This is a genomic window from Qipengyuania pacifica, from assembly GCF_019711555.1.
Classification (GTDB): Bacteria; Pseudomonadota; Alphaproteobacteria; order Sphingomonadales; family Sphingomonadaceae; genus Qipengyuania; species Qipengyuania pacifica.
Genome location: NZ_JAIGNQ010000001.1, coordinates 340,323 through 452,935, shown reverse-complemented (window position 1 = coordinate 452,935; position 112,613 = coordinate 340,323). Strand labels below are relative to the sequence as shown.

Annotated in this window: 112 protein-coding genes and 2 tRNA genes (2 of these 114 cut by a window edge); 60 read left to right on the top strand and 54 right to left on the bottom strand. The window is 61.9% G+C overall.

Going from position 1 to position 112,613, the window contains the following annotated elements:
• Window positions 1–1,294, bottom strand: the 5' portion of a protein-coding gene (locus tag K3177_RS02230) for a TolC family outer membrane protein (RefSeq protein WP_196847259.1). Its footprint begins 224 nt before the window's first position; the window shows 1,294 of its 1,518 coding nt (coding positions 1–1,294); it begins with the start codon at window positions 1,292–1,294; its stop codon lies beyond the left edge, outside the window.
• Entirely contained in the window at window positions 1,294–1,896 is a 603-nt protein-coding gene (locus tag K3177_RS02225; protein ID WP_345725340.1) for a protein-L-isoaspartate O-methyltransferase family protein, read from the bottom strand. The genes K3177_RS02230 and K3177_RS02225 overlap by 1 nt, the downstream gene beginning before the upstream one ends.
• 155 nt (window positions 1,897–2,051) lie before the next feature.
• On the opposite strand from K3177_RS02225, the gene K3177_RS02220 reads away from it, so the two are divergent.
• The 6 genes from K3177_RS02220 (at window position 2,052) to K3177_RS02195 (ending at window position 7,675) form a co-directional block, all read left to right on the top strand.
• Window positions 2,052–3,569 carry a fumarate hydratase gene (locus tag K3177_RS02220; RefSeq protein WP_420493667.1) on the top strand — a complete coding sequence of 506 codons (1,518 nt, stop codon included), beginning with the start codon at window positions 2,052–2,054 and terminating at the stop codon, window positions 3,567–3,569.
• Between the two features lie 78 nt (window positions 3,570–3,647).
• Window positions 3,648–4,865 carry a sensor histidine kinase gene (locus K3177_RS02215; protein ID WP_345725339.1) on the top strand — a complete coding sequence of 406 codons (1,218 nt, stop codon included), beginning with the start codon at window positions 3,648–3,650 and terminating at the stop codon, window positions 4,863–4,865.
• Window positions 4,858–5,607 (top strand): LytR/AlgR family response regulator transcription factor, encoded by a 750-nt coding sequence (locus tag K3177_RS02210; RefSeq protein WP_103024754.1) that lies wholly within the window; start codon window positions 4,858–4,860, stop codon window positions 5,605–5,607. Before K3177_RS02215 ends, K3177_RS02210 begins: the two co-directional genes overlap by 8 nt.
• A 57-nt stretch (window positions 5,608–5,664) precedes the next feature.
• Window positions 5,665–5,931: a hypothetical protein gene (locus K3177_RS02205; protein ID WP_221596770.1), complete on the top strand. Its 267-nt coding sequence runs from the start codon at window positions 5,665–5,667 to the stop codon at window positions 5,929–5,931.
• A gap of 39 nt (window positions 5,932–5,970) precedes the next feature.
• On the top strand, window positions 5,971–6,825 hold the full coding sequence (locus K3177_RS02200; RefSeq protein ID WP_221596768.1) for a diacylglycerol/lipid kinase family protein: 855 nt from the start codon (window positions 5,971–5,973) through the stop codon (window positions 6,823–6,825).
• Window positions 6,815–7,675: a metallophosphoesterase family protein gene (locus K3177_RS02195; protein WP_221596766.1), complete on the top strand. Its 861-nt coding sequence runs from the start codon at window positions 6,815–6,817 to the stop codon at window positions 7,673–7,675. The genes K3177_RS02200 and K3177_RS02195 overlap by 11 nt, the downstream gene beginning before the upstream one ends.
• A gap of 75 nt (window positions 7,676–7,750) precedes the next feature.
• Here the strand turns inward: K3177_RS02195 and rpsI are convergent, their stop codons facing one another.
• From rpsI to K3177_RS02180, 3 genes are all read right to left on the bottom strand, one after another.
• Complete coding sequence (gene rpsI / locus K3177_RS02190) at window positions 7,751–8,275, bottom strand: 30S ribosomal protein S9 (RefSeq protein WP_247714192.1); 525 nt, start codon at window positions 8,273–8,275, stop codon at window positions 7,751–7,753.
• Window positions 8,275–8,754, bottom strand: coding sequence for a 50S ribosomal protein L13 (rplM, locus tag K3177_RS02185; RefSeq protein ID WP_221596764.1), 480 nt, complete (start codon window positions 8,752–8,754; stop codon window positions 8,275–8,277). Before rplM ends, rpsI begins: the two co-directional genes overlap by 1 nt.
• Before the next feature lie 286 nt (window positions 8,755–9,040).
• Window positions 9,041–10,066: a COX15/CtaA family protein gene (locus K3177_RS02180; protein WP_221596762.1), complete on the bottom strand. Its 1,026-nt coding sequence runs from the start codon at window positions 10,064–10,066 to the stop codon at window positions 9,041–9,043.
• 144 nt (window positions 10,067–10,210) lie between these two features.
• Here K3177_RS02180 and K3177_RS02175 point away from each other — a divergent pair, with 144 nt between their 5' ends.
• The 3 genes from K3177_RS02175 (at window position 10,211) to K3177_RS02165 (ending at window position 12,309) form a co-directional block, all read left to right on the top strand.
• On the top strand, window positions 10,211–10,615 hold the full coding sequence (locus K3177_RS02175; RefSeq protein WP_103024761.1) for a MerC domain-containing protein: 405 nt from the start codon (window positions 10,211–10,213) through the stop codon (window positions 10,613–10,615).
• A gap of 10 nt (window positions 10,616–10,625) precedes the next feature.
• Complete coding sequence (gene thiS, locus K3177_RS02170; protein WP_221596761.1) at window positions 10,626–11,609, top strand: sulfur carrier protein ThiS; 984 nt, start codon at window positions 10,626–10,628, stop codon at window positions 11,607–11,609.
• A gap of 175 nt (window positions 11,610–11,784) precedes the next feature.
• A complete protein-coding gene (locus tag K3177_RS02165; protein ID WP_103024763.1) occupies window positions 11,785–12,309 on the top strand; it encodes a hypothetical protein in 525 nt (174 codons plus the stop codon).
• A gap of 80 nt (window positions 12,310–12,389) precedes the next feature.
• Here the strand turns inward: K3177_RS02165 and K3177_RS02160 are convergent, their stop codons facing one another.
• The 3 genes from K3177_RS02160 to K3177_RS02150 all read right to left on the bottom strand — a co-directional run bounded on the left by K3177_RS02160 (window position 12,390) and on the right by K3177_RS02150 (window position 17,034).
• Window positions 12,390–14,192: an AMP-dependent synthetase/ligase gene (locus K3177_RS02160; protein ID WP_221596759.1), complete on the bottom strand. Its 1,803-nt coding sequence runs from the start codon at window positions 14,190–14,192 to the stop codon at window positions 12,390–12,392.
• An 87-nt stretch (window positions 14,193–14,279) separates the two neighbouring features.
• Window positions 14,280–15,995, bottom strand: a complete 1,716-nt coding sequence (ggt, locus tag K3177_RS02155; RefSeq protein ID WP_221596736.1) for a gamma-glutamyltransferase — start codon at window positions 15,993–15,995, stop codon at window positions 14,280–14,282.
• Between the two features lie 10 nt (window positions 15,996–16,005).
• Window positions 16,006–17,034 (bottom strand): quinone-dependent dihydroorotate dehydrogenase, encoded by a 1,029-nt coding sequence (locus tag K3177_RS02150; RefSeq protein WP_221596734.1) that lies wholly within the window; start codon window positions 17,032–17,034, stop codon window positions 16,006–16,008.
• A 341-nt stretch (window positions 17,035–17,375) separates the two neighbouring features.
• Here K3177_RS02150 and K3177_RS02145 point away from each other — a divergent pair, with 341 nt between their 5' ends.
• The 10 genes from K3177_RS02145 (at window position 17,376) to K3177_RS02100 (ending at window position 24,778) form a co-directional block, all read left to right on the top strand.
• A complete protein-coding gene (locus tag K3177_RS02145) occupies window positions 17,376–18,299 on the top strand; it encodes a helix-turn-helix domain-containing protein (RefSeq protein ID WP_221596733.1) in 924 nt (307 codons plus the stop codon).
• Between the two features lie 86 nt (window positions 18,300–18,385).
• Window positions 18,386–18,796: an SUF system Fe-S cluster assembly regulator gene (locus tag K3177_RS02140; RefSeq protein WP_196847973.1), complete on the top strand. Its 411-nt coding sequence runs from the start codon at window positions 18,386–18,388 to the stop codon at window positions 18,794–18,796.
• Entirely contained in the window at window positions 18,793–20,274 is a 1,482-nt protein-coding gene (sufB, locus tag K3177_RS02135) for a Fe-S cluster assembly protein SufB (RefSeq protein ID WP_103024768.1), read from the top strand. The genes K3177_RS02140 and sufB overlap by 4 nt, the downstream gene beginning before the upstream one ends.
• Complete coding sequence (locus K3177_RS02130; RefSeq protein WP_221596732.1) at window positions 20,271–20,801, top strand: DUF559 domain-containing protein; 531 nt, start codon at window positions 20,271–20,273, stop codon at window positions 20,799–20,801. Before sufB ends, K3177_RS02130 begins: the two co-directional genes overlap by 4 nt.
• Before the next feature lies 1 nt (window position 20,802).
• A complete protein-coding gene (gene sufC, locus K3177_RS02125) occupies window positions 20,803–21,546 on the top strand; it encodes a Fe-S cluster assembly ATPase SufC (RefSeq protein ID WP_221596731.1) in 744 nt (247 codons plus the stop codon).
• A complete protein-coding gene (locus tag K3177_RS02120) occupies window positions 21,543–21,935 on the top strand; it encodes a hypothetical protein (RefSeq protein WP_221596730.1) in 393 nt (130 codons plus the stop codon). The genes sufC and K3177_RS02120 overlap by 4 nt, the downstream gene beginning before the upstream one ends.
• Window positions 21,932–22,684 (top strand): SufD family Fe-S cluster assembly protein, encoded by a 753-nt coding sequence (locus K3177_RS02115; RefSeq protein WP_345725338.1) that lies wholly within the window; start codon window positions 21,932–21,934, stop codon window positions 22,682–22,684. The genes K3177_RS02120 and K3177_RS02115 overlap by 4 nt, the downstream gene beginning before the upstream one ends.
• Window positions 22,681–23,898 (top strand): cysteine desulfurase, encoded by a 1,218-nt coding sequence (locus tag K3177_RS02110; RefSeq protein WP_221596728.1) that lies wholly within the window; start codon window positions 22,681–22,683, stop codon window positions 23,896–23,898. Before K3177_RS02115 ends, K3177_RS02110 begins: the two co-directional genes overlap by 4 nt.
• Window positions 23,895–24,416 carry an SUF system Fe-S cluster assembly protein gene (locus tag K3177_RS02105; RefSeq protein WP_196847243.1) on the top strand — a complete coding sequence of 174 codons (522 nt, stop codon included), beginning with the start codon at window positions 23,895–23,897 and terminating at the stop codon, window positions 24,414–24,416. Before K3177_RS02110 ends, K3177_RS02105 begins: the two co-directional genes overlap by 4 nt.
• Window positions 24,413–24,778 carry a HesB/IscA family protein gene (locus K3177_RS02100; RefSeq protein WP_103024774.1) on the top strand — a complete coding sequence of 122 codons (366 nt, stop codon included), beginning with the start codon at window positions 24,413–24,415 and terminating at the stop codon, window positions 24,776–24,778. The genes K3177_RS02105 and K3177_RS02100 overlap by 4 nt, the downstream gene beginning before the upstream one ends.
• 68 nt (window positions 24,779–24,846) lie before the next feature.
• On the opposite strand, the gene K3177_RS02095 is transcribed toward K3177_RS02100, so the two are convergent.
• On the bottom strand, window positions 24,847–25,260 hold the full coding sequence (locus tag K3177_RS02095) for a hypothetical protein (protein WP_221596726.1): 414 nt from the start codon (window positions 25,258–25,260) through the stop codon (window positions 24,847–24,849).
• Window positions 25,253–25,945 carry an EI24 domain-containing protein gene (locus tag K3177_RS02090; RefSeq protein ID WP_221596724.1) on the bottom strand — a complete coding sequence of 231 codons (693 nt, stop codon included), beginning with the start codon at window positions 25,943–25,945 and terminating at the stop codon, window positions 25,253–25,255. The genes K3177_RS02095 and K3177_RS02090 overlap by 8 nt, the downstream gene beginning before the upstream one ends.
• A gap of 109 nt (window positions 25,946–26,054) precedes the next feature.
• Here K3177_RS02090 and K3177_RS02085 point away from each other — a divergent pair, with 109 nt between their 5' ends.
• The gene (locus tag K3177_RS02085) at window positions 26,055–27,050 is read left to right on the top strand and encodes an adenosine kinase (RefSeq protein ID WP_221596722.1); all 996 of its coding nucleotides are present in this window, start codon (window positions 26,055–26,057) and stop codon (window positions 27,048–27,050) included.
• 131 nt (window positions 27,051–27,181) lie between these two features.
• Here the strand turns inward: K3177_RS02085 and K3177_RS02080 are convergent, their stop codons facing one another.
• Together K3177_RS02080 and purD are read right to left on the bottom strand one after the other, a co-directional pair.
• Complete coding sequence (locus K3177_RS02080; protein ID WP_221596720.1) at window positions 27,182–28,375, bottom strand: tetratricopeptide repeat protein; 1,194 nt, start codon at window positions 28,373–28,375, stop codon at window positions 27,182–27,184.
• Window positions 28,376–28,389: 14 nt separating this feature from the next.
• Window positions 28,390–29,664 carry a phosphoribosylamine--glycine ligase gene (gene purD / locus K3177_RS02075; protein ID WP_221596718.1) on the bottom strand — a complete coding sequence of 425 codons (1,275 nt, stop codon included), beginning with the start codon at window positions 29,662–29,664 and terminating at the stop codon, window positions 28,390–28,392.
• Between purD and xseA the strand changes: the two genes are divergently transcribed.
• Genes xseA through K3177_RS02055 form a run of 4 tightly spaced genes read left to right on the top strand, consistent with a single transcriptional unit; the run spans window position 29,663 to window position 33,281 of the window.
• Entirely contained in the window at window positions 29,663–31,120 is a 1,458-nt protein-coding gene (gene xseA / locus K3177_RS02070; RefSeq protein WP_221596716.1) for an exodeoxyribonuclease VII large subunit, read from the top strand. The two genes, purD and xseA, sit on opposite strands and share 2 nt — an antisense overlap.
• A gap of 24 nt (window positions 31,121–31,144) precedes the next feature.
• Window positions 31,145–31,354 (top strand): DUF2093 domain-containing protein, encoded by a 210-nt coding sequence (locus K3177_RS02065; RefSeq protein ID WP_221596714.1) that lies wholly within the window; start codon window positions 31,145–31,147, stop codon window positions 31,352–31,354.
• Window positions 31,351–32,256: a M23 family metallopeptidase gene (locus K3177_RS02060; RefSeq protein ID WP_345725337.1), complete on the top strand. Its 906-nt coding sequence runs from the start codon at window positions 31,351–31,353 to the stop codon at window positions 32,254–32,256. The genes K3177_RS02065 and K3177_RS02060 overlap by 4 nt, the downstream gene beginning before the upstream one ends.
• 44 nt (window positions 32,257–32,300) lie before the next feature.
• Window positions 32,301–33,281: an esterase-like activity of phytase family protein gene (locus K3177_RS02055; protein WP_221596712.1), complete on the top strand. Its 981-nt coding sequence runs from the start codon at window positions 32,301–32,303 to the stop codon at window positions 33,279–33,281.
• A 54-nt stretch (window positions 33,282–33,335) separates the two neighbouring features.
• On the opposite strand, the gene rpmB is transcribed toward K3177_RS02055, so the two are convergent.
• On the bottom strand, window positions 33,336–33,623 hold the full coding sequence (rpmB, locus tag K3177_RS02050) for a 50S ribosomal protein L28 (protein ID WP_103025201.1): 288 nt from the start codon (window positions 33,621–33,623) through the stop codon (window positions 33,336–33,338).
• Window positions 33,624–33,780: 157 nt separating this feature from the next.
• Here rpmB and K3177_RS02045 point away from each other — a divergent pair, with 157 nt between their 5' ends.
• Window positions 33,781–34,236 (top strand): nucleoside deaminase, encoded by a 456-nt coding sequence (locus K3177_RS02045; RefSeq protein WP_221596711.1) that lies wholly within the window; start codon window positions 33,781–33,783, stop codon window positions 34,234–34,236.
• Between the two features lie 59 nt (window positions 34,237–34,295).
• Here K3177_RS02045 and K3177_RS02040 read toward each other — a convergent pair whose 3' ends face one another.
• The 5 genes from K3177_RS02040 to K3177_RS02020 all read right to left on the bottom strand — a co-directional run bounded on the left by K3177_RS02040 (window position 34,296) and on the right by K3177_RS02020 (window position 38,415).
• Entirely contained in the window at window positions 34,296–34,976 is a 681-nt protein-coding gene (locus K3177_RS02040; RefSeq protein WP_247714190.1) for a ribonuclease T2 family protein, read from the bottom strand.
• An 81-nt stretch (window positions 34,977–35,057) separates the two neighbouring features.
• On the bottom strand, window positions 35,058–35,483 hold the full coding sequence (locus K3177_RS02035) for a hypothetical protein (RefSeq protein WP_103025198.1): 426 nt from the start codon (window positions 35,481–35,483) through the stop codon (window positions 35,058–35,060).
• 42 nt (window positions 35,484–35,525) lie between these two features.
• A complete protein-coding gene (gene nadC / locus K3177_RS02030) occupies window positions 35,526–36,386 on the bottom strand; it encodes a carboxylating nicotinate-nucleotide diphosphorylase (RefSeq protein WP_221596708.1) in 861 nt (286 codons plus the stop codon).
• Window positions 36,386–37,183: a LytR/AlgR family response regulator transcription factor gene (locus K3177_RS02025; protein ID WP_103025196.1), complete on the bottom strand. Its 798-nt coding sequence runs from the start codon at window positions 37,181–37,183 to the stop codon at window positions 36,386–36,388. Before K3177_RS02025 ends, nadC begins: the two co-directional genes overlap by 1 nt.
• Window positions 37,180–38,415: a sensor histidine kinase gene (locus K3177_RS02020; RefSeq protein ID WP_221596706.1), complete on the bottom strand. Its 1,236-nt coding sequence runs from the start codon at window positions 38,413–38,415 to the stop codon at window positions 37,180–37,182. Before K3177_RS02020 ends, K3177_RS02025 begins: the two co-directional genes overlap by 4 nt.
• An 82-nt stretch (window positions 38,416–38,497) precedes the next feature.
• Here K3177_RS02020 and K3177_RS02015 point away from each other — a divergent pair, with 82 nt between their 5' ends.
• Complete coding sequence (locus K3177_RS02015; RefSeq protein WP_221596704.1) at window positions 38,498–39,112, top strand: HD domain-containing protein; 615 nt, start codon at window positions 38,498–38,500, stop codon at window positions 39,110–39,112.
• 4 nt (window positions 39,113–39,116) lie between these two features.
• On the opposite strand, the gene K3177_RS02010 is transcribed toward K3177_RS02015, so the two are convergent.
• The 8 genes from K3177_RS02010 to K3177_RS01975 all read right to left on the bottom strand — a co-directional run bounded on the left by K3177_RS02010 (window position 39,117) and on the right by K3177_RS01975 (window position 46,945).
• Window positions 39,117–39,806 carry a DsbA family protein gene (locus tag K3177_RS02010; protein WP_221596702.1) on the bottom strand — a complete coding sequence of 230 codons (690 nt, stop codon included), beginning with the start codon at window positions 39,804–39,806 and terminating at the stop codon, window positions 39,117–39,119.
• 17 nt (window positions 39,807–39,823) lie between these two features.
• A complete protein-coding gene (locus K3177_RS02005; RefSeq protein ID WP_221596700.1) occupies window positions 39,824–41,203 on the bottom strand; it encodes a M48 family metalloprotease in 1,380 nt (459 codons plus the stop codon).
• An 11-nt stretch (window positions 41,204–41,214) separates the two neighbouring features.
• Window positions 41,215–42,135 carry an alpha/beta hydrolase gene (locus tag K3177_RS02000; protein WP_221596697.1) on the bottom strand — a complete coding sequence of 307 codons (921 nt, stop codon included), beginning with the start codon at window positions 42,133–42,135 and terminating at the stop codon, window positions 41,215–41,217.
• Window positions 42,132–43,235, bottom strand: a complete 1,104-nt coding sequence (locus K3177_RS01995) for an App1 family protein phosphatidate phosphatase (RefSeq protein WP_221596695.1) — start codon at window positions 43,233–43,235, stop codon at window positions 42,132–42,134. Before K3177_RS01995 ends, K3177_RS02000 begins: the two co-directional genes overlap by 4 nt.
• Window positions 43,236–43,293: 58 nt before the next feature.
• Window positions 43,294–45,144, bottom strand: coding sequence for a PAS domain-containing protein (locus K3177_RS15575; protein ID WP_221597472.1), 1,851 nt, complete (start codon window positions 45,142–45,144; stop codon window positions 43,294–43,296).
• Window positions 45,145–45,251: 107 nt separating this feature from the next.
• Complete coding sequence (locus K3177_RS01985) at window positions 45,252–45,704, bottom strand: DUF2141 domain-containing protein (RefSeq protein ID WP_345725336.1); 453 nt, start codon at window positions 45,702–45,704, stop codon at window positions 45,252–45,254.
• On the bottom strand, window positions 45,701–46,417 hold the full coding sequence (locus tag K3177_RS01980) for a sterol desaturase family protein (RefSeq protein WP_221596691.1): 717 nt from the start codon (window positions 46,415–46,417) through the stop codon (window positions 45,701–45,703). The genes K3177_RS01985 and K3177_RS01980 overlap by 4 nt, the downstream gene beginning before the upstream one ends.
• Window positions 46,418–46,465: 48 nt before the next feature.
• The gene (locus tag K3177_RS01975) at window positions 46,466–46,945 is read right to left on the bottom strand and encodes an MmcB family DNA repair protein (RefSeq protein ID WP_103025187.1); all 480 of its coding nucleotides are present in this window, start codon (window positions 46,943–46,945) and stop codon (window positions 46,466–46,468) included.
• Window positions 46,946–47,115: 170 nt separating this feature from the next.
• Here K3177_RS01975 and K3177_RS01970 point away from each other — a divergent pair, with 170 nt between their 5' ends.
• On the top strand, window positions 47,116–47,598 hold the full coding sequence (locus K3177_RS01970; protein ID WP_221596689.1) for a Csu type fimbrial protein: 483 nt from the start codon (window positions 47,116–47,118) through the stop codon (window positions 47,596–47,598).
• Between the two features lie 3 nt (window positions 47,599–47,601).
• Here the strand turns inward: K3177_RS01970 and K3177_RS01965 are convergent, their stop codons facing one another.
• Window positions 47,602–48,000, bottom strand: a complete 399-nt coding sequence (locus tag K3177_RS01965; RefSeq protein WP_221596687.1) for a hypothetical protein — start codon at window positions 47,998–48,000, stop codon at window positions 47,602–47,604.
• Between the two features lie 129 nt (window positions 48,001–48,129).
• Between K3177_RS01965 and K3177_RS01960 the strand changes: the two genes are divergently transcribed.
• From K3177_RS01960 to K3177_RS01915, 10 genes are all read left to right on the top strand, one after another.
• Window positions 48,130–48,206 (top strand) — tRNA-Arg (locus tag K3177_RS01960).
• A gap of 176 nt (window positions 48,207–48,382) precedes the next feature.
• On the top strand, window positions 48,383–50,008 hold the full coding sequence (locus tag K3177_RS01955; protein ID WP_221596685.1) for an FMN-binding glutamate synthase family protein: 1,626 nt from the start codon (window positions 48,383–48,385) through the stop codon (window positions 50,006–50,008).
• The gene (locus K3177_RS01950; protein ID WP_221596683.1) at window positions 50,005–50,979 is read left to right on the top strand and encodes a mechanosensitive ion channel family protein; all 975 of its coding nucleotides are present in this window, start codon (window positions 50,005–50,007) and stop codon (window positions 50,977–50,979) included. The genes K3177_RS01955 and K3177_RS01950 overlap by 4 nt, the downstream gene beginning before the upstream one ends.
• A 63-nt stretch (window positions 50,980–51,042) precedes the next feature.
• A complete protein-coding gene (locus K3177_RS01945) occupies window positions 51,043–51,849 on the top strand; it encodes a class II glutamine amidotransferase (protein WP_221596681.1) in 807 nt (268 codons plus the stop codon).
• 50 nt (window positions 51,850–51,899) lie between these two features.
• Complete coding sequence (locus tag K3177_RS01940; protein ID WP_221596678.1) at window positions 51,900–53,615, top strand: thiamine pyrophosphate-dependent enzyme; 1,716 nt, start codon at window positions 51,900–51,902, stop codon at window positions 53,613–53,615.
• A gap of 67 nt (window positions 53,616–53,682) precedes the next feature.
• The gene (locus K3177_RS01935) at window positions 53,683–54,084 is read left to right on the top strand and encodes a hypothetical protein (protein ID WP_103023898.1); all 402 of its coding nucleotides are present in this window, start codon (window positions 53,683–53,685) and stop codon (window positions 54,082–54,084) included.
• Between the two features lie 175 nt (window positions 54,085–54,259).
• A complete protein-coding gene (locus K3177_RS01930; protein WP_221596676.1) occupies window positions 54,260–55,150 on the top strand; it encodes a cytochrome ubiquinol oxidase subunit II family protein in 891 nt (296 codons plus the stop codon).
• Window positions 55,147–57,252 carry a cbb3-type cytochrome c oxidase subunit I gene (locus K3177_RS01925; RefSeq protein ID WP_221596674.1) on the top strand — a complete coding sequence of 702 codons (2,106 nt, stop codon included), beginning with the start codon at window positions 55,147–55,149 and terminating at the stop codon, window positions 57,250–57,252. Before K3177_RS01930 ends, K3177_RS01925 begins: the two co-directional genes overlap by 4 nt.
• Window positions 57,249–57,875, top strand: coding sequence for a cytochrome c oxidase subunit 3 (locus K3177_RS01920; RefSeq protein ID WP_221596672.1), 627 nt, complete (start codon window positions 57,249–57,251; stop codon window positions 57,873–57,875). Before K3177_RS01925 ends, K3177_RS01920 begins: the two co-directional genes overlap by 4 nt.
• Window positions 57,872–58,243, top strand: coding sequence for a cytochrome o ubiquinol oxidase subunit IV (locus K3177_RS01915; RefSeq protein ID WP_221596670.1), 372 nt, complete (start codon window positions 57,872–57,874; stop codon window positions 58,241–58,243). Before K3177_RS01920 ends, K3177_RS01915 begins: the two co-directional genes overlap by 4 nt.
• Window positions 58,244–58,298: 55 nt before the next feature.
• Here K3177_RS01915 and K3177_RS01910 read toward each other — a convergent pair whose 3' ends face one another.
• A complete protein-coding gene (locus K3177_RS01910; protein ID WP_247714188.1) occupies window positions 58,299–58,982 on the bottom strand; it encodes a DUF4396 domain-containing protein in 684 nt (227 codons plus the stop codon).
• A 41-nt stretch (window positions 58,983–59,023) separates the two neighbouring features.
• Complete coding sequence (locus K3177_RS01905) at window positions 59,024–61,327, bottom strand: FdhF/YdeP family oxidoreductase (RefSeq protein ID WP_221596669.1); 2,304 nt, start codon at window positions 61,325–61,327, stop codon at window positions 59,024–59,026.
• Window positions 61,328–61,530: 203 nt separating this feature from the next.
• Here K3177_RS01905 and fdhD point away from each other — a divergent pair, with 203 nt between their 5' ends.
• Entirely contained in the window at window positions 61,531–62,886 is a 1,356-nt protein-coding gene (gene fdhD / locus K3177_RS01900) for a formate dehydrogenase accessory sulfurtransferase FdhD (RefSeq protein ID WP_221596667.1), read from the top strand.
• A gap of 32 nt (window positions 62,887–62,918) precedes the next feature.
• Here fdhD and K3177_RS01895 read toward each other — a convergent pair whose 3' ends face one another.
• The gene (locus tag K3177_RS01895) at window positions 62,919–64,103 is read right to left on the bottom strand and encodes a molybdopterin molybdotransferase MoeA (protein WP_221596665.1); all 1,185 of its coding nucleotides are present in this window, start codon (window positions 64,101–64,103) and stop codon (window positions 62,919–62,921) included.
• Window positions 64,104–64,332: 229 nt separating this feature from the next.
• Between K3177_RS01895 and K3177_RS01890 the strand changes: the two genes are divergently transcribed.
• Entirely contained in the window at window positions 64,333–65,370 is a 1,038-nt protein-coding gene (locus K3177_RS01890; protein ID WP_221596663.1) for a diacylglycerol/lipid kinase family protein, read from the top strand.
• Window positions 65,367–66,257: a hypothetical protein gene (locus tag K3177_RS01885; RefSeq protein ID WP_221596661.1), complete on the top strand. Its 891-nt coding sequence runs from the start codon at window positions 65,367–65,369 to the stop codon at window positions 66,255–66,257. The genes K3177_RS01890 and K3177_RS01885 overlap by 4 nt, the downstream gene beginning before the upstream one ends.
• Here K3177_RS01885 and K3177_RS01880 read toward each other — a convergent pair.
• Window positions 66,254–66,751, bottom strand: a complete 498-nt coding sequence (locus tag K3177_RS01880; protein ID WP_221596659.1) for a DUF2141 domain-containing protein — start codon at window positions 66,749–66,751, stop codon at window positions 66,254–66,256. The genes K3177_RS01885 and K3177_RS01880 overlap by 4 nt on opposite strands.
• Window positions 66,752–67,030: 279 nt before the next feature.
• Between K3177_RS01880 and rpe the strand changes: the two genes are divergently transcribed.
• The 9 genes from rpe to K3177_RS01840 all read left to right on the top strand — a co-directional run bounded on the left by rpe (window position 67,031) and on the right by K3177_RS01840 (window position 75,939).
• Entirely contained in the window at window positions 67,031–67,693 is a 663-nt protein-coding gene (gene rpe, locus K3177_RS01875) for a ribulose-phosphate 3-epimerase (RefSeq protein ID WP_103023906.1), read from the top strand.
• Window positions 67,690–69,552 (top strand): heparinase II/III family protein, encoded by a 1,863-nt coding sequence (locus K3177_RS01870; RefSeq protein ID WP_103023907.1) that lies wholly within the window; start codon window positions 67,690–67,692, stop codon window positions 69,550–69,552. The genes rpe and K3177_RS01870 overlap by 4 nt, the downstream gene beginning before the upstream one ends.
• Window positions 69,553–69,558: 6 nt before the next feature.
• Window positions 69,559–71,145, top strand: a complete 1,587-nt coding sequence (gene purH / locus K3177_RS01865; RefSeq protein WP_221596657.1) for a bifunctional phosphoribosylaminoimidazolecarboxamide formyltransferase/IMP cyclohydrolase — start codon at window positions 69,559–69,561, stop codon at window positions 71,143–71,145.
• 108 nt (window positions 71,146–71,253) lie between these two features.
• Complete coding sequence (locus K3177_RS15420) at window positions 71,254–71,385, top strand: hypothetical protein (protein ID WP_255407940.1); 132 nt, start codon at window positions 71,254–71,256, stop codon at window positions 71,383–71,385.
• Entirely contained in the window at window positions 71,385–72,062 is a 678-nt protein-coding gene (msrA, locus tag K3177_RS01860; RefSeq protein WP_375246846.1) for a peptide-methionine (S)-S-oxide reductase MsrA, read from the top strand. Before K3177_RS15420 ends, msrA begins: the two co-directional genes overlap by 1 nt.
• Window positions 72,063–72,099: 37 nt before the next feature.
• A complete protein-coding gene (locus tag K3177_RS01855) occupies window positions 72,100–72,567 on the top strand; it encodes a Fur family transcriptional regulator (protein WP_103023910.1) in 468 nt (155 codons plus the stop codon).
• 79 nt (window positions 72,568–72,646) lie between these two features.
• The gene (dxs, locus tag K3177_RS01850; protein WP_221596653.1) at window positions 72,647–74,569 is read left to right on the top strand and encodes a 1-deoxy-D-xylulose-5-phosphate synthase; all 1,923 of its coding nucleotides are present in this window, start codon (window positions 72,647–72,649) and stop codon (window positions 74,567–74,569) included.
• 11 nt (window positions 74,570–74,580) lie between these two features.
• A complete protein-coding gene (locus K3177_RS01845; protein ID WP_221596651.1) occupies window positions 74,581–75,003 on the top strand; it encodes a hypothetical protein in 423 nt (140 codons plus the stop codon).
• A gap of 138 nt (window positions 75,004–75,141) precedes the next feature.
• Window positions 75,142–75,939: a crotonase/enoyl-CoA hydratase family protein gene (locus K3177_RS01840; protein ID WP_221596649.1), complete on the top strand. Its 798-nt coding sequence runs from the start codon at window positions 75,142–75,144 to the stop codon at window positions 75,937–75,939.
• Here the strand turns inward: K3177_RS01840 and K3177_RS01835 are convergent, their stop codons facing one another.
• The 5 genes from K3177_RS01835 to K3177_RS01815 all read right to left on the bottom strand — a co-directional run bounded on the left by K3177_RS01835 (window position 75,940) and on the right by K3177_RS01815 (window position 81,705).
• Window positions 75,940–76,629: an NnrU family protein gene (locus K3177_RS01835; protein WP_345725335.1), complete on the bottom strand. Its 690-nt coding sequence runs from the start codon at window positions 76,627–76,629 to the stop codon at window positions 75,940–75,942. It abuts the gene before it with no gap.
• 75 nt (window positions 76,630–76,704) lie between these two features.
• Window positions 76,705–77,211, bottom strand: a complete 507-nt coding sequence (locus K3177_RS01830) for an FKBP-type peptidyl-prolyl cis-trans isomerase (protein ID WP_221596647.1) — start codon at window positions 77,209–77,211, stop codon at window positions 76,705–76,707.
• A 4-nt stretch (window positions 77,212–77,215) separates the two neighbouring features.
• On the bottom strand, window positions 77,216–78,625 hold the full coding sequence (locus K3177_RS01825) for an amidohydrolase family protein (RefSeq protein WP_221596645.1): 1,410 nt from the start codon (window positions 78,623–78,625) through the stop codon (window positions 77,216–77,218).
• Entirely contained in the window at window positions 78,622–80,001 is a 1,380-nt protein-coding gene (locus K3177_RS01820) for an amidohydrolase (RefSeq protein ID WP_221596643.1), read from the bottom strand. The genes K3177_RS01825 and K3177_RS01820 overlap by 4 nt, the downstream gene beginning before the upstream one ends.
• A gap of 105 nt (window positions 80,002–80,106) precedes the next feature.
• Entirely contained in the window at window positions 80,107–81,705 is a 1,599-nt protein-coding gene (locus K3177_RS01815; protein ID WP_103023918.1) for a peptide MFS transporter, read from the bottom strand.
• A 208-nt stretch (window positions 81,706–81,913) separates the two neighbouring features.
• Between K3177_RS01815 and K3177_RS01810 the strand changes: the two genes are divergently transcribed.
• The 4 genes from K3177_RS01810 (at window position 81,914) to K3177_RS01795 (ending at window position 83,616) form a co-directional block, all read left to right on the top strand.
• A complete protein-coding gene (locus tag K3177_RS01810; protein WP_196847175.1) occupies window positions 81,914–82,255 on the top strand; it encodes a GntR family transcriptional regulator in 342 nt (113 codons plus the stop codon).
• Between the two features lie 147 nt (window positions 82,256–82,402).
• On the top strand, window positions 82,403–82,684 hold the full coding sequence (locus K3177_RS01805) for an integration host factor subunit beta (RefSeq protein WP_103023920.1): 282 nt from the start codon (window positions 82,403–82,405) through the stop codon (window positions 82,682–82,684).
• A gap of 67 nt (window positions 82,685–82,751) precedes the next feature.
• A tRNA-Leu gene (locus K3177_RS01800) sits at window positions 82,752–82,836 on the top strand.
• Window positions 82,837–82,983: 147 nt separating this feature from the next.
• Window positions 82,984–83,616 carry a PilZ domain-containing protein gene (locus K3177_RS01795; RefSeq protein WP_221596641.1) on the top strand — a complete coding sequence of 211 codons (633 nt, stop codon included), beginning with the start codon at window positions 82,984–82,986 and terminating at the stop codon, window positions 83,614–83,616.
• A gap of 21 nt (window positions 83,617–83,637) precedes the next feature.
• Here the strand turns inward: K3177_RS01795 and msrB are convergent, their stop codons facing one another.
• The 4 genes from msrB to K3177_RS01775 all read right to left on the bottom strand — a co-directional run bounded on the left by msrB (window position 83,638) and on the right by K3177_RS01775 (window position 87,896).
• Window positions 83,638–84,135, bottom strand: a complete 498-nt coding sequence (msrB, locus tag K3177_RS01790; protein WP_103024104.1) for a peptide-methionine (R)-S-oxide reductase MsrB — start codon at window positions 84,133–84,135, stop codon at window positions 83,638–83,640.
• Window positions 84,136–84,213: 78 nt separating this feature from the next.
• Window positions 84,214–85,554, bottom strand: a complete 1,341-nt coding sequence (locus tag K3177_RS01785; RefSeq protein WP_221596639.1) for a cytochrome P450 — start codon at window positions 85,552–85,554, stop codon at window positions 84,214–84,216.
• A gap of 153 nt (window positions 85,555–85,707) precedes the next feature.
• The gene (locus K3177_RS01780; RefSeq protein WP_221596637.1) at window positions 85,708–86,919 is read right to left on the bottom strand and encodes an ABC transporter permease; all 1,212 of its coding nucleotides are present in this window, start codon (window positions 86,917–86,919) and stop codon (window positions 85,708–85,710) included.
• Complete coding sequence (locus K3177_RS01775; RefSeq protein WP_221596635.1) at window positions 86,916–87,896, bottom strand: ABC transporter ATP-binding protein; 981 nt, start codon at window positions 87,894–87,896, stop codon at window positions 86,916–86,918. Before K3177_RS01775 ends, K3177_RS01780 begins: the two co-directional genes overlap by 4 nt.
• A gap of 66 nt (window positions 87,897–87,962) precedes the next feature.
• Here K3177_RS01775 and queG point away from each other — a divergent pair, with 66 nt between their 5' ends.
• A complete protein-coding gene (gene queG, locus K3177_RS01770; protein WP_221596633.1) occupies window positions 87,963–89,012 on the top strand; it encodes a tRNA epoxyqueuosine(34) reductase QueG in 1,050 nt (349 codons plus the stop codon).
• Here the strand turns inward: queG and K3177_RS01765 are convergent.
• From K3177_RS01765 to K3177_RS01715, 11 genes are all read right to left on the bottom strand, one after another.
• Window positions 88,996–90,222 carry an NAD(P)/FAD-dependent oxidoreductase gene (locus K3177_RS01765; RefSeq protein WP_221596631.1) on the bottom strand — a complete coding sequence of 409 codons (1,227 nt, stop codon included), beginning with the start codon at window positions 90,220–90,222 and terminating at the stop codon, window positions 88,996–88,998. The genes queG and K3177_RS01765 overlap by 17 nt on opposite strands.
• Window positions 90,223–90,267: 45 nt before the next feature.
• Complete coding sequence (locus tag K3177_RS01760) at window positions 90,268–94,956, bottom strand: NAD-glutamate dehydrogenase (protein WP_221596629.1); 4,689 nt, start codon at window positions 94,954–94,956, stop codon at window positions 90,268–90,270.
• Between the two features lie 179 nt (window positions 94,957–95,135).
• Window positions 95,136–96,113: an LLM class flavin-dependent oxidoreductase gene (locus tag K3177_RS01755; RefSeq protein ID WP_221596628.1), complete on the bottom strand. Its 978-nt coding sequence runs from the start codon at window positions 96,111–96,113 to the stop codon at window positions 95,136–95,138.
• Window positions 96,110–96,949 (bottom strand): tetratricopeptide repeat protein, encoded by an 840-nt coding sequence (locus K3177_RS01750; protein ID WP_221596626.1) that lies wholly within the window; start codon window positions 96,947–96,949, stop codon window positions 96,110–96,112. Before K3177_RS01750 ends, K3177_RS01755 begins: the two co-directional genes overlap by 4 nt.
• Window positions 96,946–97,689: an alpha/beta fold hydrolase gene (locus tag K3177_RS01745; protein WP_221596625.1), complete on the bottom strand. Its 744-nt coding sequence runs from the start codon at window positions 97,687–97,689 to the stop codon at window positions 96,946–96,948. The genes K3177_RS01750 and K3177_RS01745 overlap by 4 nt, the downstream gene beginning before the upstream one ends.
• A 41-nt stretch (window positions 97,690–97,730) precedes the next feature.
• Window positions 97,731–98,855: a M48 family metallopeptidase gene (locus K3177_RS01740; RefSeq protein ID WP_221596624.1), complete on the bottom strand. Its 1,125-nt coding sequence runs from the start codon at window positions 98,853–98,855 to the stop codon at window positions 97,731–97,733.
• On the bottom strand, window positions 98,812–99,903 hold the full coding sequence (locus K3177_RS01735) for a YjgN family protein (RefSeq protein ID WP_221596623.1): 1,092 nt from the start codon (window positions 99,901–99,903) through the stop codon (window positions 98,812–98,814). The genes K3177_RS01740 and K3177_RS01735 overlap by 44 nt, the downstream gene beginning before the upstream one ends.
• A gap of 51 nt (window positions 99,904–99,954) precedes the next feature.
• Window positions 99,955–100,164 carry a helix-turn-helix transcriptional regulator gene (locus K3177_RS01730; protein ID WP_196847165.1) on the bottom strand — a complete coding sequence of 70 codons (210 nt, stop codon included), beginning with the start codon at window positions 100,162–100,164 and terminating at the stop codon, window positions 99,955–99,957.
• Window positions 100,161–100,757, bottom strand: coding sequence for a hypothetical protein (locus K3177_RS01725; protein ID WP_345725334.1), 597 nt, complete (start codon window positions 100,755–100,757; stop codon window positions 100,161–100,163). The genes K3177_RS01730 and K3177_RS01725 overlap by 4 nt, the downstream gene beginning before the upstream one ends.
• A complete protein-coding gene (locus K3177_RS01720) occupies window positions 100,739–100,915 on the bottom strand; it encodes a hypothetical protein (protein ID WP_158246634.1) in 177 nt (58 codons plus the stop codon). The genes K3177_RS01725 and K3177_RS01720 overlap by 19 nt, the downstream gene beginning before the upstream one ends.
• A 56-nt stretch (window positions 100,916–100,971) precedes the next feature.
• On the bottom strand, window positions 100,972–101,154 hold the full coding sequence (locus tag K3177_RS01715; RefSeq protein WP_221596622.1) for a hypothetical protein: 183 nt from the start codon (window positions 101,152–101,154) through the stop codon (window positions 100,972–100,974).
• Window positions 101,155–101,311: 157 nt separating this feature from the next.
• On the opposite strand from K3177_RS01715, the gene K3177_RS01710 reads away from it, so the two are divergent.
• From K3177_RS01710 to K3177_RS01700, 3 genes are all read left to right on the top strand, one after another.
• On the top strand, window positions 101,312–102,973 hold the full coding sequence (locus K3177_RS01710) for an alkaline phosphatase D family protein (RefSeq protein ID WP_221596621.1): 1,662 nt from the start codon (window positions 101,312–101,314) through the stop codon (window positions 102,971–102,973).
• A gap of 246 nt (window positions 102,974–103,219) precedes the next feature.
• On the top strand, window positions 103,220–105,202 hold the full coding sequence (gene thrS, locus K3177_RS01705) for a threonine--tRNA ligase (protein WP_221596620.1): 1,983 nt from the start codon (window positions 103,220–103,222) through the stop codon (window positions 105,200–105,202).
• A gap of 21 nt (window positions 105,203–105,223) precedes the next feature.
• Window positions 105,224–105,970, top strand: a complete 747-nt coding sequence (locus tag K3177_RS01700; RefSeq protein ID WP_221596619.1) for a sulfite exporter TauE/SafE family protein — start codon at window positions 105,224–105,226, stop codon at window positions 105,968–105,970.
• A gap of 4 nt (window positions 105,971–105,974) precedes the next feature.
• Here the strand turns inward: K3177_RS01700 and K3177_RS15415 are convergent, their stop codons facing one another.
• From K3177_RS15415 to K3177_RS01690, 3 genes are read right to left on the bottom strand one after another with little or no spacing between them, the layout of a single operon-like run.
• Entirely contained in the window at window positions 105,975–106,103 is a 129-nt protein-coding gene (locus tag K3177_RS15415; protein WP_282099628.1) for a hypothetical protein, read from the bottom strand.
• A gap of 34 nt (window positions 106,104–106,137) precedes the next feature.
• Window positions 106,138–107,130 carry an agmatine deiminase family protein gene (locus K3177_RS01695; protein ID WP_221596618.1) on the bottom strand — a complete coding sequence of 331 codons (993 nt, stop codon included), beginning with the start codon at window positions 107,128–107,130 and terminating at the stop codon, window positions 106,138–106,140.
• A 14-nt stretch (window positions 107,131–107,144) separates the two neighbouring features.
• The gene (locus tag K3177_RS01690; protein ID WP_221596617.1) at window positions 107,145–108,857 is read right to left on the bottom strand and encodes a M28 family metallopeptidase; all 1,713 of its coding nucleotides are present in this window, start codon (window positions 108,855–108,857) and stop codon (window positions 107,145–107,147) included.
• 106 nt (window positions 108,858–108,963) lie between these two features.
• Between K3177_RS01690 and glnE the strand changes: the two genes are divergently transcribed.
• The 3 genes in view from glnE to K3177_RS01675 are tightly spaced (each overlapping or abutting the next) and all read left to right on the top strand, a layout consistent with a single transcriptional unit that may run on beyond the window.
• Window positions 108,964–111,645 carry a bifunctional [glutamate--ammonia ligase]-adenylyl-L-tyrosine phosphorylase/[glutamate--ammonia-ligase] adenylyltransferase gene (glnE, locus tag K3177_RS01685; protein ID WP_221596616.1) on the top strand — a complete coding sequence of 894 codons (2,682 nt, stop codon included), beginning with the start codon at window positions 108,964–108,966 and terminating at the stop codon, window positions 111,643–111,645.
• Entirely contained in the window at window positions 111,642–112,115 is a 474-nt protein-coding gene (locus K3177_RS01680; protein ID WP_221596615.1) for a peroxiredoxin, read from the top strand. Before glnE ends, K3177_RS01680 begins: the two co-directional genes overlap by 4 nt.
• Window positions 112,112–112,613: the 5' portion of a ferritin-like domain-containing protein gene (locus tag K3177_RS01675; RefSeq protein WP_221596614.1), read on the top strand. 299 nt of this gene lie beyond the right edge of the window; the window shows 502 of its 801 coding nt (coding positions 1–502); its start codon is at window positions 112,112–112,114; its stop codon lies off the right edge, out of view. Before K3177_RS01680 ends, K3177_RS01675 begins: the two co-directional genes overlap by 4 nt.

The window sequence follows — 112,613 nt, the reverse complement described above, 5'->3', positions numbered from 1 at the left end:
CGCGCGCTTCCGCCCGGCCCATGGCGGCAAGCAGTGAAAAGCCCGCAACATAGGCGTTTCGGCGCGCCGTCACGAGCTGCACGCGCGCGTTCAGCAATTCCTGTTCGGCATTCAGCACGTCGAGAATCTGGCGCGTACCGATCGAATTTTCCGCCTGCACGCCTTCCAGGCTGAGCGATGCGGCATCGACGGCCACCTGGCTGCTATCGATCACCGCCAGCGATGCCTGCCAGCTTGCCCACGCGGCGCGGACCTGCGCGATTACGTCGCGTTCGGTAGCGATGACCTGTTCCAGCGCCGCCGACTCGCGTGCCTGCGCCTGCCTTTGGCGCGCCGCGGGCAAACCGCCCTGGAAGATTGGGATGCTCAGACGGACGCCGGCATTGGATGTTGTTTCGGATTGCGACACGCCGGCCAGATTGCCGCCCAGCGTGCCGAGATAATCGGTGTAATTGCCGCCGGCAAAAACCGACACACGCGGGGTTCGTCCCGATCCCGCCACCTCGCTGTCGAAACCCGCGGCTACGGCGCGTTCCTTGTCGCCGATCAGGTCGGGATTGTTGGCCAGCGCCACATCGACCGCTGTTTCCACGTCAGCGGGGATGCCCGGAAGGTCGGGGGGTGCCTGCAAATCCTGCGGCGCCTCGCCAACCAACCTGATGTATGTTTCGCGGGCGCTGATCAGATTCGACCGCGCGCTTTCCAGATCGCTCTGCGCCAGCGCGAGCCGGGATTGCGACTGCGCCACGTCGGTGCGCGTGAGATCGCCTATTTCGAACCGGTCGCTCGTGGCCCGAAGATTGACGCCCAACACTTCGACCTGATTGGCCGACAGCGACACGATCGCTTCGTTGCGCAAGACGTCCATGTAAGCGGCGACGACCTGGCTGAAGACCGAACTTTCGGTTGCACGCAGATCGGCTTGTCCGGCCGAAACGCGCTCCTTCGCTGCCTTCAGGGAGTTCTTGACGGCGCCACCCGAATAGATCGGTACTTCTAACGTGGGGCCAATCTGGACCACTCGATCGGGTGCGGCGAACTGGACGGCGCTCTGCTTGAGAAATTCGGTGTAGGCGCCCGCCACGCTGACGGTGGGCAGGCCTTGGGCGCGCTGGATCGGTACTTCTTCGTCGGTCGCGCGCTGACCTGCTCTTGCTGCCAGCAGGATCGGGTTGTTTTCGTAAGCGCTGGTCAGCGCTTCCTGCAGTGTGTCTGCCTGCGCAGGGTTGGATGCCGCGAGCGCGAAGGCACTCGCCCCGATGCTCAGAACACTGACAAACCCGGCGCGGCGCATCAAAAGCTCCAGCTTTGTGGCCGGTCGAACGCGCCGAGCCGCGGAATTCCCATTTCGGCGAGTGGAAGCAGGGCCAGCGCCTTGCCGGACTTGCGCCCGGTGGCGAGCCGCGTGACGCCCCGTTCGACCATGCCGGTAACGACACGGCCGCCATCTTCGACCATTTTGGCCAGCGCCGCGGGCACATGCTCGATCGCGCCATCGACCAGGATAAGCGTGTACTTTCCACGCTTGTCGCCATTGGCGGCTTCTTCCGGAGTGATCACGTCGACTTTCCCGGCGAGCGGTGTGACCAGCGCCGGCAGATATCCGCTACCGGCGTCCACGATCAGAACCCGGTCGTCCAATGCCGGCCGCGCTTCTGCCAGCATTGCACCATGAAACAGCGGAGCGGGCAGGAAGCCGCCACCTTCAAGGCGGATGGCTCTATCCATATAGGCCGTAGCCTTCGCGCTTTCGGGTACGAAATCTTCGCGCGGAACGGCCTTCATGCGATCGAGCACGAAAGTCTCGTTCACGCCGCTCGTGCGCAGCTGGCTATCGATCATCGCCTTCCGGGCGGCGGCATAATCGGGGCGGGTAGAGGTCAATGTCATGGTCATTCCGCGAACTGTATTACATCAATAATACGCTTGTGCAAGCATCAGATGCCTTTAGGCGCATGGCCGGTTTGGGCCAAGCGCTTTGACCGATGGCCGGTAACGCGCCTATCGGGGAGCGCAAATCTGCAACATGGGAATTTGCGGCGATGAGCGACATGACTGTCATCAGCGAAAACGACCTTATCGAGAGCGTCGCCGACGCCCTCCAGTATATTTCTTACTACCACCCGATGGATTACATCCGCGCCCTGGGCGATGCGTACGAGGCCGAGAAAGGCCCCGCGGCAAAGGATGCAATCGCGCAGATCCTGACGAACAGCCGCATGTGCGCCGAAGGGCACCGGCCGATCTGCCAGGACACCGGTATCGTCAACGTCTTCGTCAAATGGGGCATGAACTGTCGCCTCGACAGCGAACGCTCCTTGCAGGAAGTCGTCGATGAAGGCGTTCGCCGCGCCTACAATCATCCGGACAACAAGCTGCGCGCGTCGATCCTTGCCGATCCGGCGTTCACGCGTCGCAATACACGCGACAATACGCCGTGCGTGCTCTCGGTTGAGATGGTCCCCGGCAATTCGATCGGCGTCGACGTGGCAGCCAAGGGCGGCGGCAGCGAGAACAAGTCGAAGTTCAAGATGATGAACCCGTCGGACAATATCGTCGACTGGGTGCTGGAACAGATCCCTTCCATGGGCGCGGGCTGGTGTCCTCCGGGCATGCTGGGCATCGGCATCGGCGGCACCGCGGAACATTGCATGAAGCTTGCCAAGCAGAGCCTGATGGATCCTATCGACATGGGCCTGCTCAAGCAGCGTGGAGCCCAGAACGATATCGAGCAGTTGCGCATCGACATATTCGACGCGGTCAACGCGATGGGTGTGGGGGCACAGGGGCTTGGGGGCCTGTCGACCGTGCTCGACGTGAAAATTCTGGACGCGCCGTGCCATGCCGCCGGCAAGCCGGTGGCGATGATACCGAACTGTGCCGCCACGCGGCATGCGCACTTCACGCTGGATGGCTCGGGGCCGGCCTATCTCGAGCCGCCCAGGCTGGACGAATATCCGCAGGTGACATGGAAGCCTGACGCCGCAGCCAAGCGCGTCGATCTCGACGCCCTGAGCCCGGAAGAAGTCGCCAGCTGGGAGCATGGCGACCGCCTTCTCCTGTCGGGCAAGATGCTCACCGGGCGCGATGCGGCGCACAAGCGGATCAAGGACATGCTCGATGCCGGCGAGCCGCTGCCGGTCGATTTCAAGGGCCGCGCCATCTATTACGTCGGCCCCGTCGACCCCGTCATGGGCGAAGTCGTCGGCCCCGCCGGCCCCACCACCGCCACGCGCATGGACAAATTTACTGAAACGATGCTTGACCTGGGCCTCCTCGCCATGATCGGCAAGGCGGAGCGCGGCCATAACGCAGTCGAGGTGATCAGCAGGTTCAAGGTGGCTTATCTGATGGCAACCGGCGGCGCGGCCTACCTCGTCAGCCGCGCCATCAAGGGCGCCAGGGTCGTCGCCTTCGAAGATCTTGGCATGGAAGCGATCTACGAATTCGAGGTCGAGGACATGCCTGTCACCGTAGCGGTCGATGCCGCGGGCAATAATGTTCACACGCTTGCCCCGGCAGAATGGCGTCGCCGGATCGCCGAAGGGGAATTCGAGCCTGCCGAATAGCAGGCCAGTCGACCAACCACACAGGGCTGTCGACCGCGGCTCTGGCAATTGCGGGAGCGAATGGGCACACGTTCAATCGTGTCGACCAATGAGCCCCAGATAAGTCCCGATGACGAGCCGGTACCGGTAAAAGTCGTGTTCGCGTCCATGGTCGGCGTGTGGCTGTGCTATTTCCTGCTCATCACCTTGCGCGGCGCGATCGTCGGCCTCGAATTCCAGGATGAACTCTTGTGGCGCCGTGCCCTCGTCTGTCTGATCGGGGTAGGCGTCACCGCTTTGCTCTGGCTATGCCTGCGCGTCGTCGAGCAGCGATCACTCGGCATCAAGATCGCGGTGGCGCTGATCGCCTCGATGCCGGGGGCGATCATGATCGCGCAGGCCAACCGCTGGGTCTTCGATTCGATCGAGGAGAAGGTCGAGCAGCAGATGGGCAAGGATCGGGGGATCGCTCTCAGGCGCGACGATGCCGGTAATCTCCTGATCGACCTTCCGCGCACGCAAATGAACGAGGATGTCGAGGACGTGCTGCCCCAAAGCGTGTTGATTGCGCCGGCGCCGACGGCGCTCGACCAATGGAAGATGACCTTCGATCTCGCGATCGGGCGCTACTTCCTGCTGCTGGCATGGGCCGCGCTGTTTCTCGCCTTGCTCGCAGGGGCGCAGGCACGCGCTGCCGAACGCCGGGGCGAGCGCTTCCGCAGCGCGGCAAAGGCGGCCGAACTGCGCTCGTTACGATATCAGGTGAATCCGCATTTTCTCTTCAACACCTTCAATTCGCTGTCCGCACTGGTGATGACCGGCAAGGCCGAACGGGCGGAACAGATGATCCAGACAATCTCCCGTTTCTATCGCCACAGTCTGGCCGACGATTCGACCGGCGATGTGACCCTCGAGGACGAGATCGATCTGCAGGAACATTACCTCGAAATCGAATCGGTTCGTTTCCCCGAAAGGTTGCGGGTCAGGGTCGATCTTCCCAGCGAACTTGCAGGCTACAAGGTGCCAGGCATGATCCTGCAGCCCCTCGTTGAAAATTCGGTCAAATACGGCGTTTCGGCTTCCAGCAAGCCCGTGACGATATCGATTACGGCACGCGAAGAATACGGGCGCCTCGTACTGATGGTGAGCGACGACGGTCCGGGAAGCGCGGGCGATAAACATGGATTCGGTATCGGCCTGGCGAATGTGCGGGATCGGATAGAGGCGCGCTTCGGCAACGCCGCTACGATCGTTTCCGGTGCAACGCTGACCGGCTATGAAACCGAACTGAGACTACCGATGGTGAAGCATGGCTGAAAATCCGGTCGAAACGCTGAAGACGCTAATCGTCGATGACGAACCTCTGGCTGTGGAGCGGATGCAGGTCATCTGCGCCAAGATTCCCGCCATTCAGGTCGTCGGCACGGCGAGCGACGGGGCGCAGGCGCTCCGGCTGGTCGATGCCCTCAAGCCCGATCTCATCCTGCTCGACATGACGATGCCTGAAGTGGATGGTATCTCGGTCGCGAAATCATTGGCCAAACAGACGGAGCGTCCGGCCGTGGTTTTCGTGACGGCACATGACAATTACGCAGTCGAAGCCTTCGATCTCGATGCGGTCGATTATGTGCTGAAGCCGGTGAAGCCTGAAAGGCTGGAGCGGGCGGTGTCGCGGGCCGCAGGGCGGCGCGGTGAAGGAAGCAGGTCGGAAAGCGCCTGGCTGGATGAGCTATGGATTCCCCATCGCTCCGAACTCATCCGCATAGCGACCTCGGAAGTCGATCGGATCGATGCCGAGCGCGACTACGTCCGCCTGCATGTCGGTAGTGACGACGCTGCCAGGACCTATCTCCTGCTGCAAACCATCGCGGGGCTGGAAAAGCGGCTCGATCCTGCAAAGTTCATTCGTATCCATCGGTCCACCATCCTTCGCAAAGATCGCATAACGGGCCTGCGTCATGATGGTCTTGGCGTGTGGTCGGTCGAACTGGACGATGGCGAAACCCTGCGTATCGGGCGGACCTATCTGCCAAAGGTCAAGGCAATGGCCGGGCGCTAAGGCTGGCGAAGAGAAGGGATTTGGCAGCACGGTCCGGAATGGCCTAGAACGTCCGTCATGCTGCTTGGCATCCTATTTGTTCTCGGCACCGTGAACTTCGCGGTTCACAAGGCGGTTCTGGAATCGAACCACCCGATGCTCGATACTCTGCCGCAATCCTTCACCGCGAACGGTGGAAAGCTGTCCCTAGTGATAGAGTTCTGCGTGCTGATTGTCGCAATGGCCCTGAGCGATAACGGCTGGCCCGCTGCAGCATGGGTCTATGGCTGTTATAGCGCGCTCAACGCGGTAACGGCATGGCTGCTGCTCAACGGTAGAGTCTGAGCGTCGGGAACTGCGACGTCGGTTCCGCGCTTTCTCGGCATGTCGTCCCATAAAACCTGGCTGGTGGTCAATTCACGCAGTGGCAGCAATGACGATGCTGGCCTGAGGGCTCTCGATCAATCTCTCGCCGCTCACGGTCTTGGCGAAGAAAGAAGGATTGAATTTCCAGCCGATGATCTTCCGACCGCCCGTGAACTCGAAGACGGAAACGTATCGCGTCTGATCGTTTTTACCGGCGATGGCAGTCTCAATGCGGTGATCGAGGCCGCTTCCGGCTGGGATGGGGAAATCCTCGTGTTGCCCGGCGGCACGATGAATCTGCTGAGTGTCAGGCTCCACGGCGAAGAAGCCACCTGCGAAGATGTCCTCGATCGCATTGCGCGAGGCGCTTACCGGGCGATCCGCCCGCTGATGGCATGCTGCGACGCTGGGCGGGCGCATGCCGGGCTGCTTGTCGGGCCGGGCACGGCCTGGGCCGGCGTGCGCGAAGCCATGCGGGATTTCGACGTCGCCAGCCTTGCACAAGGTGCCAGTGATGCCTTGGCCGAAACGACGGGCGGCGCGCGCGTCCGTATGGTCGATCCCGCCATCGGCGATCAGGAAGGCTACCCGCTGATCGAGCTGACCCCCAGCCACCGCGGCATGCAGACCGATGGCTATCCGCTCGAGAACGCAGGCGAATTCCTGCAGCAGAGCTGGGCAGTGTTGCGCCGCCGGTTTCGCGAAGGTCCGCACGAACGCCTTGGCCTGCTCGACCGGCTCGTGATCGAAAACTGTGCGGGCGAACCTTTGAACATCCTTATCGACGGGGAGCCGGCACAGCTGGAATCCCGTGCCGAATTCACGGTGGCTGAATGCCCGGTCGATCTGCTAGCGACTGCGCATGGCTACTGAATTTCGCCGCATATTCCACCTTTCCGATATCCATTTCGGACTTGAGAACAACCGCGCACTCGACTGGGTGAAGCAGGAAATCTCCGATAAATGCCCCGATGCGGTGGCCATAACAGGGGACCTGACGATGCGCGCGCGTCATCGGGAATTTGCTGCGGCAACGCAGTGGATCAATTCATTGGATGCGCCCGTTACCGTCGGCGTGGGCAATCACGACCTGCCTTACTTCAATCTGTTCGAGCGGTTTGCCACACCGTACAAGCGGTTTCGCGGCATGCAGGAAAAGGTCGAGCGAGAGCTGGATCTCGGCTCGCTTGCCATCGTGCCGCTGAAGACTGCGGTTCGCATGCAGCCGCGTCTCAATTGGTCGAAGGGCTGGGTCAGCCCGCGCGCGCTGGAACGGTGCCTGGCAAAGATTGATTCCCTGCCGAAGGGTACGCGCGTTCTGGTTGCCGTCCATCATCCGCTTCGCGAAGTCGGCACGGAGGGGACGGCTCTTACAAAGCATGGTGACCACGCTTTGCGGGAACTGGCGAAGCGTGGCGTCGAGGCAGTCCTGTCGGGCCATGTGCATGACGCGTTCGATATTCTGGAAAACACGCAGGAAGGTGCGGTGCGCATGGTCGGGGCAGGTACCCTGTCCAAGCGGACCCGTTCGACACCGCCCAGTTTCAACGAAATCGAATGGGATGGCAGCACGCTGAAAGTCTGCGTGCGCAATCTCGAGCATATCGAAACCCGCGACATGCAAATCGACGACGTCCCCGAAAATGCCATGCCGCCGCGTCACGAGGGCGAGCCGGTGGCACCCGTGCGGCAGGTCCCGCGCGTCGATCCGCCAGTGCACTGACGCGCATTGCGGACAAAGAAGAAGGGCGGCTCCTTGCGGAACCGCCCCCCTGGTGATCCAAAGATCGAATAAAGCTTAGCGCTTCGAGAACTGGAAGCTGCGGCGTGCCTTGGCACGGCCGTACTTCTTACGCTCGACCACACGGCTGTCGCGGGTGAGGAAGCCAGCAGCCTTGACGGTGCTGCGCAGGGCCGGTTCGTACTTGGTCAGAGCCTGGCTGATGCCATGCTTCACGGCGCCTGCCTGTCCCGAAAGTCCGCCGCCCTTGACGGTGGCGACGACATCGTACTGGCCCTGGCGATCAGTGATCGTGAAAGGCTGGTCGATGATCAGGCGCAGCGTCGGACGTGCAAAGTACACTTCCTGGTCCTTGCCATTGACGATGACCTTGCCGCTGCCGGGCTTGAGCCACACGCGGGCAGTCGCATCCTTACGGCGGCCGGTTGCATACGCACGGCCTTCCTTGTCCAGTTCCTGCTCACGCAGCGGAACGTCGGCAGCTGCCGCGATATCGGAAGCGTCGCCTTCAGGCGCGTCACCGGCGATGTCCTTCAGATCGGCGAGATCCGAAACGGTTTCGTTCTTGGTTTCGTCGGCCATTATGCGACAACCTTGTTCTTGCGGTTCATCGAGGCAACGTCGAGCGTTTCGGGCTTCTGGCCGTCATACGGATGCTCGGTGCCGGCGAATACATGCAGCGCACGCATCTGCGCACGGCCAAGCGGGCCGCGCGGAATCATGCGTTCGACAGCCTTTTCAAGCACGCGCTCGGGGAACTTGCCTTCCAGCACCTTGGCCGGAGTAGTTTCCTTGATGCCGCCCGGGTGACCGGTGTGCTTGTAGTAAACCTTGTCGTTCATCTTCTTGCCGGTGAACTTCACCTTGCCGGCATTGATGACGACAACATGGTCACCGCAATCGACGTGCGGGCTGTAGCTCGGCTTGTGCTTGCCGCGCAGGTGGTTGGCGATGATCGCCGCGACACGACCGACGACGAGACCTTCGGCGTCGATGATGTGCCACTTCTTTTCGACCTCGGCCGGCTTGATCGACCGGGTGGCCTTCGTAAGAGCCTTCATGGCTGGTTTCCGTTCCTAGTGTTCGTGCCCCGCCCCAAAAAGGCGGTGGCGCCAATCGGCGAATCCCCAGTTGTGGACCCGCGAAGCGCGCGCCGAATGGCTGGAGATCGCTCGTTAGTCAAGCAATTCCGCGGTTCTCGAGTGAGGTAAAATAAAACCACAAGTGGATTTAAAGGCTCGAGAGTCCGGAATTCTACCTTGGAACTATACCGCCCCGAGCCACATCCGCGTCGTCCTGGCTACAGGAGAGCAATGCCCAGCCACTATTGGCGGGCATAGTTCGCCGTCAGGTGCGTCTGCCCAACGCATGAACGCCCCATGCGAAGCTCGCCACTAGCAAGGCGCCCACTACCTGATGCGCCACCGCAACCCAGAGGGCGACGCCAGTGAGAACCGTGATGATGCCGAGAATGACCTGCGTTCCCACGACCGCCTGTATCGCGACGGAAGCCATTCGCTCCTCCGGCTTCACTCTTCTCGCCAGGACGATCAGTGCGACAAGCGCGATCCAGGCCCACCAGCGGTGAAGAAAGTGGAGCAGGAAGGGGTCATGCGTGACTGCCCAGAGCGCTCCGTGAGAACTGTCGAATTCTGGAACGAGGCGACCTTGCATCAGCGGCCAGGTGTCCGATGCCAGTCCGGCATTGAGGCCGGCGACCCAGGCCCCGAGAAGTAACTGGACGAACAGGATGGCGCCGACGACGCTGGCCATGCCAGTCCACCGGGATGGTTTCCGCTGGCCGTGAGCGAGTCGTTTGAGGTCGAGCGCAGTCCAGACCAGCCCCCCAAGCGTGAAGAATGCAGTCAGCAAATGGATCGAAAGCCAGAAGTGGCTCACATCGGTCATCGTACCCGCAAGGCCGCTGCGCACCATGAACCAGCCGAACACACCCTGAAGACCGCCTAGGGCCAGCAAAGCAACGAGCCGCCACTTATATCCCGAGGGAATCGCCCGCTTGACCCAGAACCAAGCGAGCGGGAGCGCGAACGCGAGACCGATCAGGCGGCCAAGAAGACGATGGAACCATTCCCAGAAGAATATGAACTTGAACGCCTCCAGATCCATTCCCGCTGGTCCGGTCACGTTCTTGTATTCGCCCGTCGCCTTGTAGAGGTCGAATTCCGTCTGCCACGCGGTTTCCGAAAGCGGCGGGATCGCACCGGTGATCGGCTTCCACTGCGTGATCGACAGCCCGCTTTCGGTCAGGCGCGTAATGCCGCCCACCGCAACCATCAAAACCACCATGGCTGCGACGATGAAGAGCCAGGTGGCCAACGCATTCGGGCGCGCATGCTTGCTAATCTTGGACATGGCTAGCGTCTCTGGTTCCGCCATTCGCGCAGTGCAAGCGCAAATAGGGAAAGTGTTCGCTCGGTTCGTGCAAACGACAGGAAAGATGCCGGGCCCGGACGGTTTCCCTTGAAATAGGATACACCATAACATAACTGCAATGTCATGTTGCAACGCGCAATCTCGCCGATTCGTCGGAGGCTTGACCGTGCCGGGATCTTTCTTTCCGCGGCATGTGCGGTGCATTGCGTGCTCTCGATCCTGCTTGTGTCGGCCTTCGGTATCGGGGGCGAGTTATTCTTTGCGCCCGATGTCCATCGGATCGGCCTCGTCGCTGCAACCCTCATTGCCGGTGTTGCCATTGGCTGGGGCGCGGTGCGGCATCGTGTCGCCGCACCCTTTGTGGTCGCGATGACGGGCCTGACCTTCATGGGCGGTGCGCTTGCCGTTCCGCATGGCATCAAGGAAGCCGTTTTGACGATCATCGGCGTGGCGCTCGTGTCGCTTGGTCACATACTCAATCTGCGTCATGTTCATTCCGCCGCTTGCAAGGATCGCTGCGGGGACTAAGTCGGGCGGCATGATTGCCCTGACCGTAAATGGCGAAACCCGCCGAACTGCCGCTACCACCATCGCCGAACTCGTGCGTGAGCTCGATCTCGATCCCGCAAAGGTCGCGGTCGAACATAACGGCACGATTGCGCCGCGCAGCGAGCTGGGCGGACACACTATTGCCTCAGGCGATAATCTGGAAATCGTGCACTTCGTCGGCGGCGGCCAAGGCGTCGAAGCGCAAAGCGACAGCTGGACCGTAGCAGGGCGCACCTTTACCAGCCGGTTGATCGTCGGAACCGGGAAATACCGCGATTTCGAACAGAACGCCGCCGCGCTGGAAGCCTCGGGCGCCGAAATCGTTACCGTCGCCGTTCGTCGGGTCAATGTCAGCGATCCGAAGGCGCCGATGCTCACGGATTATATCGATCCCAAGAAGGTCACTTATCTCCCCAATACGGCCGGTTGTTTCAACGCCGATGACGCAATCCGTACGTTGCGCCTGGCGCGGGAAGCGGGCGGTTGGGATCTGGTGAAGCTGGAAGTGCTTGGCGAAGCGCGCACCCTTTATCCGAATATGCGCGAAACTCTCACTGCGACCGAGACGCTCGCCAAGGACGGTTTTCTGCCTATGGTCTACTGCGTCGACGATCCTATCGCGGCCAAACAGCTGGAAGATGCCGGTGCAGTTGCGGTCATGCCGCTGGGTGCACCAATCGGATCCGGGCTGGGCATTCAGAACCGCGTGACCATTCGCCTGATCAAGGAAGGCGCAAACGTTCCGGTGCTGGTGGATGCTGGTGTAGGCACTGCCTCTGATGCCGCAGTGGCGATGGAACTTGGCTGTGACGGCGTCCTCATGAACACGGCGATTGCCGAAGCCAAGGATCCCATCCGCATGGCCCGCGCCATGAAACTGGCGGTCGAAGCGGGCCGCGATGCCTATCTTGCCGGGCGCATGGGCACCCGCAAATATGCCGACCCGTCGAGCCCGCTCGCGGGCCTTATCTAACACGAGAAGGGCTGCCCTGCGGAACTTGACCTTTTCAAAGATGAACCCCTTCCTCGTCTTCAAATCGCAGGCATGTGGCACAACAGTTGGCTCGCTGCGGTGAAATTTCGACTGCGCAAACCGCTTGTTAACCATCTTGGGTGAAACTCCTTCTTGTAACAGGGGGAACGCCATCATGGCTGTCACGGGAACCGCATCGCTGACCATTGCCGAAATGCGCGAGTTTGCTGGCTTTACCGCCGCCGAACAGCGCTACATCCGCCGCAGCCTCGATATCGGACTGGGTCGCTGCGACGCGTTCCGCATATGGGGTCGCAACGCAGGTGAAAACGCGGCCATTCGCAGCCAGTATGTCGCCTACCAGGAACTCAAAGCCTTACGGCAATCGATTCCGGAACAGTCGGGTTTCGACAGCATCGAAGGGTTTGTCGGCAAACTGACGCGCGTCGCGGCGTTCGATTTAGCGCAGGAGCGCATAGACAGTTTTTCGGCGTTTCGCTTTCTTTACGAACGGCTGATTTCGGCCGATGCGCGGCCGTGGCTGCCAAGTGCGTTTTGTGCCGCTGCCGCGCTGCCGCAAATCCGGCCGGACCGGCGCAAGATGCTGTTGCAAAGTATCAGCGAAGCCGCGGCGACTGCTCCTGGATGGAGCGACCGCGAACCAAGCTTCTACCCGGAGTTTATCGAAGAAGCCGCTTGAGATCCTCAGAAATCAGGGGCGACCGACAGCGTAGATCACTACGCACCGACCGCCTCTTGCTGCCGAACTGGTTTCGCACCTCACGCGCGATACAGGCGATCCATCCGTTCGCCATAACGTTCCTTGATCTTATGGCGACGGATTTTCATCGAGGGTGTCATTTCTTCGTTCTCGATGGTGAAAGGCTCGTCGGCAAAAGCGAATTGGCGCACCTTCTCCACGACCGATAAATCCTTGTTAACACGGTCCACAGCAGCGCGCACAGCATTACGATATTCAGGCAGTTCTTGAAGTTGCTTGCAATCGAACTGCTTGCCCTGGGCCTGGCACCATTCAAGCGTCCACTCCGCGTCGGGCACAATCAGGCCGACAATGTATGGCTTTCTGTCGCCGGCCACCATTGCCTGACCGATTTCGGGCTGCAACGTCAGCATGCCCTCGACCTTTTGCGGCGCGATATTGTCACCCTTGTCGTTGACGATCATGTCTTTCTTGCGGTCGGTAATGACAATCCGGCCTTTGTCGTCGAGGTGTCCGATATCGCCGGTGTGCAGCCAGCCATTCTGGATCGTCCGCGCAGTTTCGCCTTCGTTCTGCCAGTATCCATGCATGACGAGTTCGCCGCGGCAAAGGATTTCTCCATCCTCTGCGATCTTGATCTCTACTCCGCGCAGAGCCGGGCCGACGGAATGCATGGCAATGCCGGCGGCGGGCCGGTTGCAGCTTATGACAGGCCCTGCTTCGGTTTGCCCATAGCCCTGAAGCATGGTCAGCCCCATCGATTCGAAGAATATCCCGACGTCGGGGTTGAGCGGCGCGCCACCGGACACCATCGCTTTCATGCGACCCCCGAAACGCTTGCGGATTTTGGGTTTCAACAAACGGGCGACCGCGAAATCCTTCAATTGGTCGCCGAATTTCGGATTACCCGCAGCGCGGCGTTCGCCGACCTCGAGAGCTGTGTTCATGAGCTTTTCGGCAAGGCCACCCTGCTTCTGAACCTGCTTGAGTATGCGGGTGCGCAGGACCTCGAACAGGCGCGGAACGACGACCATGATGGTCGGGCGCGTTTCCTCGATATTGCTGGCGAGCTTTTCCAGTCCCTCGGAATAGTAAATCTGGGCACCGACTGCGATGGGCAAGAACTGGCCGCCAGAATGTTCATAGGCGTGGCTCAGTGGCAGGAAGGATAAGAAGCGCTCGTCTTGCTCGATTCCGAAATCCTCCATGAGAATTTCGGCGGCGCCGGCTACATTACACAGGATTGCGCCATGGTGCTGCATGACGCCGCGCGGCGCTCCGCCCGTGCCGCTCGTATAGATAATACACGCGGTGTCGCCGCGCCCAATCCGTGCGATCCTCTCATCTACCGCCCGGCGCGCCGCGCTCGCATCGCCCTCGAGCATGCGATCCCATTTGTGATAGGCGAAGCTCCCGGACTGCTGACGGTGCAGATCGTCTATGCCGATGACATGTTCAGCGACGCCCGTCGCCTGCAAGGCACCGTGGAGCGGCCTCAGCAGTTTTTCGGTCGAGACGATCACCGCCTTGGCACCTGAATTGTCGAGAATATGAACGTGATCGCGTTCTGTGTTGGTGATGTATGTCGGGACGGTGATGCACCCCGCCGCCATGATGGCCAAGTCTGCGATGCACCATTCGGGCCGATTCTCGGCGACGAGACAGATGCGGTCGCCATTCTTCAGGCCCAGTTCCCGCAAGCTTTCCGCCAACAGACAAACTTGCTCGGCTGCTGCGCTCCAGCTTGTCGTTTGCCACACCCCGCCCAATTTTGCGCCGAGAAAAGGCAGATCGCCCTTTTCGTCAGCACGTTTCAGGAAAAGTTCGACAAGATTGTTGGCGGAATCGATATCCGACAGCACGGCAGGCTCCTCAACGCACGTTATTATTTAACAATGTGCCGGGCTTAGGCCCCTGCCATGACATCGGCAAGTTGGTCTGCACCAGTGTCAGGGTGCCTCGATCTGTCCGGCAAGACGCGGGTCACGCGCGGACTGCCACCCGGACGCTCCATATAAGACGGCGCCTCCTTTGACTGGCGCTTCTTGAAGAAACACATCCTTGTGGCCCAGTGATCGGAACGCAGCCTGTGCGCCTTCCAGCCAAGTACCCTTTTCGAGCATAACGCGGTCGCCATAGGCCATGATGAACGGCAGGCCGAGCATCTCCTCTGCCGATAAGCCAAAATCGATCGCGCCGATGATGCTACGTGCCGTCTGGACGGGGATGGTACTGCCGCCCGCAGCGCCGATCGCGAGGAATGGCCTGCCTTGCGGATCCCAAACCACTGTCGGCGACATGGAACTGCGCGGGCGTTTGCCGCCTTCCACGCGATTGGCGACCAACTTGCCGTCAATATCGGGCGAACGGCTGAAATCAGTGAGCTCGTTGTTCAGAAAGAATCCGCCCACCATCAGGCCCGATCCGAATGGCCCTTCCACAGTCGATGTATAGCTGACCATGGTATTGTCGGCATCGACCACAGCGAAATGCGTGGTCCCGTGTTCTTCGGGTTCGTCGCCATCCGCCAATGCGGTCGATGCGCCGGCGGGCACGCCCGCGACGGCTTCGGCAAGCGTGCCGCGCTCGTCGATCAGCGCACTGCGCTTGGCGATGTAATCGGGCGCGAGCAGGCCGGACACGGGTACCGACACGTAATCGGTATCGGCAAGATAAAGTTCGCGGTCCGCATAGGCAAGCCGCTGGGATTCCACGAAGAGGTGCCAGGTGACAGGATTGCGCGGCCCGAGCGCGGAAAGATCGAAACGCTCGAGCTGACCAAGCATCTGCAGCACGGCCACCCCGCCCGATGTCGGCGGCCCCATGGTGCAGACGCGGTACTCGCGATAGCTTCCGCACACGGCGTCGCGCGCTTTCGCGTCGTAAGAGGTGACATCGCCATAGGTCATCGCATCAGCATGCGGCGTATCGCTGGCGACGGTCGTTGCGATCGCGCGGGCCGTGTCTCCCGAATAGAAGGCTGCACGGCCACCCCTGGCGATCGTCTCAAGCGTCTGCGCAAGCTGTTCGTTCTTCACAACGGTGCCCACCGGCAGGGGCTGACCTTCGGCATCGAAGAAAATACTGCGCGCCTGTGCCGAGTGTGCGGAGCGGTTCCTGGCCGACTCGAGCATTCCGTTGAGGCGCGGATTCATTTCGAAACCCTGCCTCGCGAGCTTGATCGCTGGCTCGAACAGGCTGGCCCAGGGCAGCTTTCCGTAGGCGGCATGTGCTTTGGCGGCCAAAGCGATATTGCCTGGTACCCCGACGGATAATCCGCTGCGTACCGATTCGATGAAGGGCGGCAACTGACCGTTTTCATCCAGAAACCAATCGGGCGTGGCGCTGGCAGGCGCAGTCTCGCGTCCATCGAACGTGCCGACCGACCCGTCTGCCGTACCGCGGACCATGAACCCGCCGCCGCCGATGCCCGAACTTTGCGGCTCGACGACGCCCAGTGCCAGCATGACCGCGATTGCCGCGTCGGTTGCGCTGCCGCCACGGGCGAGCATCTCTTCACCCGCTGCCTGAGCGCGTGGGTCGGCGGCCGATACAGCGCCAGCCAGATTGCGAGGCGCGTCTGTAGACGTCGAAGAAAGCGGAGTATTCGTCGTGCAGGCGGCAAGCGCCAGCGCGAGTAGCGATGCGGATAGGGTTCTGGTCATGCGCATGGTGCTATTCGCTTCCGACCGCTTCGGCAATTGAAGCGAAGCCGTCGCGCTGCATCAATTGCTCTATACCCTTCAGAATTCTGCGCGGTAGCCCCGGCCCCTCGAAGACCATCGCGCTGTACAGCTGGACGAGACTGGCGCCGGCGCGAATGCGGGCCCAGGCGTCGGCCGCATCGGCAATGCCGCCGACACCGATGAGCGGCACGGCCCCACCGGTTGCCCGGCGGAAATCGCGCAACCGCTGCTGTGCAAGGTCACGCAAGGGTGCACCGGACAACCCGCCGGTTTCACTAGCCTGGCGCGACTTGAGGATGGGGCGTGAAATGGTTGTGTTGGACACGATCAGAGCGCCCAGCCCCTTGTCGATCGCGATCCGCGAAATAGCGTCGATATCGGCTGGCTCCAGATCCGGCGCCACCTTGAGGAAAATGGGCACGGTGTTCGCGCCGCGCGCATCGATCACGGCGTCCAGCAGGCCGGATAAGGCATCTTCGTCCTGCAGTGCCCGCAGGCCCGGCGTATTGGGGCTCGATATGTTGACCGCGAGATAGGAAGCATACGGCGCCATGGTTCGCGCCATGACTTCGTAATCGGCGATCCGGTCCTCGCTGTCCTTGTTGGCGCCGATATTCACGCCGACGATGCCAAGGCGTCCCGATCGCCTTGCGAGCCGGGTTTCGGCAACATCGGCTCCGCGATTGTTGAAGCCCATCCGGTTGATCACTGCCCGATCTTCCACCAGCCGGAACAGCCGCGGCTTGGGGTTGCCCGCTTGCGGACGGGGCGTGATAGAACCGACTTCGGCAAATCCGAAACCCAGACCCAAAAGCTGGTCGGGTACTTCCGCATCCTTGTCGAATCCCGCAGCCATTCCGAGCGGATTGGGAAACTGCAGCCCTGCCACCTCGACTGCGAGGGGGCCTGTTTTTGGCGGACCGGCCCGGGGCGAAACGGCAAGCGCCCTCACAGTAAGGCGGTGGGCAAGCTCGGGATCAATCTTGAAGAGCAGTGGGCGGGCCAGATCGAATATCATGCCCTGCGCCATGGCGCGGCGCAGATACCATGTCGAGACGCTTCATGACGCTTGGCGGGCGCCGAATCCGAGAAAAAGTGGGCCGCTTCGGGAAGGTCTGTCGCTTGCATACAATCAACTCGCGGAGATTCGATCTAACACATCCTTGCGACCCGAAGGGCTCGGAGCATTTCTGCGACGAGTTCTCGACTTCAAAGGGGTAGCCTTAACGGGCTACCCCCTTTTTTTGTCGCCCGCTTCCATATTTGGTGGCGCTTCGCACAGTGGTGTGATTACGAATTGCGGCCCGTCTGCGTAATAATACGGGGGGGGCGCAAAGTTGGGACTTCGGGGGGAAGGTATTGTCGCGACTGCAAAAAGACGACCCTTCGCACTCGCTCGAATATCTCGATCTGCCGACTGATCTCGCGCCCTATCTGAACGGGATATATGTCTGGCGTACCGCGGAAACCGTGATCGACGATCACATACCGGCCTATTCAGGTCAGATGGTTGTGATCGCACAAGGACGCGGACGGATGCAGTTCGGCTCAACGGATCTGGAAGATGCCGGCGTGGCCAGTTTCCTTGCCCCGATGGGCGAGTCGCGGCGAATCGTGGTTGAGGGCCCGGCGTTCGTATGCGGGCTTTCGCTGAACCATCTGGGCTGGGCTACGCTGACAGGCCTGCCGGTAGACGAACATCAGGATCGCTTTCTCGAACCCGACTATGTTCTGGGCGAACGACTGGGCGACGAACTGACGGCGCTGATACCGCGTTGGCACGCCGGGACGCTGGATGACGCGGGATTGGCGGGCGCCATGTGCGATGTTGCCAGAAAGGCGCTGACACCGTTGCCGAGCAGGCAGATGGCCGTAATTCAAAGAACAGTCGAATGGCTGGCAAGCTCGATCCGTCCGGACATCAATGACCTTTATGCGACGCTGCCCTATTCGAAACGCCAGGCACAACGGCTGGTAGCGCGGTTTTTCGGGCAATCGCCGGTCAGGCTCGCCCGCCGGTTCCGCGCCATTCGCGCGGCAGCCCATATGCTGCGGCCCGACATTCCCGAACCGATCGAAACGGGTATCCAGGCCGCGTTTTACGATCAGGCGCATATGATCAAGGAAATCCGCTACTTTACCGGGCTCACTCCTAAGGGTCTTCAGCAGAATGCAGGATCGTTTGCCAATTATCTGCTCGGCCCTGATGGCCTGACGCCGCTCGATCCGTTCGCCGCGACCGCGCGCACGGAGAATGCGACACCTCGCGATGGGGACGATTGATAACGACTCGCAGCAAGGCGTTTTCCGTTGAAATGGCCAGGCAAGCCTCTTAGCTGACCAATCGGAACGATTTGGTCCGATTTGATATGCGCCTTTCTAACCTTGCCGATTATGCCGTGGTCACGATGAGTGCCGCTGCCCGCCATTGCGGCGGTGCACGCACCAGTGCGGCAGAGCTGGCCGCCGAGACCGGATTGCCGGTTCCGACGGTGCAGAAGCTGGTAAGCAAGCTGTCGGCTGCAGGGCTGCTGCGATCCACGCGCGGTGCCGGCGGCGGGCTGCAATTGGCGCGGCCTGCTGCGGCGATTACCGTTGCCGACATCGTCGAGGCGGTCGAAGGGCCAATCGCACTGACCGCCTGCGTCGAAGGCACGGACTGTTCTGTCGAACATGACTGCACCGTCAAACCTCACTGGCCGGTCGTCAACGAAGCGTTGCGAGGCGCGCTGGCGGCGATTCCGCTGACCCAGCTGGCCCGCACAAGAGAGATTGCATGAGCGAAAATATCGACATTCAGGATCGAGAAGCGAAGGAAGCTGCCGAAAAGGCCGCCGAATACGAACACGGCTGGTCGGCTGAAATCGACACCGAATTCGCCGAGAAGGGCCTTAGTGAAGACACCGTCCGGTTCATCAGCGCCAAGAAGGGCGAGCCGGAATGGATGCTCGACTGGCGGCTGAAAGCGTTTCGTCTGTGGCAGGAAATGGAAGAGCCGGACTGGGCCAAGCTCGGCTATCCGGCGATCGATTACCAGGACGCCTATTACTACGCGGCACCGAAAAAGAAGGAAAAGCTCGCCTCGCTCGACGAGCTAGATCCGGATATCAAGGCGGTTTACGACAAGCTCGGCATACCTGTGGCGGAGCAGGAAGTGCTTGCCGGTGTCGAGGGCGCGCGCAAGGTCGCGGTCGATGCAGTGTTCGACAGCGTGTCTGTCGCCACGACCTTCCGCGAAGAGCTGAAGAAGGCTGGCGTCATCTTCCTGTCGATCAGCGAAGCCATCAAGGAATATCCCGAACTGGTGAAGAAATGGCTGGGCAAGGTCGTGCCTCAGCATGACAATTTCTTCGCGACTCTCAACTGTGCGGTCTTTTCCGATGGCACCTTCGTCTATGTGCCTGAAGGCGTGCGCTGCCCGATGGAACTCAGCACCTATTTCCGCATCAATGCCGAAAATACCGGCCAGTTCGAGCGCACGCTGATAATCGCCGAAAAGGGCAGCTACGTGAGCTATCTCGAAGGCTGCACCGCACCGATGCGGGACGAGAACCAGCTGCATGCTGCCGTGGTCGAACTGGTCGCGCTGGAAGATGCCGAGATCAAGTATTCGACCGTCCAGAACTGGTATCCCGGCAATGCGGAAGGCAAGGGCGGGATCTACAATTTCGTCACCAAGCGCGGCCTCTGCCAGGGCGCGCGGTCCAAGATCAGCTGGACGCAGGTCGAAACCGGCAGCGCAGTGACGTGGAAATATCCCAGCTGCGTTCTCAACGGCGAGGACAGCGTGGGCGAATTCTACTCGGTCGCGGTGACGAACAATTACCAGCAGGCCGACACCGGCACCAAGATGATTCACAACGGCAAGGGCAGCCGTTCGACGATCATCTCCAAGGGCATTTCGGCGGGCAAGTCGAACAACACCTATCGCGGGTTGGTGCGCGTGGCGGCCAATGCCGACGGCGTGCGCAACCGCACCGAATGCGACAGCTTGCTGATCGGCGACCAGTGCGGCGCGCATACCGTTCCCTACATCGAGGTGAAGAACCCCGGCGCGCAGATCGAGCACGAGGCGACCACCAGCAAGATCAGCGACGACCAGCTGTTCTATGCAATGCAGCGCGGCTTGGATGACGAGGAAGCCATGGCGCTGATCGTCAACGGTTTCGCCAAGGACGTGCTGAAAGAACTGCCGATGGAATTTGCAGTCGAAGCGCAAAAGCTGCTGGCGATTTCTCTCGAAGGGAGCGTGGGGTGACCGAACGCAAAACTCTCCAGCTTCGCGATCCCTCAGAGGTCAGCGACGAAGCGCCTGCGATCAAGAAGAAGGGTCGCGGCTGGGAAATCTCCGAAAAGCGGCTCGATGCGCTGCACGACCGCGCCCGCGAAATGCGCCGGCACTCCTCGCCGGCGCACAAGGCGCTGGCGGCCCGTTTCGCAAAGGAAGATTTCGGGAAATACAAGTTTTCGCGCCACACGGTGGTCGGCTCGGCGATCCTCGATTTCGTATCGCATCCACTTGGCCTCGCCATAGCGATCGACGAGGAGGACCAGAACGATGCACTGGCCAAGCGCCGCGACAAGAGCCTTGCCAGCGTCGGCATCGAAGTGCTGCGGATACCAGCAGCAACTATCCTCGAGGACGTGGAAGCTGCGATGCACCCGATCTTCGGTGCCATGAATGCTCGCTACCGCGACAAGGAAACTGCGCGCCGCGCCCATCAATCGAAATACGGACCGACGCCCCGGCGCCCCCGCGCCCCGCGTCGAGACGACAGGAAGTAACATGCTGAAAATAGAAAATCTTCACGCCGAAATCGACGGCAAGACCATTCTCAACGGCCTTTCGCTGGAAGTGCCCGCGGGCGAAGTCCACGCGATCATGGGCCCCAATGGCGCGGGCAAATCCACGCTGGCGTATGTGCTGGGCGGACGCCCGGGTTACGAGGTTACGCAGGGATCGGTAGAATTCAACGGGATCGATCTGCTCGATATGGAGCCGCACGAACGCGCCGCAGCCGGCCTGTTCCTGGGCTTTCAGTACCCGGTCGAGATACCCGGCGTCTCCAACCTCCAATTCCTGCGCGAGGCGCTCAATTCGCAGCGCAAGGCGCGGGGCGAAGAGCCGCTTACGGGTGGTGAATTCCTCAAGCTGGCCAAGGACAAGGCCGCGCTGCTCAAGCTCGACCCGGAAATGCTCAAGCGCCATGTGAATGTCGGCTTCTCGGGCGGCGAAAAGAAGCGCGCAGAGATGGTGCAGATGGGCATTCTCGATCCCAGGTTCGCAGTGCTGGACGAAACCGACAGCGGACTGGATATCGATGCGCTGCGCGTTGTCGGCGACGGCATCAACGCGATCATGCGTTCGCCGGAGAAGGCGGTGCTGCTGATCACCCACTATCAGCGCCTGCTCGATTACGTGACACCGGCCAAGGTGCATATTCTCGCAGGCGGCCGGATCGTCACGACTGGCGGACCCGAACTCGCGCAGAAGCTTGAGGCCGAGGGGTATGAGGCGGTCGCGGCGTGAAGAAAATTGCAATCATACTGATGCTGATGGCCGGCGCCGCGCATGCACAGGACGCAGCGCCATCGGCCGACCCTGTCGATCACCAGATCGTCGTTATCGGCGAGAAGCTGAAGACGTGGAAGGGCGGCGTCACGAAAGAGAATGGGAGGCTCATGTGTCGCACGAAGGAAAGCACGGGCGACAAGCAGCTCGATGCAATCCGATGCGGGGGCATGCTGACCTGCATCAAGCCGCTGGAGCCGCGGATCGACAAGCTGATGTCTTCCGACGCATCCCGCCTGGAAAAGCGCGATAAGTTCAACGCGATGCTGGCCGGGACCAAGCCTTGTCTCGACGAATACGAAGACGCGGCCATCGCCCGACTGGCCGCGGAAAGGACCAAATCGTGACGACGGCAACCCTTCCTACCCGCAAGGACGAAGCCTGGCGCTATTCCGCGGTCGAAAGGCTGCAGGGCGAGGCACTGGACGACTGGCGCGAGATCAAAGTCGAGGCTGGCGATAGCTTTGGCGAGATACTGGTGATTGCCGACGGCGCCAGCAACCCGACGGAATTGCATCGTTGGCGCGTGACCGTCGGCGAAGGCGCGACGTGTGAACTGTTCGCCGTGCTTGCATCGGCCGAATACGCCCGCCTCGAAATCGAGGTGACCTTGAACAAGGGCGCGCATTTCGAATTCGGCGGGATTACCGTTGGCGGGCGCGACACGGTGCGCGAATTCGTCACGCGTACCACCCATGCCCAGCCCGAAGCGACCAGCAACCAGACCGTGCGCAGTGTGCACTGGGGACATGGCACCGGGAATTTCCTTGGCAATATCGATGTGGCTCGCGATGCGCAGAAGACCGATGCAGCGCAGGATTTCAAAGGGTTACTGCTGGAAAAGGGCGCCAGTGTGAACGCCGTGCCGCAGCTCGAAATCTTTGCCGACGATGTGAAGTGCGCGCATGGCGCCAGTGTCGGCCAGCTCGATGAAACGGCACGCTTCTATATGGCGGCGCGGGGGCTTTCGCCCGATGTGGCTCGCCGTCTGCTGGTGCAGGCCTTTCTTGGCGATGCGCTGGTGTCGCTGGAGGATGAGGCGAAGCGCGAGGAGTTGATGAAAGTCGCGCTCGACAAGGTGGACAAGTACTTGTGAGCGATACAGCCGTCCTTTCCCGCAAGGCCGATTTCCCGGGACTCGTCACGGCCGATGGCGAGCCTTGGCACTATCTCGATACGGCGGCGTCTGCGCAAAAGCCGCAGGTGGTGGTTGATGCAATGAGCCGCGCGCTCGGCGTCGACTATGCCACGGTGCATCGCGGCGTGTACGGGCGCAGCGCGCAGATGACGCTTGGTTACGAATCTGCCCGGCGGCGGGTTGCGGAGTTCATCGGCGCGAAAAGCGAGAACGAAGTGGTCTTCGTGCGCGGTGCGACAGAAGCGATCAACCTTGTCGCTGCGAGCTGGGGCATGGTGAATATCGGCGAGGGTGACCGGATCGTGTTGTCCACGCTCGAGCATCATTCCAACATCGTACCCTGGCAGATGGTGGCGGAGCGTACGGGGGCGCAGATCGATGTCTGTCCGCTGACGGAAGACGGGCAGATCGACCTCGGTGCGCTCGAAGCGATCCTCACGCCGCGAACCAAGCTGGTTTCGCTGGCGCATGTTTCCAACGTCCTTGGCAGCGTGCTCGATGCGCGGGCCGCGGCGGATCTCGCGCATTCGGTCGGTGCGAAGCTGATGCTGGACGGATGTCAGGCGGCGCCGCGCATGACGCTCGACATGGCCGCAATCGATTGTGATTTCTACGCTTTTTCCGGACACAAAATCTACGGACCCACCGGAATCGGCGTGCTGTGGGCGCGCGAAGAGATACTGGATGGCATGCCCCCGTGGCAGGGCGGCGGGGCGATGATCGACCGCGTGACCTTCGAAAAGACCACTTACGCCCCGCCTCCGCAGCGGTTCGAGGCCGGCACGCCGATGATCACGGAAGCGATCGCGCTGCACGCGGCGATCGAATACATCGATGATATGGGTGTCGATCAAGCGTATGATCACGAGCGTCGGCTCGCCCGAACACTGCGTGAAGCACTGTCTGCACACAATTCGATCCGTCTGTTCGGGCCGGAAGAGAGCGCCGGCATCGTCAGCTTTGCGATGGAGGGGGTTCACCCGCACGATCTGGGCACCATATTGGACGAAGAACATGTCGCGATCCGGGCCGGACATCACTGTGCGCAGCCGCTGATGGACCATCTCGGCGTCCCCGCCACCGCCCGCGCAAGCTTCGGGCTGTATTCCGACGAAAGCGACATTGCTGCCCTGCTGCGCGGCATCGAACGTACCCAGAGGATCTTCGGATGAGCGAAGAAACGAATACCGATACTGATTTCATCGCGGCCCCCCTGCCGGGTGATGTGGCGCCTGCCGACAATGCAGGCGGCAAGCCCCCGCGTGCGCGGGTGGAGGATGCCGTCGATACGGAAGAATCCCCGCGCGAGACGATGGAACGCAAGCGCGATTATCTGGAGGGGTTCCTGCAGAAAAAGCCGGAGAACGTGCCCGCAGGCGCGCCCGGCGGCGATCTGTACGAGGCCGTGATCTCCGCGCTCAAGGAAATCTACGATCCGGAAATCCCGGTGAACATCTACGATCTGGGGCTGATCTACGGCGTCGAGGTCGATGACGAAAGCGACGTGACCGTCACCATGACGCTGACCACGCCGCATTGCCCGGTGGCCGAAACCATGCCGGGCGAAGTCGAACTGCGCGCTGCCAGCGTGCCGGGCGTCCGCGATGCCGAAGTCAATCTGGTCTGGGATCCGCCCTGGGGCCCGGACAAGATGACCGACGAGGCGCGGCTGGAGTTAGGAATGCTATGAGCGACACCGAAACGAAAACCCGCCCCGCACCGAAGGCCGCCGTGATCCTGACCGCCGCCGCCGAGCAGCGCGTTGCCGATCTGATGGCCAAGGCCCCGGAAGATGCGATCGGCGTGAAGCTGTCGACCCCGCGCCGCGGCTGCTCGGGTCTGGCCTATTCGGTCGACTACGTCAGCGAGGAAACCAAATTCGACGAGAAGATCGAGACCCCCGGCGGTGTGTTCTACATCGACGGCGCCAGCGTCCTCTATCTGATCGGGAGCACGATGGACTGGGTGGAAGACGATTTCACCGCCGGCTTCGTGTTCGAAAATCCCAATGCCAAGGGCGCTTGCGGCTGCGGCGAAAGCTTCATGGTCTGATGACCGGGTAAATCGCTACCGGCGTCTGCGGCCGGAGCGCGGCGTTCCAGCCTTGCGCAGTTCGGCCCTTACCGCCTGAGCGCCCGCACACAGGCGGCGCGGTCCACATCGATGCCGTCGCTTGCCCGCCGGGCATCGACATAGGTGGCGCTTGGCTCTCCGCGCGGTTGAAGTGGGTAGAGATAGACGTCGAGCACGCAGGCATCGCCGGCAAACTGCAGTTTCCTCGCGTCGCCTTCCTTCACATTGAGCTGCGGTGCGCCGAAGAGATTGGCGAGCGCGGTTTCATTCTTCCCGATGACATTTTCCAGCCCTGGCATGTTCATGATGCGCGGGGCGCGGAAGGCCTGCGTCGTCGGCGCGGGGCGTACCTGCTGCGGCGGCGTGCCGGCAGACGGGCGCGACGGGCCGGGGCCAGAGGGTGAGGGCGTGCTGACGCAGGCACCGAGAAGGGGGAGCAGGAGAAGGGCAGATTTACGCATTCGGAACTCTCTGTCGGGCGCGGTGGACCATGTGGGTCGCGGCGGCAGCGCCTATTATCGGGGCGAGCAGGTTGATGAAAGGGACAGCGAGAAGCGCGACCACGACACCGCCGAGCAGGAAGCGGTTCACGCCGCCCATGGGGGCGCTTTCGGCTGGATTGCTGCGATGCCTGATCCATACCATGTCGCGCAATTCGCGCCCGATCAGGAAGGCGTTCACCGCCCAGAACACGGCGGCGGCGCCGATCCCGGTGAAAAGCAGCAGCGCGGCGACCGGCAAAGCCGCGGCATTGGCCAGCACGGTGCGCACCAGCGAGCGCAGCGCATTGCCGACGTCTTCGGTGAAAGGGATGTCGCGTACGCCATGCGCGGCGTGCGGATAATGTTTCGCCTCCACCGCGCGTACGACGTCTTCGGCGAAAAACTGTAGGACGAACAGCGCGACCACGCGAAACAGGAACCAACCCGCGATGATCATGCCGGCTGCAGCGACAAGGGCACCGAATGCGGATGTATCGGCCTGGGTGAAACTGTCGATCGCCCGTTCCACACCGACATAAAGCGCCGCGCCGCCGGCCAGAAAAATGCCGAGCGTTATCAAGGCGGTCTTGAGCAGGACGCCGAGGATCGCCCGGTCGCCGAGCTGGCGTAGCGACAGGGCGAGGGCGGCAGGCAGCGAATTCATGCGAGGCGGGGGATGCGCGCGCCGCCGTTCCAAGTCAACGCCGCCCTTGGCGCGCGGGCGACGAACCGCTAACGGCGCCCGACATACCGAAATCCCTCCCGGAGTATCCATGACCGAACCCCGCTACGACGTGATCGCCATCGGCAATGCCATCGTCGACGTAATGTCACCCTGCACCGAAGAACTGATCGACGAGCTCGATCTGAACAAGGGCGGGATGACGCTGGTGGACGAAGACGGCGCGCAGCGGCTTTACGAAGCGATGGGCCCGGCGCGGGAAATTTCGGGCGGTTCGGCAGCGAACACGCTGGCAGGCATGAGCGCGCTGGGTGCCCAGTGCGCCTTCGTGGGCCAGGTGGCCAAGGACCAGCTGGGCGATGTGTTCACGCACGACATCCGCGCCGTCGGCATCGATTTCGACACGCCATCGCGCGACGGCCAGCCCTCGACCGCACGCTGCCTGATCTTCGTGACGCCCGATGGCGAGCGGACGATGAACACCTTCCTCGGCGCCAGCCAGTTCCTGCCGCCAGCCGCGCTCGACGACGAGCTCATCGCCAGTGCGGGCATTCTCTATCTCGAAGGCTATCTGTGGGACCCGGAAGAGCCGCGCAGCGCAATGCGCCGTGCGATCGAGGTTGCGCGCAAGGCCGGCCGCAAGGTCGCCTTCACTGCGTCGGAAAGCTTCGTGATCGATCGCCATGGCGATGATTTCCGCAAGATGATCGAGGAAGGGCTGATCGACATCATGTTCGTCAACGAAACCGAACTGGCGACGCTGACGGGCGAAAGCGAGTTCGAAGCAGGCCTCGCCGCGCTCGACGGCAAGATCCCGGTGCTGGTCGCGACCCGCAGCGCCAAGGGCGCCGTCGGTATCGCCAATGGCCAGCGCGCCGAAGTGAACGCCGAGCCGGTCGAGAAAGTGATCGACACCACCGGTGCAGGCGACCTTTTTGCGGCAGGCTTCCTGACTGGCCATGCCCGCGGCGAAAGCCTCGAGACCTGCCTGCGCATGGGCTCGATCTGCGCCGCCGAAATCATCTCGCACTACGGCGCGCGGCCGGAAGTGGATCTGAAAGCGCTGATGGCCGAGAAGCTGGGCTGACCACTCAAATTTCCAGACGGTTCGCTTCAGGCGAGATCGTTAAGAGCCTCGAAGCAGAGTTTCGCTCTTCGGGTGCAAAGGCGCGCAACATCCAGGAAGAGATTCTGCACGTTATCTAAAATCGACAATTCTTATCTAGTATCTCGCTCGGCATCGATCGCTATTGAACGGTCGTCGTCATTACGTGCCAGATCCTTTCTGCCGGACTTCCAGTAGGCATCGGCTCGGAGGCGGAGAGCGAAATAGTCGTCCGGATCTACGTTCAAGGCTTGGGTCAAGTAATCGATTGAGCGCGAATACTCCTTGTCATGAAAGGCAAGGAGTGCGCGGCCATGAAGCACAATTGGCCATGCTTCGCCGTCTTTGTTTATGGTAGCGAAGTCCTTTTCTGCCTTCTCGCGCTCGCCTAGCCACACATATGTGATGCCGCGATTTGCCAAGGCGTAGGCATTATCGGGAGACCGTTCGTGCAGTGTCGTGAAATCTCGGACCGCCTCTTCCAATCGACCGTGATCGAGGTAGAGCAGGCCGCGATCTAGATAGGCTGCGTCGTTGTCCGGACGCAAGGCGAGAGACGCATCGAAATCCGCGAGAGAACGCGAAAAATCCTTCGTGCGTTGATAAACGAGAGCGCGATTGTAGAGCGCGTATGAGTTGCTTGGATCAAGGGCAAGTGCATCAGAATAATCTCGTAGCGCGAGAGTATCGTTGCCAAGCCGGTGGTTTATCGCCCCACGGTCTGCGAGCAGGTTCGCTCGCTGGTCAAGGTCGAGATCGCTTTCAGCAAGTAACGCACTGCAAGTCGCCAGAATTTCGATCAGCTCATCTCGGCTATTACCATCGTCGCAATGCGGAGTTGCGTTTTCGCGACCCGCGCCGAATGCGGCCGCAAGAAGTCCTGCACCTAATATACCGTTCCAGATCATGGACGCCCAGTAGCGCTTCGGGTGCTCTGTTCTGGAGAACCTACTTACAAAACCGCGTAGCAGGAGTTCGATTTCGCCTTTGCGCCAACTCCATACAACCGTGCAAAGAGCATAGCTGCCCATCGCGCCGAAAAGTGCCTGAGCGAACAAGGGCGAACGTGCAAACTGCGCTGCCCACGGGGTGAAAACGAACGCCCCAATGCCGGCAAGCCCGACCAAAGCCGTAAGGCAGAGAAGAAGATGTCTGAGGGACTTCCAACTCAAATCTTCAGGTGGAAGAGTGATATCGCGTGGGGTTAACCCATGAGCGAAATACCGCCAGACATACGCCGCCGGCCCAAGCGAAATTATGGCGAGTGCAAGAACAATCCAGATTTGTGGCGGCACCTGGTCGAACATCTGGTCGAACTGCGTTACCCCTGCTCCCGCCGCACTTCGCGTTGACCAATATCGCGTCGGCAGAAGCCGTCGGCAAAGTCGATGGCGTCTACCGCGGCATAGGCTCTGGCCTGCGCTTCGGTGGCGCTGGAGCCGCGGGCGGTTACGTTGAGGACGCGGCCTCCGCTGCTGGTCAGCGTATCGCCATCCAGCTTCGTGCCTGCATGGAAGACCCTGGCGCCATTGGCCTCGGCCTCGCCAAGATCGATCCGGCCGCCCTTCTTCGGCGTATCGGGATAACCTTCCGCAGCCATGACCACCGTCAGCGCGAAATCATCGGACAGTTCGGGCGCGTCGATTTCGGCCAGCCGCCCCTGTGCACAGGCCAGCATCAGTTCGACGAGGTCGCTTTCCAGCCGCATCATCAGCACCTGGCATTCGGGATCGCCGAAGCGCGCATTGTACTCGATCAGTTGGGGGCCGTCCTTCGTCAGCATCAGGCCGGCGTAGAGCACGCCGGAATAGGGCGTGCCTTCGGCCGCCATGGTACGCACGGTCGGCTCTACGATCTCGCGCATGACCTGCGCCTGCAGGGCATCGGTCAGGACGGGGGCGGGGGAATAGGCGCCCATGCCGCCGGTATTGGGGCCGGTATCGCCTTCGCCCACGCGCTTGTGATCCTGCGCAGTGCCGATGGGGACGATGGCCGTGCCGTCGGTCAGCGCGAAGAAGCTGGCTTCCTCGCCGGTAAGGAACTGTTCGATCACGACTTCGCTGCCGGCGCTGCCGAACCTGCCATCGAACATTTCGCCCAGCGCTTCCTGCGCCTGTTCGTATGTTTCGGCGATGACCACGCCCTTGCCTGCGGCGAGACCGTCAGCCTTGAGCACGAAGGGCGGCTTGAACCGCTTGAGCGCGCCCCATGCCGCCTCCAGCGAGGTGCAGCGTTCATACCGCGCGGTGGGGATGCCGGCGCGCTGGCACAATTCCTTGGTGAAGCCCTTGCTCCCTTCGAGCTGGGCGGCCAGTTTCGAGGGGCCGAAGGTATCGATCCCCGCTGCACGCAGCGAATCGGCCAGCCCGTCGACCAGTGGCGCTTCGGGGCCGATCACGACGAGGCCGATGGCATTGTCCTTCGCAAAGGCAATAACGGCATTGTGATCGGTCGCATCGACGGATGTGCATTCGGCAAGCTGTGCTATGCCCGGGTTGCCGGGCGCCGCCCACAACTTGTCGCACAGCGGCGATTGCGCCAGTTTCCAGCCAAGAGCATGTTCGCGCCCGCCACTGCCGAGCAAAAGGATATTCATGACCGCCGATTTCCCGTCAGATTCAGATGATGCGAGCTTGGTAGCGAAGCCCTACGCAGGCGACAACGCCGAGCCGCTGACGGTGAGCGAAATATCGCAGGCGCTGAAGCGAACGGTGGAAGACCGGTTCGGCTTCGTGCGGCTGCGCGGCGAATTGTCGGGCGTGAAGCGGGCCGCGAGCGGTCATATGTACTGCGCGCTCAAGGACGAGAACGCGGTGCTCGACGGGGTGATGTGGCGCGGCAATGCGGGGCGCCTGCCGTTCCGCCCGGAAGACGGGCTGGAAGTTGTGGCGATGGGCAAGATCACGACCTATCCGGGGCGCTCGAAATACCAGATCGTGATCGAACGGATGGAACTGGCCGGCGAAGGGGCGCTGCTGGCGCTGCTGGAAAAGACCAAGGCAAGGCTCGAGACGGAAGGGCTGTTCGATCCCGCGCGCAAACGGCCGCTGCCCTATCTGCCGCGAACCATCGGGGTGGTTACATCGCCCACGGGGGCGGTGATCCGCGATATCCTCCACCGGCTGGCAGACCGTTTCCCGAGCCGCGTGATCGTGTGGCCGGTGCTGGTGCAGGGCCAAGGCGCGGCAGAGCAGGTGGCAGGCGCGGTGCGCGGGTTTTCCGCCCTGCCCCAGGGTCATGCCGATCGGCCCGACCTCGTCATCGTGGCGCGCGGAGGCGGTTCGATCGAGGATCTGTGGAGCTTCAACGAGGAAGTGGTGGTGCGCGCCATCGCCGATTGCCCGATCCCCACGATCAGCGCGGTCGGACATGAAACCGACACCACTCTGGCAGACTATGCGGCGGACCGCCGCGCGCCGACGCCCACCGCGGCAGCCGAAATGGCAGTGCCGGTGCGCGCGGAACTGGCTGCGGCGCTGGCGGATTTCGAGGCGCGCAAGAAGCGGGCGATCCTGCGTCCGGTGCAGCTTGGCCGGGAGCGGCTCCAAGCACGGGCCGACCGTTTGCCAAAGCGGGAGGCGCTGTTAGAGCCGCATGCGCAAAGGCTCGACGATCTGGCCGAGAGGCTGCGACGGGGCCTGCGCGACCGTGCGGCCCAGGGGCGGGAGAGGCTGTCCAACCTTCGCCTTGCGCCTGCTGTGCTGGAACGCAACCTGCGCGAGGCACAGCGTGCGCTGGCGGGACAGAAGCTGGCGCCTGCGCTGGTCGAACGTCCGCTGGCCGAACGGCGCGAGCGGCTGGCGGCGTTGGGGCGGCTGGCGGAGCAACTGCATCCCGACCGCCCGCTGGCGCGCGGCTATGTCCGGGTCACCGATGCGGAGGGCAGGACCATCACCGACAGAGCGGGCGCGGCAGGGGAAGCGGCGCTGACGCTGAAGTTCCGCGACGGCGATCTCGACGTGTCGACCGGTGGAGCGGCAGCGCCCACCGCGCCGCGCCGCAAGCCGACGAGGTCCGGAACTGCCCACAAGCAGGAAGATTTGTTCGGTTAAGGTGGACCTGCTAGGATTCGCGCCATGTTGATGAACAAGAATTCTTCGCCCTCGGATGGCGAGGCCAAGCTGCAGTACGGGCCTTCGGGCTTTCGGGTGCTGCGCCCGGGAAGCCACGTCATCTGCGCGATGAGCGGGGTGCCGATCGCGCTCGACGAATTGCGCTACTGGTCGGTCGAGTATCAGGAGCCCTATGCCAGTGCGCAGCTCGCCACGGAGCGGCTGGCGCCGTGAGTTACGCGAGGGTCGCGCCGCTTCTTCTGCTTGCGACCGCCTGTGTGCCATCGGCAGGGCCGGAGCGGGCGGCATCGCCCGAAGTGGTGCAGCCGGTGCGCGCCGCGCCCGTGCCTGCGCCTTCCCCGACGCCCACGCCCTCGCGGCCCGCCGTGTTTACCTTCGATGGCGAACTGGAACAGGGCGGCTGGATGCGCGGGACCGTGCCCGGTGGGACCAGGGAAGCCATGCTGGGCGAGGAAACGCTGACCTTCGACGACGAGGGGCGATTCTTCGCCGCCTTCGATCGCGATGCGCCGGCAGCGATGACGCTGACAGCGCGGCTGGCCAATGGGCGCATGATCGAAAGCCCCCTTACGATTGCGCCGCGGGCATGGAATATCGAGCATATAAATGCAGCGCGCACGCCCGGCGGCGCGTCGGCCGCTTTCATGAAGATCCGCCAGCCTGAACTGGACGCGATCTGGGATGCGCGGTTGAAGGACACGGACAGCACCGGCTGGACGCAGGATTTCATCTGGCCGGTGACGGGGCGTATTTCTGGCCGGTTCGGCTCGCAGCGGGTATATCGCGGCGAACCGGGCAGCTATCATTCCGGCATCGATATCGCGCCCGGCAATGGCGTACCTTACGTCGCCCCGGCAGACGGTGTCGTGGTGCTGGCGGTGGAAGGGTACAGCCTGGAAGGCAATCTGCTGATTATCGATCACGGACAGGGGCTCAACAGCGCGTTCCTGCACTCCTCGCGCCTCTATGTGAAGGAAGGCGATCGCGTCAGGCAGGGGCAGCATATCGGCGATGTCGGTTCGTCGGGCCGCGCCACCGGGCCGCACCTGCACTGGAGCCTGAAATGGCGCAATGCCAGGCTGGATCCGCTGCTGTTCACCGGACCGATGCGCTGAGCGCGTGACGCGCACAACGGCGCAATCAGGAGAGCACCTTTCCCATGCGCCCGACGCGTCTTGTCCTGGCTGCCCTGCTGACTGCGGCCATCGTGCCCGGAACCTGGCTTCGTACAGCTGAGCCCCCGCAGGATTTCCAGCGGCTCGCCACCATCGAGCCGATCGACGTGACGCAATCGCAGCGCGGTCCCTTCACTTTGATGGCCGGGTGGGAAATGACAGGCGACAGGGCGCAGTTCGGCGGATTTTCGGCGCTGGTCGTACTGGACAAGGAGCGCTTCCTGGCCGGGAGCGACACCGGCCAGAAGTTGATATTTGGCCGTCCCGACCGCAGCGATCTGCCAGGAATTCTGAGTTCGTTCGACGATGCGAATGACGGCCCGAAAGAGAGCCGCGATCTGGAATCGCTGGCCATCGATCCGAGCTCTGGCATCCTGTGGGGGGGATACGAGTTCCGCGAAGCCATCGTGCGTTTCGATGCCGACCATCGCCGAAATGCCGAAGTCCGGCCACCACAGATGCGCAATTGGGAAAGCAATGGCGGCGCCGAATCGCTGGCGCGCTTGAGCGATGGCCGCTTTCTGGTGATCGAGGAGAGTGCGCAGCGCTGGATGGGGCGTCAGCACGAAGCGCTGATATTTGCGACCGACCCGATCGAGGACAAGCGCCCGCAAAGCGTACTGATCGACATTCCGCAAAGTTACAGCCTGGTCGATGCCACCCCGATCGGTGGCGGCCGGGCACTGATCCTGCTGCGCCGTCTCGCCTGGTCCATTCCACCGGGGTTCGAGACGGCGATTGTCGAGATCGATATCGACCGGCGCAACCCCGATGGATCCATACCCACGCGCCTGCTCGCCGAATTCGGGAATGCGATTCCGCGTGACAATTACGAGGGCATTGCCGTCACTACGGACGTCGACGGCCAATTCGTCTGGCTGATTTCCGACGACAATTTCATGGCGATCCAGCGCACACTGCTGCTCAAGCTACGCTGGGACAGACGCGAAAAAGCGCGCGAGTAGTCCCGCGCGCCTTTCGTTCTTTCAAGCTGCTGCGCCGGGGCGCAACGCCATGCCTTAAGAGGCGGCGGCAGCTTTCTTCAGCTCGCGCTTCACCTTGAGCGCGTTGGCCGAAAGCTTGTCGTCATTGGTCTTGAGCAGCCAATTATCGAGACCGCCATTATGTTCAACCGAACGCAGGCCCTGTGTCGACACGCGGAACTTGAAGCTGCGATCGAGCTTTTCGCTCATCAGCGTCACGTTCTGAAGGTTGGGCAGGAAGACCCGCTTGGTCTTATTGTTGGCGTGGCTCACATTGTGACCGACCTGGCGGCCCTTGCCGGTGAGTTCGCAAATGCGCGACATGATAAGTCTCTTCGTTCGAATGGACGGGCGAGTTCCCTTGGCCGCTCGGCGCGGTTGCGGGGCTCATTAATCCCGGAAAGCGGCGCGCATAGCTGCGAGGGTGCGAATCGTCAAGCACGTTGCGCCTCAAGTGCACGCGAGCTAGCGCAGTTCCGCTATGGCTTCCTGGACCCTTCCGCAACCCATGCACCGTGCGCTCACCCTCGCCGAAGACGCTGCCCGGGTCGGCGAAGTGCCTGTGGGCGCCGTGATCGTGCGCGGCGGGACGATCGTGGCAGAAGCCCATAACGCCCCACGCGAACACCATGATCCGACAGCCCATGCCGAGATTCAGGCGATTCGCCTTGCGGCCAGGAAGCTTGGGGAAGAGCGTCTCACAGATTGCGAATTGTGGGTCACGCTGGAGCCTTGCGCGATGTGCGCTGGCGCGATCGTCCATGCGCGGATCGGCAAGCTCTATTATGCCGCGAGCGATCCCAAGGGCGGGGCGGTCGAACATGGCGCGCGGGTGTTCGACCAGCCGCAATGCCTCCACAAGCCCGAGATATATTCGGGCATGGGGGAGACAAAGGCGGCACAAATCCTGCGGGAGTTCTTCAGACAACGACGGTGAGCATCAGGAAATGTTCGCTCGGCCGGTAATTCAGAACGCGCTCTAGCCTGTAGTGCGCATCAAAGCCCTCGCCAGATTTTGGCCGGAGTCTCGTCTCGCGCACCGAATCTCTGGCGGTCGCAGGCGGTGGGCATGAAGCGTTTGTCGTAGCACAGGCGCAATTCCTCCAGCCATCCGCGGCTGTTCAGCAGCACGCCAACTGCGTCTGGTTTCCAGCCATGATTTGCATCGACGAACCGCGTGCGGATTATACCGGCGGTCAGATCGTCCTCGCGGCTCACGCGATCGAAGTCGGGAAAGCGCAGGCCCTGCCACAAGATGCGGGTGACCTTGAAATAGGTTGCCGGTCGCTGCGCCATGCAGGAGCCGTGCTTGGCCCATTGACGCGCTATCAACGCGGCTGAGGGTGAAAGGCACATATTGGCGGCCATCTCGCGCGCAAGCGGCTGACGCCGCGCCGTGCACCACTGTGGCCAGTTGCGTCCGCTGTTCGGCCACAATCCATGAACCACGAGGCCGAACAGGCCGTCCCGCCCGTTGCATTGACGCGCATGTTGCGGGCGCCCCTTACGCGGCTTGCAGAATTCCGGGCTCCAGCTCAGTGCCAGTGTGTATCCCGTTATCGGCAAAGGGCGTGGGCGTGCTTCGCGTTCGATACGGGGAACCGCCACCGTGCGTGGCGGGCTGCACTGGTAATGCTGGGCCGCAAGGGGGGCCGCCTGATACGCGAGGCCAGCCATTGCGAAGGCGGCCAGCATCCTTGGGCGGGTTGACGAGAGCATGAGTTCGGCGGGGCTTCGCTCGAAGCGTCAGCGGCCAGGCTAGGGCTGCCCGTCGCCACCCTTCTTTTCAGCAAACCATGCTTTGGCGTCCGGCTGAAACAGGAACCAGAGAGCGACGATCGTCATGATCGTGCTGATCAGACCCCACGCCACGCTGGAATCGAAAACGGATGCGGCCGCAGTGGCGGTTGTCAGGACGGACCAGGCCGTCAGCAGAAGGAGCAGCCATTTGGCCAGTTCGATGCGCAAGATCGAGATCATGAACCATAGCGCCAGGCTGATCGCCGTTCCGAACAATAGGCCGCCGATCAGCACTCCGGTGCTCAGGCCCTCGACACCCTGGGCAGCGAGTTCTGCATTGGTCTGGGCGGCGATGGTGTCGTAATTGAAGACAAAACCCAGCAGGCTGACGGCGATCGACCCGAGATAGAGCCAGTCGAATTTTCTGATGGAGCCCGGTTTCATGAATTCCCCTCTCGCAAATGTCGGAGACAGGAATATCCGAAATTACAGCGGCGTAAAGTCGAGGCCGATATCCGCAGCGGGCGCGCTTTGCGTGAGCCGACCGACGGAAACGTAATCGACCCCTGTCGCAGCCTTGGCGTGAATGGTGTCGAGATCGATCCCGCCGCTCGCCTCGGTCGGGACCCTACCAGCCACAAGCGCGACAGCTTCACGCAGTACTGCAGGCCCCATGTTGTCCAGCAGCAGCCGCGTGGCGCCCGCCTGCAGCGCCGGTTCGATCTGGTCGATCCGGTCGACTTCGCAAATGATTTCCTGCACCCCTGCCGCGACCGCACGCTGCACCGCTTCGGCGACCGATCCTGCGACAAGGACGTGGTTGTCCTTGATCATCGCGGCGTCCCACAGACCCATCCGGTGGTTCGACCCGCCGCCCATGCGCACGGCGTATTTCTCGAGCTGGCGCAGACCGGGAATGGTCTTGCGCGTATCCAGCAATGTGCAGCCCGGATTGTCCATCGCGCGAACATATCGGGCAACCATCGTGGCGATGCCGGAAAGGTGCTGAACGGTGTTGAGCGCGCTGCGTTCGGCGGTCAGCATCGCGCGAGCATTGCCTTCGAACCGCATGAGATCGGTGTTCGCAGGTACGCTCGCGCCCTCTTCGACGAGAATCTCGACCGTCATGTCAGGATCAAGAGCGCGAAAAAATGCTTCGGCGATGGGCAGACCGGCCACATGGATGGCATCCCGCGTATCCATGACGCCTGCAAAGCCTGCATCGGCAGGGATTACGCTTTCGCTGGTCACATCGCGCCCACCACCCGGCAGGCCCCTACCGAGATCCTCGGCAAGGGTTTCGTTCACGAACCGGGTGAGGTCGAAGCCCTCTAGCTCGAAAGCCATCAGTGGACGAAACGCGCCACGACGTCGCGGTAGCTACGGCTCACCTTCACCTCCGCCCCGGAGTCCAGGACGAGGAAGCATTCACCATTGGTGTGCGGCTTTACCTGGCGCACCTGATCGAGATTGACGATGGTCGAACGGTGGACGCGCTGGAACTTGCGCGGGTCGAGCCGACGTTCGAGATCCTTCATCGTTTCCCGCAGGATCAGCGAATTGTCGCCCGTGTAGATGCACATGTAATCGCCGGCGGCTTCGATATGTTCGATCGTGCCGACTTCCACACGGAATATCTGGCCGCGGTCCTTCACATTGATGAGCTTTTCGAACCGGCTTGCCGCTTCGGTATCCTCGCCAGCGAGATTTTCGGCTGCTTCGGGTGCCACTTCGGACAGAACGTTCTTGAGCTTTTCAGCCTCTTCGGTCGATTTCTTTTCCGCCAGACGCTGGCGCACACGCTCGACCGTATCGGCCAGCTTGTCCTCGTCCACCGGCTTCATCAGGTAGTTGACCGCATTCGCCTCGAAGGCGCGAATGGCATGTTCCTGGAAAGCGGTAACGAACACGAACAGCGGCGGATCGATTTCCATGACGCCCTGCACCACGGAGAAACCGTCGAAACCGGGCATCTGAATATCGAGGAAGACCAGATCGGGCTTCTGCGTCTTGATCGCGCGGATCGCCTCGCGGCCGTTCTGGCAGGTGTCGATGATTTCGACATCCTCAAACGGTTCGAGGCGAAGCTGGAGACCCTGGATGGCGAGCTTCTCGTCGTCGACGAGTATGGTGCGGATGGTCATGTCGTCTGGGGTGCTTTCGGGGGTAGGTGTGGGGGTATAACGGCCGTGGGGGGCGTGGGTTTCTGCGAAAACGCGGCCTGCTGGGCGGCTGCTGATTGCCCTTGGCTTAACGCATCTTCCGAATCGGGTTCGAACGGCAGCTCGACGAGCACCGAAAAGCCGCCGCTTTCCGGTGAGCGGATTTCGAACCTGTGCTCCTCACCGTACGCTTGCGCCAGCCGGTCGCGAATATTTGCAAGTCCCACCCCGGTCGAATCGCGGCGGGCATGGGTTGGCCGGACAGCAGGCAGGCCCTCTTCCGTGCCGTTCATGGTCATGCCGGGCCCGGTGTCAGAGACGGTCACGCGCAGGCGCGGGCCGACGATCTGCGCAACGATGGCGATCTCTGCGCCTTCTTCTTGCGGGCTGACGCCGTATTTTATCGCATTCTCCACCAGAGGCTGGAGCAGCATGGCGGGCAATTGCGCTCCTGCCGCCTCGGGTTCGATCCGGAACGTGGAGCGCAGGCGTTCTTCGAACCGCATCTGCTCGATACCGAGATAAAGCTTCAGCGTTTCCACTTCCTGCGCCACCGAAACCTTGCCGCCCGGCTGAGTGACCAGCGTGTGCCGCAGGAAGCTGGACAGCCGGGTGAGCATGGCGTTGGCGGTCTCGCTCTGCTTGAGAAGAACCAGCGTACTGATCGAATTGAGCGTGTTGAAGAGGAAGTGCGGATTGAGCTGATAGCGCAGCATCGCAAGCTGCGCGCTGGTTGCCTGCGCTTCCAGCCGTTCGAGCCGGTCGGCCTGTTCTTCGATCTGAAGGAAGAAATTGATCGCGAAATACAATGCGGACCAGGCGCCGAGCAGGGTGAGGTCGATGAAGTAGATGCCGACGAACAGGCTGACGAAATTGCCGCTGCCCGTGGCACCGCCCGCCACATTGAGTACCCAGCTGTCGATGAAAGCGTGCAAGGCGACGGCGAAGGCCAGCACGACTGCCGTCGCGCTCCAGGTGATGACCGGCCGCTGTTTTATCAGCTTGCTGTAGATGACCGCCAGGATCAGGCTGATCGAGAACCCGGTAATGCTGGATATCAGGATGATGACCAGGCGGTCGGGCGACTGGCCGTTCGCCAGGGTAGACATTGCGCGCAGCATGGCTGCACCGCCCCAGCCTGCCAGCTGGAGGTTCCAGAACGCCTGGTTCTTGTTTGCGAAGAACGGCGTGGGGCGAATGGGCAAGACTGCCATTGGAACGCCCCTCTAGCGCAATTGCGACGAATTGCACCAGCCGCTACACTCACCGTAACAGGCAAAACGAGAGAGAGACGCGATGGGCATTCAGGAAAACATCGAACATTCGGCCGCCGAACGGGCAAAATTCCGCGAGATGAAGGAAGGCACGGCCGAAGACTGGGCGATCATCGGCGGCGAATACCGCGCTTTTGCCAAGGGACTGCCGGACCGTGTGCTGGACCATCTCAAGCTTCTCAATGGCGATTTCGGCGGCTTTCCCGTCTGCCGGCTCGAGCATTCGCTGCAGACCGCCACGCGCGCGTACCGTGACGGGCGCGACGAACAATATGTAGTGATGGCCCTGCTGCACGACATCGGCGATACGCTCGGCAGCTACAATCATCCCGAAGTCGCCGCTTCCATCATCAAGCCGTTCGTCACTGACGAAATCCACTGGATATGCCAGAACCACGGCGCATTTCAGGGATATTATTACTTCCATTTCCTCGGGATGGATCAGAACGCGCGTGACAAGTTTGCCGAGCATCCGCATTTCGAAGCGTGCCGCGAATTCTGCGAGAAATACGATCAGGCCGCCTTCGATCCCGATTATGAAAGCGAACCGCTCGAGTTCTTCGAACCCATGGTGCGCCGGGTAATGGCACGCCCCTTGGCTTCCATGTACGCCAAGGCAATGGAGGAAGAGGGCTAAGCCACTATCCGGCCGCCGATTTCAGCGCTTCCGCCAGCCGTTCGGGCGGCACCAGACCTTCGATCACTTCGTCGCCAGCGATCCAGCTGGGCGTGCCGCTGAACTGCATGGACCGGGCAAACGCCATGTTCCGGTCCAGCTCTGCCGTGGCTTCATCGGACTGGGCGAATGCCTTTGCCGCGGCTTGATCCAGTCCGGCAATCTGCGCTGCGCGAGCAATCGTCGCGTCGCTGGGCGGTCCCTGTTCGAACATGGCGTGATAGAATGCGGCGTATTTACCCTGCTTCGCGGCGGCCAGTGCCATGCGCGCAGCCGCTTCACTGCCTTCGAAGATGGGCCATTCGCGCACGACGACCTTCAGTTCCGGATCCGCAGCGATCAGCTCGTCCGTTCCCGCGATCGACTGACGGCAATAGGTGCAGCCGTAATCGGTGAACTTGACCAGGACGTGCGAGCCTTCGGGATTGCCGAGCACCGCGCCAGGGAAGGGCTGCTTGACCCCGTCAGGCGCCTGAGCAAGACGATCTTTCGCCTGTTCGCGCTGGTACGCCTCGGCCATGTCCGGCAGGATCTGAGGGTTCGACAGCAGATAGCTGCGTGTCTGATTGTGACCCAGGCCCGATAGCGACCAGAGGCCTGCACCGGCGAAACCGCACACCAGCGCTACCAGCGCCGTCAGCAGATGATTTTTCATGACGTTCCTTCGTTTCGTCAGCCGGGCGCACAGTTGCGTTTGCGTTGCATTTCGCACTGCCGCTCGAGCAGGGCGCGTGCCTGCATCCCGATATCCTGTGACCGGATCCAGTCCGGGCTGCCGTGGTCCAGTCCGCTTTCCGCTGCCTGCGCGCTGCGTATGGCCAGCCCGTATTCACCGTTCATTACCTGCTGCTCTGCGGATGCAAGGCGGGCCCGTGCGGTATCGCCGCGCGCTGCATAGACGACGCCGAGCTGATACCAGGCGAAGGGATTGCGACGATCCCGCCCAACGGCGGCTCGCAACACACGCTCGGCCTCTTCGTAATTGCTCTTGTCTTCGGTAGCGATCAACGCATGACCGAACAGGCTGGCGATCAGCGGTTCGGAATTGGTCAAATCGGTCGCCCGGCGCAGCGGTTCGAGCGATTCGCGAGGGCGGCCCGATTCAAGCAAGACCTGCCCCTTGAGTTCGAGGAAATACGGGTCGTCGGGATCTTTCGCCAGCAGCTTGTCCGCCGTCTCGAGCGCGAGATCGACGCGGGCATTCTGGTGGTAGGCATAGGCGCGGGCGTAGAGCGCGGGTATCGTCTGGTCGGTTTCGGGATAATCGCGCAGTGTCGCCGACGGCTTCGATATGTAACCGATGAGCTTGGCCTTCACCCGTTCGAAATTCGCCTGGTTGCGGGCGTTCGCGGGACGCTGCCATGCGGGGTCTTTTTCATACACGCCGCGCAATGCCGAAATACGGTCACCCGAAAGCGGGTGCGTGCGATAGAAACCTGCCTCATCGCTCTGGCTGTAGCCATAACGGTATTCCTGATTGAGCAGCTTGCCGAAGAAATCGAGCGAACCCTGTCCGGAAATACCCGCGTTGGACAGATATTCAGCCCCGGCAAAATCGGCAGACGATTCCTGGGTCCGGCTGAATGAAAGGAACTTGCCCATCGCCGCCTGCTGCCCGGCCATCATGATGCCCATGGCCGCATCGCCAGCACCTACCAGCGCAGCGCCAAGGCCGGCCAAGAGCGAAAGCACCGTGATCTTGGTGGCCGACGCCATACCTTCCCCATAACGAAGGATATGCCCACCGGTGATATGGCCCAGTTCGTGCGCAATCACGCCCTGAACTTCTTCGGCCGTATCGGCGGCGTCGATCAGACCAGAATGGATGTAGACCGCCTGACCACCCGCCACGAAGGCGTTAATCGACGGATCGTTGATTAGAATTATATCGACATTGTCGGGCTGCAGTCCGGCCGCTTCGATTAGTGGAGCCGATATTTCATCAAGAAATGCTTCGGTTTCTGCATCGCGCAGAATGGACTGGGCAGCAACCGGCTGTGCCGCGAGCATGGCGGCAGCAAGCATGGCGAGCAGGCGGGCAAAGAGGCGCATTGGCGGCGAGCCTAAGGGCTTTCGGCCTGAACCGGAACTGAAACCTTGCTCACCCGGCGGGCGAATTCGACCACGGCATCATCCATATCGCGCGAATTGCGCCACGGGCTGGCGAAGGAAATGAGCGGGGCATTGTGGTCGAAGCTGCCGTAAAATCGAGTTTCCACTGGCGCTCCCGCATCTCTCAGGGCTTTTGCCAGAGCGCGGGTATTGCGCGGTTTTACCAGCGTGTCGCGCTCCCCATGTACAAGCAGCATAGGCGGCGCGTTGTGGCGCGCGTGATTGACCGGCTGGCTCTCGGGTCCGGCGCCTACCGAACCAAATGCGTCCCGACTCGAATCCTTGTCGAATGGGTAAAAATCATAGGGCCCGGCCAGGCCGACCACGCCGCGCGGTATCACTCTGATGCGGGAGAGCCACTTTTCCTCCAAAGCCGCCTGAACCACATTGTATGCGCCTGCCGAATGTCCGGCCAAGATCACGCGGTTCGGATCACCGCCGAATTGCGGCGCGATCCGAGCCGTTTGGCCGATGGCGGTTACGGTATCTTCCAGCATGGCGGGATAGCGTCCGTCCTTGCCCAGCCGGTAACCGGCCAGCGCAACAACGAAGCCTTCCGGAGCCAGAGCGCGCGCGATGAACGTGTAATCATCCGGATCGCCCCAGCTCCAGCTGCCACCATGAACAAAAATGATGATCGGTAAGGGTTGGTCACGGTCGGCTTTCGCAGGCGCGTAAATTCGCAGCTTCTGGTCTCGGTGCGGGCCATATTGGGTGTTCGAAACCAGCGTAACGCCCCGGCCGCCACCTGTGAGCCGGTCGATGCCATTCAACACTGCGGGACCGTTCGTGCGTATGGCCAACAACAGCAGGCCGCCGGCCAGCAACAGGAACAGAACGATGCCGAGACCGATCTTCATCGCGCGCTTCATGCCTTCCACTTTTTCGTTGCTTCTACCGTGTCGACGATCGCCTTTGCCTCTCCGTCGCCAAGGAGGCCGATGGAGGCGAGGAATTCGTGACCAGTATCATAGCCATCGCCCAGCCATAACGGTATTTGGGCCGCTTCGAGATTTGCGGTAGCCGTCAGTTCCTCCGCGCTCATCGCATCGCCAACCTTTCGGATGAAGATTGCGCGAACCCGCCCGGGATGGTCGACCGCAATCTGGGCAAATGCGGTCAGATCGCCCTGGCTGTCATCCCCGATCAACGCGAATTTTATCTCGGGATAGGTTTCAATAATGGCTTCTATGGCGGCGCGCTTGTGTGCACCGTGGCTGGCAGATCCGAAGGTAGCACGATTGAGGCCCCAGTCGCGCAGCGCAATAGGCCCCAATGGCAGGCCCCGACCGCGAATATAGGTCACCAGATAGCTGAACAGGTTCCACGGGCTCGAGGAAACATAGAAGAACGGCCGATGAGTCGCAGGCTGCGTCTCGCCGGCATGACCTTCTCCGCTGGTAAGCGCTTCTCCACCGCCCAACGCGTTGTAGAACACGTCGGCGCCGGGAACGAGAATGCGTTCTTCCGGCATTTGAATCAGGATCCTACGCCAGTTACGCAGTACTGCGCGAAAATCGCCGGTGATGCCGGTTTCGACGATTGTGTCGTCTATGTCCGAAATAACTGCCAGACCGGTATCGACCCCTGGCGCGAGGACATGCGCATCGACGCATTGTTCTTCCTCGCCCGCTCGCCAGTGAAAAACGACCGTTTCCCACACAGGGTGCGTATCGTAATCCCAGCACGGTTCGAGCGGGATATCGAAATTGATGAAGCCTTCGCTGTCCGTTCGCCCCAGATGGCGTTGAGCCTTTCCGCCGGGAAGGGCGATTTCCAGTTCGACAGGTAGATCGGGGACTTCATGGCTGACGAACTGGCTCAGCATGGTCTTCGCTGCGCGCCACTTGCTGCGCTGTTCGAACTTGCCGACGCGCGAACGCAAGGCCCTGGCCGAAATGCGCAGCCGTTCACGGTTTCTATAGCCGAAATAGGGCTGAATGCGGACGGGCGCAGTAGGGAAAAACGGCATCGCCCCCGCGCTAGCCAATCGAGCGCGAGGGCGACAAGCGAATTGTAGCAGCGTTGTCCTAGGCGAGCAGCTTGCGCGCGGCGCGTTCCACCAGTGGCACGTCGTCAGGTATTTCCCCAACGATTTCCAACGCACCGGCAGCGGTGCGGCGGATCATGACCAATGCGAATTCCGCGCCGTCCTCGTCGAGATCGGCGAGGGAAAGCGGTTCCAGGGCGCGAAGCTTCTTCGCGAGGGCAGGGCGAACGGTTTTCTTGTCCGCGACCGCTTTGCCCTGCTCTTCCTTACGCGCATCGCGTTCGGCATTGACGATCCCTTTGAGGCCGCCCTCCGCTTCGCGCAGGAACATTGCGAGCTTGCCGCGTTCCACGCCGATACGGTGGGCATGCATCAGCACGGCGGCGTATTCGGTCAGGCGAGTCTTGTCGTAATCGGCACCGAAAACCAGCTTGACGATCGGCGTCATCGGCGCACGATCCTGGACGGTCAGGCCGTTGTCGATAAGGAGTTCGTTGAAATCTCCGGGAGCGCTCTGCGCTTCAAGGCTGAAGTCGTAAGCCCGTGCGACCGCCAAATAAAGTGTCTTGCGGCTGCGATCCTCGGTGTTCTGCGCAGCCTGTGCCATTTCGCGCGCCGCTGCGAGACAATCGTAGAGGCCCTCAGGCGTAACGTCCTCCGAGATGGCATCTGGCGCAGCCGCCACTTCTTCGACGTCCTCTGGTGGAATATCGGTGAGTTGCGGTTCTTCGGCAGGCGCTTTGTAGGGCTCGGGAATGCGCGGCGGAGGGGCGAAGCCTTCACCTTCATAAGCCTGCGGAACGACAGGCGCGGGTTCCTGATGTGAAAGGTCGACGCTCTTCTTTGTCCGGCCACCGCGGCTGACCAGCGAGATCAGACTGCTCGACGTCTCATCGTCGGCCAGCGGATCGACCACGGCGTCGACGTCCTCGTCGCCCTCTTCCTCGTCGTCCCAATCCGGCAAGCCATAATCTGCGGCGGTCTTGATAGGATGATCGAAATCGTCTTCGTATTCCGGCTCGCCCATGTCGTCCGGAACGTAGTTGCCGATCGGATTGCCCAATGCATCGACACGCGTTGCGGGCTGATCGGCGACGCTCCGTTCTGCGAATCGGTCTTCATCATCATCTGCCGCGCCGAAAGAAGGTTGCGGCAAGGCATTGTGCGCAGGGCTGTCGGTCATGGTGTCGTGTCCGAGTTCAAGTATGCTGTCGGAGTGTTGCGCGTCCATGCCCGCCGTGAGCATTTCGGCCGTCTCGACCATGGTATCAAGATCGCTTTCGCCATCATCTACCGGGCCGAGAGCCTGGTCTATCGCCAGAAGCAGCTCGTCGGCGGTCTGCTGGTCGGCCATTTCCTTCCAGTTAATCACGCCATAGATGAAATCGATCGTCTCGTTATCGCTCGAGTACGGGAGCAGAATACCGCGATAGAGTACGTTCGCGCCCCGTTCGTTGGAGAATTCCGCTTCGAATCCGATCGGTGCCTGATTGGCGATGATCTGCATGTAATGATCGGTAATGCGGCTCAGCACCGATCGACTGGGCACGGCAGACAGACGGGAAAGCGTGCTGTCCTGACCGGACTCGACCGTCAGTTCGGAGCCGACGAACGCAACCTTCGGATCGTCGATATCGTCCGACAGGTCGAGCAGAACCGAATAGGGCCCGAAGTCGTCGAGCATGTCGGGTTCGAGGTCGGAAATGTGTGGGAAGTTGAGATCGCCGAGAAGCGTCGCCCAGTGATTATAGGCGCGAACCTGCATGCGGCGTTCGTCCTGGCCGACCGGCGATGGCGGCGGATCGAGATCGGTGTCGTCCTCCTCGACGTAGTCGTCGTCGAAGTCCTCCTCTCGATCACGGAAGCCGAAAAAGCCGCCCAGCCTGTCCATCACTGCATTAGCCCCCGAAGAGTTCTGCCCAATCGAAGGCGGTATGAAGCGTGTGCGGTAAAGATCGGGTTAAAGAAATTAACCATGAGGCTGCGCCAAAAGCGGCGTTAGAGCATGTAGCGCATCCGGATGGTCAGGTTACGGTCCTGCGCACCGATATCGATTGCGGCATCGGAAAAGCGCGGCGGACCCATCCGGACCTTGGCATCGCGCGAAAAGCCGAACCCTTCCTTCGGCATCATCCCCAGGGCGCGATCGGCCTTGCCGTTCGAATTCTCGTCATGGAGCAAGGCTATGGCATACTGCCCTGGGTTCACGCCGGAAAATGTGAAGGTGACGCTGCCTTCTCTAGCTTGCGCCGTTGCACCATATGCGCCCGGCACGCCCCGGCAGCGCGGAAACGTCGCTTCGTCCGCGGTCATGCAGGCACGGACGATACCTTTGGAATTACGCAGATCGGTAACCGTGACCGTCACGGTGGCCCCTTCCTGCGCTGGCGCAGTTGAAGCGACGAGCAACGGTGCGAAGACCAGTGAAATCAATGCAGGGACAGGATTCACGCGTTCGGACTTAGTCCGCGATCCGTGCCGCAAAGCCGATCCCAGATGCGAAAATAGAGGCCGTAATTGCATTTGTACTCTTCGTGATGACGCTGATGGTGGCTCGCCGTTATCAACCAGCCTCCCAACCTGGAATGAACCAGCCACTTTGGGAACATCTCCCATCCCATGTGATTGGTGACGCCCATTACCGTCATCACGAGCAAAACCACGCCAAGCATGGCCACGTGGATGGGGATCAGGAAGACAAGCGCCGGGATCACCACCGCGCCGGTCAGCGCTTCCCACGGATGGAAGCTCATCGCTGCCCAGGCCGTAGGCGGGCGGCTGGCATGGTGTACGGCGTGCATGGTACGAAACCACAGTGGCCGATGCATCAGGCGATGGGTCCAGTAAAACCAGCTGTCATGAGCCAGTAGGTACAGCATCGGTGCGACGGGCAAATACCACAGTGGGTAAGCGTCCCACTCTGTGTAGATCCGCGTCCAACCGAGCGCCTGCCACCCCCAGGCAACCACACCTGCCGGTATCCCGTAGATCGCGGCGGAGGCGAGCGACCAGCCGATCTCCTTGCGGATCTGCGTCCCCAATTTGGCGTGATAGCCGGGCCGGACGCGGTTGGTTACAAAAGCGAATAATCCGCTCGCGGCGAGGTAACGGACCGCAACGATAGCGGTCATCGCGAGTACCGAAAGGATTATGGCGCCGAGCATCTTGCCTTGATGGTAGGCGGCAATGCACCTTCCGGAAACAACGAAAAGCTATTCCGGTGTGCCCCAAGGTGCACATTGTGGGTCGAGTGCAACGGTCGCGCGGCGTAGCGCGGCACGGGCAAGCCGTTCGACCTCGACCTTTCGGCGCGCCGCGGCAAGCGGGTGTAGCGGAGCAGGCCGCAGGATTTCGCCATCGTAACCGTCTGCCACGATGATCCCGCAGCAATCCGGACGGTAGCCTTCGCCCTCCAGAGGACTACGATCCAAGCCCGGCGGTACCCCCCAATAGAAGCGATCGCAGAAATCGAGATAATCGGGCCATTTCCCGTCGCCCAGCAGATCTGCGCGCTGGACCTTGATCTCGACAATTATGACGCGGCCCTTGGAATCCACGCCCATCAGATCCGCTCTCCGCCCATTTCTGAGCGGCATTTCCGACAGGCACCAGATGTCATTACGCGCAAAGAGCCGCGCAATGCCCCTTGCGACCACTCCCGCCTTTTGCGCTTCCATTATCGAGTCCATCATGCGCCGTGATTGGAACAGATCGCGAACGCGCGCAAGATCGAATTGTTGCGCAAATATCTGGCCGCTTATCGCACAGTCAGCAGCCCAACGTGGTAAACAAGCTGTTAAACAGGCCAGCAGCGTTCTACCCAATGGATGACCAAAGCACGTTTGGGCACAATTGGAATGAGATGAAGCCGATTTTCGCCTTTTCTGCCGCCATCACGGCGATCACGTTTTGCACACCTGCCGAGGCGCGCCAAACCGAAGCCGTGTTGCACATCAGCGCAGTGGTAGAGGAAAGCTGCAGCGCGAGCGCCGATCCATTGGACTTTGTTCTCGATACTACCGCTAACGCAAGTGCACATGGGCAAGCGTCAATCGACCTGTCGTGTTCGGGGCCAACCGCATTTGAAATAGCCCTGGATACGGGGCAAAACGGCGCGCGGCGCATGTTGGATTCAGCGAGCGGGCAGACGCTCGCTTACGAAATCTATTCCGATGCAGCACGCAGTGTGCGGTGGGGCAACGCCTCGGGCGTCGATACAGTTGCAGGTGCGGCAGACGCGAATGGCAAAGCCACGCTAACCGCGTATGGTTCAACATTCGCGAATGTTGAACGCGTGGCGGCCGGAACCTATTCCGACGCAGTTGTTGTCACCGTCAATTTTTGAAAATCAGCGATCGTAGGCCAGATCGACGATCGCTGAACGCGAAGCATGAAATTCGCGCCACAGCGTGAGCGCCGCTGCGGTCGTGTCCTGGCCACGCGCGGTCAATGACAGCAAGGCACGCAGCCCTGGCTGCATGATCGCTGCCAGATCATCGATACCGCGGGCAATCGTCTCGAAGCGCCAGCCGCTTAGTTCGGCAGCGCGAAGCGGCAGTTTGGCGACCTGCTCTGATTCGGCTTCGCGACCTAGCTGAGCCAGATTGGCCACTGCCGCGGCAGCCTCGTGCACCGCTTCCCACTGCCCACAAAGCCTGCCCAGTTCCGGCAGTTCGTGCGGGATGCAGCTTTCCGGAGGGAGCATCATGGCATGTACCAGGTCGAATTCGTGCGACAATGCGTTCATGGCTTTGAAGAGTACAAACCCCGTCTTGCCAAATCGCTAACGACGCCGCTGCGAATCCAACCGTCTTTTTATGACTGGCGAGCCGCCCCGCGCTTTGCTAAGCGCCCCGCTCGCCATAAGGTGAACAAAGCACCCGTAGCTCAGCTGGATAGAGCGCTGCCCTCCGAAGGCAGAGGCCACAGGTTCGAATCCTGTCGGGTGCGCCATGTGCCCAGCCGTGCATGCTGATTACCATTTTGGTGAATGTGGTACCGGCAAGCTCAACGCATTCGACACCACCCTTGCCTCACCGGATGAGGAACCGTAGCGCTTCCTCCGCCTTTACAGGAGGCGGTTGTGAACTCTACCGCTTGGCGGAAGAGCGAAAAAAGGGGCGTTTGGCATGCTGGTGCGCGGATTGTTTGCAGACAAGGGCCTGGAGAGAAATCTCGGCTTCTGGATACCGTTCGCTCTTACAGTTGTTCTCGCTCTTCTGGGTGCGTTGATTTCCAAGGGGTTTTACTGGGGCTTCGTCGTTATTGTCCCCCTCCTGCTCATAGCGCTATGGGATATGGTCCAGACTAGCCATTCACTGAGGCGAAACTATCCACTGAGCGCCCGTTTTCGCTGGCTGTTCGAAGATCTCCGCCCCTTTCTGCGTAGTTACATCGTCGAAGGCCCGCTGGATGGCCGCCCGTTCGACCGCGTCGCCCGCTCGCTTGTTTATGCACGTGCGAAGCATCAGGAGGATGCCCATCCCTTCGGGACCGAACTGGACGTCTACTCGGAAGAATACGAGGCGCTGTGCCATTCCATCAATCCGAACCCCAAAGCGCCAAAGCGGACGCGGGTTACGGTAGGGACGGAACAGTGCAGCAAGCCTTATGAAGCGGCCCGTCTCAACATCAGCGCGATGAGCTTCGGCGCGCTTGGCAACCACGCGATCGAGGCGCTCAACATGGGCGCGAAGATCGGCGACTTCTATCACGATACCGGCGAAGGCGGGCTCTCACCCTATCACCTCAAACATGGCGGCGACATCGTCTGGGAATTGGGTTCCGGCTATTTCGGTGCCCGCAGCGACGACGGTAATTTCGATCCGGAAAGCTTCCGCGACAAAGCACAGCACGATCAGGTGAAGATGACCGAGATCAAGTTGAGCCAAGGAGCCAAGCCTGGCCATGGCGGATTGCTGCCGGCTGCCAAGGTTACCGAGGAGATCGCCAAGACGCGCCAGGTGCCGGCCAATGAGGATTGCCTGTCACCTCCTGGTCATTCGGCATTTTCGACACCGAGGGAAATGCTCGAATTCGCAGCAAAAATGCGCGAGCTTTCCGGCGGCAAGCCAGTCGGCATCAAGCTTTGTGTAGGCATGCCCCACGAGGTTTTCGCCATTTGCAAGGCGATGCTCGACAGCGGTATTTATATCGACTTCATCGTCGTGGATGGCGGGGGTGGCGGGACCGGGGCGGCGCCCCTTGAGCTGTCCGACCACGTGGGGCTGCCACTGCGTATTGGGCTCCATTACGTCAACAATGCGCTGATCGGCACTGGCCTTAAAGACGAGATCAAGCTGGCTGCATCAGAAAAAGTGTTTTCCGGTTCCGCCATTGCCATGAACGCAGCGCTCGGCGCCAACTGGTGCAATGCGGCGCGGGCTTTCATGTTTTCGCTCGGCTGCGTCCAGTCGCTGCGGTGCCATACAGGGACCTGCCCAACGGGTGTTGCAACAAGTTCACCGGCACGCCAACGGGGGCTCGTCATTCCTGAAAAGGCGCAGCGCGTAGCCAACTTCCAGTCGAAGACGCTCGACAGCCTGCACGATATCGTTGTTGCGTGCGGCCTGGACTCACCGGACGAATTCACGCCGCAGCACTTGCGTCAATGGAAGAACAATGCCGAGATGATTCCGTGGTCGCAGATCGTGCATGAGGTTGAGCCAGGCAAGCTGTTACATGAGCCGGAAGATACCGCTTTCGCTGAATATTGGCGGATGGCCGATCCCGATACGTTCAAACCGGCCACATGATATTTCCCTTGTCGACGAACTCTCCCTCGCCGACCCCGACCGCATCGCCGTTGCCCGAAGCCGGCGAGGCCTCGTGGCACTGGCTGACCGATCTGACGCACTATCTTGATCCGACCCACCTGTGGGGCGCGGTTGGGCTCGGGATCGTGTTCATTGCCATCGGCATGATGTTAAGCTGGATCGTGCGCCGAACGCTCAAGACGGTCATCGATCATGATCCGAACGAGCGGATCGACCGGATGACAGTCAGCTTCATTCAGCATCTCGGAACCTTCATCATGTGGATCGTTCTCGCGCTGATCTTTTCGCATGTCGTTCCGTCTCTCAACAAGGTGACGACTTCGCTGCTGGCAGGCGTCAGTATCGTTTCGGTTGTCGTCGGGTTTGCTGCGCAATCGACGCTGGGCAACCTCGTGTCCGGTATCAGTCTCGTTATCTACAAGCCCTTCAGACGGGGCGACCGCTTGCAGCTGACCACGCCTACCGGGGTAGAGACCGGTATAGTGGAGGACCTGTCGCTCGGTTACACCGTGCTGCGAACCTTCGACAATCGGCGGATCGTATTGTCAAACGGAACGATCGCCAACCAGATCATGATCAACCTGTCCTCCGTCGATCCCCGGGTGATGCTCTCACCGACGATTTCCATCGGTTACGATTCCGATATCGAGAGGGCGCGGGCTATCGTGTTGGAACTGGCGCAGGGGCATGACGATGTCGTCGAGGTTGTGGGCTGCCCGGTGGTCAATCTCGGCGGATCCAGCGTGGACCTGTCCCTGCGGGCCTGGTGTGCTGATTCCTCGACAGCCAAAGCGGTTGAATATGACCTGCTGGAACAAATCAAGAAGCGCTTTGACGAGGTGGGTATAGAAATTCCCTATGCGTATCAGAATGTTATAGTGAGTGGGGCAATCTCAGCACGAGCAGGGGGTGAAAGCGCGTGGCCTTCCGGTGGCCCGATAAAACGATAAGCCTGTTTGGAATAAGCGTCACTTGGCGCGAATGTCCACGATCGACGAATTGGAGAGGTATCGATGTGTGAACTGTTTGCGATGAGTGCATCTGTACCGCACACGGTCTACTACGAACTTGATCTCTTTGCGGCCGAAGGTGGCGAGAAGCATCGCAATCGCGATGGATGGGGTATCCTTTTTGCCCAGGATCGCGATGCCTATCTGTTCCGCGAGCCCAACCCTGCCGCCACCAGCGAACTGTCGCGGATGGTCGTTCGCCACGAGAGGCCTTCCAAGCATTTGATAGCGCACGTGCGCAGAGCGTCGTCGGGAAAGCCCGCATTGGCCAATACGCATCCGTTCGATCGAGTTGTGGAGGGCAAGCGCCATGCCTTTGCGCATAATGGAGATTTGCCGGGCATCGAGGAGCTCGAAGAAGCTCGCAGATGGATCCCTCACCGCATTGGCGACACGGATTCCGAATTGGCGTTCCTCATGCTTCTCGACCGGTTGCGCACGGCAGGCTCGATCACAGCGGAGGCGCGGTTGGACGTATTTGCGCGCTTTGCGTCGGAAATGCGCGAACTGGGAAGCTCCAACTTCCTATTTTTCGATGGCGAGCAGCTGTTCGTTCATGCGGACCGACGCCGCTTCGAGACAGAGCACGGATTGACCGACCCGCGCGAGCCTGGCCTGAACATTCGCTATTTCGACGTTAAAAACCTTGGTGACAGCTGGAATGCCACGGGGGCGAAGATCGACGAAATATCGGGACCGCTCTACCTTTTCGCATCGGTGCCCCTGGATCCCCAAGGCTGGGAACCTCTGCAACGCGGAACAGCTATTGTTCTGAAAGACGGGAAGATCGTTTCGCAGCGTGTGAGTTGAAGCCGCGCGCGTAAAGCAACCCGGACAGCCAATCTTCCGAGGGAATGAACATGTCGAAAAATGTGGCGCAGATCGTGGTAGACGCACTGGAAAAAGCAGGTGCGAAGCGGGTTTACGGAATTCCTGGCGATACGATCAATCATTTCACCACCGCCGTGGCCAAGAGCGACCTACGCTGGATCGGTGTCCGTCATGAGGAAGCCGGCGCTTTTGCCGCTGGCGGGGAATCCTACATGACAGGAGAGCTGTCGGTTTGCGCCGGCACATGCGGTCCTGGCTCGCTACATTTCGTCAACGGCATTTACGAAAGCCATCGCAACGGGGCGCCGGTCGTGCTGATCGCGTCGGACGTTGCGCGCACCGAAAGCGGCTTTAACTTCCCGCAGGAAGTCGACCAGAAGAAGATCTACGAGCAGCATTCGCATTTTTGCGAATATATCTCTCATCCTTCGCAGGCGCGCCGCATCGTCACCAAGGCGGCGCAGGCTGCGCTCACGAAAAAGGGTGTGGCTGTCGTAATCGTCAATGGCGACATGTTTACCGAAACCGATGATGATGCAATGGACTGGCAGGTCCACCGCCCGCATCCCGTTTGCCGTCCGAATGATACCGAAATGGCCGAACTGGCTGCGCTGGTGGATGGCGCGGCCAAGGTATCCGTCTATGCTGGGATCGGCGCGCGCGATGCACGCGAGGAAATCATGGCCTTCTGTAAAAAGGTGAAGGCGCCCATGGTGCACACGACGCGGGCGAAAGAATTCCTCGAACCCGACAATCCATACAATGTCGGTGTAAACGGCATTCTCGGTAACAAGGCGGGCGTGGAAGCGTTGGAAGACGCGGATCTTGTGATCACGCTCGGCTGCGACTTTGCCTATACTCAATACTATCCAGACGCCAAAAAGATCGCCCAGATCGATATCGATCCCACGCATCTTGGGCGAAGATCCGCCATCCATCTCGGCCTTGTCGGAGACGCGAAGACGACGATGGCGGCCTTGGTGCCGCTGGTCGCGGAAAAATCTGATGCGAGCCACCTGGAAGCGCAGCTCACACAGTGGCACGAAGACCTGCAAGGCTACGAAAAGGAAGGCGAGGAAAGCGATCCTTCTCTGATCCATCCGCAATTCGTGGCCAACATGCTCGACGATAAGGCCGCAGACGACGCGATCATCGTTTCGGATGCCGGCACGTCGATGGTTTGGATGCTGCGGCATGTGAGGGCCAACGGCAAGAGACGCTTTCTCAACACGCTGCTCCACGGCACGATGGCAAGCGGTATGCCGCAGGCGATGGGCGCCAAACTCGCCTATCCCGACCGTCAGGTCATCGCGATGTGCGGTGACGGCAGCTTGACCATGCTGATGGGCGATCTGCTAACCCTTGTGCAGGAAGACGTCGCCCTGAAGCTTCTGGTGTTTCACAACAATTCCTTCGGCTTCGTCGAAATGGAACAGCGCGTCGAAGGATTGGTCGATCATTTTACCGGCCTACACAATCCCGACTTCGCCAAATTGGCCGAAGCCTGCGGATTTGCTGGGTGGCACGTCGAGACGGCGGACGCCCTAGCGCCAGCGATGGACGCATGGTTGCGCCACGATGGGCCAGCCCTGCTGGATGTGAAGGTCAACCAGATGGAACTGGTCATGCCGCCAAAAATCGAAGCCTCGCAGGTCGCCGGAACGGCCCTGTTCGGGGTTAAGGCTGTACTTGACGGCAGGGCGCGGGAAGTGGTCGATCTGCTCAGGAACAATTTCTTGCGATGAACGCCCCAGCCGCTAACTTGGCGGCGACATTTAACGCGAGCATGCCTCGCACAGGACGGGAAAAACAATGATCCGCAACGTGAAATACTCGATACTTGCCCTGCCGCTGGTTTTTGCTCTCTCAGCTTGTGGCAGCCCACAGGCACAGCAGGAAGAGCAGACCGAAGCGTCGACGCTGGACCAACCGGGTTTTGAAGATAGGTCGGCAACTTCGTCAGAAGCGCAATCCGAAGCGCTAACGCTTGCTCAACGCCTTGCGTCCGACAATCTGGACAGGGCCCAGGCAGCTGTTGCCCTGGAAGACCTTGATCGTCTGATCAACGACAACATCGTCGAATTTCCTGAAGATATGCGTGCAGGGCTGACCGAAGATGTTCAGTCGGCCCGTTCCGCTCTTGAAAGCGACGACATGGGCGGCGTGCAGGACGCGGCAATCTCTATACAGAACAGGCTTTCTGCAGCGAGTTGAGTTCGAACATCGGATGCTAGCGTGGACGTGACGCATCGATAGTCAGCCTGGGTCAGACCTCCCGGCTGCTGAATACAAGGTGGCTTTCCGGGGGCGATGAGTGGGGACGGGATCCAAGTTCTGGATTAAGCTAGGGGCGATTGGCCTGTTCGCGTGTTTGGGTGCAGCGTCGGCCATGGCCTCCAGCACCCTGCAGCAGAGCTTTCTCCAGCCCATGGGCCCGGTCGCCGAGGAGCAGTTTTCGCATCTGTTGCGTGTGGTGGGGATTACGATGATCGTGATCCTTCCGGTGCTGGTCGGCGTGCCCCTCATACTCTGGCGCTATCGTTACACAAAGCCACGCGGCGACTACACACCTGAGTGGGAGTTTTCGAAGAAGCTGGAATATGCCCTGTGGGGTGTGCCTGTTCTGGTCGTCATCGTCCTCGCTAGTTGGCTGTGGTATTCCACCGCAAAGCTCGATCCCTATAAAACCCTCGGCCCAGAGCCGCTGCAAGTTCAAGCCGTCGGGCTCGACTGGAAATGGCTCTTTATCTATCCCGAAGAAGGGGTCGCGACAGTCGGTGAACTGGCGGTTCCCGTCGGGCGGCCAGTAGAAATTACGCTGACGACAGACACGGTCATGCAAAGCTTTCTGATCGCTCCGCTTGCCGGACAGATCTACGCCATGCCGGGGATGACGACGAAGCTGAATTTTTCCGCCACTCGGGCAGGCGCGGCAGAGGGCGAAAACACCCAGTTCAACGGTAGCGGTTTCGGCCGTCAGAAATTTACTGTCCGCGCACTTGCCCCGTCGGATTATGCGGTATGGGTTGCCGAAGGGGCGAGGGGGCCGACACTCGACGAACGCAGCTACGCTACCCTGCGCCGACAGTCCGTTCTGGCCGACGCGCGAACGGATCTGGGCCTCGAAAAGAGTGCGGAGCCGATCATGATGACGCTGGGGCAGGAGGATGCGTTCCAGCAGATTATTGCCAAATATCACGGTCCCGGCGGAGCGTCTTCCGACGGACGTTGGGGGGGCACCGGCTTACCGCAAGCCGGCATGGCGGGGGCGGACAAGTGAGCCAGCAAACAAGCCCGATCGTCGGCAATCTCGACTGGAGCGTAACGCCCTACACCGATCTTTTGCGAGATGTGAACAGCAGCACGATCGTGGGCGCAGGGGCCGCCAGCGTGCTGGTCTTGGTGGCGCTCTTCGGGATTGTATTGCTGACCTGGATGCGCTGGTGGGGGCCGCTTTACCGCAACTGGCTGACCTCCGCCGATGCCAAGAAGATCGGCATCATGTACATCGCGCTCGCGCTAATCATGATGGCACGCGGCATCATCGAAGGCTTTGTGATGCGGGCGCATCAGACCACGGCGCTCGGTACTCTGACCAAACAGGAAGGCGGCCTCGTCGCGCCCGACCATTTCGCGCAACTGTTCAGCACGCACGGCACGATCATGATTTTCTTCGTCGCCATGCCACTGCTGATCGGCCTCATCAATTTCGTGCTGCCGCAGCAGCTGGGCGCGCGCGACATGGCCTTCCCCGTGCTCAATCAGGTGAGCCTCGGGCTGACCGCTACCGGGGCGGCACTGGTCATGATCTCGCTGCTGGTCGGCAAGTTCGGTACGGGCGGCTGGACGATGTATCCGCCCTATACCGGCATCGATTTCAGCCCCGGTGAGGGCGTCGACTATTGGCTGTGGGCGATCCTGATCTCGGGCATGGGATCGACACTGACCGGCATGAATTTCGCCGTAACCATCTTCAAGAGCCGCGCGCCGGGCATGCATTTCATGCGCATGCCGCTGTTCTGCTGGACCAGCCTGTGCGTCGCGATCATGCTGATCTACGCGATGCCCGCACTCACCGTGTCGAGTGCGATGCTGGCGCTGGATCGCTATGCCGACTTCCACTTCTTCACCAATGATGCCGGTGGCAACATGATGAATTACGCCAACATCTTCTGGATGTTCGGCCACCCGGAAGTCTACATCCTGATCCTTCCTGCCTTCGGTGTCTTCTCGGAAATCAGCTCGACCTATTCGGGCAAGCGGCTTTACGGTTACACCTCGCTGGTAATTGCCAGCATGAGTATAGCGGTGATCAGCTTCACAGTCTGGCTCCACCACTTCTTCACCATGGGGCAGAGCGCGGGCGTCAACATCGCCTTCGGCATCGCGACAATGATCATCGGCATTCCGACAGGTGTGAAGATATATGACTGGATGGCGACGATGTGGCGCGGGCGTATCCGGGTGACGGCGCCGATCGTGTATCTGACCGGCTTCTTCCTGCTGTTCGTCATCGGCGGGCTGTCGGGCATCATTCTGGCCAACCCATCGATCGACTATCAGGTTCACAACTCGACATTCCTCGTCGCGCACTTCCACAATGTCATCATTCCCGGCGTGCTCTACGGCATGCTGGCAGGCATCCATTACTGGTTTCCAAAGGCTTTCGGCTTTCGGCTCAGCGAGAGGTGGGGGCGTCGCACAGCCTTCCTGTTCGTCGGTGGTTTCGTCTTCACCTTCATGCCGCTCTACGTATTGGGCCTGATGGGCATGCCGCGCCGCTCGCCGACGTTCCAGAACCCGGACTTCATGCCGTGGATGTATATTGCCGCCTTCGGTGGCGTTCTTATGCTTTGTGCTCTGGCCAGCCTCGCCTGGACTTTCTGGACCAGCTATCGCAACCGCGACGCTCTGGCGGTACCGGGGGGCGATCCGTGGAACGGCTCGACGCTCGAATGGTCGACCCCCGCGCCAGTGCCGGAGTGGACATTCCCGCGCATCCCGCATGTCACCGCGCGCGACGACTGGGGCGAATGCAAGCGCGCTGGCGATCCCTGGAGAGCCCCCGACGAGTATCGCGATATCGAGATGCCCGCCAATACGGCGCACGGCCTGCTGATAGCAGGCGCCTCCTTCGGCCTCGGCTTTGCGATGGTGTGGCACATCTGGTGGCTGGCAGTACTGAGCTTTCTGGCGATCCCCGCCATCGTAGCCTTACGGGCCATGCGCGTGATCGAGCCCAGGATCGTCAAAGCAGCAGAGGTCGAGCTAGCGGACCGGCGGTTCCGCCAGCAAGTGGCCAGCTTCGCACCCGCAACTCGCGCCGATGAGGAAACCGAACGCAATCGCGGGGTCCCCGACCTTTCGGAGTTTGCCGGATGAGTGAAACCAGTCTCTATCCCGGGCTGAACCTAGGCGACGGGCACGGGGAAGCGCACGATCAGGCCGAAACCACGGTGTTCGGTTTTTGGGTATTCCTGATGAGCGACCTCATCATCTTCGGTATCCTGTTCGCCTCATATGCCTCCTACCTCGATCCCATCGGAATGGCCGGGGGACCCGGCCCGCAGGACCTGTTCGATATCAAGAGCGTCGCGATCCAGACGGCCTTCCTCCTCGTCGGCGGTGCCGCCTACGGGGGCGTCTCGCTCGCTGTGAAATACGACCAGGGCCGCGGCAAAGTGGCTGCATGGTTATTGCTGTGCGCTGCGCTCGGCGCTGGCTTCCTGTTTTTCGAGGTGAAGGATTTCATCACGCAGGCCGGGAAGGGCGGCACGCCGCAGGTCAGCGGCTGGCTCAGTTCCTACTGGACGCTGGTAGGCCTGCACGGCGTCCATGTTCTGTCGGGCATCTTGTGGATATTCGCGATGATCGCGCAGATTGCGACACGCGGTCTCGACGATGTGGTGAAGGTGCGCCTGTCGATGCTGGGTGTGTTCTGGCATTTCCTCGATCTCATCTGGGTCGGGATCTTTTCCCTCGTATTCCTGGTGCCGCTCGCATGACCAAGCCCAACACCGGAGAGCTCGACCCGCAGGACAGTGCGGGTAGCGAAATCAGAAGCTATGCCATCGGCTTCACGGCCAGCTTGCTGCTGACGGTGGGGGCGTTTGCTGCCGCAATGTCGAATCTTCCTCTGCGATGGAAGATCGCCTGTATCTGTGCTGCGGCTATCTTGCAGATCGTAGTACACATGCGAAATTTCCTCCACCTCAGCTTCTCCGGCGGGCAATCGAGAGAAGACCTGCTGCTGGTGCTGTTTTCGGCCACCCTGCTGGTCATCATGGCTGGCGGAACCTGGTACATCATGTCGGACCTCAGCGGCCGAATGCACGACACGGGTGCGGCGATGCATGAAGCGCAACCGCGTTGACCGCGTCAGGCACTTGAAGCAAGCAGTGGCCCATCGCCCTGCACCCCCGGCGCAGTCACATTTCCTCTTTCAGTCCAGACCGGATCAAGAACCAGTTCGGGAAATAGGCTGAGGCAAACCCGGCCAACATGGCCATCTGCATGGCGGCCCAGAAGACCGGACTTCCCGCATCGACTTTGTCACCGACAAATGCGGGAAACAGGATGAAGTGGACAAGGCCCATCAAGCCGTACATCCCGACCTGCCAGCTTGTGAGCGACAGCACATCGGCTTTTGCAGCCGCCATTACGCTCTCGCCAACCGACAGGTCGCGCATCGGGGCGATCGCAAAATACTGAAACACGATGCCCGTCAGCAAGGCGGAGACATAGTCCATCGTCCAGACAGCGAAGATTTCCCTAGAGAATACCGTGCCTAACCCGAAATAGGCCAGCACGCCCGGGACGTAGTGCGCAAGGTTTTCGCAAATCAGGTCGGCAAGAGTACACCCGGCGCCGCAATGCAGCGTGCCTTTGGCTACTTTCGCGGCAAAGGGCGCATCGTCTGCGTGCGGCCCGGCATAGCTTCGATAAAACCAGATCAGTAAAGGGCCGGAAAAAAGCGCACATAAAGGCCAGACATAGCGCATCACGGCCATCTGCGGCGGATGACGCACCATTTCCCAGACCATGTAGATCGCGCAAGTCACACCCAGCAGCAAGAGGCTGCTGGCAATCGCCTCCGCCCATGGGGGGATCAAGCGCTCATCCTCACACTGATCGAGACGTATTCCTCTTTACGTCAAGCCGCCTCAATCCGTACTGGGATCGACTTCGAGGCCGGCGTCTTCGAAATCTGGTCATGATGCGTGATCGGAACCAGCACGTTGCATTCGGGGTAATAGCCCGCGATCGTACCGCGCGGCAGCTTGTAGGCGACGAGCTTCAGCCCACCCAAATGCCTCTCGATGTCATCGCCGTCGTAATCGGCGACAAGGCGAACGCTATCCCCGTCGGAAAGACCGGCTTCGGCGATATCATCAGGGTTCATCAAGACGACATCACGCGTGCCTTCGATGCCACGGAAACGGTCGGAATAGCCGTAAATTGTCGTATTGAATTGATCGTTCGAGCGCATCGTGAGCAGCCGATAACGGCCCGGCTTGTCCTTGAAACCGAGAGAATCGAGTTGTGGCGGCGTAGTGATGACCGCCTTGCCGCTGTCGGTCTTCCAGATCCGCTCGGCGGCTGGATTCCCGCGCCAGAAGCCGCCCGGCTGGAACATCCGCTTGTTGAAGTCGCGAAAGTCGTCGGGGTAGGTCGCTTCGATCAGGTCGCGCACCAGCGAATAATCGGCCGTCCACGCGTCCCATTTCAGCTTGGGGTTTGGATCCAATGTGGCCTTGGCGATGCCGGCAACGATTTCCAGCTCGCTTTTCAGATGTGGTGAGGCGGCCGGACGGTGCCCGATCGATCCGTTGATCATCGAGAAACTGTCTTCGCTGGTAACGGCCTGGTTGCCGGTCGCCTGCTCGTCCATCTCGGATCGGCCGAGGCAGGGCAGGATATAGGCGGACTTTCCCGGAAAGAGATGGCTGCGGTTGAGCTTGGTCGATACCATCACGGTAATGTCCTGGCTGGACCAGCCTTCTTCCATGCGCTTCTGATCGGGAACGGCGCGAACGAGATTACCCCCGAGCGAAACGAACCCCCGCACACGGCCTTCGATCAGGCCCTGCACGGCGTCGACGATATGCATCCCGTCCTTGCTCGGCGGATTGAAATCGAACAGCTCCTTCAGCCTGTCGAGCGGGACCAGATGCGCCTTCTCGGCAATTCCGACGGTGCGCTGGCCTTGCACATTGGAATGGCCCCGCACCGGGCAACACCCCGTACCGGGCCGCCCGATATTGCCCTTCAGCAGAAGCAGATTGACCATCATTGCGATGTTGAGCGCGCCATGCGTGTGCTGGGTGAACCCCATGCCATAGACGCCGATCGTCTTTTCGGAGTCGATATATACCTGAGCCGCATCGCGCAGAGCCGCCTCGGTGAGACCGCTCGCCTGTTCGATATCCGCCCAATTCGTGTCGCGGCAGCAGGCGATGAATTCGTCGAAGCCGGTCGTGTGCTGCTTGATGAAGTCATGGTCGATGACTTCATGCGTTTCCGCGGCCTGTGCCTCATCGTCGGCCTCGACCACGACCTTGCACAGGCCGAGGATCGCCGCGACGTCTCCACCGGACTTGAGCTGGTGGTACTGGTCCGAGATGATGGTTTCCTTGCCCGTCATCATGGCCAGAGGGTTCTGCGGGTCGACGAAGGAAACGAGCCCCTGTTCGATCACAGGGTTGAACGTGACGATCTTGCCGCCGCGATCCTTCAGATCCTTCAGATTGTGCAGGAAGCGCGGGCTGTTGGTGCCCGGGTTCTGGCCAAAATAGAAATAGCAGTCGGTTTCGGCCAGATCGTCGAAGGTAACGGTGCCGACCGGAGACCCGATCACCTTGGTGAGCCCGACCGAAGTCGTCTCGTGGCACATGTTCGAACTTTGCGGCAGATTGTTGTTGCCGTACGCGCGCGCCAACAGGGCGTAGAGATAGGAAGCCTCCAGCCCCGCATGGCCGGAAGCGTAAAACACCACGTCGTCACGCGGCAGGTCGCGTAGTGTCGCGCCGATCTGGGCGAAGGCATCGTCCCAGTTGATTGGGACATACCGATCCGACGCGGCATCGTATTTCATCGGGTGGGTCAGGCGGCCGGATTTCTCCAGCTCGTGATCCGACCATTCGCGCAATTCGGTCACTGTATGGCCGTCGGCAGAAAAGAAGTCGGGCGTGCAGCGATCCTTGGTCAGCTCCCACAAGGTCGCCTTCGCGCCGTTCTCGCAGAACTCGAACGCCGAATAATTGGCCGGTTTGGGCCAGGCGCACGATACGCACATCACGCCCTTGGGCTTGTTCAACCGCCTCAATCCGTCGAGCGCGCCGGGTGACGCCCAGGTTTCGCCATAGATGCTCGCGATACCTTTCATCGAGCCCCAGCCGCCGGCAGGGCCGGGCGAATGAGGAAGATCGTCGGTAGATTTTGCGGTATCGTCGGCCATCTGGTTCTCCTTCCCCGCGCTTCGCCTGCACTAGGGTCGGACGGGCGAGGCTTCCGGGTTCATGATAAACGCGGTGAGAGGGAAATTTCTCCCGGACATCCATCACTTGCAAACAATGGCGTTGCCAAGGCAAGTTGGCAACCGGCCGCTGATGTGTGAGCACTCTGGAAGCTTGCGGCACTCACTCTTAAGGAACACCGTTCGTGATATATCAGCAGCGCCGCATTCTCGGAGCCGCTCTGGCGGGAGGACACAGCCAACGGTTCGGTTCGGACAAGCGAGCTGCGATGTGGCAAGGACGGAGGCTGCTCGATCACACGATTTCCGCCCTCACCGCCGTTACTGCAGAAGTGGCGGTATGCGGTGGTGCAAATCAGATAATTTCAGCGAATATCGACGTGTTGGCGGACTGGCCCGAGCCCGGTCTGGGACCGCTTGGCGGGCTTTGCGCTGCGCTGATTCATGCGCGTGACAACGGCTTTGACGCCGTGTTGAGCGCACCAGTCGATGCGCATCCCATTCCTGACGGTTTGCTTGGTCTTCTTTCTGGCCAAGGCCCCGCAGTGTTGCTCGATCACTGGCTGTTCGGCCTTTGGCCGAGTGAACTTGCCGGAGCGCTGGACGATCATCTGCGTTCCGGCAAGCGCTCGGTCCTTTCATGGACCAAGGCCTGCGGTGCACGCTATGTCGACTATCGCGGCCAGCCTCCGGTAAACATCAACACGCCGCCAATGTTGGCCGCGCTGGAAAAGGGAACCGCACTTGGACTTGCAGCCGAGGTTCACGCGCTGCGAAAGCTCGATTTCAAGACGCAGAGCGTGGAGGATGCGGCGCGCATCGTACCGGTGGAAACCCCGATAGCGATAGAATTCAACGGCGTCGGCTTTGCCGTAATGATGGCAACCCCGACCGATCTGGAAGATTTTGTGGCAGGTTTCGCGATGGCCGAAGGATTGGCGCGTCCCGGCGAGATTGACGCGATCGACTTGCACGAAACGGGCGGAGGCTGGGTCGCTCGCGCCAACCTTCCGGCGTCCAGCCTCCCACGCATCATGGAAAGGGCACGGACGCGGGTGTCCGAAAGCAGCTGTGGCATATGCGGAATCGATTCCGTCGCTGCCGCGCTTGCTCCGATCGAGCCGGTCCAGGCAAAGCCGGTGGCCGACCCCGCAGCGATCCACAAGGCGCTATCCTCCATGCGTTCCCACCAGCGGCTGGGGGAAGCGACGGGCGCCGCGCATGCCGCGGCCTTCTGTTCTTTCGATGGCCAGATCTTGCTGCTGCGCGAAGATGTCGGTCGGCATAATGCGCTCGACAAGCTGATCGGCGGGTTGGGCCGCAAAGGGCTGAACCATGAAGAGGGTTTCGTCCTTCTGTCGGCGCGGTGCAGCCAGGAACTGGTTGAAAAGACCGTGCGTGCCGGCATCCCGATGCTGGTCACGATAAGCGCCCCGTCCAGCCTCGCGATTGCGCGCGCGCGCGAAGGACGACTGACCCTGCTGGCGCTGGCCCGCAATGACAGCGCGCTGGTCGTCAACGACCCTCACCGCCTGCTTTGATCCCGTCAGCCAAAAAGCAGGGTGGTTGACCGTCAGAATCTGATCGCGCGCACGACCTGCCCGGAAGAGCATGGTCCGTCATTGGGCGAGCGGCGGATGAGCCAGTCGCTCGACGCTAGCGGCGCCTGCGCTCCGCTTTCCTGATTGTCCGCGGGCAGAAGGCCCTCTTCGGTGGCCCGTGCACGCACGAAGGCTTCGCGAGAACCGTTCGGCGGCAGATCCGCGGCAAGGATTTGCGGCATAAAACGCACTTCGTCTGCTCCGTTACCCCCCTGCATCGCGGCCAGCAGCGGGACAAGGAACAGCCGCGCCGTCACCATCGCCGAAGTCGGATTGCCGGGCAGGCCGAGGACGGGCTTGTCGCCGCACATGCCGAACCAGACAGGCTTGCCCGGCTTGATTGCAATCCTGGCGAAATGTTCGTGCAGCCCGATCCCTGCAAACATGGGCCGTGCAAGATCGTGATCGCCGACAGAGGCACCGCCTATGATGACCACGCAATCGGCGATGTCGAGGGCCCGCCGCGCCAACCCGGACAAGACATCAAGATCGTCACGACCACGCATCCGCTCCGCGAGCGTCGCGCCGCAGGACATCGCGAGCGCACCCACTCCGTAACTGCCGGATTCGGGCAGGCCATGGGGCGACAGATGTGCCGAGCCCGGCTGTTCCAGCTCGTCTCCGGTTGCAACGACGGCCACCTTGGGCCGGCGGGTGACTTCGATCCCGGCGATGTCGGCCCCGGCCAAGGCAACCATCGCGCGGGGCGTCAATCGCTGGCCGACCTCCAGCACGGTCGCGCCCTTCGCAAAATCGCCGGCGCGTTTTCGGATGTGGCGCGCCGGTCCGAACCCTTCGCGAAACCGGACCCGATCTCCATTCCGCTCGGCATATTCCTGCATCACGACGCAGTCGGCACCTGTGGGCACATAGGCTCCGGTAAATATACGCACGGCTTCGCCAGAGGACATGTCCCCCCCGAAAGGGGCACCGGCTGCCGCTTCTCCGACGAGGTTCAGCCAGTCACCCGCCCGTGCCTCGGCCATGCGAACGGCATAACCATCCATGGCCGACACATCGGCTCTTGGGGCGTCGATAGCCGCAACGACCCGTTTCGCGAGGGTCCGCCCTTCGGCCGCGTCCAGGCCAATCGCTTCGCCAGGCAATGATTGCACTGCGCCGATCAGGCGGGCCAAGGCCTCGTCGTAGCTGATCATCGGTAGTGCGACGCGATCGTCGGGGTGGCGCGGGCGCACTGCTCTCGCGTGGAATTGCTGGCTTGACGGTTCATCTGCAGCCGAGCCTAAGACTGGCCAGCGGGCTTGGCCAGATGATTCTGGCGGGGCAACCGGCCCGTCCATGACTGCCCGGATTACCACTAGACCATTACAATTTTCGGAAAATACCCTAGGTAGCGCCGAAGGGCGCGATTTAGGTACAAGGCTCATGGACCGGCTAATCTACAATTTTGACAGCCTGCCCCTGCGGCAGACCGCGATGCCGGCTCCCAGGCCGCATGGAAGGTCCGGCGCCTATCGTGTTTACACGCCGCGTATCGGCGTCATCTACAATCCGCGCAGCCATCGCAACAAAGGCCAGGACCTTGCCTGCACCGCCTCGGGCAATATCACCGTCGTTCAGCCGCGTGCGCGCGAAGATATCGCTCATGCGCTGGCCGACTTCGCGCGCGATGGTATCGATTTCCTCGTGATAAGCGGCGGCGACGGAACTGTCCGCGACGTGCTGACCATGGGGCAGACGGTTTTCGGCGATCGCTGGCCGGCCATTGCCGTCCTGCCCAAAGGCAAGACCAATGCGTTGAATGTGGATCTGGGTGCTCCGGTCGACTGGACCCTGGAAGGGGCGATAGCAGCCTATTCGTCCGGGCGCCGGATAGTGCGGCGGCCGCTTGCGATCAGCCGCGAGGGTGATGACGGTCCGGCCATGCTTGGCTTTATCATCGGGGCTGGTGCCTTCACACACGGTGTCGATGCCGGGCAGGATGCGCATTCGCTCGGCTTCTTCAACAGCCTTGCCGTCGGTGCGGCGAGCGTCTGGGGCATTCTTCAGGCCCTGTTCGGTACCGATCGCAACAAATGGCGCCGCGGCACCGAAATGCGACTCCATTATCTGCCTTCTGGCAAACCGGTGCCTCATTCCGGATATGGTGACGTTAACCGTCGCAGCGTCTTCCTGGCGTCTACGCTGACGCGCATGCCGATGGGGATTCATCTCTTCGGAAAGCCCCGTCCCGGTCTCAAGCTGGCTTTGCTCGATCATTCCAGGCGGCGTCTGCTCGCCAGCATGCCTGCGATCCTGATGGGCTGGCGGCCCGGTTGGCTGGCGGACGCCGGGCTTCACCAGCTCGATGCCGAGGGTCTGGCGCTGGACGTCGGCGAGCGGGTCATTCTCGATGGCGAGGCCTTCCCTCCCGGCCGTTACCGGATCGAACAGGGGCCCGAACTTACCTTCGTCAGCGTGTGAACGGCGATCTTTCGCAGCGGATCGGCGCATCGCTCGATCGATCGGTACGCGATGAGGTCGCCGCCTTTGCGAAGCGCCTCGGCGAAGAGGCCGGGGCGCTCGCGGTCCTTTTTTACGGCTCCAACCTGAGAACCGGATCGCTCGAGGGCGTACTCGATTTCTACATCCTGCTGCCCGCTCCCCAGCGGGAGCGGATCTGGCCGCGCGTGAGCTATCGCGAGTGGGATCATGCGGGCGAGCGTTTGCGGGCGAAGATCGCGACGATGTCGCTCAGGCAATTCGCAAATGCCGCCAAGGGCCTCTCGCGCGACACCACGATCTGGGCGCGGTTCGTGCAGCCGTCGGCGCTTGTCTGGCAGGCAAACGAGGAGGCGCGAGCCGAGGTTACGCAGGCGTTATGCGCTGCGGCGGTTACCGCAGGCAGGCTTGCCGCCGTGGTTGGTCCGGCGCGCGGAACGGCGGACGATTACTGGCGTGCCCTGTTTCGCGCGACGTACAAGGCCGAGTTCCGGGTAGAGAAGCCGGGGCGCGAAAATTCCATCCTGGAGGTCAATGCGGAGCATTTCGACGGGCTTCTGCCGATCGCATGGAGTGCGGGAGGCATGCGATTCAAACGTATGAACGGACTGTTCGAGCCCCTGCCGAACAGTGCCGAACGCCGCCGTGTCTTGAAATGGTGGAGCAGACGCGCCCGGCTGGGCAAGCCGCTCAACCTGTTGCGCCTCGCCAAGGCTACGACGACTTTCGACGGCGCAGCCGATTATGCCGCCTGGAAGCTCCAGCGGCATACCGGCATTGCGCTGGAGGTCACACCGTTCAGGGCCCGGCATCCCCTGCTCGCCGCGCCCGGGGCGCTGGTCGAGCTGTGGCGCAAGCGCCGCGCCTAGCGGTAGCGCATCCGGATCGAGATCGATTCGACGCCCGAGCCGACGTTGAAGGCCGTCTTCTTGTAGCTCGGCTTGCCGAGATTGAAGATGTTGATGCTCGGGTTGTTCGACATGGCCCCGCCATCCTTGAAGATGTCGGTGCTGCCATTGCCGTTCACGTCGTGGCGTACGGCGATCCCGTAAACGCCGGGCTTGGGAACCGGCATGCAGAAGGTCATCGTGCCGGCTTTTGCGGGCGCTTCCATGCGGTAGATCCACTTGCCCTTTTCGAGCCAGTCTTCCTTCGTCCCGCGATAGCTCTGCACGCGAATGATGCCGCCGCTTTCCTTGATGTCGGTAATCGTGACGCGCACCGCGGGCCCCTTGCCGCTGGCGCATTTCGCTGGATCATGGCTGATCGTCTGGCGATATTGCGCGTCGGCCGGTGCCGGTGCAGCCAGTGCCGTCAGGGCGAGCGCAGCGATGCCGGTGGTGGCGATGAGGTTGCGATTCATAAAAAAGATCCGTCTTCAACTGTGTGCGAGCCGGTGCATTGGCTACCGGGCATGAGGGATCCTCGACCCCCCGATATATCGCGCGTTCTAACAGATTGCGCTGAATTGCGGCTGAATTTTCGGCGCAAGCATCGTTCATGCTACCCCGTTTCGGCAGAAGCGGGATTGCGCATTGCGTGCGAGCGGTGTGGAAAAGGCCATCACCCTTGCTTGTTAACACTCGTTTCGCGCGCGTAGGGCGAGCCAAGGCTCACACGCGACCAAGGCAAAAGCGCCCGCATGACCACCCCGTTGATTTCCCCTTCGATCCTTTCCGCCGATTTTGCCGCGCTGGGCGAGGAAGTGCGCGCCATCGACAAGGCGGGTGCAGACTGGATTCACGTCGATGTGATGGACGGGCATTTCGTGCCCAACATCACCATCGGCCCGGCTGTCGTGAAGGCGCTGCGTCCGCATACGGACAAGCCCTTCGACGTCCATCTGATGATTTCGCCGATCGATCCCTATATCGATGCCTTCGCCGAAGCGGGGGCCGATTTCATTACCGTCCATCCCGAAGCGGGCCCGCATATCCATCGCACGCTGCAGGCAATTCGCGCCGCCGGTGCTAGGCCCGGCGTCGTGCTCAATCCGGGCACACCGGCCAAGATGCTCGACTACCTCATCGACGAGGTCGATCTCGTACTGGTGATGAGCGTCAATCCCGGGTTCGGCGGGCAGAGCTTTATCCATTCGCAGCTCAAGAAGGTCGAAGCGATCAGGAAGATGATCGACCGGACCGGCCGCGCGATCCACCTCGAGGTGGACGGCGGGGTTAATGCCGAAACGGCGCGGCTCTGCGTCGATGCGGGGGCCGATGTTCTTGTTGCAGGTTCGGCCACCTTCAAGGGCGGGCCGGACCGTTACGCTGCCAATATCGCGGCATTGAAGGGACAATCATGACAGACAGCGCGCGCACTCTCCTGCGCGAGGATCGGCGCGCTCTGGACAATGGCGATGCCCCTGCATTGCCCTTATCCGATATGGACGAACCCCTGGTGGAAAAGACGGTGCCCGAACGGCCCGAGACGGTCCCGCTCGAATCCGCGCGGACCCTTGTTCTGGCAGACTTCCAGCCGCCCCGCACCGGCCCGGTGGATGGCATGGTGCGCTGGGCCTATCGCCTGGGCGTGCCCGGTTCCGTTCTGGCCGCACCGCTGCGCAAGCCTGCGGCGCCGCGCCTGCTGGCGACGGTCGTCAGCCCGCTTCAGGGCGACCGCGCAGCGGGTGTGGCGCTGAGGGCCGGACAATTCCTGGTTCATGGGCTGAAGGTTCCGGTCGGCAAGGTCGATTTCTCCAGCAACGCCCAGCTTACCCCGCCCGTCCAGCGCGCGGTGCAGGGATTTACCTGGTTGCGCGACCTTGGCGCCTGCGCTCCGCGGGAAGATTGCGCCGCGATCGGGCAGGACTTGCTTGCGCGCTGGCTGAAGGCCAATCCGGTGCCCGCCAAAGGCCCGGCATGGACGGTCGAGCATGCCGGTCTGAGGCTGATGGCATGGCTGGTCGGGGCGCCGCTGATTCTGTCGGGCGATGCCCGTCTGCGTTCGCGCGCGCTCGAATCGATGGAGGCGACCGCGCGCTTCCTCGACCGTGAAGTGGCCCGTGCGGAAGATCGACTGGGGCAGGTCGCAGGCTGGTGCGCCATCGTTGCCGCCGGGTTGCTGCTGCCCGATGGCCGCCCGCGCCGCCTGTTCGGCGAAGCGGGCCTGCTGCGCGCGCTGGGGGAGCTGGTGAGCGAGGACGGCGGCGTGCTGTCGCGCAGCCCACTGGCGCAAATGGAAGCGATCGCGCTGCTGGTTGACCTGCGGGCATGTTACGAAGCTGTCGACCGCGACGCACCGCCGGCACTGGAAACGATGCTTGGCCTGCTGGTGCCCCCCTTGCTGACGCTGCGGATGAGCGATCGCGCACTGGGTAGCTGGCAGGGCGCAGGTGCAACTTCTGGCCAGCAGGTCGATGCATTGATCCGCGCCAGCGGCGTGCGCACGCGCCCGATCAAGGACAGCCGGTACTGGGGCTATCAGCGCGCCGATGCGGGCAGGGCGGTGCTGGTGTTCGATGCCGCGCCGCCGCCGCGGGCGCGGCATGCACGGCACGGCTGCGCTTCCACCCTGGCATTTGAATTTTCGCACGGCGAACAGCGCATCATCGTCAATTGCGGCGGATCCGAACTTGCCGGAGGGCAGGTGCCGGTGCGGATCGAGCAGGGCCTGCGCGGCACGGCCGCCCATTCGACGCTGGTGCTCGACGATGCCAATTCCACCGCCGTGCTGATCAAGGGGCAGATCGGCAAGGGCGTAGAGGAAGTGGATATTGCCCGTAACGTGGTGAAGCAGAAGGGACGCGATGCCGTGCGCCTCGAGGCTTCGCACAATGGCTATGCTGCGCGATATGGCCTGATCCACCGGCGTACGCTGCTGCTGGGCGCGGACGGTTCCGGCCTGTCGGGTGAAGACGTTCTTGAACCATCGGGCCGCCAGGGCAAGCGCGGCAAGATCGCCTTTGCGATCCGGTTCCACCTGGGTCACGGCATCGATGCCGGGCTGTCGGACGACATGCGCGGCGCAGGGCTTGCCCTGCCGGACGGAAGCTACTGGCAATTCCGGCTCGGAGGCGATAGCGGCGAGGCGCAAATCGCGATCGAGGACAGCCTCTGGGTCGACGGGCAAGGCCGCCCGCGGGCCACGAAGCAGCTTGTCGTCGAAGGACTGACATCGCGCAGCGGGGGTCGCTTCCCCTGGCTGCTCAAACGCATGGGATAGAAATTCATGACCGACGTGGCGATCAAGCGGGCACTGCTTTCGGTGTCCGACAAGACCGGCTTGGTGGATCTGGGCAAGGCGCTCGCGGCGAAAAATGTGGAACTGGTTTCGACCGGCGGTACCGCCAGGGCCCTGCGCGATGCGGGTCTCGAGGTGCGGGACGTTTCCGATCTGACCGGTTTTCCCGAGATGATGGATGGGCGCGTGAAGACGCTGCACCCGATGGTCCATGGCGGATTGCTGGCGGTACGCGACAATTCCGAGCATGCCGCAGCCATGAAAGAGCACGAAATCGGTGCCATCGATCTCGTCGTGGTCAATCTCTATCCCTTCGAAGCCACAGTCGCGAAGGGTGCGGAGCGGGACGAAATCATCGAGAATATCGATATCGGCGGACCGTCCATGGTGCGCAGCGCCGCCAAGAACCACCAGTTCGTCACGATCGTCACCGATCCCGCCGATTACGATACGCTTGTGGGCGAACTCGAAGCGTCCGGGGCGACGTCGCTGGATTTCCGCCGCAAATGCGCGGCCAAGGCCTTTGCCGCGACTGCCGCTTATGATTCGATGATCAGCCAGTGGTTCGCCTTTGCCGATCAGCAGCAGCTCTTCCCCGATTTCCTGGCCGTCAACGGCCGCGCGCCGGTGGAACTGCGGTATGGCGAAAACCCGCATCAGAAAGCAGCGCTCTATACGCCCGCCGGTCCGCATGGCCACGGTATCGCGCAGGCGGAGCAGCTGCAGGGCAAGGAACTCAGCTACAACAATTACAACGATGCCGATGCCGCGCTGGAGCTTTGCGCCGAATTCGCCGGCGGCGAACCTGCCGTGATCATCGTCAAGCACGCGAACCCCTGCGGCGTGGCGCAGGGGTCCAGCCTCCTCGAGGCATGGAACGAAGCGCTCGCCTGCGACAGCGTTTCGGCCTTTGGCGGGATCGTTGCGGTCAATACCGAACTGGATGGGCCGACTGCCGAAGCGATCTGCGAAATCTTCACCGAAGTCGTGATCGCGCCATCGGTAAGCGAAGAAGCGCAGGCTGTCTTTGCCAGGAAAAAGAATCTGCGCCTTCTTGTCACGGGCGATCTGCCCGATCCGCGGCGCGGCGGTCTGCTGGTCAAGCCGATCACGGGCGGCCTCCTGGTGCAGACGCGGGACAATGGCGCGATCAGCGAGGCCGATCTGAAAGTCGTGACCGAGCGGCAGCCGACGCAGCAGGAACTGAAGGACTGCCTGTTCGCCTGGACCGTGGCCCGCCACGTGAAATCCAACGCGATCGTCTATGCTAAGGACGGCGCCACCGCCGGTATCGGCGCAGGCCAGATGAACCGCCGCGATTCCAGCCGTATCGCGGCCATGAAGGCTGCGGAAGCTGCAGAGAAATACGGCTGGGACAAGTCACGCACGGTCGGTAGCGCGGTGGCGTCGGATGCGTTCTTCCCTTTCGCAGACGGTCTGCTGGCCGCCGCCGAGGCGGGGGCCACCGCGATCATCCAGCCGGGTGGTTCCATCCGTGACGACGAGGTGGTTGCCGCAGCCGACGAGCATGGCCTCGCCATGGTCTTTACCGGGATGCGCCACTTCCGGCACTGAGCCGGCCCGTTCGATAAACGAAGCTGAATATACGACGACGGACGCATTAAGCGCGTTGCAATGGCAGCGTGTGTAACCATGTGGGACACGTTGACGAAAGAACCCCCCATGAGCCTCTTTACTCCCGACCTCTATCGCAATTTCGGCATCGGCTTCGGCGCCGGCGCCGTTGCCATCCTGCTTGTGAACAGCGGAGAAATCCTCTCCGCCGTGCCGCAACTGATCGCAGCGATACTTTGATGCGTATGCGGGCGACATTCGCCGGTCTTGCGCTGGCGCTGGCGGCTTCCGCCTGCCAGCAACCGGCCATTGCCGCCGAAGCGACGGTCAATGCGCCGCAGGCGGAGCGTGTTGCCAAGGAAAGCGGGTTGAAGACCGCGATCTTCGCAGGAGGCTGCTTCTGGGGCGTGGAGGCAGTGTTCAGCCATGTGAAGGGCGTGAAAAGCGCCGTTTCGGGCTATCATGGTGGTACGGAACGCCAGGCCAGTTACGATCTGGTGTCCAGCGGCATTACCGATCACGCCGAAGCGGTGAAGATCACCTACGACCCCAAGGTGATCCGTTACGATCAGTTGCTGCGCATCTTCTTCTCGGTCGTTGCCGACCCGACGCAGCTCAATCGCCAGGGTCCGGATACCGGTGCCCAGTATCGCAGCGCCATCGTGCCGATGTCGGCCGAACAGAATGCCGTCGCCAAGGCCTATATCGCGCAGTTGAAAGGCGCGGGCCTGTGGTCGAAGCCGATCGTCACCAAGATCGAGCGCGCGCAGGCTTTCTACCCGGCAGAAACCTATCATCAGGACTTCATGGTTCGAAATCCGCGCAACGGGTATATCGTGCGCTGGGATGCACCCAAGGTGAAGGCACTGAAAGCCATGTACCCCGGGGTCTATTCCGCGAGCTTCCAGCGCGACTAGCTTGCGCCGGGGCGCGCCGCGCCCTACCTTTTGGCGCATGGCTGGACATGTACATTCCCACAAGGAACACGAAGGCGACGCTCTGATCGACGCCGCCCGCACGACGCTGACAGGCAGCGGGGAACAATGGACCGGCATGCGCCAGTCCGTCTTCGAAGAACTGGCCCAGCACGACAAACCGGCCAGCGCTTACGACATTGCCGATAATCTATCGCGCTCGCGCGGAAAGCGGGTGGCGCCCAACAGCGTCTACCGCATCCTCGACCTGTTCGTACGGACCAATCTGGCCAACCGGATCGAAAGCGCCAACGCCTATCTCGTGAACACCCATCCCGGCTGCAGGCACGATTGCATCTTCCTGATCTGCGACGATTGCGGAAAAGCCACGCATATCGACGACGACCGGGTGACCGGCGCCCTGCGCGATGCGGGCAAGGATGCAGGGTTTACCGATGTGCGCCCCGTGGTCGAGCTGCGCGGTCTGTGCGACGATTGCGCCGGCTGACATGTGGCGGCGCGCTGGTCGCCACTAGCGACCAGCCGTTTGTCGACAGCCGCGTGATGTGGGTGTAGAGCGACGTGTTATGACAAGTCGCCCGAAGACGCCGTTGCTCGATACGGTCAATACCCCAGACGATCTCCGCAAGCTCGGCAAGGACCAGTTGCGGCAACTCTCCGACGAATTACGTGCCGAAATGATCGACGCCGTCGGCCAGACCGGTGGCCATCTGGGGTCGGGTCTGGGCGTGGTCGAACTGACCACGGCGATCCACTATGTTTTCAATACGCCGGAAGACAAGCTGGTCTGGGACGTCGGGCACCAGTGCTATCCGCACAAGATCCTGACCGGGCGCCGCGACCGTATCCGCACCCTGCGCCAGGGCGGCGGGCTCAGCGGCTTCACCAAGCGCGCGGAAAGCGAATACGACCCGTTCGGTGCTGCGCACAGCTCGACCTCGATTTCGGCTGCGCTGGGCTTTGCCATGGCCAACAAGATGCAGAACCGCCCGGGGCGCGGCATCGCCGTGATCGGTGACGGCGCGATGAGCGCCGGCATGGCCTATGAAGCGATGAACAATGCCGAACAGGCAGGCAACCGGCTGGTCGTGATCCTCAACGACAACGACATGTCGATCGCTCCGCCGGTAGGCGGCCTGTCCGCCTATCTCGCGCGCATGGTGTCCAGCAGCGAATATCTCGGTCTGCGCTCGATGGCATCGCGCATCGCACGCAAGATGGGCCGAAGGGTCTGGGGCGGTCTCGAGAAGGCGGAAGAATACGCCCGCGGCATGGTGACCGGCGGGACGATGTTCGAGGAACTTGGGTTCTACTACGTCGGCCCGATCGACGGGCACAATCTCGATCATCTCATCCCGGTGCTGGAAAACGTGCGGGACAGCGAACAGGGCCCGGTCCTGATCCATGTCGTGACTACGAAGGGCAAGGGCTATGCCCCCGCCGAAAACAGCGCCGACAAGTACCACGGCGTCGCCAAGTTCGACGTCGTCACCGGCGAACAGAAGAAATCGACGGGCGGCCCGCCCGCCTATCAGAACGTCTTCGGCGAAACGCTGGCCAAGCTGGCGAACGACGATCCGCGCATCTGTGCGATCACCGCTGCCATGCCCAGCGGAACGGGCGTCGATAAATTCGCCAAGGCGCATCCGGACAAGGCCTTCGATGTCGGCATTGCCGAACAGCATGGCGTGACCTTCGCGGCTGGTCTCGCAGCCGAGGGAATGCGACCCTTCGCGGCTATCTATTCCACCTTCCTGCAGCGCGCCTACGATCAGGTCGTGCATGACGTGGCCATCCAGAACCTGCCCGTACGCTTCGCCATCGACCGCGCCGGGCTGGTCGGTGCCGATGGCTGCACCCACGCGGGAAGCTTCGATGTAACCTATCTCGCCACCCTGCCCAATTTCGTGGTCATGGCCGCCGCCGACGAGGCGGAACTGGCCCACATGACCTACACGGCGGCCGAGTATGACGATGGCCCGATCGCCTTCCGTTACCCGCGCGGTAGCGGTACGGGCGTGGCAATTCCGGACCAGCTGGAAAAGCTCGAAATCGGCAAGGGCCGTGTGGTGCGTGAAGGCACCAAGGTCGCCATCCTTTCGCTCGGTGCCCGGCTGGAAGAAGCCAAGAAGGCCGCCGATCAGCTCGAGGCCAAGGGCCTTTCGACCACGGTGGCCGATATGCGCTTTGCCAAGCCACTGGATACCGCGCTGATCGAGAAGCTGATGCGCAGCCACGAGGTTGTGGTGACGGTAGAGGAAGGCGCCATCGGCGGCCTCGGCGCGCATGTGCTGACCTTTGCCAGCGACGAAGGTCTGACCGACGCGGGGCTCAAGGTGCGCACCATGCGTCTGCCTGACATTTTCCAGGACCAGGACGATCCTGACAAGCAGTATGACGAGGCAGGCCTCAACGCGCCGCACATCGTCGATACGGTGCTTAACGCGCTACGTCACAACAGCGCCGGCGTGGAAGAGGCTCGGGCTTGAGTTAGCGCATCGTGGGGGCGTTGCTTGGCATTCCTGAATGGCTCGCAGTCACATTGTTGGTCATTTTTGGGCTCAGCATCGCTATGCTGTATGGGTTTTGGAGCATTCGAAGGGCGCATCGACGCGTCGCAGCCACCCGTCCCAACCCGACTAGGCAACAGTTTATTGCATTGATGGAAGAGGATTGTTCTCCGGAAGTATCGGACTTCCTTTGGAGAAAAGCAGTATACTACGTCGAGCCGAGACTTACTCCGCACCCTGATGACGATCTCATGCTGGATCTGAAAATCGACGACGATGACATAGCGATGGACTGGCCACGAGACTGGGCAGAACAGCGCGGATTTCACGACAGCAATCTGCCGGACTGGCCAATGGAGTGGCCCGCCACCATTCGCAACTTTGGGCGATGGCTCGATATTGGGCCCCAATAGCTCTCATCACCCCGGGGTTGATGCGGGGTGGTGCTTCTTCCGGCGCTGCGCTCAAGGGCAGTCTGATCCCGGCTCGGGGGCCGGGGTGACGAAGCGGATGGGTGGTGGCATGGAAGTGAGCGAAAGGACCTTCCGCCCATGACCCTGCTCAACACCCACACCGCCGATCATGTCACCACGCTTACCCTCAACCGTCCCGAGACGATGAATCCTCTCGGTGCCAAGGGCGACGGGGATGCCTTCGCGGCGGCCTGCGATGCGATCAATGCGGACATGGATGTTCGCTGCGTGATCCTGACCGGGGCGGGGCGGGCCTTCAGTGCGGGCGGCGACATCAAGGCGATGAAGGAGCGGACAGGCACCTTCGGCGGAACTGCGCCGGAGATTTCGGACGGTTATCGTAACAACATCCACAAGGTGCTGCGCGCGCTCTACGGGCTGCGCGTCCCGCTGATCGCGGCGGTGAACGGGCCAGCGATCGGGCTGGGCTGCGATCTCGCCTGTCTTGCGGACATGCGCATCGCTTCCGACAGAGCGAAGTTCGGCGTTACCTTTCTCAAGCTCGGCATCATTCCCGGCGATGGCGGCACCTGGATCCTGCCGCGTATCATTGGTGAGGCGCGCGCGGCCGAGCTGTTCTACACCGGTGACGTGATCGATGCGCCTACAGCGCTCGACTGGGGCCTCGTCAGCCGCGTCGTCGAGGGGGAAGCACTGATGGATGAGGCTCGCGCGTTGGCTGCCAGGGTGGCTGCCATGCCGCCCCACGCACTGCGGCAGGCCAAGAACCTGATGCGGCAGGGCCGATCCATCAGTTACGATACGGCGCTCGAGATGGCGGCCAATACGCAGGCGCTCATGCACCTGACCGACGATCACATGGAAGGCATCGACGCCCTGCTGGAAAAACGCCGACCGCGGTTCGAAGGGCGTTAGTCAGCCCACCCACCGCCATATACCGGCGGGCATGCCATTGGCGTGAATATGGCCATAGGTGGCCCCGAGCCAGATGAGCAGGCCCCCGATCCAGGCGACCGCGCCCGCGTGCACGAGCTTGCCGAAGCGCGGCCAGTAGCTGGTCCGGCTTTGCCAGTCGTCCCACGCATCGCCCATCAGCGCCCGCTTCTTGCGGTCCTGCATGTGGGCGCCCGCGAGCGCCAGAAAGCCGATCGCGCCGGCCATGATCCACTGTCGCGGCGTCGGGCTGACCAGAACATGGGCAGCGGCCCACAGGGCGAAGCTCCACATCATCGGATGCCGCGTAACGTGGAAAACGCCGTGCACGGGCAAGGCGGCATTCCGGGTTGCCCGCGGATCGGGAAGGGCCGGATTGCGCACGAAGCTGCCCGCCAGCAAAACCGACGCGACCAGCATGATTATCGTGACGACGATCCAGATCGCATCGCTCATGCCATCCCACAGCGGCGTTCCACCCGGGCCCACGCTGCGAAACGCCGTCGCTGCCCAGATGAATGTGGCAAGCGCGACCAGCGAATACAGAATGCGAAAGCCATTCTCTCCCAGCGTGCCGACCAGCGACGCGCGAAGCGGATGGGAAAGGGCGAAGTGACTGCCAACGAATGCCACCGACGCGGCCAGCAGGGAAACGAGTGCAGGATCCATCATGACGCACCTTATGTTTACGGCGTCAACATAACTACCATGTCCTCCCGGCTTTGCAAGCGCCGCGTGCTTTCCGGATTAGTCGGCCTTTTCGATGCCGAGCAATTGCACCTTGAACAGCAGGGTCGCACCGCCGGGTATCGGGCCCTTGCCGGATGCACCATAGGCAAGGTCTGCCGGTGCTGCGATCTCGATCGTATCGCCTACACCCATCTCGGGGATCGCCATCTGCCACGCCTTGACCAGCCGATTGAGGGGGAAGGTTGCCGGTTCGGCCCGGTCGAACGAACTGTCGAAGGTCGTGCCGTCGATGAAAGTGCCCGCATAGTGCACGGTCACGGTGTCCTCGACACTCGGCTTTTCGTCGCTTCCCGCATAGTCGACATAGCGCCAGCGCAGGCCGCCGGGCATCACGCGCCAGCCACCTGCTGCATCCAGCTTGGTGAGATAGGCTTGCTGCGCGTTCATCCAGCCGATGTCCTGCGACCGGTCGACCGGAGGCGTATCCTGGGCATACAGCGCGTGAAAGCTCACGGCCGCCGCAGCGGCGCCCAATGCGAGCAGGGTGGTGCGCATTTCCTTCATGGCGTTACCAGTCGTATCCCTTGGGCAGGTCGTTCGTATCGAGGTCGCGATAACGATCGCGCAAACGGCTCTGATGGTTTTCGAGCGGTTGCTCGACGCCATCGATGAATACCTTCACCGGTGTCGATCCGACCTCGAGCGGGTCGCCGTCCCAGACCACCAGATCGCCGGCCGCACCCTGCGCCAGCGTACCGGCACGTCCATCGATGCCGAGGATACGCGCAGGCACCGAGGTGATCGCAGCCAGCGCCTGTCCCCAGGAAAGGCCCGCCGCACCCGGTACGCGGCCAAGCGCAACGAGATTGCCCGCATACTGGTTGAGGTTGCGCGGGTTTTCCATGGCGCTGGCGTTGATCGCCACCGTCACGCCGGCTTGCACCATGCGCCCGATATTGCTCTGGGTCGAAGCCAGTTCCTCGAAATTTTCGGGCAGATCGTCCAGCCCGTCGGCGATGACGGGAACGCCCGCCACGGCGATGTCCTGCGCGACAAGCCATCCTTCGCTCGCACCCACGAGCGCCATGTCGAGCCGCGGGAACTCCTTCTTGAGCGCGAGCACGCTGCGGATGTCCGAAGCGCGCTCGACCGCAACCAGCAGCAGTTGTTCTCCGCGCACCACCGGCACCAGCGCCGACGCGTCGAACCGGGTCAGCAACACGTCTCCGGCACGCTCGGCATATTCGCCCGACAGACGCGGATCGACCGGCACATCGTCGCCGAAATCGGTTTCGGGACGCGCCGACGACCGGCCCGGAATGCGTGCGTCCTCTCCCAACTTCATCGCCTCGCGCAGCGCATTGCGGAACAGGACGTGCGCAGCAACGCGGCTGCCACCTGCGATCCGGCCGCCCTGCTCACCCAGCGCCACCATCTGGAAGGCACGCGGGCGCATTACGGCGTCGGGATCGGCGCCAAGATCGATGATCGCGCCCTGGCCAGCGAAGATGGAGGCCGAGGGCGATGTCGTGGTCGCGGCGCGGGTCACACCGGCAGCACGGTGGACGAGGATGTGCTGCGAGTTGGGATTGACCGCCGGCGCCACATCGAGCGCGGCGCTGAAGGGCGAGTTGCGGGCAGAACTGTCGTTCGATTCTCCGACACCGCCGACATCAAGCAGACCCAGCGTGGTGATCGCCGCAACGATACCCGGGGTAACCCAGGCACCCTGTCCGTCGATCGCGGTCGCGCCGCCCGAGGCAGGCATTCCGGACGCGGGCCCGGCATAGACCACGCGGCCGCCGCGAACGAGCACGGCGCCATTTTCGACGGGCTCGCTTCCATCGCCGGTCGCAACCGTGACCCCGGTGATGGCGACATCCTGCGCGCTGGCCGAATGACCGACGAATGCGCCGACGAGGCCAAGAGCGATGCCCACGGCACCGAGGGGAGAGAGACGTTTGCTGGCCTTGCTCATTTCACGTCTCCTTCGCCCGGCTGGCCGAGTTCGAAATCGCTCACCGGTCGGCGTTTGCGATCCATGGCATCATACATCAGCGCCCCGTCGATCCAGACCTTCTCAGGCCTTGTGTAAACCGACAGCGGATCGCCGTTCCACAGCACGACGTCGGCCATCTTCCCGGGCTCGAGACTGCCGGTCATGTCGCCGATTCCCATGGCCTTGGCTGCATTATAGGTGAACCAGCCCACCACTTCGGCATCGGGAATATCGATGCCGATGCGACGCCCGGCGGCCTGCGCCTTGGCGGCTTCCTGATTGAGCCGCTGAATGCCGTTCGCATCGTCGGAGTGGATGACGACGCAGGCACCTTCGCGCTGCAGGAAGGCGGCATTTTCCAAGATGCCGTCATAGGCTTCCATCTTGAAGCCATACCAGTCGGCCCAGACGGCGCTGCACACGTCGTTCTCGCGCAGGAGATCGCCGATCTTGTAGGCTTCGACCGCGTGGTGGAAGGCCGTGACCTTATAGCCCATTTCCTTGGCCATATCCATGACCAGGGCCATCTCGTCGGCACGGTAGCAGTGATTGTGGACCAGGATCTCGCCGTCGAGAACGCCCTTCAGCGTTTCCTTGCCGAGATCGCGCTTTTCGCCGTCATAGGCCTGCGCATCGAGCCACATCTGCCGGTTGACCGCGAAATTGCCCATCCGCGTTGAAGGCATCCGACCCTTGCTGCCGTAGACCCGCTTGGGGTTTTCGCCGCAAGCCATCTTCATGCCGTAGGGCGCGCCGGGGAATTTCATGCCCTGCACTGTGCGGGCGGAAACGTTCTTGAGGGTGACCGAGCGCCCGCCGGTCAGATTGGCCGATCCGGGCAGGATCTGCAGCGCAGTCACGCCCCCGTTCGCAAGCGCGCGGGTAAAGCCGGGGTCCTGCGGCCAGACCGAATGTTCGGCCCAGACTTCGGGCGTCATCGGGGCGGTCGCTTCATTGCCGTCGGAATGGGCTTCGACGCTGGGGGTGGGATAGTCGCCCAGATGCGAATGGATGTCGATCACGCCGGGGGTTACGAACTTGCCGCTGCCGTCGACGACATCGTATCCCGTCGTGGAAAGAGATGCATCGCCCACGGCGGCAACCTTGCCGTCGCGGAACAGGACCGTGCCATTGTCGATCCGACCGCCGCGACCGTCGTAGATCGTGGCGCCGACCAGTGCGGTCGGGCGTCCGGGATAGGGTTTATACGTGGAAGGGAACGGCGCATTGCCATCCTTGCCGACGGGTGCGGTCCAGTCGCGCGACGAAGCCGATGCGGTGTCGCCGCCGCCGGTCGTTGAACATCCCGCCACAACGAATGCTGCGGCACAGGCAAGCAAGGCAAATCTAGTCATGAAACCCCCAAATCAGTCGGGCCGGAGCATTGCTGCCCCGGCCCGTGCGGTCAATTACATTCGTCGGTGCTAGCTGGTGTTTTGCCGATTGACGCCGCGCCCCGGTCAGACACGCGGGCGGGTTTCGGGATGGATCCCGGCACCCTGCGGTTCGCCCGGACCTTCGGCCTGGCCGAGCAGGTCGTCGCCTTCGACGTCGTCCTTAAGCGAATCGAGGTGCATCAGCTTTTTCACGAAGGGGCTGATGAGCATCACGACGATGCCGATGGCGATCGCGTACCAACCCACCGTCGAATAGACCCCGAGTACGACCTGCTTGCCGGACTCTTCGCCAACGCCCTCGGCGCCGGTCGCGGCAGCGATCAGGCCAGCCGCGAAGTTACCGGTGGCGGATGCAAAGAACCAGGTCCCCATGATCAGCGAGGCCATGTGTGCCGGGCTGAGGCGGTTCATCGCCGAAAGGCCAACCGGGCTGAGGCAGAGTTCGCCGGTCGTGTGCAGCAGGTAGATCAGGAAGATCAGGATCACCGGGGTCGGAACGCCGACACCCACCGCCTGTGCGCCCCAGACGAGAACCAGGAAGCCCAGCCCGACCTGAACGACGCCCAGACCGAACTTCATCGGCGTGGACGGCTCCCAGCCACGTCGCCCGAGCCATAGCCACAATCCGGCAAACACAGGCGCGAGCAGAACGATGTAGATCGCATTCAGCGACTGGAACATCGCAGCGGTCGGCTCGAAGCCCACGATGGAGCGGTCGACATGACGGTCGGTGAACAGGTTGAGGCTCGAGCCTGCCTGTTCGAACAGCGCCCAGAAGACGATCGATACGAATATCAGGAACATTGCGGCGAAAATGCGGTCGCGTTCTTCGGCAGGCAGCTTGGCCACTGCAATCCACAGCACATAGGTTACCAAGCCCAGGCCGAAGACGGCCAGAACCCAGCCGACCAGTTCCTGATACTGGATCGCCAGCCAGCAAAGGCCGACCATGGCGAGGCCGACGGCATAAATTCCGATTTCACGGCCACCTTTGAGTGCTGCGGGATCTTTCGGTTCACCGCGGCCCAGCAGGAGCGGCTTGCCCCAGATGAATACCACCAGGCCAAGCAGCATACCTACGCCGGCGGCGCCGAAGCCGTAGGACCAGCCATAATCCGGGTGCATACCGAGATAGCCGCACAGCAGCGATCCCAGGGCCGCGCCCATGTTAATGCCCATGTAGAAAATCGTGTAGGCCGGATCGCGGCGGATGTCGGTGCGCGGGTAGAGCTGCCCGACCATCACAGAGATATTGGCTTTCAGGAAACCGGAGCCCACGATGATCAGCGCCAGCGCCAGCCAGAACACGTTCATGATCGCGGAACCTTGTCCGCCATCGCCTTCGAACGCCATGAAGAAGTGGCCGAAAGTAAGGAGAACGGCGCCGAACAGCACCGCCTTGCGCTGACCGAGATAACGGTCGGCCAGGTATCCGCCGACCACCGGCGCGATATAGACCAGCGCGGTATAAGCGCCGTAGATGATCGATGCTTCGCTATCGCTGAACAGCCAGTGCTGAACGAGATAGAAGATCAGCAGAGCGCGCATGCCGTAATAGGAAAAACGCTCCCACATTTCGGCAAAGAACAGGACGAAAAGCCCTTTGGGGTGGCCGAAGAACGTCCCTGCCGAATCCCCATCTGGCAATGCTTGCGTGGCCATATTTGGCAAACCTCATCAATTGTATCGGAAGCCATGCGACCCACAGCCTCCTCCCCGAAGAAGCGCGCACACTAACGGTTCGCGCGCCCATGTGAAGCATTAGTTACACAAGTGACCGTCTTGCGGCTGTCTGAACGCTGCGCTGCCGGGAACCTTGCGCGACGCGGTGTATTATGGCACTGAAGCAGTCTGTCGCGGGGAAATGACGATGAAGAACCAGTCGAAGCCGGTCTACCTCAAGCTGCGCGACATGATCGCAGCGGCGATTATCGATGGCCGGTATGCGGAAGGCGACATGCTTCCTTCGGTGCGTGCGCTGGCGGCGGAACAGGGCGCCAATCCGCTCACGGTGGCCAAGGCTTACCAGCAATTCCAGAACGATGGCCTCGTCGAGGTGCAGCGCGGCGTCGGCATGTATGTCGTGCCCGGCGCAGCCGGCCGCCTGCGCAAGAGCGAGCGCGAGGCCTTCCTGCGCGAGGAATGGCCCGAAATCAGGGCGCGCATGGACCGGCTGGGCGTATCGGCCCGCGAACTGCTTGCCGAAGCATGAGAAACACACGAAATTCTGCCGGGCCGGCTTGCGGGTTGACCCGGCTTCTGCCACAGTCGTAAGGCTGGAATCGCGCAATAAACTGCGGGTTTCCAAGGGTCGCGTTGGAACCAGAAATTTGCGGCCGGAGAGGCCGGGAGCACACCTATGATCCGATCCGAACTCCTCACCGCGCTGGCGCAGGACAATCCAGAATTGCGCGCAGAAGAGGTCGAGCAGGTGGTCGATATCTTTTTCGAAGAAATCGCCCAGCGTCTCGCCGAAGGCGGTCGGGTGGAACTGCGCGGCTTCGGCGCCTTTTCCACGCGCGAACGCGAAGCGCGCAAGGGCCGCAACCCCCGCACCGGCGAAACGGTCGACGTTCCTGCCAAGAGCGTGCCTTACTTCAAACCGGGCAAGGACATGCGCAAACGCCTCAACCAGGAATGAACTGTTCGCCCATGTGCGAACCGTGATTGCCCGCCCGCCCGGCAGCGACTAGGGCGATGCGCTGCAAGCGGGTGTGGCGGAATGGTAGACGCCGGGGACTTAAAATCCCCTGAGCTTTGCTCGTGCGGGTTCGAGTCCCGCCACCCGTACCAGCCGCGTGCGGCATCCGTCCCGCCACTGTACCCGCTTTATCTCCGCATTAACCCCTAACCCCTTATTAGCGCGGTTCGAAGGGGTGTTCGTGCAGTGTTGCCGCAGCAGCCAGTACGCGGCTGTGTGCAATCGGGAAGCAAGGGACGATGGATTACACCAACGGACTCGACACGGGCGAACAGGCGCCTTCCGACACCGCCGATCAGCGCGGCGCACCGCGTTTCGTGTCGCTCATCCGCGCCGCGAAGCTCGTTTGCGGCCAGGGCGAATTCGTCTGCGTAATCCGCGACGTGTCGTCGACCGGTGTGTCGATCCGGACCTTCCATGCCCTGCCGACGGACAAGGCGGTCGCGCTCGAACTCCAGAACGGCGAAACCTACGAACTCGAACTGGTCCGCAGCGACGGCTTCGATGCCAGCTATCGGTTCGCCGCGCCGGTTGCCGTCGATCGCCTGATTCGCGAAAACTGGAGTTATCCCAAACGCGCCCTGCGGCTTAACATCATGCTGCCGCTGACGGTCACCAGCCTTGCCGGACGGACGGAGGCGTTCACCGTCAACCTGTCGCAGCAGGGCTCGCGCATCGAATGCGACCACGTGTTCGCCATCGATCAGCGGCTGACGATCGGCTGCGAACAAATGCCCGATGTGCGCTGCAAAGTGCGCTGGCGCAGGGATGCCAACTACGGCCTGGTGTTCGAAGACACCTTCTCCCTGCGCGAATTCGCCATGCTCGCCGTCAGGGTCCAGTGCCCGATCCTGGTGCAGGACACGATGTAATCCGAACCTCGGCCGAACGGCCTAGGCAGGTTTGAAGTCCATCGCTGCGCCATTGATGCAGTGGCGCTTGCCCGTCGGCTTGGGACCGTCATCGAATATGTGCCCAAGATGGCCGCCGCAGTCGGCGCAGTGGACCTCGGTCCGCGGATAACCGATCTTGTAATCGGTGGTGGTGCCGACCGCGCCCTTGTCCAGCGCCTGCCAGAAACTGGGCCAGCCGGTTTTCGAATCATATTTCGTCTTGGAACTGTAGACCCCGTTGCCGCATCCCGCGCACACGAATGTGCCGGCCCGCTTCTCGTCATTGAGCGGCGAGGAATAGGGCCGTTCGGTCGCCGCTTCGCGCAGCACCGCAAATTCCTGTTTCGTCAGCTTCTTGCGCCATTGCGCCTCGGAAAGCTTGACCGGGAAATTCTTGGCTTCCGCCCGGCCGGAGCCGCAGGCGGCCAGTGTGGCAAAGCTGACGGACGCGCCGACCCACTCGAGCAGGCGGCGACGGTTGAGGGTATGCTGAGTCATGGTGTCTCGGTTCATGGCATGGGGAATAGCACCCCACGCCTGAACCTACGCTTGAAACGGGTGAAAGGTTACACAGCCTCAGAAATCGGTGATTTCGACCTCGAGCTTGCGGAAGCCGTGGACGAAGTTCGCTTTGACCCGCTCGATGTCCCCGGCAAGATGCACCCGCATGCGCCGTTTGTGCAGTTCTTCGAGCAAGATGCGCAGCTGTAGTTCGGCCAGCCGGGCTCCCACGCAGCGGTGAATGCCATAACCGAAAGCGATGTGGCGGCGGGCGTTTTCGCGGGTCAGGTCCAGCTTGTCGGGGTTTTCGAACACTTCCTCGTCGCGATTGGCCGATAGATACCACAGCACGACCTTGTCCCCGGCCTTGATCTGCTGGCCGAATACCTCAGTGTCTTCCACGCAGGTGCGGCGCATATGGGCCAGCGGGGTCTGCATGCGCAGCATTTCCTGCACGGCATTGGGAATGATCGAAGGATCCTGCTCGAACAGCTTGCGCTGCTCGGGATTCTTGTCCAGCTGATAGACGAAACCGCTCATCGAATTGCGCGTGGTGTCGTTGCCGCCAACGATCAGCAGGATCAGATTGCCCATGAATTCCTGCGGGCTCATCTGGTTCATGGCTTCGGAATGGATCATCATGGAAATCAGATCGTCGCCCGGTTCCTTGTCGTGCGTGCGCTCGATCCATAGCGACTGGAAATAGGCCGCCATTTCCTGAAGTATGCCCCAGCGCACCTCGTCCAGCTCGCGTACGGTGGCCAGTTCCGTGTCGCCCGACCAGTCGGACCAGAACGTCAGCAGGCGGCGGTCCTCCCAGGGGAACCCGAACAGGATCGCCAGCATGCCGGTGGTCAGTTCGATGCTGACGGTGTCGACCCAGTCGAACACCTCGCCGCGGGGTAGGGAATCCAGCAGTTCGCCGGTGCGCTGGCGAATCTCGCCTTCCATCTCGGCCATGCCGCTGGGCGTGAACTTGGGCGCAACGGTGCGCCGCTGGCCGGTGTGCTGGGGCCGGTCCATGGCAATGAACATCGGCAGTTCGCGGCGTTCGTCCAGCCCGCGCTCGGCAAGCTGCTCATCGGTCAGTCGCTCGAGGATAGTGATCCCGCCATGCTCCCAGCTTGAAGAGAACGTATCGGGCAGGGCCTCGATATGCTGGATCGCCTTGTGACCGACCACGGCCCAGTACGGGCCGAAGGGGCTGTCATCGATATAGTGCAGGGGCCCGGCTTCGCGCATTTCGCGGAAGATCGGATGCCACGCATTCTCGGCATAGATATCGCTGCGGCTGACATCCCATTTGTGGGGATGATGCAGCTTGTCTTCGGGGTGTTCCGCGAAATGCTGTTTCAGCGCCTGATGGGCACTGGGCGATGTGCGGCACTGGGGGCGTTCGATTGCAGCGGTTGCCATGTGTCTCTCCTCTCGAGAGGGGGCGATTCTTTACGTTCGGCCTCCCTCTTTCCCGCCATCCTGCCCTAACTGACACGTGTGTCAATAGTGCGTTGCAAATCGCCACCGATCTTTCGGTCAGCTTCGCCGGTCATGGTCTCGCGATTGCCGGTATCACGCCGATCGCGCCCTGCCGAACCGCGGCTTTCGCGCCCGTCCGCCCTTGCCCGATTTCATCACGCGCCGCCGGAAGATCATCGCGCCGAACCTCACGAACAGGATCACGCACAGCGCCTGCCAGGCCAGGGCCAGCATATGCGGCCACAAGGCTTCCGACTGCGCGGCGCGGGCCAGCATCGCGAAAGGCGAGGATAGCGGGAACATCGCGGCGCCGATCTCCAGGGGCGATCCAGGGCTGGTGATCGCGGAAGCGGCCAGGAAGAACACCAGCAATTGCGCCATGGTGACAGGCATCGACATGGTCTGCACTTCGCGCACGGTCGCCGCCATTCCGCCGATCGTCAGGAACAGCGACCCCAGCAGCAGATAGCCCATTGCGAAATAGACGATCCCGAAGGCGATGAAGAGCGGCCAGCCCAGCGCCGGTTCGGGCAATTGCGGCAGGGCATTACCGGCCAGCAAGGCTATCGCCCCGCCCGCTACGGCCCACACGGCGATTCCCACGAAGCTGACGCCCAGCATGGCGACCAGTTTGCCCAGAAACACGGCGTCCATCGGAATGGCCGCTGCGAGGACCTCGATGACCTTGTTCGCCTTTTCCTCGACCAGATTGGACAGCACCATTCCGGCCAGCAGCATCATCAGCAGGAAAAGCAGCAATTGCCCAGCCTGCGCCGTTCGGATGCGGTCGGTGCGTTGCGCAGCGACACTGGTCTCGACCGGGTTCTCCCGGACTGCTGGGAAGGATGCGACAGTTCCCGTCCGCGCCTCCGCAGCGATCAGGGCGATCGGGCCGCGCCAGAAATCGATGCTGTCCTGCGGGCCGGTCAGTTGCGGTTCCCCGGGTGTACCACTGACGACGGCGATGTAGTTCCTGCCTTTTTCGCGCAGGATTGCCTCGGGCCTTTCGGCGCTGCTGGCAATGCCCAGTTCGGGCAGCGCCATACCGATTTGCGGCGCCAGCCGGGCTCTGGCCTCGACCATCGCCTGCGCATCGGGTTCGCTCATGGCAACGGCCACCAGCCTGGTGTTTGCATCGCGCTGCACCTGGCCGCCGATCCCGCCTGCCATCGCACCGATGATGATCGGGAACAGGGGGCCGAGCAGGAAAAAGAAGAATGCCCGGCTGAACAGGATGGCATGGAAGTCGCGCCGGGCAACGACGCGGGCCGCTTCGAACAGCGACAGGCGCGTGGTATCGCTCATTGCCCGGTTCCTTCACCGCTGCCCTCGCGCAGCGCGCGGGCCGCTGCTTCGCCGGCTATCTCGACGAAGGCATCGTGCAGGCCGGCGCGCTCGATCGACAGTGACAGGATTCCGGCTTCTCCCTCGATCAGGGGTTTCAGCAAAGCCTCAATTCCGCTCTCTGGTACGGGGAAATACCAGAAATGGCTGCCGCTGGCCTTCACGTCGTGGCGGGTATCTGCAGGAAGGGCGCTGCACCAGACGCCAGCGCCGGTGCGCGTCTCCAGCCGGACCTGCGCAGGGATGCGGTCGCGCGCCACATCCACCGATCCGGCATAGGGCACCTTGCCTCCGGCAATGATCGCCACTTCATCGCACAGTCGTTCGGCGTGGTGGATGACGTGAGTGGAAAAGATGACTGTCGTTCCGCCCAGGGCCAGCTCGCGAATCATCGTTTCCAGCTTGCCCTGGTTGATCGCGTCGAGCCCGCTGAACGGTTCGTCCAGCACCACCAGCTTCGGGCGATGCACCAGCGTGCCGAGCAATTGTACAGTCTGCGCCATGCCCTTCGACAATTGGCGGATCTGCCGGTCGATCGCATGGCCCATGCCGTGCCCCTCCAGCAATTCACGTCCGCGCGCCTTGCCTTCGGCCAGCGGCAGCCCGCGCAGTGCGCCCATGAACGCGATCGCATCGTCGCATTTCATTGCGGGATACAGGCCGCGTTCCTCGGGCAGGTAGCCGATCAGCTTGGCAACTTCGTGCGGACGGTCGTTGCCGAACACGCGGCGCACGCCTTCGTCGGGGTCTATGATGCCCAGCAACATCCGCAGTGTCGTCGTCTTGCCTGCGCCGTTGGGGCCCAGAATGCCGTAGATCGCGCCTTCGGGCACGGAAATATCCACCCCGTCGACAGCCAGCGTGTCGTCGAAGCGCTTGACCAGTCCGCGCGCCTCGATAGCGAGCAGTCGATGGCCGTCGGCCGGGGGTCGCGTCATGGTGCCTGTCTCGGTAAGCATGGGCGCATCGATAGTGGCTGGCAGTGAACGGGAGCACACGCAAGCGTGGTTAACGCGGAATTGCAGGATGATTTGCGCAAGGAGGCGCAGCGGCTGGGCTTTGTCGCCTGCGGCTTCACCTCGGCTGCGCCCGATCCGCAGCGTGCCGCGCGCCTCGAAGAATATCTGGGCGAAGGCCGTCACGGATCGATGGAATGGATGGAAGCGCGCAAGGCCCAGCGCGCCTCGCCGCAGGGGCTATGGCCCGAAGCGAGAAGCGTGATCGCACTCGGCATGAGCTATGCGCCCGATATCGATCCGCTGGCGCTGGAATCGCAGCCTGAAAAGGCGCGTGTCTCGGTTTATGCGCAGGGGCGCGATTATCACGTTGTCGTGAAAAAGACGCTCAAGGCCCTGGCGCGCTGGCTCATCGAACGTGCGCCCGAAAGCGAACTCAAGGTTTTCGTCGATACGGCGCCGGTGATGGAAAAGCCGCTCGGCGAAGCGGCCGGGATCGGGTGGCAGGGCAAGCATACGAACGTGGTCAGCCGCAACCACGGTTCGTGGCTGTTTCTCGGCGCGATCTACTCGACCCTGGACTTCGCGACCGATACCCCGGGCCTCGACCTGTGCGGCTCCTGCCGCGCCTGTCAGGATGCCTGCCCGACCGATGCCTTCCCCAGCCCCTACAAGTTGGACGCGCGTCGCTGCATTTCCTACCTGACCATCGAGCATAAGGGCGAGGTTGAGGAAGATCTCCGCCCCCTCCTCGGCAACCGCATCTACGGCTGTGATGACTGCCTGGCTGTCTGCCCCTGGAACAAGTTCGCCGATGTCGCGCACCGCCATCTGAAGCTCGCCCCGCGCCAGGAACTGGCCGCGCCCGACCTCGCAACCTTCCTGCAGTTAGACGATGCCGGCTTCCGCCAGTTCTTCTCCGGTTCGCCCATCAAGCGCATCGGCCGCAACCGCTTCGTGCGCAACTGTCTCTACGCTGCCGGCAACAGCGGTTCCGCCGGTCTGGCGCCGCTCGTGCGCGGTCTGTGTTCGGATGAAAATCCCGTCGTCGCCGATGCCGCCCGGTGGGCGCTTGCGCGGATCAGCGCAGCTCCTTGAGCTGAACAGTCGCGTCCGCAAGCAGCTCCGGCTCGATCTCTGCGCGGTCCATCACCAGCTTGCGACCCTGGACGTAATCCTTGGTGTTGTTGACGCAATCGAGCGCCACGACCCGCCCCTCGCGCAAATAGACCACGCTGAATTTCTTGTCCGCCGGATCGCCGCGCAGAACCGCCCGGTCATGATCGATGGAGATCCCGACAGTCTGCAGTCGCAGGTCGTACTGGTTCGACCAGAACCATGGGACTGCATCGTAATCCTGCTTGTCGCCCATGATCGCCTTCGCAGCGACGGTGGCCATGTCATTGGCATTCTGTACTGACTCGAGGCGGATGACCTTGTTGTTGGCGTAGGGATTGGCATGCGCGGCACAGTCACCAATGGCGTAGATGTCGTCCAGCGTCGTACGGCAGAACGTATCGACATCGACGCCGCTCGATCCTGCCGCTCCTGCAGCGATCAGGGCCCCGACGGAGGGAACGATGCCGATACCGGCGATGATGACGTCGCAGGCGATCTTCTCGCCGCTATCGGTCAGAACAGCGCTGACCCGGCCATCTGCCCCTTCGATTGCCTCGACCCCGGTGGACAGCCGCAAGTCGACACCCTGTTCGCGGTGATAGGCGGCATAGAAATCCGAAAGTTCGGGGCCCGCGACTCGCGCGAGGACCCGTTCCTGCATTTCCACCACGGTAACTTCGCAGCCCAGCTTGCGCAGCACCGCCGCCGCTTCGAGCCCGATATAGCCAGCGCCGACGATGACTGCCCGTTTTGCACCTCCGGCCAGTTCTTCCTTCAGCGTATCGACATCGCGCCGCGTTCGGACATAATGGATACCGGCCAGATCGCTGCCCGGGCAAGACAACCGTCGGGCATCGCCACCGGCAGCCCAGATCAGCTTGCGATAGGTAATCCGGGTATCGTCCGACAGAACCAGTTCGCGCGCAATCGGATCGACTTCGTTGACGTTCCTGCCGAGACGAAGCTCGACATTCTTGTCTGCCCAGAATTTTTCGGGCCGGATCTGGATCCGTTCGAACGGCTTATCGCCCGCGAGATATTCCTTCGACAGCGGCGGTCGTTCGTACGGTGGATTGCGGTCGCGGCTGACCATGAGGATGGTATCCTCATGACCGTTCTGCCGCAGGGCGATGGCTGCCTGCGCACCGCCGTGCCCCGATCCCACGATGACGACATCGAAATGTTCCATTGCCGCGCTGGCTGGCGCGAAAACGCCAGCCGGTCAAGCTCAGTCCTATCGAGCCAGCAGGTTGCGAGCCATACTGGCCACCTGCGCTAGCGTGGCCGGAGCGACTTCACCCTGGGCCTGCGCGCGCCCGACCATGGTGCGGAACTGGCGGATTGCGGCGGCATGTTCTTCCGCCCAGATGGCAACGGTACCGACCGGATCCTTCTTCGCATCCTTGCGCCGCGAGAGCCGGCGCAGGAACTCGAGCCGCATCTGCTGGAAGTCGCGCGAAAGGCCGGCGACAAGCAGACGTTCCCATACATCGGAGGGGTTCATCATGGCCGACGTGCTCTGCGCCCAGTCGAGGCCAATGCGTTCGCCCAGATCGGTGAACGCAGCGGTGAGTTCCCGCACGTCGATCTCGCCACTGCGCGAGAGAGAAGCCAGACCAACCGCGCCGTCCAGTTCATAGAGGTGGGTGACGCGAGCGGCGAGCTTGTCAGGAGCGCCCATGTCGACGAATTCCGCGCGCAGCTTGTTGGACTGCCTGATCGATGCGTCGGTCAGCAATTCTTCCGATCCCGTCATAAGGCGCTTCACGCGGTCCTGAAGGCTGGTGATCAGTTCGCCCGGAGGAATGGTGCTGGCGCCGACCCGGATGAGATCGGCCATCTGGCTGCGAAGCGCGCCGGCCATATGGCGGAAAAGGTAGATGCGAACATCTTCGGGCATGGCAGCCGTTTCAAGCTCCGCCCACAGTTCACTCGCGCCGAAGAGCCTGTCTGCCACGATGAACGCCGCGGTCACGTTAGCCAGGCCGACACCTTCTTCTTCCGACAATTCGAAAGGATGCACGAAGCCCATGCGATTGACGAAGCGGTTGGCCAGCGCAGTTGCGATGATTTCACGCCGCAGCTGGTGCCCTTCGATCTGCGCCTTGAACTTCTTGCGCATCGCGGATGGGAAGTAGTCGAGCAGCAGATCGGCTACGCTCGGATCGTCTGGGAGGCTGCTCTGTTCGATGGCCTCCTGCAGCACCAGTTTGGTCGAGGAGAGCAACACAGCCAGTTCAGGCCGGGTCAGGCCCATGCCTTCCGACGTTCTGCGCCCCAGAGCCTCGCTCGATGCGAGACCTTCCGTCTGGCGGTCCAGCGCCCCGCGATCTTCCAGGGCCTCGATCAGGCGCAGCTGGGGCGGTACCGCGCCAGCGCCGCCCTGTTCGGCGATTGAAAGCGCCAGCGCTTGCAGGCGGTTATCCTCCAGCACGATCTCGGCGACCTCGTCGGTCATCGATTCGAGCAGCGCCACACGCTTGGGTTCGCTCAGCTTGCCCGACCGCTTGGCCGCGGCCAGTGCGATCTTGATATTGACCTCGTTATCGGAGCAATCGACCCCGGCCGAGTTATCGATGAAATCGGTGTTGCAGCGCCCGCCATGCAGCGAAAATTCGATGCGGGCTGCTTGGGTAATGCCCAGATTGGCGCCTTCTCCGATGACCTTGGCTTTCACATCGGCCGCATCCACGCGCAGGGCGTCGTTTGCAGGATCGCCTACCTGGACGTTATTTTCTTGGCTGGCCTTGATGTATGTGCCGATGCCGCCGAACCAAATGAGGTCCACTGGCGCTTTGAGAATGGCGGAAATCAGGGCTTCCGGTTCGATCGCCGATTGGTCGATACCCAGCTTAGCCTGCATCACCTTGGACAGCTTGATGCTCTTGGTATCGCGCGGGAAGACCCCGCCACCTTTGGAAATCAGGCTGCTATCGTAATCTTCCCAGCTTGAGCGCGGGAGAGCGAACAGGCGCTGACGTTCCTTCCAGCTTGCTGCCGGGTCCGGGTCCGGATCGAGAAAAATGTGGCGATGGTCGAATGCTGCGACAAGCTTGATGGCCTTGGACAGCAGCATGCCATTGCCGAACACGTCGCCCGACATGTCGCCGCAACCGACAACCTCGATGCTTTCGTTTTGCACATCGATGCCCATCTCGCGGAAGTGGCGCTGTACACTGACCCACGCGCCGCGGGCGGTGATACCCATGGCCTTGTGGTCGTATCCTTTCGAGCCGCCGCTGGCGAAAGCGTCGTCGAGCCAAAAATCCCTCGATTCGGCAATCGCATTTGCGATGTCCGAAAAGGTTGCCGTGCCCTTGTCGGCGGCGACAACGAAATATGGATCCTCGCCATCGGTAATGACCACGTGTTCGGGATGAACGACCTTGTCGTCGACGATGTTGTCGGTGACCGACAGCAATGTGCGAATAAAGGTTTCGTAGCTGCCGCGACCCTCGGCCGCCCAGGCTCCGCGATCGATGGCCGGGTTCGGGAGCTGCTTCGGATAGAAACCGCCCTTGGCGCCGGTCGGAACGATCACCGCGTTCTTCACACGCTGGGCTTTCATCAACCCGAGAATTTCCGTGCGGAAGTCGTCGCGCCGGTCAGACCAGCGCAACCCGCCGCGGGCAACCGGCCCGCTGCGCAGGTGGATGCCTTCCACCCGACGGGAATAGACGAAGATTTCGCGATAGGGGACCGGCTTGGGCAGGTTCGGGACCTTTGCCGAATCGATCTTGAAGGCGAGCGCTTCATGCGCAGCCGGTGCGAATGCGTTGGTTCGCAGGATCGCATCGATCAGCGAGTTGTACAGGCGCAGCAGACGGTCGTCATTGATCGCCTTGACCTTGGACAGGCCCCGCTTGATCGCCGCCCGCGCTTCCGCGATCGCTTCGTCGCGAGCATTGCCGAATTCGGGATCGTGACGTGCGGTGAACAGGGCCACCAGCGCACGCGTCACGTCGGGCGCAGCTGCAAGCGCATCGACCACGGTGTAGATCGTGAAGCTCATCCCGACCTGGCGCAGATAGCGATAGAAGGCGCGCAGCCAGTTCGCTTCGCGAGCCGACAGTCCCGCTTCGGGGACCAGGCGGTTGAACGGATCGTTTTCCGCCTCGGCATTCAGTACTGCAGCGATGGCTTCCTCGATTGCCGAGGAACGGTCGATCAGCGCCTTGGGATCGGCGCCCGGTTTCAGATCGAGCAGGAAATCGTGGATCGTGCCAAGACGGCCCTCGTCCAGCACGGTGGGCATTTCGGACTGAACGTAAAATCCGAAATCCTCCAGCGCAGGAACGCCTTCCGACAGTGGCAGGCTGCCTTCGGATTGATACAGTTTCAGGCGCAGCGTGCCCTTGTCTTCAGCCTCGCCGAAGCACAACCGGGCGCCGCGCACGATTTCCTCGCTTTCAACGCTGGCCCCCAGGTCATGCAGGCGAGCAATATCGAGCGCGGCTTCGTGCGGACCGAAGCGGCCGCGGAAACCAGTGGGAAAATGTTCGGCGAAACGCAGGGCAAGGCCAGCCGCGCGCGTCGGATCCTCGAGCGCGCCGAGTTCGGCTTCCACAGCCTCGCTCCAACCGCGCAGGAGGGTCTGCATCTGCTCTTCGAGCTTCGCTTCGTCGGGCGCTTCTATGCCGTCACGGATGTCGAACACGAAGCGGATCGTGGCGAGATTTCCGCCTTCCACCTCGAGGCTCCAGTCGAGCAGACGCGCCGCGGCGGCCTCTTCCAGCAGAGCCTGGATTTCGAGGCGAACCTGTGTGGCCACCATGTCGCGTGGCAACCAGACGAAGGCGAAAAGGTGACGGGCCAGCGGGGCCTCGACCAGAGCGAGACGCGGGCGCGGCCGATCGACGAGGCTCATCATCGTCGTCGCGACACGTTCGACATCCTCTTCGGAGAACCCGATGAGGAGATCGTGAGGAAGCGTGGTCAGGGCATGAACCAGCGCCTTGCCGGCATGCCCTGTTTCGTCGAAGCCATGGCGTTCGCGCAGCGCATCGAGCTGACGGCGCAGGCGTGGAACGCTGCGGGGCGGTGCGGCCAGTGCGGCGCTTGTCCAAACCCCTGCGTGAACCGAAAGGGCCACGACCTTGCCGCCTTCTTCGACCGGCACGATAAACAGATCCAGCGGCACGCGGCGGTGCACATTGCTCAGGTGATTGGCCTTGATGATAAGCAGCTTGCGCCCATCCTTGCCCTTGTCGAACCAGTCGAACGCGCGCTCGAACGATGCCTGGGCCAGCAATTCTTTCGCGCTCTTGCGGCAAATACCGCGAGCATCCTGCTGGCTGCCATCGCGCATCTGGATGACATGGCCGAGCTGGGTCAGCATCCCCGAATTCAACCATTCGAGAAGCTCTGCACCTTCTTCATCGCTCTCGCGGATGCGTGCGGCGTCTGCGGACATGGCCTCCTGCACGTCGGCCCAGTCGGTGACGGCAGCCCGGACGTCGGCGAGCGTTTCCTTGAGGCTTTCCTGGAGCTGGCGGCGGGTCTTGGCATCGACGCGCGCGGCTTCGATGTAGATCATCGATTCCCAATAGGCATCTTCCGGATCGCCGTCGGGAATGCCGGTAAGCAATCCCTTTTTGTCCCGTTCGACGGGAATGACGGGATGGACGAGCCGGTCGATCGACAGGCCAAGCGCCGCGATGGAGGCGGCCACCGAATCCACGAGGAAGGGCATGTCGTCATTGACGATGGCAATGCGCGTCAGGCGACGCTCGTCGCTCACGCTTTCGATCGCCATGGAAGATCGGCCCAGAGTCCGGTCCGCTGCCAGCGCACCCACGAATGCGGCGGCATCGGCAAGGCGCGCCTTTTCGAAAGGGGTATCGCCGCTCAACAGCGAAAGCCGCATCCTTTCGGTAATGGCGTTTTGAAGCTTTCCGGGAAGTGCTGCAGTCTTCGAACCCATGAGGGGCCTCTCTCCTTGCGGCGCATGATCATTTCGGCGCCGGGAAATATCCGAGTCGTGCGCGCCACGACCTGCGCGCCGCGCCTAGGCCGGTTGGAAACGGCTATCAAGGTGGCACAACGCAAATTTCGCAAACGTATGCGAGCATTACGCCGAACTGCCCCGCCGTTACGGCATGCCTAACTTCCGAGCGCGTCCATTGCGAGCTCGAGCGAACGGTTGCGCGCTTGCGGATCGTACATGCTACCGCCGAATATAATCTCGTCGGCCCCTGTACGGTCGATAAAGGCGCGAACCGTGTCGGCCGCCTGTTGCGGAGTTCCGGTCGCACTCGCCTGGCCGATATGGGCCAGCATCGCCTGGGCCTGCGAAGGAAGGCTGCCACGATAATCGCGGACGGGCGGCGGAAGCTTGCCCGGTTTGCCCGTGCGCAGCGATACGAACGCCTGCAATTGCGAACTGGCGAGGTAATCCGCCTCGTCCTGCGTATCGGCGACGAACAGGTTCATCGCAGCCATGACATGCGGTTTTTCCCATGCTTCGGACGGCTGAAAATCGCGCCGATAAAGCTCGAGCGCCCCATCGAGATGATCCGGGGCAAAATGGCTGGCAAAAGCATAAGGCATGCCCAGCTTCGCGGCGAGTTGCGCGCCGAACAGGCTCGATCCCAGCATCCAGAATTCGGGTTTCGCGCCTAGTCCGGGGGTGGGGTGAATTGTCGTTTCGCCCGCCATGAACGCCATGAGCTCCACCACGTCCTGCGGAAACATTTCGGCAGCCCGGTGGAGATCCTTCCGCAACGCGCGCTGCAGCTCGGGCCCGGCGCCCGGGGCGCGGCCGAGACCTAAATCAATACGGCCCGGAAACAATGCATCGAGCGTTCCGAACTGTTCGGCGATCTGGAAAGGCGTGTGATTGGGCAGCATGATGCCGCCCGATCCGATACGGATGGTCGACGTCGCATTGCCGATATGCGCGAGAACCACGGATGTCGCCCCGCCCGCGATGCCTTCCATGGCGTGGTGTTCGGCCACCCAGAAACGCTTGCAACCCACTTTTTCCGCCGTTCTGGCAAGCGTCGTGGCGGCGTCGAACGCCTCTCCCAATGTGCCGCCCTGGCGGACCGGGACGAGGTCGAGAATGGAAAAATCGGTCACGGTTTCAATTGCTCCAGATAGGCTCGGGCACGCGTGGCTTCATCGCTCTCGGGCGCAACCAGGAGGACGGAATCGAAACTGCGGCGGGCCTCTTCTTCCCTGCCCGATAGCGCGGCGATCACGCCTGCTTCCAGGCCAACCGCGGGGTCCTGCGGGGCAAGCGTTGCGGCTTGAGCAATCTGCTCCTGCGCCTCTCCCAAGCGTTCGAGGCGGCGCGAGAGGGTAGCCGAAAGCAGCCAGGCGCGGGCATTGGCCGGATCGCTGGTTCGCGCTTCTGCCAGGGCTTTCGCCGCTTCATCGTTACGACCCAATGCAACCAGCGCCCGTGCACGGTCGACCGAAACGCTGGCAGAAAGTACGGTATCGCCTGCCTCTGCAGCATAGCTGACTGCCCGACCGAACGCGAGTTCGCCAATGGCCGGTTTGCCCTGAGCCATGGCAGCATTGCCAGACATGGCCGAAAGCCTTGCCTGATAGGCCGGTGCGCCGTCAGGAACTTCCCCGGCAGCCAGATCGAAGGCCTGCTGCGCCCCTTCAAAGTCGTCCAGTCTTACAAGCGCCAGACCCAGGCAATGAGCCGACTGGGCGAGCTCAAGCTGGGTTTCGGCGGTTTCGCGCCATTTCTGCGCCATGTCGCTGGCCGCCTCGGCATCTTCGGCCGCCATCGTCACGCATTCAGCAAGCTTTCCGCTAGCCGCATGGGCGGTCGCGGGCGCATTTTCCGCATTTGTCTGGCGCGCTCGTTCGCGCGTTTCGTCCGGAATGTCGGGAAATGTGGTGCTGGTGGGTGCAGGGCCGACCTGCATGAGCAGCAAGGCAAGGGCAGAGGCAATCATGAAGGGCCTTTCGAAAGCGCTTCGACCGTTTGCAATATCAGGGCGATGTCCTGATCGCGCGACAGCCGGTGATCGCCGTCCTTTATCAAGGTGACCTGTATGTCGTCCGAACGGAGCGCTTCGGCAAGGCGCGTGCTGATATCCCACGGCACATCGTCATCTCTCTGCCCGTGGATCAGCCGAACGGGCGCTTCGATGGGTATTTCGCTGCCCAGCAGCAATTGCGACTGTCCATCGGCGAAGAAGCCCGGATGCGTCGGCGTCGGTTCGGGGCCATAGGGATTGTCGTCATAGACGGTCTCGCCTGCTGCGAGCTTGTCCTTGTCCGTATCGGAACGGCCCCATTCGGTGAAATCGGGTGCAGGAGCAATTCCGACCAAGCCTGCCAGCCTGTCGCTCAGTTCCATGCCGGCGAGCAGCATCAGCCAGCCGCCCATCGACGATCCGACGATCACGACCTGTCCTTCGATTTTCGCGTCGATCAGCGCTAGGACCTCCTCTCTCCACCTCGACAGGGTTCCGTCAGCAAAGCTGCCACCGCTCTGACCGCATCCGGAATAATCGAACAGCAGGCAGGCCCGGCCCTGCCGACGGGCCCAGTCGAACATGGCGGTGGCCTTGCCGCCTGCCATGTCGGACATGTAGCCGGGCAGGAAGACCAGAGCGGGGCCGGTCCCACGGATATGGCGATAGGCGATGCGTCGCCCGTCGGGCATGGTGAACTGCTTGGTGTCGAACATGGCGGGCGATGTCGGCCCGCAACCTGGCGATTGCAAGTCTTTCAGAAGAACTCGAATTCCTCGACGTCCGGGTCGTCGGCACACATGATCTTCAGCGCTTCGAACTCATCATCGGTAATGGCAGGCGGGTAAGCCGTTCTTCCGCCCGCCGCGTCACGATAGGCTTTCGCGCGCTCGTTCGACGAGGGATGGCTGGCTATCCAGCCGAGCAGGGCAGGAGAGTTATCCTCGTCGCCATGCTCTTTGGCCATACGCTCGAAGAAACTGGCTGCGCCCAAAGGCGATATGTCGCTCTGCGCCATGCGTACTCGCGCATAATCGTCGGCTTCGCGTTCGGCATCGCGCGAATAGCCCATCGACGCCAGCCCGACCGCCCCATTGGTGAGCCCCGAATCCGCGCCTGCGAGCAGAACAGACAGACCGAACTGCCTCAGCAGCGCCGTCATGACATGCCGTTCGCGTACATGGCCGACTTCGTGGGCCAAGACGCCCGCAAGTTCCTCTGGAGATTCGGCCTGCTGGACCAGGCCATCGAAGAGCAGTACCTGCCCCCCTGGCAATGCTATCGCATTGACCATGTCCATGTTCGCAATCCCGGCTCGGACCTTCTCTCTTGCCGGATCGACTTTCCCCAACAGTTTGGCGAGGGCGGCATCACCCTCTGGCGTATGGCATATCCGACCGCCGAAATCGCCGACCATCGCCTCGCCGATGTTGCGCTCCCAGCTGGCCGGAATGCGCGGGCCGAGCCAGTCTGGTGCAGTCATGAACAAAGCCACGGCGGCCACGCTCACAACAGTGAAAATCGCGGCGGCTTTGCCAAGACCAAGCTTGTCTACCCACGCCCCGTATTCGCTCTTCCCCGGAAGCTGCGAGGCGAGGCCGGGCGGTAGGTCGTTTGGCAGAACCAAACGAAAATCGGGGACGCTCTCGCGGCGATAGAGGGTGCGGTCCGTACGTGTATCGCCAAACCGCAGATCGGCTGCGTTCAGATCGACCCGGGAGCTACTTGCCTGAAGCGACAGGCCGCCCCGACCATCCCACCGCAGCACCCCCGAATGCCGCAGCGCATTCGTGCCGTCGTACCATTCAGCAGGAACTTCGAAGGCATCATCCATCGGTTCAGATCGCGCCCATGTCGAAAGCGTCGAGCAGGCCTTCGCCATGCTTGGCGGTCCTGGTTTGCGACTGGGTCAGCTCGTCGAGGAGAATTTCTCCGCCCGCCTCGAGATGCGTCATGAAGAACTTCCAGTGGCGATAGGATAGGAAAACGAAGCCCAGGCCCAGCGTGAAAACAACTAGCAGTGCATCGCCGATCAGCAGCTTGACCCAATCCATGGTCGATGCCTCGAAACTGAAATGAAGCGAGCGCCACCGTGTCGCCCCCACCACTTCGCGATAGAATTTCGCATAGAACGCAACCGCGATCAGGCCGAGGCCGAGATAGAAGAACAGGACGATGCCGATGACCCCGACTATGCCGCCGATGGCCCTCCCATTCTCGCCGCCGATTCCGTAACCGGCAAGCATGCCCATGCCGCCCATGATCAGCATTCCGACGAACATCACGAACGGTGCCAGATAAAACAGCAGGAAACGCGCGAAGACCCCGCCCGCTTCCGCGTCGGCCTCGAAGGCGAACGGACCGAAGCTCATCTTGCTCCAGCGCTCGTTCCAGAGGCTTGTCATCGACCAGGGGATGAGCAGTCCGAGCGGAAGCCAGCCGACCATCGTCTTCCACATGTAGGACAGGCCAAAAAGGAAACCGCCGCTGTCGCTGCCGCCACGTATGCTGCGCCAGCGGGTCCGCGACAGGCGATAACGAAGTGCGCGGAAGCGGGCGACCCCGCCCAGATAGAAAATCGATACGAGGGCGATTGCCCCGAGTCCGGCGCCGATGGCTTCGTATCCGCGAGCGATCAGTGCCTGTGCCACGAAGCTCAACCCGAAATAGGGCAGGCCGAACAGCAGGATGACCATCACGAAGCCGAGAAATAGTTCCATGCCGGTGCCGGCCCATTCAAGGTGTTCATCGACGAAGCGCGTCCGCGACCACAGATAACGGCGTTCGCGCGCAGTCGCCCAGAACCGGTAAATGCCCAGCGTCACGATGGTCAGCAGAAGGTTGGGCAGCGCGATCCGCGCGAAATCCTTCCAATTACCTTCGAAAACGAAGGCGCTGTCACTGCCTTCCAAGTCCTGCGACCCCTGCATAATCAATGACCTCCGATCCCCGCCGCGTGGTCGGGGATCGGAGAGCCAGTGTCAATCGGCGCGCGGTTCTTCTTCACGCAGGAAGATTTCCTCGATCGTCATGTCGAAGATGTCGGCAATACGAAAGGCCAGCGGCAGGGATGGGTCGTAGCGTCCGGTTTCGATGGCGTTGACGCTTTGGCGCGACACTTCCAGTCGCGCCGCGAGATCCTGCTGGCTCCAGTCCCGCTCGGCGCGCAGGACCTTGAGGCGGTTCTTCATGCGTCGCGCACCTTTTGCCAAAGCTGTGCGAAGCCCAGGCCGATGGCCCAGACTGGCAAGACCCACCACGCCCAGACATGCGGCACCAGTTCGAACATTTCCAGGAAGCCCCAGAAGATGCCCAGCGCCAGCACAAGGCCAAGTGCAATCAGCGCAGCCATGATCGTGCGGTGCCGGAGATACTCATCCTGCTCTTCGGCAAGGTAGCGGGCCATCGCCCAGATCACGCCGAAAGTGGGCAGGGTGGGCAATAGCGAGATTGCGAACACGACCGGACGGGACAATTCGTAGTTGTCCCACAGGGTGACCGCGATGCCCAGTCCGAGCGCATAGCCGAAGCTGCTGACCAGCACACGACGATTATAGTCCACCATCGCCTTGCTCGCACAGCCGGCTGTGCGCTGCCGCGCGATCGGAATCAGCAGGCCGGTGGCCAGTGCAAGCAGGATGAAGCCTGTCGGCCCGTTAATTGCATCGGTGAGCTTGAGAGTGCCAACTATCCCTATGGCGACCAGATAGAGCACAACCCAGAGATAGGGAGAACGGCCCCGAGGCCGATCACCCGATGCCGCGCTCAAGACACGCTCTCGCACGAGCGGCCGCCGACCTTACGCATGTGGGTCAGGGCAATGACGGCAAGGCCGATGGTGACGGTCAATGCGATACCGTCAGACACTTCGAGATGCACCATCAACATGGCGGCTGCAATGATCAGCGAACCATAGGCAAGGGCTATCCGGCGAACTTTCATGGTTGTGGTCTCCAGAACTGTGGGATTTCGAACGAATTGGAATCGGGCGGACCCGGTCACTGTTTCAGCGCGCACACCCCGCAATCGGTATTGCCTTTACGACGGTTGAGTACCGCAAGCAGGGGGAGCGTGAATATGGCGAGGAAGGTCGACCAGTCCGGCAGTATGTCGAAGATATTGAGCAAGGCGATACACAAGACCGCGGCAGCCCAAACTAGATTGCGCACTCTGGGATTCATGACAACTCTCCTTTTCATCGTGTAAAGGCTATTTGTCACCATCCTAGGGGCATGTCAAGCAAAGTTGACAAAGTGACGCGTGACCTTTCCGCGCGTGGTTTTTGGCTTGTCATGACATGGCCATGAGGCGCAGGCAGACGCGAGACGAGGAGATTTCATGACTGCCACTGAGCCCCCCGCTTCGCCGAAGCTTCCCGCACTTGACCGCCGCAGCCTCTTAAAGGCCGGCTTGCTGGGTTCCGGCATGCTTGCTGCCCCCCTTTCTGCAAGCCAGCCGGGACGCGGCTTTACGCATGGTGTGGCCAGCGGCGAGCCTGGACCTGATCGCGTATTGTTGTGGACCCGTTTCCAAGCCGATCAGGATACGCCGCTGGAGTTCGAGGTCAGCGATTCGGTTGATTTCACCCGCAAGATTGCCGGTGGCTCAATCACCGCGAGGGCAGAGAACGACTGGTGCTGCAAGACCTTTGCCGAAGGCCTCGAGCCGGCAGAGTCGTATTATTTCCGGTTCATTGCGCCGGACGGCAGCATTTCCGACATCGGCCGCACCCGCACACTGCCCGAGGGGCCAGCCGATCGTTTTCGCATGGCTGTGTTCTCCTGCGCGAACATCGGCTTTGGCTGGTTCAACGCCTATGCCCATGCCGCGGCAGACGGCAACTTCGACTGTGTGCTGCACCTTGGCGACTATTTTTACGAGTACGCCCCGGGTACGTATCCCTCGACCGACGAAACCGTTTCCGGCCGCAGCGTGTGGCCCTCCCACGAACTCGTCGCGCTGGCCGATTACCGGGAACGGTACGCGGCGTATCGGCAGGATCCGGACCTGCGGCGATTGCACCAGCTTTTCCCCATGATCGCGGTCTGGGACGACCACGAAAGCGCCAACGATTCCTGGGAAGGGGGGGCAGAAAACCATCAACCCGACAGCGAGGGCGAATGGTCGGTTCGCAAGGCGGCAGCGATGAAGGCCTATCGCGAATGGATGCCGGTATCCGACGAGCCATGGGCAGAATACGAGGTTGGCGACCTCGCAACGCTCTATCGCCTCGAAACGCGGCTCACGGCACGCGCCAAGCAATTCAGTCTTGGTGACGTGCTGCGAGGTGGCAGCTCGCCGGAGGAAGCCAAGGCGGCACTCATTGCTTTTCGTGATGGCGACTACAGGGATCCTGCGCGCGAACTGCTCGGTTCTGCTCAGCAGGGTTGGTTGGCGGAAGGCTTCAGCCGCTCGAAGGCTGCCGGCAAGACTTGGCAGGTCCTTGTCCAACAGGTCTTGATGGGCAACCTCATCTCTTCTCCATCTCTGGCTGCTGCGCTTCCCAAGGATGCGCCCGACTACATTCGCCAAAGGGTGCTCGCCGGCGCCATGGCCGGGGCAGAAGGCGTACCCTTCAGTATGGATGCATGGGATGGGTATCCCGCCGCGCGTCGGCGGGTGTTCGAAGCGGCACTGTCAGCGGATGCGAACCTTATCAGCCTTGCCGGCGACACCCATAACGCCTGGGCCTTCGATCTCGATCTCGAGGGAACACCGGTCGGTGTGGAGTTCGGGGGCCAGTCTGTAACCTCTCCCGGTTTCGAAGGTTATCTTCCGCAAGTCCCGCCCGATGTTCTGGCCCGGGATGCAGTTGCAACCAATGCACAGCTGCAATGGATGGATTCGTCGCGCCGCGGATATATGGCCGTCGAACTTACACCCGGCAGCGCCACGAGCGAATACCGCTTCCTTGGCAGCGTCCGCGAAAAGGGCGCGGGCGTGGTAGCAACAAAGCGGATGACGACCCTCGCAGGCAGCCGCAAGCTGGATATGGGTTGAGATATCAGCTCGACGGAGTTATCTGAGGGGCATGACGCCCATGCGCATCACGACCACGACAACTACCACTACCACCCTGGGCAACCGGGGGTGGTCGGTCGCGGCTTGAGCGATCCACCGCCGCCCGGTTTCGGGTGGTTGGCGTTTCTTCCCGAAATCGGAATTCTTCGCAAACGCCGCTTCAAGGCTGCGCCTCCTTGTGCCATGGGCGCGGCAATTAACGGCGAAGAGCCCTAGGACGAGACGATGACGGAACTTCTCAAGATTAGCCTGCCCGATGGTTCGGTGCGTGAAATGGAGCCCGGTTCCACGCCTGCCGACGTAGCGGCCGCGATCGGGCCGGGACTTGCGAAGGCAGCCATTGCCGCCCGCGTCGATGGCGAATTGCGCGACATCAATCGTCCATTCGAGAGCGATTCCGAACTGGCTCTCGTCACGGCCCGCGACGAGGATGACGCGCTTGAACTTGCGCGCCATGATTTTGCCCATGTGCTGGCAGAAGCGGTGCAGGCCCTGTGGCCCGGCACGCAGATCACTTTCGGTCCATCGACGGATGACGGCTTTTACTACGATGTGAAGGCGCCCGCGGACCGTGACCCGTTCAGCATGGACGATCTTCCCGCGATCGAGGAAAAGATGCGCGAGATCATCAAGGCGGACAAACCCCTGCGCCGGGAAGTCTGGAGCCGCCAGCAATTGATCGACAAGTGGGAGGCCGAGGGCGAGGCCTTCAAGGCGGAATGGGCGCGGGAACTGCCGGAAAACGAAGAACTCACGGTTTACTGGTCGGGGGAAGACTGGCTCGACATGTGTCGCGGTCCTCACCTTGCCAGCACGGGCAAGCTCGACCCGCAGGCCTTCAAGCTCATGCGTGTCGCCGGAGCATACTGGCGCGGCGACCAGAGGAATGCGCAGCTCACACGTATCTACGGCACCGGCTGGCTCAACAAGAAGCAGCTCAACGCTCATCTGACGCGGCTGGAGGAAGCGGCCAAGCGCGATCACCGCAAACTGGGCCGCGAGATGGACCTTTTCCACTTGCAGGAAGAGGCGCACGGCAGCGTCTTCTGGCATCCCAACGGCTATCGCATCTGGCGCCAGCTCGAAGCCTATATGCGTCGCAAGATGGATAAGGCGGGCTATCGCGAGATCAAGACGCCTCAGGTGATGGACGCGCGCCAGTGGGAACAGTCCGGCCACTGGGGCAAGTACCGCGAAAACATGTTCGTTATTCCAGACGAAGTGCCCAATACCGAGGAAGACGGTCCGGTCATCTCCGGTGAAGCCGACTGGATGGCATTGAAGCCCATGAACTGCCCGGCCCATGTGCTCGTGTTCAAGCAAGGCATCACCTCTTACCGCGACCTGCCGATCCGGCTGGGCGAGATGGGCTGTTGCCACCGCAACGAGCCGCATGGCGCGCTCCACGGTCTGATGCGCGTGCGACAGTTCACGCAGGATGATGCGCATATCTTCTGTACGGAAGGCCAGGTTGTAGAGGAGGTGCAGGCCTTCCTTGCGCTGGCGGATACGGTCTATCGCGATTTCGGGTTCAGCTATGACATCAAGCTTGCGCTGCGCCCGGAACAGCGGTTCGGCTCGGATGCGGATTGGGACAAGGCCGAACAGGAACTGCGCGACGCGCTGACAGCAAACGGCCTCGAATGGGAAGAATTGCCCGGCGAAGGGGCGTTCTATGCTCCCAAGCTCGAATGGCACCTGACCGACGCGATCGGTCGCACATGGCAGGTCGGCACGATCCAGTCCGACCGCGTCCTGCCCGACCGTCTCGACGCGAGCTTTGTCGGAGAGGATGGGGAGAAGCATCGCCCCGTCATGCTGCACCGCGCGATCTTTGGTTCGTACGAGCGCTTCATCGGCATTCTGATCGAGCATTTCGCCGGTCGCCTGCCCGTTTGGCTCGCCCCGACGCAGGCGGTGGTCGCTACCATCGTGTCCGATGCGGACGATTACGCCAAGGAAGCCGTCGGAAAGCTGGAAGCCGCGGGGATCCGGGTCGACAGCGATCTGCGCAACGAAAAGATCAACTACAAGGTGCGCGAGCATAGCCTCGCGAAAGTTCCGCACCTGTTGGTTGTCGGCAAGCGCGAGGCGGAGGAAGGCACCGTCGCGGTCCGCACGCTGGGCGAGAAGGACCAGCGCGTGATGAGCCTCGAGGAAGCCATCGACATGCTGCGCACCGAGGCGACGCCGCCCGATCTGCGATAATCGTCAGAAAGGGCGGGGTACATGGATGTAATCGCCGGCTACAGTATCGCAGCCGTACTCGCTGCGCTGGCTGCAGCTTTCGGATCGGCTTTCGTTCGCGGCCTTACCGGTTTCGGCATGGCGATACTGATCGTCCCGATCCTGGCGCTCGCCCTCTCGCCGGTCCACGCGGTGCTGGTGACCAATTTCCTTTCGGTTTTCATCGGTGTTTCCGAAATCAGGCGGCTACTGCGCGAGGCGGAAAGATCCGCCTGGTTTATCATCGCAATGGTCGCGGTGACCACGCCCGTTGGGCTTTACGCGCTGAGCCTGACCACCCCCGCGATCGCACGGGTCGTGATTGCCTTCATCGCTCTTTCGGCGTTCGTGGCCATACTCCTTCCGCGGCGTAGGGTCGCGCATCACCACCCGGCGACAACGGGCGGCGTGGGGCTGCTTAGCGGGCTGATGACAGGATACGCCGGAATGCCCGGCCCGCCGGTCGTTCCCTATTACGTCGGGCGCGATATACCTCGCGAAACGGCCAAGGCATCGATGCTGCTGATCTTTACCTGCGCATCCAGTGTCGGTCTGGCGAGCGGTGCCGCGATCGGTGTCCTGGAGTGGAAGCTGGCCCTGCTCGCGGCGCTTCTGTTTCCGGCGGTGCTGCTCGGAAACTGGCTGGGCAACAAAGCATCGGGCCGTATTGGCGACCGTAGCTGGCGCATATGCGTGGGCATGGTGCTCGGTGGCGCAGCCGCGGCTGCGCTATGGAAGGCGATCGTCTGACCGCTCAGAAGGGGAGGATAGGTCCGGCGAGTGCCAGAGCAAGACCGCAGCCGCTGACGATCACGGCACGCGCGATATTCGCCACCGGAAACGGGGCGAAATGTGTGCGGGCGAGTGCGATTGCATGGGCCATTGCCGCATTCTGGGCCTGAACCCCTAACGAAGTATTAAGGCCGCCACCCGGCCGATGGCATTTGCTGGCTTGCACAATGGAAACCGCCTCCGCCGGCAAGCACGGCATCACCGGCAAGTCCGATTGTCGCGCGGTCGGGAAACAGCTCAGCGATAGCCGCAACGCCCTCCGCATCATGCGGGCTCCCGAACGTCGGCACGACGACGAGATAGCTGGTAATGGCGAAATTTGCATAGCTTGCCGGCTCGACGTGGTCGCCGCTGGTTACGAGGCCGGGCGAAGGGATATCCTTTACCGTGACCCTGGCATCCTCGGCACGCTGCTTGGCATCGGCATAGATTGCGGCGTTGGGATCGTTTTTGCCCATCGCGCGGGGTAGGCAGAGCGTATTGGCAGCCACGAAGCGGGCAAGATTGTCGACATGCCCGTCGGTGTGATCGTTGATCAGTCCATCGCCCAGCCAGAGAACACGGTCGAAGCCGAGGTCGCGCCGCAATCGATCTTCGATTTCGTCCTTTGTAAGCTGCGGATTTCGGTTGGGGTTGAGCAGGCATTGTTCGGTCGTTACGACCAGCCCCGTACCGTCTCCGTCGATCGCACCGCCTTCCAGGATCCAGTCCGCGACCTCGAGCGGCAAGCCGGCATCCCTAGCCAGTTCTGCGCCGACCGTCTGATCGCCTTCCATTAGATATTTGCCGCCCCAGCCGTTGAAGCCGAAGCGCTGCGCACAACGCTCGCCATTCTCATGGCACAGCACGAGCGGACCGGTATCGCGCAGCCAGATGTCGCCATAGGCACGCTTTTCCAGAACGACGCTACCGGTTACCAGCTGGCGCGCGCGCGCTTCATTGGCGCCGTCCTTTACCAGCAGGCGGACCTCCTGACCGCTTTCGGCAACGGCATTCGCAAAAGCAGCGATCTGCTCTTGGGCGCGTGGAAGCGTGTCGGGCCATTCCTTCGCATCATGAGGAAAGCCGATCCACAGCCAGTCCTGCGGCGCCCATTCGGGCGGCATCCGAAAGGTCATGGATCGGTTCCTGCTTATGGGGCTTCAGGCTTGCCGCAGAGCGCGCCATCGACGGCGCAATCTTCGTCGCGCGTCGCCTTGAACTCGTCACCCTCGACCCAGTTCGGCCAGCTGGTCGAATCGCCAAGCATCCTGCCGATGCGATAGAACAGGCGCAGGTCGGCCATTACGCCCGACCAGTCCCAGTTCGGATCGTATTCGTCCTTGGGCCCGTGATAACGGTTGTCGCGATAATCGGCCTGGACGGCTGCGCCCGCTTCCTTGCCCCCGTCGACGAGATCTTCGCCGCCGTCGAGGTAGAGCATTGGCACGCCTCGCTTCGCGAACGCGAAGTGGTCCGAGCGGTAGTAATAGCCCGCTTCGGGGTTCGGATTGGGCGTCGTTACCCGGTCATCGCTCATCAGCGCCTTGTCTAGGAACAGGTCGAGCTGCGATTTGCCCGGCCCAACGACGGTCACATCCTTCGCCGGACCGGCCACCAGGAACGCATCCATGTTGATACCGCCGACCGTCTTGTTGAGCGGGAAGACCGGGTTTGCAGCGTAATAATCGGCACCGAGCAAGCCGGATTCCTCGGCAGTGACCGCCAGGAACACGAGACTGCGTTTGGTCGGCCCCGCTTTCGCGTGCGCTTCGGCCAAAGCTACGAGAGCAGCAGTGCCGGTGGCGTTATCGACTGCTCCGTTGCAGATGTCGTCGCCATCGGGTGCCGGCGTGCAGCGGCCCAGGTGATCCCAGTGTGCCGTGTGCATCACATATTCGTCGGGACGCTCGCTACCGGGAAGAATGCCGATCACGTTCTTGGATGCGAATGTACGAATGTCGTTGCGGAAGCTCGTCGATGCCTTGAGGCCGAGTGGGACCGCCTTGAAATCGTCCTTGCGCGCAGCAGCCATCAGATCGTCGAGATCCTGACCCGCAGCGGCGAGAATTTCACGGGCCTTCTCCTTCTGCACCCAGCCGTTCAGCTTTGTCATCGGAGGAGGATTGTCGCCGCGGTCGGCGTATGCCTGAGGGCCCGACCAGCTGCTTTCGACGACGTTCCAGCCATAGGCGGCAGGTTCGGTGTCGTGGATGATGATAGCGGCCGCCGCGCCCTGCCTTCCGGCTTCTTCGTATTTGTACGTCCAGCGACCGTAATAGGTCATCGCCTTCCCGTTGAAGGGGCCGTCCAGGGTTTCGGCGCCGAAGTCCGGATCATTGACGAGAATGACCGCGGTCTTACCCTTCATGTCCAGGCCTTCGTAATCGTTCCAGCCCTTTTCCGGTGCGTTGATGCCGTAGCCCACGAATACCAGCTCGCTGTCATCGAGTTTGGTTTCCACGTCTTCGCGATATGTCGCACCGACCCAGTCGGTGGCGTAATTGAGCTTGATATCGCCATTGTCGCCGCCTGAAATTGTAAGCGGTGCGAAATCCTTGCCGGTAATCTCGACCAGGGGCACATCCTGCACCCAGCTGCCATTGTTGCCAGGTTCGAGGCCAGCTTTTCCAAATTCCTCGATGAGATAGGCGATCGTCTTTTCTTCGCCAGCCGTGCCGGGGGCGCGCCCTTCGAATTCGTCGGAAGAAAGCCGCTCGGTCACGCGCTTCATCGTTTCTTCGGACAGGGTCCCGTCGGCCACATCGGGCAGATCGAGCGCGGCATCGGGGCTTTCCACGTCCTGGCCCATCGAACAGGCCGACAGAATGAGCGCGGCGGCCGCACCGATCGTAAAGCGTTTCATGGGAGAATTTCCTCTCTTCGCATCTCGCATTCGGCGCGCTTCTTGTCAGCATGGCGGCGTAAGGGCAAGCTTGCGCCGTGCGTCGCGGGGAGGCAGGGGACAGGCGATGGCTGTCGACTGGACCTCAGCGCTGGACCGCGCCCTTGCCCATGCACCATTCCTCGCGCGCGCGCTCGAGCGTCGGCCCGAACTGGCCGAGTTGCTGGCCCAGGGGGATGGCGAGGCGGCCCTGCGCGCTGCCAAGCGAGTAAGGGAAGGCAGTGCGGCAAGCGCGCTGCGCGACGAACGGCTCGGCCTGGCCCTGGTGCTTGCGATCGGCGATCTGGCCGGGGCGTTCGACCTCGACAAGGTCATGCGGGAATTGTCGACCTTTGCGGATCGAGCGCTTGATCGGGCGCTGAACACCGCCATGAACAGTCGTGTTCCGGACGCCGAACCGTCGGGAATGATAGGGTTGGCGCTCGGCAAGCACGGGGCTGGCGAGCTTAACTATTCCTCCGACATCGACCCCATCCTGCTTTACGATCCCGAGAAGCTGCCACGGCGCGAACGCGACGAGCCGGGAGAGGCGGCCCAGCGGTACGCCCGCGAAGTCGTGCGATTGCTGTCAGATGTGACGAGCGAGGGGTACGTTTTCCGGGTCGATCTGCGCCTGCGCCCCGCATCGGAAGTGAGCCCGCTTGCCATTCCGCTGAACGCCGCCATCACCCATTACGAAAGCTCGGCACTGGCGTGGGAGCGGGCGGCTTTCATTCGCGCACGCGCCTGTGCCGGCGACATTGCAGCCGGCGAAGAGTTTCTCGATCATATCAGGCCATTCGTCTGGCGCAGGAGCCTTGATTTCGGTGCGATCGATGAAGTCCGCCGGCTGACCCACCGCATTCGCGATCAGCACAGCGGTCCCAGCGTTCCGGAGCCCGGCTACAATTTGAAGCTGGGTCGCGGCGGCATCCGCGAGATCGAGTTCTTCGCCCAGACCCATCAGCTGATCCACGGTGGACGCGACCCCTCCCTCAGATCGCGAGGCACGCGGGCGGCACTGGATGCGCTGGCTGCCACCGGCCGGATCGGCGAGGAAGACGCGAGGGCGCTCGGCGAAAGTTACGACGGCCTGCGAACGATCGAGCACCGCCTGCAGATGGTCGGCGACAAACAGACGCATTCGCTTCCCGCAGGTGATGCGCTGGACAATGTGGCGCAGCTGCATGGTCTGGCTGACGGCGCAGCGCTGGTGAAGCATGTGCAGGATCTTGCGCGACCGGTCGCCGAGCGTTTCGACGCACTTCTCGATGAGGACAGGATTTCCGTACCGGCTAGCGCGCCGCACGTTCTGGCAGGCGATGCGGCCGAAGGCGATGTGCCAGCAGAATTGGTCGATCGGATCGCGGGTTGGACCGACGGGAAATATCAGGCGCTGCGCAGCACCGCGGCTCTCGGCGCTTTCGAAGCCATCCGTCCGGATCTGATCGCGTCGATTTCCGGATCGCCAGATCCCGATGCAGCCGTCGTGCGCTGGGAGGGTCTTATCTCCCGATTGCCGAGCGCCATAAACCTGTTCCGCCTGCTCGAGGCGCGGCCAGGATTGTTCGCCCTGCTTGCCGATTGTCTCACGCTGGCGCCGCCTCTGGCGGACGAACTTGCCCGGCGACCGAACCTGCTCGATGCCCTGATCGACCGGACAGCTCTCGATCTGCCGGGCAGTGTGAATGACATCGTCGCCCGGATGGGAAGGCGCGAGCGTGGGGATGATTACGAAACGCGGCTCGACCGGCTGCGCGTCGTCACCAGCGAGACGCGGTTTGCGCTGGGGGTCCAGCTGATCGAAACGGCGCATGACCCGCTGGATATCGCCGCGGGCCTGTCGCGCACGGCGGAAGCAGCCCTTCAGGTTGCAGTCGATGCGGCCGAAAGCGAGTTTGCGTTAAAGCACGGACGCATCGCTGGCAGCGAACTGGTGGTGGTGGGCCTCGGGCGGCTGGGGGGTGGTGCGCTGACGCACGCTTCGGATCTCGACATCATCTATCTTTTTACAGGTACGCACGAGGGCGAATCCGATGGGGAGCGGCCGCTTGGCGCAACGCTGTATTTCAACCGGCTTGCCCAGCGAGTCACGGCAGCGCTCAGTGTCCCGACTGCGCAGGGCGCGCTCTACGAGGTGGACACCCGGCTGCGCCCCCAGGGCAATCAGGGGCCATTGGCGGTAAGCGTGGAGAGTTTTGCGCGGTATCAGCGCGAGGATGCCTGGACGTGGGAACACATGGCGCTGACGCGTGCCCGGGTGCTCGTCGGTAGCGACGCTGCCCGCCAGCAGGTCGGTGACGTCGTGACGTCCATTCTTCGCGGCGAACGGGCCGGTGATGCCCTGCGTGACGATGCCCTGAAAATGCGCACTGAAATGGCGGCCCACAAGCAGGCGCGCGGGTCGCTTGACGCCAAGCTGTTACGGGGCGGCCTGGTCGATATCGAGTTTCTCGTCCACCTCCTCCAGCTGCGGCATCGCGAAGCACTGACGCCGCATCTGGACGAGGCGATAAGCCAGTTGATCGAGACGGGCCGCTTACCCGGGACGATCGCCGAAGCGCACAGTCTGATGACACGCCTGCTGGTGGGGACGCGTCTGCTCGCGCCCGATCTCGAAAAGCCCAAGTCTGCGGCAGCCGCCTTGCTCGCCCGGCAGAGCGGGTGCGAGGATTATGACGAGCTGATACAGCGTCTACATGAGGCACGCCGTGATGTCGCGGCGGCGTGGCGGAACATATACGGTGAAACCCTGGAGATAGACGAATGACGACGACCTACGGCGAAGGCGATGCCTTTCCCGAATTCGAGATGGAAACGCCGGACGGCGGTACCGTCACCAAGGCTGACCTGTCCGGCAAAAAGGCAGTGATCTTCTTCTATCCGAAGGACAACACACCGGGCTGCACCACCGAAGCCAAGGATTTTTCCGCTCTCAAGGCGGCATTCGACAAGGCGGACGTATCCCTCCTCGGGGTCAGCAAGGATTCGGCCAAGAAGCATCAGAACTTCATCGCCAAACATGATCTGGCCGTCGATCTTGCGACCGATGCGGCAGACGGCGGGCTGTCGGACGAGTTGGGTGTCTGGACCGAGAAACAGATGTACGGGAAGACCTATATGGGCATGGTCCGGTCGACCTTTCTTATCGGTGGAGACGGCCGGATCCTGCGCGTTTGGCCAAAGGTGAAGGTCAAGGGGCACGCCGAAGAGGTGCTGGAGGCTGCAACCAAGGCATGACGGGACCGCGCCGATCCGTCGCCAGTGCCATTCGCGATGCGCTGCTCACGGGCGAGGCGAAGGCCAAGGTCTTCGCCGCCCGCCAGGTGGCGCGCGACTGGCGGCTCGGACGGCTGGATTTCGTGTTCGAGGTTACAATGCCGGATCGTCCGGAATGGCCTGATCGTCTGGAACTTCTGGCACCGGGCGCCATGCCCCGTCGTGGGAAGATGGGGTCGGAACGCAATCGTGCCGCCTTGTGGCACGCGCTCGCCCATATCGAATTCGTCGCTATCGATCTCGCGCTGGATATGGCCGGCCGCTTCGGTGAAGCGATGGGTCCCGACTTCGTTTCGGACTTCCTCGAAGTTGCTGCCGACGAGGCGATGCATTTCGCGCTGCTGTCCCGAAAACTTGATTCGCTGGGGTGGTCCTACGGGGCGTTGCCTGCGCACGACGGGCTGTGGAGCGCGGCTCAGGACACCGCTCACGATGTTGCGGCGAGGCTGGCGATCGTTC

Bases quoted from the DNA above. Each gene is read 5' to 3' on its own strand.
- thrS (WP_221596620.1), top strand. From the start codon at position 103,220: ATGACGGAACTTCTCAAGATTAGCCTGCCCGATGGTTCGGTGCGTGAA.
- K3177_RS01855 (WP_103023910.1), top strand. From the start codon at position 72,100: ATGGCTGGACATGTACATTCCCACAAGGAACACGAAGGCGACGCTCTG.
- K3177_RS01680 (WP_221596615.1), top strand. From the start codon at position 111,642: ATGACGACGACCTACGGCGAAGGCGATGCCTTTCCCGAATTCGAGATG.
- K3177_RS02195 (WP_221596766.1), top strand. From the start codon at position 6,815: ATGGCTACTGAATTTCGCCGCATATTCCACCTTTCCGATATCCATTTC.
- K3177_RS01835 (WP_345725335.1), bottom strand. From the start codon at position 76,629: ATGATGGATCCTGCACTCGTTTCCCTGCTGGCCGCGTCGGTGGCATTC.
- K3177_RS02010 (WP_221596702.1), bottom strand. From the start codon at position 39,806: ATGAAAAATCATCTGCTGACGGCGCTGGTAGCGCTGGTGTGCGGTTTC.
- K3177_RS01785 (WP_221596639.1), bottom strand. From the start codon at position 85,554: ATGGCAACCGCTGCAATCGAACGCCCCCAGTGCCGCACATCGCCCAGT.
- K3177_RS01970 (WP_221596689.1), top strand. From the start codon at position 47,116: ATGAAGCCGATTTTCGCCTTTTCTGCCGCCATCACGGCGATCACGTTT.
- K3177_RS01950 (WP_221596683.1), top strand. From the start codon at position 50,005: ATGATATTTCCCTTGTCGACGAACTCTCCCTCGCCGACCCCGACCGCA.
- K3177_RS02085 (WP_221596722.1), top strand. From the start codon at position 26,055: ATGACCGAACCCCGCTACGACGTGATCGCCATCGGCAATGCCATCGTC.
- K3177_RS01715 (WP_221596622.1), bottom strand. From the start codon at position 101,154: ATGAATCCCAGAGTGCGCAATCTAGTTTGGGCTGCCGCGGTCTTGTGT.
- rpsI (WP_247714192.1), bottom strand. From the start codon at position 8,275: ATGGCCGACGAAACCAAGAACGAAACCGTTTCGGATCTCGCCGATCTG.
- K3177_RS01955 (WP_221596685.1), top strand. From the start codon at position 48,383: ATGCTGGTGCGCGGATTGTTTGCAGACAAGGGCCTGGAGAGAAATCTC.
- K3177_RS01780 (WP_221596637.1), bottom strand. From the start codon at position 86,919: ATGAGCGATACCACGCGCCTGTCGCTGTTCGAAGCGGCCCGCGTCGTT.
- K3177_RS01945 (WP_221596681.1), top strand. From the start codon at position 51,043: ATGTGTGAACTGTTTGCGATGAGTGCATCTGTACCGCACACGGTCTAC.
- K3177_RS01735 (WP_221596623.1), bottom strand. From the start codon at position 99,903: ATGCAGGGGTCGCAGGACTTGGAAGGCAGTGACAGCGCCTTCGTTTTC.
- K3177_RS01825 (WP_221596645.1), bottom strand. From the start codon at position 78,625: ATGAGCAAGGCCAGCAAACGTCTCTCTCCCCTCGGTGCCGTGGGCATC.
- K3177_RS02015 (WP_221596704.1), top strand. From the start codon at position 38,498: ATGGGCATTCAGGAAAACATCGAACATTCGGCCGCCGAACGGGCAAAA.
- K3177_RS01890 (WP_221596663.1), top strand. From the start codon at position 64,333: ATGGACCGGCTAATCTACAATTTTGACAGCCTGCCCCTGCGGCAGACC.
- K3177_RS01905 (WP_221596669.1), bottom strand. From the start codon at position 61,327: ATGGCCGACGATACCGCAAAATCTACCGACGATCTTCCTCATTCGCCC.
- K3177_RS02045 (WP_221596711.1), top strand. From the start codon at position 33,781: ATGGCTTCCTGGACCCTTCCGCAACCCATGCACCGTGCGCTCACCCTC.
- K3177_RS01700 (WP_221596619.1), top strand. From the start codon at position 105,224: ATGGATGTAATCGCCGGCTACAGTATCGCAGCCGTACTCGCTGCGCTG.
- K3177_RS02200 (WP_221596768.1), top strand. From the start codon at position 5,971: ATGTCGTCCCATAAAACCTGGCTGGTGGTCAATTCACGCAGTGGCAGC.
- K3177_RS01965 (WP_221596687.1), bottom strand. From the start codon at position 48,000: ATGAACGCATTGTCGCACGAATTCGACCTGGTACATGCCATGATGCTC.
- K3177_RS01995 (WP_221596695.1), bottom strand. From the start codon at position 43,235: ATGCCGTTTTTCCCTACTGCGCCCGTCCGCATTCAGCCCTATTTCGGC.
- K3177_RS01820 (WP_221596643.1), bottom strand. From the start codon at position 80,001: ATGACTAGATTTGCCTTGCTTGCCTGTGCCGCAGCATTCGTTGTGGCG.
- glnE (WP_221596616.1), top strand. From the start codon at position 108,964: ATGGCTGTCGACTGGACCTCAGCGCTGGACCGCGCCCTTGCCCATGCA.
- K3177_RS02000 (WP_221596697.1), bottom strand. From the start codon at position 42,135: ATGAAGCGCGCGATGAAGATCGGTCTCGGCATCGTTCTGTTCCTGTTG.
- K3177_RS02220 (WP_420493667.1), top strand. From the start codon at position 2,052: ATGACTGTCATCAGCGAAAACGACCTTATCGAGAGCGTCGCCGACGCC.
- K3177_RS01895 (WP_221596665.1), bottom strand. From the start codon at position 64,103: ATGATCAGCTACGACGAGGCCTTGGCCCGCCTGATCGGCGCAGTGCAA.
- dxs (WP_221596653.1), top strand. From the start codon at position 72,647: ATGACAAGTCGCCCGAAGACGCCGTTGCTCGATACGGTCAATACCCCA.
- K3177_RS15575 (WP_221597472.1), bottom strand. From the start codon at position 45,144: ATGGACAGGCTGGGCGGCTTTTTCGGCTTCCGTGATCGAGAGGAGGAC.
- K3177_RS01980 (WP_221596691.1), bottom strand. From the start codon at position 46,417: ATGCTCGGCGCCATAATCCTTTCGGTACTCGCGATGACCGCTATCGTT.
- K3177_RS01795 (WP_221596641.1), top strand. From the start codon at position 82,984: ATGGATTACACCAACGGACTCGACACGGGCGAACAGGCGCCTTCCGAC.
- K3177_RS02175 (WP_103024761.1), top strand. From the start codon at position 10,211: ATGTTGCAACGCGCAATCTCGCCGATTCGTCGGAGGCTTGACCGTGCC.
- K3177_RS02005 (WP_221596700.1), bottom strand. From the start codon at position 41,203: ATGCGCCTCTTTGCCCGCCTGCTCGCCATGCTTGCTGCCGCCATGCTC.
- ggt (WP_221596736.1), bottom strand. From the start codon at position 15,995: ATGACCAGAACCCTATCCGCATCGCTACTCGCGCTGGCGCTTGCCGCC.
- K3177_RS01730 (WP_196847165.1), bottom strand. From the start codon at position 100,164: ATGAAGAACCGCCTCAAGGTCCTGCGCGCCGAGCGGGACTGGAGCCAG.
- K3177_RS02165 (WP_103024763.1), top strand. From the start codon at position 11,785: ATGGCTGTCACGGGAACCGCATCGCTGACCATTGCCGAAATGCGCGAG.
- rpe (WP_103023906.1), top strand. From the start codon at position 67,031: ATGACCACCCCGTTGATTTCCCCTTCGATCCTTTCCGCCGATTTTGCC.
- thiS (WP_221596761.1), top strand. From the start codon at position 10,626: ATGATTGCCCTGACCGTAAATGGCGAAACCCGCCGAACTGCCGCTACC.
- K3177_RS02100 (WP_103024774.1), top strand. From the start codon at position 24,413: ATGAGCGACACCGAAACGAAAACCCGCCCCGCACCGAAGGCCGCCGTG.
- msrB (WP_103024104.1), bottom strand. From the start codon at position 84,135: ATGACTCAGCATACCCTCAACCGTCGCCGCCTGCTCGAGTGGGTCGGC.
- K3177_RS01815 (WP_103023918.1), bottom strand. From the start codon at position 81,705: ATGGCCACGCAAGCATTGCCAGATGGGGATTCGGCAGGGACGTTCTTC.
- K3177_RS01810 (WP_196847175.1), top strand. From the start codon at position 81,914: ATGAAGAACCAGTCGAAGCCGGTCTACCTCAAGCTGCGCGACATGATC.
- K3177_RS01920 (WP_221596672.1), top strand. From the start codon at position 57,249: ATGAGTGAAACCAGTCTCTATCCCGGGCTGAACCTAGGCGACGGGCAC.
- K3177_RS01870 (WP_103023907.1), top strand. From the start codon at position 67,690: ATGACAGACAGCGCGCGCACTCTCCTGCGCGAGGATCGGCGCGCTCTG.
- K3177_RS01840 (WP_221596649.1), top strand. From the start codon at position 75,142: ATGACCCTGCTCAACACCCACACCGCCGATCATGTCACCACGCTTACC.
- nadC (WP_221596708.1), bottom strand. From the start codon at position 36,386: ATGGCTTTCGAGCTAGAGGGCTTCGACCTCACCCGGTTCGTGAACGAA.
- K3177_RS02040 (WP_247714190.1), bottom strand. From the start codon at position 34,976: ATGGCTGGCCTCGCGTATCAGGCGGCCCCCCTTGCGGCCCAGCATTAC.
- rpmB (WP_103025201.1), bottom strand. From the start codon at position 33,623: ATGTCGCGCATTTGCGAACTCACCGGCAAGGGCCGCCAGGTCGGTCAC.
- K3177_RS01695 (WP_221596618.1), bottom strand. From the start codon at position 107,130: ATGACCTTTCGGATGCCGCCCGAATGGGCGCCGCAGGACTGGCTGTGG.
- K3177_RS01740 (WP_221596624.1), bottom strand. From the start codon at position 98,855: ATGGCGAAGGCCTGCTCGACGCTTTCGACATGGGCGCGATCTGAACCG.
- K3177_RS15420 (WP_255407940.1), top strand. From the start codon at position 71,254: ATGAGCCTCTTTACTCCCGACCTCTATCGCAATTTCGGCATCGGCTTC.
- K3177_RS02025 (WP_103025196.1), bottom strand. From the start codon at position 37,183: ATGACCATCCGCACCATACTCGTCGACGACGAGAAGCTCGCCATCCAG.
- K3177_RS01760 (WP_221596629.1), bottom strand. From the start codon at position 94,956: ATGGGTTCGAAGACTGCAGCACTTCCCGGAAAGCTTCAAAACGCCATT.
- purH (WP_221596657.1), top strand. From the start codon at position 69,559: ATGACCGACGTGGCGATCAAGCGGGCACTGCTTTCGGTGTCCGACAAG.
- sufB (WP_103024768.1), top strand. From the start codon at position 18,793: ATGAGCGAAAATATCGACATTCAGGATCGAGAAGCGAAGGAAGCTGCC.
- K3177_RS02150 (WP_221596734.1), bottom strand. From the start codon at position 17,034: ATGATATTCGATCTGGCCCGCCCACTGCTCTTCAAGATTGATCCCGAG.
- K3177_RS02095 (WP_221596726.1), bottom strand. From the start codon at position 25,260: ATGCGTAAATCTGCCCTTCTCCTGCTCCCCCTTCTCGGTGCCTGCGTC.
- K3177_RS02055 (WP_221596712.1), top strand. From the start codon at position 32,301: ATGCGCCCGACGCGTCTTGTCCTGGCTGCCCTGCTGACTGCGGCCATC.
- K3177_RS01880 (WP_221596659.1), bottom strand. From the start codon at position 66,751: ATGAATCGCAACCTCATCGCCACCACCGGCATCGCTGCGCTCGCCCTG.
- K3177_RS02225 (WP_345725340.1), bottom strand. From the start codon at position 1,896: ATGACCATGACATTGACCTCTACCCGCCCCGATTATGCCGCCGCCCGG.
- K3177_RS02180 (WP_221596762.1), bottom strand. From the start codon at position 10,066: ATGTCCAAGATTAGCAAGCATGCGCGCCCGAATGCGTTGGCCACCTGG.
- K3177_RS02205 (WP_221596770.1), top strand. From the start codon at position 5,665: ATGCTGCTTGGCATCCTATTTGTTCTCGGCACCGTGAACTTCGCGGTT.
- rplM (WP_221596764.1), bottom strand. From the start codon at position 8,754: ATGAAGGCTCTTACGAAGGCCACCCGGTCGATCAAGCCGGCCGAGGTC.
- K3177_RS02065 (WP_221596714.1), top strand. From the start codon at position 31,145: ATGTTGATGAACAAGAATTCTTCGCCCTCGGATGGCGAGGCCAAGCTG.
- sufC (WP_221596731.1), top strand. From the start codon at position 20,803: ATGCTGAAAATAGAAAATCTTCACGCCGAAATCGACGGCAAGACCATT.
- K3177_RS01720 (WP_158246634.1), bottom strand. From the start codon at position 100,915: ATGAAAGTTCGCCGGATAGCCCTTGCCTATGGTTCGCTGATCATTGCA.
- K3177_RS01745 (WP_221596625.1), bottom strand. From the start codon at position 97,689: ATGTTCGACACCAAGCAGTTCACCATGCCCGACGGGCGACGCATCGCC.
- purD (WP_221596718.1), bottom strand. From the start codon at position 29,664: ATGAATATCCTTTTGCTCGGCAGTGGCGGGCGCGAACATGCTCTTGGC.
- K3177_RS01805 (WP_103023920.1), top strand. From the start codon at position 82,403: ATGATCCGATCCGAACTCCTCACCGCGCTGGCGCAGGACAATCCAGAA.
- K3177_RS01975 (WP_103025187.1), bottom strand. From the start codon at position 46,945: ATGATGGACTCGATAATGGAAGCGCAAAAGGCGGGAGTGGTCGCAAGG.
- K3177_RS02020 (WP_221596706.1), bottom strand. From the start codon at position 38,415: ATGGCAGTCTTGCCCATTCGCCCCACGCCGTTCTTCGCAAACAAGAAC.
- K3177_RS01830 (WP_221596647.1), bottom strand. From the start codon at position 77,211: ATGAAGGAAATGCGCACCACCCTGCTCGCATTGGGCGCCGCTGCGGCG.
- K3177_RS01775 (WP_221596635.1), bottom strand. From the start codon at position 87,896: ATGACGCGACCCCCGGCCGACGGCCATCGACTGCTCGCTATCGAGGCG.
- K3177_RS01930 (WP_221596676.1), top strand. From the start codon at position 54,260: ATGGCCTCCAGCACCCTGCAGCAGAGCTTTCTCCAGCCCATGGGCCCG.
- K3177_RS02080 (WP_221596720.1), bottom strand. From the start codon at position 28,375: ATGTTCGACCAGGTGCCGCCACAAATCTGGATTGTTCTTGCACTCGCC.
- K3177_RS02090 (WP_221596724.1), bottom strand. From the start codon at position 25,945: ATGAATTCGCTGCCTGCCGCCCTCGCCCTGTCGCTACGCCAGCTCGGC.
- K3177_RS02035 (WP_103025198.1), bottom strand. From the start codon at position 35,483: ATGAAACCGGGCTCCATCAGAAAATTCGACTGGCTCTATCTCGGGTCG.
- K3177_RS15415 (WP_282099628.1), bottom strand. From the start codon at position 106,103: ATGGCCCATGCAATCGCACTCGCCCGCACACATTTCGCCCCGTTTCCG.
- K3177_RS01940 (WP_221596678.1), top strand. From the start codon at position 51,900: ATGTCGAAAAATGTGGCGCAGATCGTGGTAGACGCACTGGAAAAAGCA.
- K3177_RS01915 (WP_221596670.1), top strand. From the start codon at position 57,872: ATGACCAAGCCCAACACCGGAGAGCTCGACCCGCAGGACAGTGCGGGT.
- K3177_RS01765 (WP_221596631.1), bottom strand. From the start codon at position 90,222: ATGGAACATTTCGATGTCGTCATCGTGGGATCGGGGCACGGCGGTGCG.
- K3177_RS02140 (WP_196847973.1), top strand. From the start codon at position 18,386: ATGCGCCTTTCTAACCTTGCCGATTATGCCGTGGTCACGATGAGTGCC.
- K3177_RS01935 (WP_103023898.1), top strand. From the start codon at position 53,683: ATGATCCGCAACGTGAAATACTCGATACTTGCCCTGCCGCTGGTTTTT.
- K3177_RS01690 (WP_221596617.1), bottom strand. From the start codon at position 108,857: ATGAAACGCTTTACGATCGGTGCGGCCGCCGCGCTCATTCTGTCGGCC.
- msrA (WP_375246846.1), top strand. From the start codon at position 71,385: ATGCGTATGCGGGCGACATTCGCCGGTCTTGCGCTGGCGCTGGCGGCT.
- K3177_RS02105 (WP_196847243.1), top strand. From the start codon at position 23,895: ATGAGCGAAGAAACGAATACCGATACTGATTTCATCGCGGCCCCCCTG.
- K3177_RS01750 (WP_221596626.1), bottom strand. From the start codon at position 96,949: ATGATTGCCTCTGCCCTTGCCTTGCTGCTCATGCAGGTCGGCCCTGCA.
- xseA (WP_221596716.1), top strand. From the start codon at position 29,663: ATGACCGCCGATTTCCCGTCAGATTCAGATGATGCGAGCTTGGTAGCG.
- K3177_RS01710 (WP_221596621.1), top strand. From the start codon at position 101,312: ATGACTGCCACTGAGCCCCCCGCTTCGCCGAAGCTTCCCGCACTTGAC.
- K3177_RS02210 (WP_103024754.1), top strand. From the start codon at position 4,858: ATGGCTGAAAATCCGGTCGAAACGCTGAAGACGCTAATCGTCGATGAC.